The sequence below is a fragment of the Vibrio sp. B172a genome (assembly GCF_030248355.1).
GTDB lineage: Bacteria > Pseudomonadota > Gammaproteobacteria > Enterobacterales > Vibrionaceae > Vibrio > Vibrio owensii.
Window position 1 is genome coordinate 1 of the sequence record NZ_JAHGAC010000027.1, and the last position, 115,343, is coordinate 115,343.

Sequence of the window (115,343 nt, forward strand, 5' to 3'; positions counted from 1 at the left end):
TAATGCACAGTTTTGGGTAGCCAGACTCGAATTGCCTTATATTTGTGAAAAGGGCGCACCGATATGGTGCGCCCTTTTTGTTTATAAGTTTGTTAATTTTACTAATTCTATATAAATCAATGAGATAAAAAGTTGGCACGCCGCTTGGATTAATAAAACTGTTTCAGGATGAAAGCTGCGGAGAAGATTCAATGAAAATCATTAATGCCATTATAAAACCTTTTAAGTTAGACGATGTTCGCGAAGCATTGGCTGATGTTGGTATTGAAGGGATGACAGTATCAGAGGTTAAGGGTTTTGGTCGTCAGAAAGGCCACACGGAGCTATACCGTGGCGCTGAGTATCAAGTCGACTTTCTACCAAAAGTAAAACTAGAAATCGCAACCCACGCAGACAATGTGGAACGTGTGGTAGAAGCCATCACAAAAGCGGCGCAGACCGGAAAGATTGGTGACGGCAAAATTTTTGTTTACGACCTGAACCAAGCGGTGCGTATCCGTACTGGTGAAATGGACGCAGAAGCACTTTAAGAATTCAAGGGATTGGAGAATTATCATGGAATTAACAACAACAGTAACTGAATTACGTTACGCACTCGACACCTTTTTCTTCCTCATTTCCGGTGCGTTGGTAATGTGGATGGCAGCAGGTTTTGCCATGCTAGAAGCGGGCTTAGTTCGCTCTAAAAACACAACAGAAATTCTAACTAAAAACATCTGTCTTTACGCGATCGCTTGTACCATGTTCCTATTGGTTGGCTACAACATTATGTATGTCGATAACGGTGAAGGCGGTTGGTTACCATCATTTGGTGCATTAATTGGCACACAAGGTGAAGGTGCAGACCACTCTCTAGAGTCGGACTTCTTCTTCCAAGTAGTATTTGTAGCAACAGCAATGTCAGTGGTTTCTGGCGCGGTTGCAGAGCGTATGAAGCTTTGGTCTTTCCTAATCTTCTCAGCGGTACTGACGGCATTTATCTACCCAATGGAAGGTTACTGGACTTGGGGTGGTGGCTTCCTATCAGAAGCAGGTTTTAGTGACTTTGCGGGCTCAGGTATCGTACACATGGCCGGTGCTTCAGCAGCATTAGCAGGCGTACTATTACTGGGTGCACGTAAAGGTAAATACGGTAAAAACGGCGAAATCTACCCAATCCCTGGTTCAAACATGCCTCTCGCTACATTGGGTACGTTCATCCTTTGGTTCGGTTGGTTCGGTTTCAACGGCGGCTCTCAACTTATGGTTTCGGATTTTGAGAACGCGACTGCAGTTGGTCAAATTTTCCTAAACACAAACGCTGCAGCTGCAGCAGGTGCAATTGCCGCACTATTTGTATGTAAGACAACTTGGGGTAAAGCAGACCTGACTATGATTCTTAACGGTGCGTTAGCTGGTCTTGTTGCTATCACGGCTGACCCTCTATCTCCATCACCGCTTTATGCAGTGGCGATTGGTGCGGTATCAGGTGCGCTAGTAGTATTCAGCATCATTGGTTTGGATAAGATTAAGATTGATGATCCAGTAGGTGCTATCTCAGTTCACGGTGTGTGTGGTTTCTTCGGCCTAATGGTTGTGCCACTGAGCAACGGTGATGCAACGTTTGGTGCACAGCTTCTAGGTGCGGCAGTTATCTTTGCTTGGGTATTTGGTGCAAGCCTAGTGGTATGGGCAATCCTGAAAGCGACAATCGGTATCCGTGTATCGGAAGACGAAGAGCTAGAAGGTATGGATATGCATGACTGTGGTGTTGGTGCTTACCCAGAATTCGTGACTGTGAAATAACACTCACAATGTAATAAATAGTTACAAACTTAACATTAAAAAACCTGCTCCAATGAGCAGGTTTTTTTATTGATTAATTGTTTTCTTATTGAACATGCATATAATAACGCAACTGATAAACGTTATCATTAGCATGGTAAAGGATTAAACAATGAAAAAACTGCTAACTCTTTCAGCGATTACTTGCGCTACTCTGGCTCCAACGGCAATGGCTGCTGAAGAAGTGAACGTGTACTCTTACCGTCAACCTTTCCTAGTTGAACCTATGTTCAACGAGTTCACTAAAGAAACTGGCATTAAAGTAAACGTTAAGTTTGCGAAAAAAGGTCTAGCAGAGAAGTTGGCTCAAGAAGGCGAATACAGCCCAGCTGACGTAATCCTTACTACAGATATCAGCCGTCTAGCTGAACTGACAAACAAAGGTCTGGTTCAAAAAGTAGACAGCAAAATCATCGAAGAAAACGTACCAGCACAGTACCAAGACAAAGAAAACGAGTGGTTTGCTCTGACTCTACGTACTCGTAACGTTTACTCTTCACGTGACCGTGTTGGCAAACTAGGTAACGACTTCAACTACGCGGACCTAGCAAAGCCTGAGTTCAAAGGCAAAATCTGTACTCGTAGCGGTAAGCACCCTTACAACGTATCTCTAGTATCTTCTATGATCGCTCACCACGGTGAAGCTGAGACTAAAGAGTGGCTAGAAGGCGTAAAAGCGAACCTAGCTCGTAAGCCTCAAGGTAACGATCGTGCTCAAGTTAAAGCAATCAAAGAAGGTCTATGTGACGTTTCTCTAGGTAACAGCTACTACCTAGGTAAGATGGTTAACGACAAAGAGCAAAAAGCTTGGGCTGATGCGGTATACATCAACTTCCCTAACCAAGAGACAACAGGTACGCACGTAAACATCTCTGGTATGGCGATGGCGAAGTTCTCTCCAAACAAAGACAACGCTGTGAAGCTTATGGAATTCCTAACGGGTGACAAAGCGCAGCAAATGTACGCAGAAGTAAACTACGAGTACCCAGTGAAGGAAGGTGTTAAGCGTTCTGAGCTTGTGGAATCTTGGGGTGACTTCAAAGCGGATTCGATTTCTCTAGATGACATCGCTTCTCACCATGAAGCAGCAATCAAGCTACTAGATGAAGTGAAATTTGACCTTTAATTCCATGTGGGGGTATAACTGTACCCCCATTTTATTAAAGGATATGAGATGTATTTGCAGCCGCATTTGTATTTCATAAAGCCTTGCAGTATTTAGGCAATGAAGAATAAACATTCTCTATGGAAAACCAGTAGTGGGGCTATCACCCTGTTACTGGTTTTGCCGATCTTAGCGATCTTCTACACCGCCATTGGCGAAACGGATGACTTGTTTACACATTTGATGTCGACAGTCATGCCTACCTATATATACAACACCGTTGCATTGACTGCGGGTGTGATGCTTCTCTCTTTGATTCTGGGTATTCCAAGTGCTTGGTTTATGGCGATGTGTAAGCTGCCAACCGAGAAATGGTTACAGTGGGCCTTAGTTCTACCACTTGCGATGCCGGGTTATATCATTGGTTACATTTTTACGGATTGGTTTGATTTTGCTGGGCCAATTCAAATCTTCTTACGTGATATAACGGGATGGGGGCCGGGTGAATATTGGTTCCCTGATATTCGAACCTTAGGTGGTGCGACTTTCGTTCTTTCTCTTGTTCTTTACCCATACGTTTACTTGCTTTGTCGTGCTGCATTTATGGAGCAGAACGTTTCTCTACTGCAGAGTGCTCGCTTACTAAAATGTTCTCCTTGGGAAAGCTTTTGGCGTATCTCTTTACCGCTTGTAAGACCCTCTATCGCTGTTGGTTTGTCTCTGGTCGCGATGGAAACCATCGGTGACTTCGGAACCGTCAGCTATTTTGCTGTGAACACGCTTACGACTGCGGTTTACGATACTTGGCTTGGGTATTCGAACCTCAATGCAGCCGCGAAAATCTCAGCCATGATGTTGATGATCGTGGTGTTGTTACTGAGTGCAGAGCGCTACAGTCGCCGCAAGCAGAAGCTGTTCCAAAGCCAGTTTAATAGTCATGAAGATTTCCGTTATGAGCTACGAGGCTGGCGAAAGTGGGGCGCATTAATTTGGTGTTGGGGCTTGGTGGCAATCGCGTTTATCTTCCCATTGCTACAGTTAATTGATTACGCCATCACTTACTTTGCACAAAGTTGGACGCCTGAGTTCCGTGAATACGCATGGAACAGTTTGGTAGTGTCAGTCGTGGCTGCAATCATCGGTGTTGCGATTGCTTTGACCGTTAACTTCAGTCAACGCGTAAACGGTGGCCGTTCGAGCTTAGCGTTTATGCGCCTGTCTTCGATGGGCTACGCTGTCCCTGGTACAGTATTGGCTATCGGTGTAATGGTTGCTGTGTTGTTTATGGATCACCGGGTTAACGATATTGCTAAAGCGATGGAGTGGGGCAGACCTGGACTTATTTTCTCAGGCTCTATGTTTGCGCTGATTTTCGCGATGGTGGTGCGTTTCTCCGCTGTTGCAATTGGTAGTGTGGAAAGTAACCTAAACAAGATCTCACCATCGTTGGATATGGCTTCCCGAACTATGGGGTGCACGCCAAATACCATGCTGTGGCGAGTGCATTTCCCTTTAGTTAAGCGTGGCGCGCTGATTGCTGGTCTTTTGGTGTTTATTGAGTCGATGAAAGAGCTCAATGCTGCACTACTATTGCGACCATTTAACTTTGAAACCTTGGCGACGTATGTGTACAACTTCGCTTCGGATGAGCATTTAGAGCTTGCCGCACTTCCGGCAGTATTACTGGTTCTCGTTGGGTTGATCCCGCTTGTTGTTGTTAACCGTTCACTGGAGCAAAGTCACTGATGAGCTGCGCATTATCGATTAAAAACCTAACTTGTCAGTATGACGATCAGACTGTTCTTGAATCTCTTTCTCTGGAAGTTGAACAAGGACAGATTGTCTGTCTACTCGGTGCGAGTGGCTGTGGTAAGACGACACTTTTGAAAGCCATTGCTGGGCTGCTTCCTCTGAGTTCCGGTCAAATGAGCTTGAACTGCCTTACTATTGATGACGGCAAAAACTGGTTGCCACCAGAGCAGCGTAATATTGGTATGATTTTCCAAGATTACGCTTTGTTCCCACATCTAACAGTCGCTGAGAACATTGCTTTTGGCTTAAAGAACGAATCGGCGCAGCAAAAGCTGATTAAAGTCGAAGAGATGCTCAGCTTGGTTCATCTTAAAGGTTACGGTGACCGTTATCCTCACCAGCTTTCTGGCGGTCAGCAGCAGCGTGTGGCGATTGCTCGTTCACTGGCTTACAAACCAGACCTTCTGTTGTTGGATGAACCGTTTTCCAACATTGACACCCAAGTGCGTCATGAACTGATCCGTGAAATTCGTAAGATCTTTAAAGAGCAAGGTGTTACCGCAATTTTCGTTACTCACAGTCGTGAAGAAGCGTTTGCTTTTGCAGATAAGATGGCCGTGATGAACCATGGTGTGATTGAGCAGTACGGTACAGCCTCGGAGCTTTACTACCAACCTTCGAGCAAGTTTGTCGCAGACTTCTTAGGTGGTGGCAGCTACCTTGCAGCGAAGCGAATTTCCGACAATGAATACGAAACCCACCTTGGTGTAGTAGAAGCGAATGCTCAGCAGGAAATTCAACGCGATAGTGAGTGTGCATTGCTGCTTCGCCCTCAGCATGTACAAATTAAGGTTGATGATGAGAGTGCAGTAAAAGTGCTTGAGCAACACTTTATGGGCGATCATTGTCGTTACGTGATTGATGTCAATGGTGACCGACTGTTAGCAACCTCAACTCAAGCATTGAATGTGGGTGATAGCGTTGCAGTAGAAGTTGAAACTCAAGGCGTATTAGCTTTCGCCTAGTTAATAAAGGCCAGATAGAAAAAGGCCCGGCGGTGATGCCGGGCAAGTGTTCTTCACCTATAGGTTATGTGCTCGAAGCGGGCACAAGGTTCAGTTATAAAGACAAGAAGTCCTTAAACTGTTGAAGAACACGTTCCGCAGTGTCCTTATCTTGCATCTCTGCAAAAATTCGTAGTAGTGGCTCTGTGCCAGAGAAGCGAGCGATGATCCAACCGCCGTTCTTGAAGTACACTTTTGCACCATCTTCATAGCTGACTTTTTCGATTTCAAACTCAAACTCAGGCAACTGCTTTTCAACATAAATCTTGTTGAACAGTACGTCTTTTTGCGCCGGTTTGAACTTGCAATCGCCTTCTGCCATGTAGGCATAACCGTACTTGCCGTAGATTTCATCCAGCAACTCAGACAGCTTCTTGCCGGTTACTGAAATCATTTCTACCAATAGGCTTGATGCGAATACGCCGTCTTTGCCTTTGATATGACCACGAATAGTCAGACCGCCAGAACTTTCACCGCCAATCAGTGAATCGTCAGCTTCCATTTGAGAACTGATGTGCTTAAAGCCAACAGGAACCTCAAAGCATTTCTCGCCATGATCTTCTGCGACTTTATCTAACAGGTGCGTGGTTGCGATGTTACGTACCACTGAGCCTGTCCAGCCTTTGTATTCAAGTAGGTAGTAGTACAGCAGCAGTAGTACTTCATTTGGATGAATGAAGTTACCTTTTTCGTCGATAATACCAAGGCGGTCAGCGTCGCCATCGGTACCAATACCAATGTCGTAACCTTTTTGTTCTACAAGGTGCATCAAGCGGTAAAGCGTTGCTGCACTTGGTGATGGCATCAAGCCGCCGAAGTCTGGGTTTTTACCATCGTTGATCACGTCGACTTCACAGCGACCGTTGATCAATACGGTCTGTAGTGCGTTTTTCGCAACACCAAACATTGGATCGATCAACACACGTAGATTCGCCTTCTTGATCGCTTCGATGTCGATAAAGTCTATGATTGAGTCAACGAATTCGTTCATCGGGTTGATGATTTCAATCAGCTTATCTTCAACTGCTTGTTCAAAGTCGACGCTTTTAACATCTTGCGCAGTTAGTGTAGCGATTTGCGATTCGATCTTTTCAGTGATGATTTCATCTGCGTCACGACCGCCTTCAATGAAGACTTTAATGCCATTGTAATCGGCAGGGTTGTGCGATGCGGTAATACATGCAGAGTACGCGCAGCCCATTTCCTTCGCTTTAAACATTACGATAGGCGTTGGGACAAATTTGTCGATAAAGCTCACCACAATGCCGTTTGCTGCTAGAACTTCAGCGAACCAACGACCGGCTTTATCGGAAAGAAAACGACGGTCATAGCCAATCACAAAGCCGCGGTCAGCAACCGATTCGTTATTCGTGATGTTTGCAACTGCTTGAGCGACCAAACGTACATTATCTTTAGTGAACTCCTCACCGATAAATGCACGCCAACCGCCTGTACCAAATTTGATCATGATTCGATCCTCGATAAGAGCGGCATCCCACCGCCTCTTAAATCTTTGCTAGCGAACCGATGCACTTACAAACTCAGTGCATCGGATAAATCAAAAGGGGAGAAGCTCTCCCCTAAAAGATGATTAACCTAGAGTAACGATAACTTCGTTTACTGAACCTTCCGCTTGAACTGGTACAGAGGCACCATTTACTGCTTCACCGTTCACAGTAATTGACTTAACGCCTTTGCTTACTGAGTCTGGGTTAACGACTTTGATGTTGTACGTTGCACCTAGCCATTGTCGAGTCACTTCGAAACCTGGCCAGTTCGTTGGGATACATGGATCGATAGTCAGACCATCAAAGCCTGTACGCACACCAAGGATAAAGTTGGTAACTGCGAAGTAAGCCCAGCCAGATGTACCTGTTAACCATGGGTGGTTTGCACGACCGTGGTCTTGATGGTCACGACCCATAATGAACTGAACGTATGAGTAAGGTTCTGCAATACGTTTTTCGATGATGTCGTTCTGGTTGTATGGGTTAAGTGCATCGTAGAACTTCATTGCACGATCACCACGACCCAGTTTCGCTTCAGCTACCCAAGCCCATGGGTTTGGGTGCGAGAAGATTGCACCGTTCTCTTTTACGCCTTGGTAAACGCGAGTTACGAAGCCGATATCATCATTCGGTGTTGCAAAAGATGGTGAGTTTAGGTGAAGGCCGTATTCAGAGAACAGGTTCTCGTCGACTGCGTCCATCGCTTTCTCACCGCGCTCTTGAGATACCGCACCGGAAAGTACCGCAAGCGTGTTTGACTCTAGGTGTACTCGGCCTTCCGCTTGTTGCGCAGTACCGATCTTGTCGCCATTTTTCGTTAGACCACGGATGTACCAACCGCCTTCGTCATCCCAAAGGTGTGTTTCACACGCTTCACGAACGTTTGCTGCCATCACCGTGTATTTCTCAACGTCAGCTTCTTTACCTAGGTATTTCGCTAGGTCGATGAACTCCTGCAGTGCCCAGAAATGTAGGAACGACACCATTGAAGATTCGCCACCACCTAGGTTCAGACAGTCGTTCCAGTCTGCACGCAGGCCTTTACAGATACCGGTTTGACCTACGTACTCCGCAGAGAAGTCTAGTGCTGCTTTCATGTGGTCATAAACGGTTGCATCGCCACCGTCAGCGTAAGGGATCACTTCGTCAAAGAAGCTGTGCTCACCCGTTTCCATCACGTACTTACAGATGGTTGGAACTAGCCATAGGTGATCATCAGAACATGTGTCTTCGATGCCGTGAATCTTGTCTTCATCAGATGGAGTAGGAACAACTGTTGGTGATTTCGATGGTTTAACGTCTGCTTTTTCTGGATCGAACCAATCTGGATCGAATAGGTGTAGACCGTAACCCGCCTTCACTTGACCGCGCAGTAGGTCAACGATACGTTTACGCGTCATTGCAGGGTTAGCGTGAGGAACTGAGATCGCATCTTGCGCTGTATCGCGGTAACCAAGACCAGTACGACCACCCACCTCGATGAACGAAGCAAAACGAGACCACACCACACAAGTTTCTGCTTGGTATAACGTCCAAGCGTTGATCATGGTGTCTAGACCTTCGTTTGGTGATTTCACTTGGAACTTGCCACAACGCTCATCCCAGTGTGCTTTGATACCCGCAAATGCATTGTCGACTTCTGCAAGGTCTTGGTACTTAGCACGTAGACGCTCACCATTGCCTTTACCGATACCTAGAATGTAAGCAAAGCGAACTTCCTCACCTGGTTGGATGGTAAATTGCTTGTGCAGAGAGCCACAGTGGTTGTAACACGTTTGCGCTGTGTTGAAACACTTACCTTGTTCTACCGCTAGCGGGTTTGCTTCGTCACGATATAGACCTAGGAAGCTGTCACGTTGCCCGTCGTATGAATCTGGGTCAAATGTTGAAGCTAGGTAGTAGAAACCTTCGAAATCGTTGGTGTTGTAGTACAGGTCGTACTCAATCACACCTTCGTTGTAAGCCGTACCTGCTGAGTACAGAGACATCTGATGGTTTTGGTTATCAGATTGAATGTGGCTGAATGAGAACTCAACAAATGAGAATGCGCTGATTGTACGTGGTTTGTCTGAGGTGTTTTTAATCACTACATCCCAGATTTCGGCGTCTTCGCCTTTTGGCACGAACAGAGTTTTCGTTGCGGTAATACCGCTGTATTCACATTTGAACTTAGAGTAAGACAAGCCGTGACGAACTTCGTAGTTTGCTTCGTCTAGGCTCTTCGCAACTGGTTGCCAAGAGATTGACCAGTAATCACCTGTTTCATCATCACGTAGGTAAACGTAGTGTCCTGGGCGATCGAATGTCGCGTTTGGACGGAATTTAGTAACACGGTTGTATTCTGGAGAGTTGTAGAACGAGTAGCCACCCGCGTTGTGCGAGATAACCGTACAGAACTTCTCAGTACCTAAGTAGTTTGTCCATGGTGCTGGTACGTCAGGGCGAGTGATGACGTATTCGCGATTCTCGTTATCGAAATAGCCGTATTTCATTTGTGTATTTCCTTTTTACTAAGCTGCGCCTGCAGCCAAAAATTTAAAAACTCTTTAAGCGTGATGCGTTGGCATCTAGCTTGGTATTACTTCCACGGTTTACGGTAATTCACTCCCTGCAAGTCGAGCAGAGGAAGGTGACCTTTCAAACGTGATAAATAGTCGGTCCAATCGCGGTGTTGTTTTTCAGTCCAACATGCTTCTGCCATGGCTGTCAGGCGAGGGAAAATCATGTAGTCCATGCGCGATGGGTTGTTGATGATTTCGCACCATAGAGCGGTTTGAATACCCCAAATGCGTTTTCTGATTGGGTCGTCAGCAGGGACTTCTGCTAACGGCTCGTAGTTGTAAGCTTTTTCTAGTGGCAGTGGGTTTGCCCAGTCCACGCCCGGTTCTTCAGGTGCGTAGTCTTGGGTCATATCTAGGTAAGTGGTTTGTGCCGGTTGCAGCACCACATCAAAGCCTTGGCGAGCACAGTTCAATGCCGCTTCTTCGCTTAGCCATGAGTAGATCACCGTATCTTTACTGACCTTATTGCCGTGTTGAGCTTCTTCCCAACCCAGCATGCGTTTGCCCAGTTTGCGTAGTTTGTCTTCTGCATGGCGAAGAAAATGGCCTTGTAGCTCCTTGTAATCGGTGTACCCCAACTTCTCCATAAACGCTAGGCAAGCAGGGCTTTTCGACCAGACGCCATTAGGCACTTCGTCTGCACCAATGTGAACATAAGGAGCAGGGAATAGAGCCGCGACTTCCTCAAGCACTTTGTCGATAAACTCGTAACTACCCGGCAGAGCAGGGTTGATGACGTTGTCGTTGTAGTGCTGAATGCTGCGATATTCCGTCGTATCCTCTTCTTCAACCAATAGGTGTGGCAGAGCCTTAATCGCGGCACGACAATGACCAGGTACATCAATTTCAGGAATGATGGTGATGCCACGTTGTGCTGCAAATTCGATAACTTCTTTGATTTCTTCTTGCGTGTAGAAGCCGCCGTAGCGTTGAGACAAATGGGTGTATTGCGGCTCGATGGTTTCATCAATTCCGCGCCATGCTCCAATATCCGTAAGCTCAGGCAGAGATTTGATCTCGACACGCCAGCCTTCATCGTCAGTGAGGTGCCAATGGAACGTGTTGAACTTGTAGTGTGCCAATAAGTTGATCAGGCGTTTTACTTGCTCTACCGAGTGGAAATGGCGAGCGCAGTCCAGCATCATGCCGCGGTATCGAAAACGAGGGCTGTCTTTGATCGAGCAGCACACCACTTCCATGGTGTTGGTGTTCTCGTCTCGTTTTAGTAGTTGCAATAAGGTCGCACAAGCATGGGTAAAGCCAGACGAAGACCCTGCCTCAATCTTGATCGACTCTTCTGATACTTTTAACTTGTAAGCGCCTTCATCTAGCGTAGGGTTACTTTTGAACAGGATTTTTCCGCTGTTGGATGAAGAAAGCTCAAACTGATGAATACGCTGGAGTTCTTCCTGTAACCACGTTTTTGCTGAGTTGGCTAAGTCAGTATAAATTGCCACGCCAGCTTGCTCGTCAAACGTGAACGAGTGGTCACTGACCTCAATATGATTAGGCTTTGGCAGCAACGGCTGTGCATGGGTTAAGCTTGCAGGAATCTCACTGCGTTCACGGTAAGGTGACGCTAAAACGATAGGAGTCACATCCACTTGTGCGCGCTGTGGGTGTCCATCAACGACAAAGTCGATCATCGCTTCATTAAAGCCATCCGAGTAATAACGGAATGGGTTTGAACCAATGCTGAATTCACAGTAATAGTGATGGTTGGCAGCCAGTACCATACCTTCCGGTTTTAGTGTGCAAAAGCTACCAATTTGAGTCAGTTGACCATTTGAAACGCTGTCTGGAAGAATGTAACGATCGAAAGCGAAAGTTAAGCTCCAGCTTTTTAGGTCTTGGTCGCTCAAATTGTGAAAGGTGAGTCCAAAGCGGCAGTTTTGTTTTTGCTCAGAAAGGACCACTAGATCAACACGATATTCCATGCTCACTCCTACTCAACACTCACGGCGTAAAGGTTATGCTCTGGCTTGCCAGCAAACATAATGGCTCCTTCAATCGCATCAAATTGAGGTTCAACCACCCACTGTTGAACTGGAGGAGACAACCAGTTCAGAATTCGCTCTGCGATACTGCCCATTAGGCAGATACGAGTAGCCCCACGCTTATTCAGCGCGACTAAGAACATTTCTATATCGGCTGCGGTTTGCTTAAGCATTTCAATCGCCAGAGCATCGCCTTGTTCCGCATGTTGGAAAATAGCAGGAGAAAATTGACCGTAATCGCGAGGCAAAGCTTGTTTAGACCACGCCACTACGTTGTCGATGTCATTTTCAAAATGATTCATAACGTGCGCGGCTAGAGGTGTTTTTTCACGGATGCCATCTTCTGCTAGCAATACCTGTTGGATCAGGCGCAACCCCATGACTGCGCCGCCACCTTGATCGGAGATTGGGAACTCGCGACCACCAACGACATGTTGCTCGAGACCTTTAAGGAAAATGCCGCATGAACCGGTTCCTGCAATCATGATTGCGCCATCTTCACCGTTATGCGCACCAATACATGCTCCGTAAGCATCGGTATTGAGTGTCATACTGGCAAATGGGTGCCCTAAAGCCATGAATGCTTGCCAAGAGGTTTTATGTTCAGCGCCCGCAAGTGCTAAGCCAACGTGCATAGAAGCAAACTCTTGTTGAGAGAGACCGCCTTGTTGTGCTGCTGAAGCGATGGATTCAAGAATCGACGCCATCGCGACTTCTGCACCTAACATAATGTTAGCGCTGCCGCTTTTAGCTTCTCCAACGAAGTTGCCTTGCGCGTCTTTGATACGGGCGCGACAGGAAGTGCCACCGCCATCAATACCTACAAAATACATCCCCATGTTTATTGCTCCTTGAAGGCTTGAGAGTTCGCTAAAGTCGAGATGTGCTGAGCCTGACTCATTACTGCGAGTAGGTACCACGCACCATGCGGGATCCATTGTTCTCCCCAGCGCCAGTTTTGAAGCATGTCGTCTTTCTGTGCTGGTGGATTAAATGCAATGTCTTCCTCGTCTTCGAAACCGCCGGTGATGCCGTTACACACGCCACCTTTTGCATTGAAGAAACCATATTGAGGAAGGTAGTCCGGATTGTTACGACCATGACCGTCCAACATGCACATGTCGTACGGGTTCAGACCCACAATCCAGTTGATAGAATCTTGTGCGAGTTTAGAAAGTTGCTGCTTTAGAATTTCTGACTCGATAAATGGTTGCACCAAATACGCCATGGTTGCGAGTGAACCTAAGCGAGCATTCTCACCTTGCCACCAGTAACCCGATTCATTGTTGTGTGCCACAAAGAACGCATCACGTTTTGCTTCGTCCACGCCTTTTACATATTGGCGTGGGTAACCAAATGGGTTCTTTACTTTATTGGTGATAGAGACTTCAAACTCACAAGCTTGAGTGATGATTTGTTTTGCTACTGAAGCGTGCTCAGAGTCGTCTTCAATCGCCAAGTATTCGCACAGCGCGATAACAGGAAGTCCTGCTTCTGCCGCATGGAAGTAAGGGCGGCTGCCATCTTGATTGGCTGCCCAGAAATGTTGAATGTGCTCATCATTCATTTGACGAGCAGAAAGGCGGTTTGCCCACACGCGGCTTTCTTCTAGGTAGCGGGTTTCTCTGGTGGTCTTAAATAGCTCAACCGCTGCAAGTAATGCGCAGTATTCATCGATGATGTTCTCTTCACCATCGTTTAGGTATTGGGTGTTGTGCTCTTTTAAGTGCCAGTAGCAGTTTTCCGCTGCATTACGGTATTTTTGTTGGTCGAATTCACCATGAACCTCTAGACGTGCTGCTGAAGCTAATGCCGCAATGCTAACGCCAGCTCCTTGTCGGTAACCGGCTTGGTAGTCATCAAACTTATGACCAAGTTGGGTTTCGTAGGCGCAGATTTCACGTTGAGCTGTGTCTTTACTCCACTTGTCGAACACGGTCATGTAGAAGAAGCCTTTTTCGTTTTGCATACGAACAAGGAAGTCTGCACCGAACAGGGCTTCTTCAATAAGGCGAGTAGCAGTGAATTTAGCCAGTTTGTCGTTGCCTTCAAGTAGAGACAAACCTTTTAACATGTTCCACACCACCATAGGGGTCTGCTGTGGGTTTAGGTAGTTTGCGTACGACAAATGGCTCAGATATTTGCTGACATCGCCTGAAGCGTCATACCAACCGCCATGAACATCTGCGGTTTCGTCGGAATTTAGCAGTGGAGCCTGACGATCTTGCTGATCGAAAATGCCTCCGCAGCGCTGAGATTTAAAATAATGGATCACATCTGAAAGCGTGCGATCGAAAAGAATATGTTCGCCGATCTCAAAGTGAGATGAACGTAAATGGTCGAAACGAAGGTAATAGTGACCTGGAGTATTAAATGAAGAAAAGTCGATAAGGTAGAAATGACCTTGATGCCAGTTCGCTACTTTGCCTTGCTTTTCTACCGTCAAGGTTGCAACGGTTTGATGGCTATCGGCACAAACCAACAAAGCCGTATAAGAAGACAGGCGTGGTCGGCTCGTCTGGATGATCGCTTTCTTAGGGCCCAGACGCTCGTAACCAATGTGGTTAGTCAGTAGCAGCATTCAATCTCTCCGGGAAACAATAAAATATAAAGGGAAAAAGGGGTCAGATTGATACCTGACCCTCGTTATGATTAATCTTCGAATAAGTAACAACGAACAAAGTGGTTATCAGACAGTTGCGTCACACCAGGCAGTCGCTCGCGACATTTTTCTGTGGCATGAACACAGCGTCCTGCAAATGGACAACCGACTGATTCAGGCGTCCAAAGTGGGATCTCACCTTTGTTGCCTTTCAACTTCTCGTGAATTGACTTTGATGGATCTGGCACGGCTGAAACCAGTAGTTGCGTGTATGGGTGTTGAGGATCGTGAATGATTTCCTCTGTGTCACCCCACTCAACCATGTGGCCCACGTACATAACCGCAAGATCTTCAGCGATATAACGCGCTGTCGCGATGTCGTGAGTGATGTAAAGAAGAGACATTTGTTTCTCAAACTTCATCTCTTCCATCAGGTTAAGAACACCAGCACGGATCGATACGTCAAGCATTGATGTTGGTTCGTCAGCCAGTACCACTTCTGCACCAACTGCAATGTTACGAGCCAAGTTCACGCGCTGACGTTGACCACCAGAAAGTTGGTGTGGGAACTTTTGCGCCGTTTCTTTTGGTGGAATAAGACCAACTTGTTCTAGTAGGTCGTACACGCGCTCTTCCAACTCTTTTTTGTTGCCCGGTGATACCTTCTTGTGGATGAGAAGAGGACGAGCAATATGGTGGAAGATGTTGTGTGTTGGGTTTAGCGAGCCAAACGGGTCTTGCCATACCATTTGCACGCCTTCACGGTAAGTCATCAAATCGTGACGAGAAGTGATGTCTTGAATATCACGACCTTTGTACTCGATGATGCCATCGGTTGGGGCGTACATTTTCGCAATCATTTTTGCGGTAGTAGATTTACCTGAGCCAGACTCACCTACCACTGATAAACCGCGGCTTTTGTACATTTTGAAAGATACGTCGTTGATTGCACGCATCTTAGATTGTTTGATTGAGTTACTGTTTAAAGGGAAGTCCTTAACGACATTTTTACCTTCAACCAGCAATTCGCCGAATTGTTTGCTCATAATTCTCTCCAGTGTAATTTTCTTCTTAGCTAGCGTTATTTTTTGTTGTTAAACCTTAGCTTGAGCAATCGTGTCGCCATACAAGTGGCAGTTTGAGAGACGACCAGGTTCAATTTGACGCAGCTGAGTTGGTACTCGCGTACAAGCTTCATGGACACGGTCACAACGAGCTTGGAATCGACAACCTTGAGGAACTTCTAATAGGTTCAAAGGGTTGCCTGGAATACCAGTCAATTTGGTCTTAGGACCAGTTAGTGGAGGGAAAGAGCTACCCAAACCTTTTGTGTAAGGGTGGTAAGGACTTTCCAGAATTTGTTTAGAAGGGGCGACTTCAATCAGTTCACCTGAGTACATGATGCCGATGCGGTCAGAGAACTCGACCATCAATGACAAGTCATGGGTGATGAACAGAATCGAGAAGCCAAACTCTTCTTTAAGTGCATAGATTTTTTGCAGAATCTCACGTTGAACTACCACGTCTAGTGCCGTTGTAGGTTCATCCATGATGATCATTTTCGGGTTCAGAGCCAAAGCAATAGCAATAACCAGGCGCTGACGCATACCGCCAGAGAATTGGTGTGGGTAATCGCTTAGTCGGCTAGGGTGGATATCAACGATTTCCAATAGACCTTCTGCACGAACTTTCGCTTGAGCGCGAGTCATGTTGGTGTGACGCATGATTACGTCACAGAACTGCTCTTCCATCGTTAGTACTGGATTCAAAGCGTTCATCGCACTTTGGAATACCATCGACATTTCGCTCCAGCGGAACGACTGCATACGCTCATCGCTGTATTGAAGGATATCTTCGCCATTGAAGATAACCTCACCACCAGTGATAAACGCTGGCGGCTTATGAAGGCGCATTAGCGAGAATGCAACAGTTGATTTACCACAGCCAGATTCACCTGCTAGGCCAAATACTTCGCCTGGCGCAATGTCGAAGCTGACGTTGTTACAGGCGCGGACATCGCCCGCATCTGTAATGTAGTCCACGCATAGGTTACGGATAGAAATTAGTGGTGCAGTCATGATTATTTATCTCCGCTCCATAGTGCATTTTGTGGTGCCAATTCTGGCTCACGCTCTTTCTTGTCTTGTGCTGCCATTTTCTTCCAGCGCTTCATACCTTTGTGAGAACGAAGCTGCGGGTTAGCAATTTCATCGACTGCGAAGTTCAGTAGAGCAAGGCCAGTAACCAATAGAGTTAGTGCAATACAAGGTGCTAGAACTTCCCACCATGCGCCGATAAGCATCGCTGATGAAGTCTGTACGTTGTACAGCATGATGCCCCAACTGATGGTGTTTGCATCGCCTAGGCCTAGGAACGAAATTACCGCTTCCGTGTTGATTGCTAGCATTACCGAACCGATGAAGCTTGCACCAACGATTGGGATTAGGTTTGGCAAAATCTCAACGAAGATGATGCGAATTGGTGACTCACCCAGTACTTCTGCAGCTTTAACGAATTCTTTTTCTCGTAGTGCCATGGTTTGAGCTCGCACAACACGTGCACCCCAAGCCCAGGAAGTACCGGCGATAATCAAGGCAATGGTGAGCGGCCCTGCCTCCCCGATAAACGCAGCGAGTACGAACAGGAGTGGTAACTGTGGAATAACCAGCATGATGTTCATTGCGGCACTCAGTACGTCATCGACACGGCCGCCGAAGTAACCTGCTGAGATACCAATAACCGTTGCTAGGAAACACACGATAACACCCGCACCAAAACCCACACCCAGAGATACTCGAGCGCCATAAGCAACTTGGGACCAGATGTCACGACCCATACGAGATGTGCCTAGTACGTGGTCCGCTTTTTTCGACATAAGCAGCGTACGACGGTCATCTGCTAGGTTTTTAGCAACCCAGCCATCAGGGTTGTTTTGTGCTTGTTTTACAACAAATCCAGGGTATTCATGTGGGTTACCAGTGCGCTTATCTGGCGCGTGCTGAGTGATCAACGGAGCGGCAACGGCGACAAAGATGAATAACGAGATAATCGCCAAACCAACACGCGCGAACGCGTTACCTAAAATCAGTTTAAATAGTTCTTTCATGATTATTTGCCTCCCTTACGTAGGCGAGGGTCTAGAATCATGTACAGCATGTCAGCCATTAGGTTGAAGCACAGCATGAACATCGTCATGATGATTAGCTGACCTTGAAGTACTTGGTAGTCACGTGCATGAATTGCGTTTAGAAGAACCGTACCTAGACCTGGGTAGTTGAAGATCATCTCGATGATTAGCTGACCACCGATTGCCATACCTAGAGACATTGAAAGTGCGGTTACACTTGGTAGTAGTGCGTTACGAGCTGCGTAGTTGAATACAACTCGGTTTTCGCTCAGACCCTTACCTTTTGCCATTGTGATGTAATCTTCAGCAAGAAGGTTGATCATGTTGTTACGCATGTTTACTAGGAAGCCACCAATCTGAACAATCGTCGCACAGAACAATGGAAGAATAGCGTGGTAACCCACGTCTTTTAGGAACTCCCAGCTTGTCCAATCTGGCACAGTACCCGGGGTGTAGGCGTAGCCTGATGGGAACCACTTAAGACCGATGGCAAAGATGAACAGCGCTAGCATCGCGATAACCATTTGTGGAATCGCTTGAATGATCAGTGTGCCCGGTGTTACGAATGCATCGTATCGGCTACCACGTTTCCAAGCTGCGAAGATACCTAGTACAGAAGCAATCGAGAACGATAGTACAACTGCAGTACCTGCTAGGAACAATGACCAACCGAATGCGCCACCTAGTAGAGAGTTAACTGAAAGCGGGTAGAACTGGATAGAAGTACCTAGCTCCCAGCTTAGAATGTTTTTGATGTACGACAGGTACTGAATGTAGATTGGACCATCTACGAAACCCAGCAGTTCTTTCATTGCTGCGATTCGCTCTGGCGTTACCTGTACTGATGCGTTAGCAAACATCATGGTAACTGGGTCACCAGGCATTGCTCGCGGAATAATGAAGTTTAACGTCGCTGCAACCAAGAGCGCGACAAGATAGAACGACAAACGTCTTAAAAAATAACCCATAACTCACACCTTACTCACCCAGATTTTTTCCCTGTTTCTGGTTTCAGGTCGCTCCTAGCGAAATTTAGAGCGAAAAATCCCCTGACGACGAGCGCCATATGTTGGTTTAGTAACAAGGGGATTTTTATAGGCGGCACACGGGATGTGTGCCGCTAGAAATGAACTTCTACTTATTTAACTGGTTTTAGGTCCAGTACGTGAAGTAGACGCTCTGGGATACCAGCCCAAATGTTTGGACGGCCCTTAGGATTTTCTTCGTTCCACCAACCAGTGAAGCGAGTTGTGTTGTATTGGTACATGTAAGCACCAGACATCACAGGGATAGTCACTTGGTCTTGAGCGATGATTTGCTGAATACCGTGAGCGATTTCTAGCTGCTCTTGCTTGTCAGCTGTCTTGTAGAAGCTGTTTAGAAGACCATCTAGCTTGTCGTTCTTGTAGAAGTGCATCGCGAAGCGAGGCATACCGTCACCAGATTGTAGTGCTGAGTTGTAAGCACTGTTCCAGTAAGTGTATGGGTCTGCACCGTGGAAGTAGTTGGTGTACGCAACGTCGTAAGTACCTTCAAGCATTGCTTGGTTGTACACAGAGAAGTCTGGTGTACGAGCACGTGCTTTGATGCCTACTTCTGCAAGTTGCTCAACAGCAAGCTGTACAGTGTTGTTGAAGTCAGTCCAACCGTTTGGAGATTGGATTAGTAGCTCGAAAGACTTACCAGATGGCGTGTCAACGAAACCGTCTTTGTTTACGTCTTTAAAGCCCGCTTTCGCTAGAAGTTTCTTAGCGCCTTCAGCGTTGTAAGAGTTGTAACCCTTGAACTTGTCGTGAGTCTTCTCGTCAGACCAAGCTTCGAATGCGTAGCCAAGACCAGATGCGAAGTCGTTCACTGTACCGCCGCCGTAGAATGCAATATCAATGATAGTTTGACGGTCAAGAGCCATAGAGAATGCGCGACGGAAGTCAACGTTAGTTAGTGCTTCGTTTTTCGCTGCATCTGGGTTCTTGAAGTTTACTACGAACGCTTGAGTACCTGCTGGCGGGTACCAGTAGTGGTGTTTAGGGCTCGCTGCTGCGTAAGTGCGGTCGATGTCTGGAACGAATGAAGAAGTCCAGTCCATTTCGCCGTTAACAATCTTACCTAGGAACTGGTCATTGTTCGCGATTTGAGGAACACGTAGACAATCAACGTCTAGGTTCGCTGCATCCCAGTAGTTCGGGTTTTCACACTGGATGTACAGTTGAGGAGTGAAAGTGTCGATCACTGTGAATGGGCCAGAACCTACTGGGTTTTCGTTAGTGAATGTTGATGGATCTTTCACTTTGCTCCATACGTGCTTAGGTACAACTGGTACTTTAGCAATTTCGTAAGGAACGTTTGAGTTTGCTTCGCTTAGACGGAACTTAACTTGGTAATCGTTAACTTTCTCTACGCCAGTTACCCAAGAGTTGATACCAGATTGGTCTAGCTCTGGCTTCTCTTTAACTAGGTTGAAAGAGTAAACAACGTCATCAGCGGTAAACGCTTCGCCGTCAGACCATTTTACGCCTTTACGGATATCGAAAGTTACGCTCATTAGGTCGTCAGACATTTGGAAGTTTTCTGCTAGACGGAATACCGGTGTGTTACCGTGCATTTCGTTGAAAACAACTAGTGGCTCGTAGATAAAGTCAGTAGTTGTGTGCAGGTTTGTTGCACCCAAGAAAGGGTTAAAGTTACGAACAAAAGTTGTAAACTCTTTAGGGTGGATAGTCAGTTCACTGCGCTCAGCGGCTGTAGCTACTGATGCAAAACCTGTAGTAGCCGTTGCAATAATTGCTGTTGCTAGTGCTGTTTTTTTAATATTGGCAAGCATAGCTGTTCCTTACTATTTGCTTTCATTTCACTAATGGAATTGAATGTCATCAATTGATAAACACTCTCCAAGGCCCACCTCTTCGCTCCACATTAAATTTGTTTCGCTCTAAGAGTGGCCTGTAGGCCTTAGGCAGGAGTAAGAAAACACCTTATCCACAAAATAATCAAACTCGATTCCCGTTAAAAACGTTAAAAACCGCACCAACTCCGTCATAAACGTCATTTTGTTCGTTTTTAAGCCTGGTAAGGCTAAAAAGTAAACGTTGATATGCGTCGCAGTTTATATCCACTTTAACTTTGTGTGTTAGTGTTTACTTACTCTTAATCTCTTTTAAATTAATGGTTTTGTGGGCTTGTAATGCTTTGGCGATCTGGCTCACACGCGATTTTTTTGTTAATTAACTAGGTGAAATTTAATCTGCCGTTCTGTTGTGATTGACTTCGCAATCTCCATCAAATGTTGGCCTAATTTCCCTTGCTGAGTAAAAAACAGAGGTTTTTAACAGCAAAATTTGGCTGCTGATTATGCTTTTTTTATGCGGGAAAGGAAGTGTTTTTAGAGGACTTTAGGGTAATAAATTACGTCTGTAATTATCCAGAAAGTAGCCGCTCAAATTCGTACGTAGAGGGTGTCTAGAATGGCTTTTTTGATAGCTTGTTTCCAACTCTACATGAACTGATAAAAGATGATCTAAGTGGGACATGGAGAGTAACTGAGTAGATATAGATTAGAGCCTGAGTGGTCGTCTTGCTATCTAAGTCGGTAAGCGTGAGTTTGGTAGTACATATAAAAAAGCCCCGCTAAATGCGAGGCTGTTATTTGTGTTGTGCAGCTAGCTTGTTAAAAGTCTCTGCATTTTGTCGCGCTGAGCTTCAATGTACGCACGTTCTGGGCTCTGTTCTTTACAGTGCTCCAAGATAAACTCAATCGAGCTTAATACCGTTCTCCAACGTGGTGTTTTAGGTAGTGTCTCGATACGCATGTATTTGTCGAGGGTACGAGTCTGCAAGGTACTGCGGTCTAGGTAAACACGCCACAAGCCACTTTGCTCAGCAAACGCAAACTTGGTTTCTCCGGTAACAGACTCCCAGTATTCCAATGCATGGGTCATGGTATCGACAAGAACCTCACGCAACAGCTCTTGCTTGTCTTTCTTGTTACCCAAAGCTTTATCTGCCAAGCGTGTAAACTCTCCGCCAAGCTCTTTTAGCTTCTGAAGTTGGTCTTTGTCGCCATCGAATGCGTAGCATGAAAGCACTTCAACTGCCGTCTCTAGGTTGTGGATACGAGCAGCGTTAGCTCCGCCGCCGACATTAAAGATGTACATCACATCCAAACCAGAGCCTTCAGGAAGTTTTAGAATGTCGGCTTCGATGTTTTGGCGAATATCTTCAATGTAGATATCAATCTTGCCACAGTAGTGAGGTTGCTTAACCGTCAAGAATTTAGGTGCGATCAATTCGTCTGCTGAAGAGCGCTTCAACTGTTCTAAGCTGCGTTTAAATAGCTTACAGGCCGCTTCATTAGCAAAGCGAATGCGTTGGTCTTCACGAAGACAAATAATGGCTTCTGGTGCAGACTCTAGTTGCTCTAGCAATCGACCTTGAGTCTCCAACAAGCTTGCTTCGACTTCTGCACGTTGGCGCAGCTCCGACTCCAATAACTTGTTTTCGATGTGTCGCATTTCCGCTTTACTTGCCGTTAGGTGCGCCTGAATACGTGCCGCTAGCTCTTGTTTGTTGAATGGTTTTGTCAGGTAATCATTCGCGCCCGCTTCAAAGCCTCTCACTCGGTCCTCTGTTTGGCTTAATGCGGTCAGCATGATGATTGGCAGCTCTGCATGATCGTAAGTTTCACGAAGCTCGCTACACACTTGATAACCACTCATCCCCGGCATCATGATGTCCAATAAAAGCAGTTCTGGCTTTTCTTGTTCAATTAACGCCAGCGTTTCTGGACCATCAGAAATCGTACGAACGCGATAGCCTTCCAACCTTAGGAAGCTTTCTAGAACGCGCAGGTTAACTGGTTCATCATCGGCAACGTAAAGCAATGGACCGTCTGGGTTCTCTGGCAGAGACAAGTCATCGTTGTTCTCAAAATTTGCCTCAGGGATTTGGAAGTGCCCACGAGCGGCAAGGCTCTGTGTGGCTTGGATCTCTTCTTCACTTGCCAGCGGCAGGGTAAAGCTGAATGTGGTGCCTACCATAGGTTGACTGCTCACATACAATGACCCACCCATCAACTCAATAAGTTGACGGCTGATTGATAGACCCAATCCCGCACCTTGACGGTAGCGACTCGCGTCTTGACCTGCTTGAATCAGAGGTTCGAAGATATGTTCTAGATGCTCAGCCGGGATGCCTTGACCTGTATCCACGACTTGCACTCGCACTTGATCGTCAACAACCATTGCTGAAATGACGATCTTACCTTCAGAGGTGTACTTGATGGCATTACCGATCAAATTGTACAGCACTTGTTCTAAGCGCTGAGGATCCGCTGAGACGGCTTTCAAATCCGCAGGCACTTGGTTAATGATGCGGATAGTCTTGTTACCCAATAGGTGACCGGAAAGCTCTAATACTAAGCGTGTGGCACTGGCTAAACTCACTGCTGACTTTTGGATATCCATGCTGCCATAGCGCATCTTGTGGTAATCCAATAAGTCATCAACGAGGTTCGCTAGGCGTTGACCACTCTTGATGATGATGTCCAATTGATATTTCTGGCTAGCCGGAATAGCCCCATTTGCGCCAGATACCAAGGTTTCTGCAATACCAACCATACCGTGTAATGGCGTGCGAAGTTCATGGGAGGTTGTCGCAAGGAACTCATCTTTCAGCTTATCAGCCAGCTGTAATTCTTCGTTTTGCTTTTGGATCAGCTTGATGTTGCTTTCTAACTCTTCATTTTGCTGCTTGATGGTTTGAATCTTTTCACGAATAGAGCGTTGCATGCGCTCGAAGCTGATCGCAAGACGCCCAATCTCGTCTTTTCGTTCGGTGTTAAAGGTCGTTTCATCCAAATCGCCTGCAGACACTTTCTCTGCTGCCCAAGTCAGTTTAAGCAGTGGTGAAGTGATGAAGTTCGATAAGTAATGTGAGGCGATAACTACCAATACGATCGCAATTAACATCGCAATCACAAACAGTTTTTCAAGCTGGTGGACACGTGCAAAGGCTTCTTTTTCAGGAAGTTGCACGACTAGCGCCCAAGTTAGGCCACGAGTTTCAATTGGCGCAAACGCCGCAATCATCTCTTCACCTAAGCGGTTACTGTAAGTACCTACTTCTGTGTCACCGGCCAACGCTTTATCCACGATTTCTAAGCTATTTTGGATATCTTCTTGTTTGGTATTGATCGTTCTAGGTTTGTGGTCACTACCAACGAGCAAGGTTTCAATGGATGAATCGCGGTTAATTTCCGCAATAAGCTTAGTAATACCGTTATTTGGCAAACGGAACATAGCGTAACTGTGGAGGTAGCCTTGTTGAACAATAGGCGCACCTAACCAAGCGACTTGCTTTCCGTTTTCGATATCAAAGTCAGACACGACCACTGGGGTGTAATCTTCATTGACTTTTCGGCGTGCACTGACGTCTTCTGATAAACGTTTAAAGGTACGACCCAACGCCGTCTCTTTATAGCGACCGGTTAGTAGGTTTGTGCCGTAGTTGTCATCTTTATTGATGGAGTACGTGACATTACCGTCAATGTCGACCAACAAAATATCATTGAAATCAGAACGTTTTAGCAGTTCTAGGTACGCCCAATGGTAGCGTTTGTGGAGTAGGCGGTAGCGTTCGCTACCAACATAGTTGGACGACTCCGGCAAAATCGACGTTTTGATTTGATCGCCACTGCCTTGGATGTAGCGGTGTTGTGCGTTTTCTCTCGCTTCGTCAATATCGTGCCCTAAACGGCTAAATGCGTTGACCAAGCCGTAGAAGCGTCCGCCACTGGCATAGGCAAGTTCTGAGCGTACGAAGCCCATCACTTCCGTTTCTTGCGCAGCGAAGTAGTCAATGATCTGCTGCTGCTTAGTATCACGAACAGAGAGTAGATGCGATGTACTCTGCTCTTGGAGATCTTTACTGTGTGATTGCAGGAAGAAAATCGCAGTGATCGTCAGGGGCGTAATACTAAGAACCAAAAATGCGGTCATTAGCGTGCTTTGCAGGCGCTTAAATTTCTGCTTTTTGTAGAATTTAAACATGGATAAGATTACAACTCGTTAAAGGGCAGCGACCGATTGGTTGGCGCTTGCCAAGGTTCTCGTTAAAAACGGGCAAGAAGTTAAATTCGATAGAATTAACAAAATTAACGAGTTTTTTTTCTTTGACAAGAAAGTTGATTGTAAAGCGTGGGTAGCGACGCAGTTTTTCTTTGAGTTGTGTAAAATTCAGCAATGGATTGCGCAGGAATTCACCTGCGCAAGGAAGAGTTACGATTTTTTAGCGTAGTAGATAGAGAATTTGTTGGTCTTATTTAGCGTCTCGCAATTATTGAATGCTTTCTCAATAATTGGCGGATACTGCAAGAAACTGTTCGCCACAATGACCATCTCACCGTTGGCCGTCATATACTTTGGTGCTTGACCTAACAGAGTTTCTGCTGCGTTGTAGTTGGTGTCTAAGCCACTATGGAATGGAGGGTTACTGACAATAAAACGGTAGTCTTGAGCCGTGTCTGTGTAGATATCTGAGGCAAAAACACGACCTGATAACCCATTCGCTTCGAGTGTTGCTTGGCTAGAGGTAATGGCATAAGCGTTAATATCACACATCTCAATCGCAATCTCTGGGTTTGCTTGAGCCATAAATGCACCCAGCACACCAGCACCACAGCCAAAGTCCAGTACCTTGCCTGAAAGTTTCGGTAAGGTTTCCAGCAGAAGACGACTGCCCAGGTCAAACTCACCATGGCTGAATACGCCAGGTAGACTCTTAACGGTAAGTGATTGTTCACCTAGTGTAATTTCGTAAGATTTAAACCAGTCGGCTTGATTGAAAGGCTTTGGCTGGTTAAGGCAAGTTCCCCAGTAAAATGAACAGCGACGAGCGGTGTCGTACTTCTTTACGGGACCATAGTCTTTGAACATCTTCTCGATGCTTTTAACACCTGAACGGTTTTCACCAACCACAACGATTTCTGTATTGATGCCTAGCTTAGCCATCAACATCGCTAGCAGATATTCCGCCTCAGCTTTAGCTTTTGGCCAGTATAAAAGGACCATGTCTGCTTGTGTTTCAACGTCAAACTCAGATCCAAAATGACTTTTCACTTTGTCAGAGGTTTGAATTTGGCGATAGTAGCTGTAGTTGGAAGTAAACACTTCTACAGATTCGCAATGCTCCACTAACTCTAGCGGGAACAAGTCTTCAACTTCTCCTGCGACTAAAACGTGTTTTCCGTTGAAATACTCAAGTTGGCGCTGAGCAATTTGGCTAGGTGCGATATAAGCAGACATAAATTAGGTTCATCAGAAATAATTAGGGGCAGATTTTCGCACAATCTGCCCCAAGCTTGAAGTGCTTAAGCGATGACTAGCTGTTGTCTTGCTGGTTTAGGAAGTCTTTGAACTCTTCTTCGTAGATATTAAACAGCACCATGGTCACGGCAAAGATCAATGGACCGTAGATAAGGCCAATCAAACCAAACAGGTGCAGACCACCCAGTAATGAGAAGAAGATCATAAGGGTGTTCATGCCGGCGCTACCTTGCATTAGCAGCGGACGCAACAGGTTATCAATAGAGCCAACCACGACCACGCTCCACACCGTTAGGAAAATGGCCCAAGTCGTATCACCAGTTAGGAATAAGTAAGCGGCTGCCGGAATCCAAATTAACGCGGTACCAACGACCGGAATGAAAGATGCGAAGCCCATCATGGTGCCCCAGAACAGGCCAGGGAAGCCAGCCAACCACATGCCAATACCGCCCGCAAAACCTTGAGCTATTGCGGTCAAAAATGACCCCATAACTGCAGATTTCGATACTTGTTCAATCTCGGTCAGAATCTTGTCTTCCTGGCTACGAGAAAGCGGCAAGATGTGGCGCATTGCTGAGATGATCTTATCGTGGTCACGCAACAGGAAGAACAACACAAACAACATCAGGAAGAAGTCCATCAGGAAGTTCGTCGCATCACCAAGGATTTTTGCACTGATAGCAACAAGGTTTGAACCAAATGATGTGGCGAATTGACCAATCTTCTCTGCGATAGCTTGAGGCTCTATTTTATCGAAAGGTAAGTACTCATTAACCAGCGCTAAACCTTTGACTACCCATGGGTGTTGGAAGATATCTTGGATACCACCATTGGTCACCCATTTATAGGTATTTTGAGAAAAGACGGAACCTTGCTGAACGATGGCAGCAAAGACAAACAACAATGGAATCACAATAATAAAGGTTAGAACCACACAAGAGAGTAGTGAGACCAAGTTTTTATGGTTAGGCATTTTGCTCTCAAACCACTCGTGTATTGGGAACATAAGTAGTGAGATAATAAAGGCCATTACGATTGAGTTTACGTAGGGTTCAACCAATAAATAGCAGGCAAAAGCAGCGGCGAGTAGTGCAACAACTAACACTCGGTGACTCGACGTGATTTTTACATTGTTCGGCATGGGATTAATCCAACTTACGGATGATGTTACGGCTAGCGCTTGATACCACAGCGTCAAACCTTTATTACTCTGCACCCACGATTCTTTCAAGCTTATGACATAGCCGAATTGGGAAGGTGCAACGGACCTTGTTATAATGACCACAAATCAGGCAGTTATCAATCAAGAGATAGAAAAATGGGTTGTTGTAACGGTGACAAGAAGTGTCAGAGTGAGAAGAAAAACAAACGCATACCGTGGTTTGGTATTGTTATCGGCGTACTCGCTATTCTCGTGATTTTTAATTGGCAAGCATAGCTCAGACAATAAAAAGGACCCTGAAGGTCCTTTTTGCTTTTGGTGTGCGAGTAAAAAGCTTATTTAGCTTCTTCTGCTAGAATCGCGAAACAGCGATCTGCTGCTTCTAGTGTTGCGTCGATTTCTTTTGAACCATGAGCAAGAGAAGTAAAGCTTGCTTCGAATGCTGATGGTGCAAGGTATACACCGTGTTTTAGCATTAGGTGGAAGAAACGTTTGAAGCGCTCAACGTCGCACTTAGTCACGTCTTCGTAGCATGTTACGGTTTCTTGGTCTGTGAAGAAGAAGCCAAACATACCGCCCACTTGGTTTACTACCATTGGGATACCGTGTTTCTCAGCAAGTGCTTTGAAGCCTTCAGCAAGCTGTTTTGTTTTCGCCGCAAGACGTTTCTCGTTGCCTTCTTCTTTTAGAAGGTTCAAACATGCAAAGCCCGCAGCCATCGCCACAGGGTTACCTGAAAGCGTACCCGCTTGGTAAACAGGACCTGTCGGCGCTACGTATTGCATCACTTCTTTACGACCACCGAAAGCACCCACTGGCATACCGCCACCGATCACTTTACCTAGGGTCGTTAGATCTGGTTTGATGTTGTAGTGTGCTTGTGCGCCGCCTAGTGCTACGCGGAAGCCTGTCATTACTTCATCAAAAATCAGTAGCGCGCCTTCTTGGTCACAGATTTCACGAAGACCTTCGTGGAAACCTTCTACTGGTGGGATACAGTTCATGTTGCCCGCTACTGGCTCAACGATGATACATGCGATTTCGCCTTTGTTTGCTGCGAATAGTTCACGTACTGAATCTAGGTCGTTGAATGTTGCCGTTAGCGTATGCTTAGCAAAATCTGCAGGAACGCCAGGAGAGCTTGGTTGACCTAGAGTTAGTGCGCCAGAACCCGCTTTTACTAGCAAGCTGTCAGCGTGACCGTGGTAACAACCTTCAAATTTCATGATCTTGTCACGACCAGTGAAGCCACGAGCTAGACGGATAGCACTCATGGTTGCTTCTGTACCAGAGCTCACCATGCGGATTTGTTCCATTGATGGCACTAGTTCAGATACAAGCTCAGCCATCGCAATTTCCATCTCAGTTGGTGCACCGAAACTTAGGCCGCGTTGTGCTGCATCGATAACCGCTTCACGGATTACTGCGTGGTTATGACCTAGAATCATAGGACCCCAAGAGCCAACGTAATCAATGTACGCTTTACCATCGGCATCAAAAATCAGGGCACCGTCTGCTCGTTCGATAAATAGCGGAGAACCGCCAACGCCGTTGAATGCACGAACTGGTGAGTTCACACCGCCAGGAATGGTTTGCTGAGCCTTTTGATATAGCTCTGATGATTTGGTCATGGGGTTATCCTCTTTTGATTGCTCGGACCAAGTGGAGCGCATTGTACCTAGCTAATCTCAAGTTAGAAACGTTTTGGGTAATTTATGTGTAGTCTGGCGTTGTAATCTTACATATCAGCATCGGATATAAAGAATCGGCGGTGAATACTTGAACGAGTTGGTCAGGTATTGGATAATCGCTCTAATTAGCACAAATTTGACGTCTTGCTTCAGGCTTGACGCATTACACGAGTGAGAGAGGTCTTCGTGAGCGAAGTAAACGTACCATTATCTTTTTCTGATGCCGCGGCATCTCGCGTTCAAACGTTGATTGCGGAAGAAGAAAACCCAGCGCTGAAATTACGCGTATACATTACTGGTGGCGGCTGTAGTGGTTTCCAATACGGCTTCACATTTGATGAGAACGTAAATGAAGGCGACACAACAATCGTAAACAGTGGTGTAACACTGGTTGTAGACCCAATGAGCCTGCAATACCTAATCGGTGGCGTGGTTGATTACACAGAAGGTTTAGAAGGAGCTCGCTTCTTCGTCAATAACCCAAATGCGACGACAACTTGTGGTTGTGGTGCATCATTCAGTGTTTAATTAACACGACAACAGGCAGCCAATTGGCTGCCTGAGTTTTACGTAGCAGGAAGTCACGTAAACGCACTCCCAGTTCCAAAGAGAGCTGAGAGCTAAAAATAAAAAGGACTTTGTATGTCTGGATCTTCTTTTGGACGTCGTATTGTAGAGCGTCCATGGCTAGTCTCTCTAACGCTTGTGATCGCTTTAGCTGCTTGGCTCGCAATGGGTCAACTTAAAGCACAAGACGAAACGGTTTCTCCTTCAAACTCTCAATCTGAAGACACACCTGTTGCTAAGGTGATGTTCAACTCTTTTACCGCCCAACCAACCAGCAAAACCATTGAACTTTACGGTCGAACTGCGCCGAATCGGCAAGCTCGTCTAGGGGCTGAAGTTGCAGGTAAGATCATCAGTTTGAATGTGCAAAAAGGGCAAAGCGTGAAACAAGGGCAGGTGATTGCCAATATTGATGAACGTGACCTAGATATTCAGCTTAAACGCGCCAAAGCGATGCTGCGTGTTAAAGAAAAAGAGTTTAAAGCCGCAGAGTCTCTGAAAAATCGAGGCTTACAGGGTGAAGTTGCGTTTGCCACAGCACAAGCTGCACTGGTTGATGCTCGAGCGAATCTAAGCAATGTTGAAACTGCACTCAAAAACACCAAAGTAAGAGCGCCTTTCGATGGCATTCTTGACCATAGATTCGTTGAAGTTGGTGACTTTGTTGGTGTTGGCGATCCGATTGCCACCGTTATTGACCTTGAAAAGTTAGTCATTGAGGCGGATGTGAGCGAGCGTCACATTCAGTATTTAAAAGAAGGCCAAGTCGCTGACGTTCGCACTATTAACAACGTTCACCACCAAGGCAAAATTCGTTATATCGGACGTGTGTCTTCAACTTCAACCAATACGTTCCCCATTGAGATCGAAATTGATAACCGTGAGAGTGCAATGCCGGCGGGGATCAGTGCCGAAGTCGTGTTGTCTTTGAGTGAAGTGTTGGCCGTAAAAGTGACCGCAGCCATGCTCGCGCTCGATGAAGAAGGCAACCTTGGCATCAAGACATTACGCGATCAGCATGTCCACTTTGTTCCGATTCAACTTGTGAAAGCCGAAAAAGATGGCGTTTGGTTGTCTGGATTGGGCGACCAAGTGGACATCATTGTGCTCGGACAAGGTTTTGCGCGTGATGGTGATTTAGTGATGGCGACCAAGGTGGATGATGCCATCGAAGCCGCGAATCAGCAGTAAGGAGGCAATATGTTTGCTTTGATTGATGCTGCGTTATCGCGTGCACGTACCATGCTCACCTTATTGGTGATGATTTTGATTGCTGGAGTGATCACCTACATCACGATTCCCAAAGAGTCGAGTCCCGACATCACCATTCCTATTATTTATGTTTCCGTTGGGCATCAGGGTATTTCACCAACAGATGCAGAACGTTTATTGGTACGCCCAATAGAGCAAGAGTTGCGTTCTATTGAAGGTGTAAAAGAAATGACTGCTGTAGCTTCAGAAGGTCATGCCTCGGTCACGCTTGAATTTAGTGTGGGTGTTGATCTGGCCGAGGCGATGGCGGATGTGCGCGATGCTGTGGATCTGGCCAAACCTAAATTGCCTGAAGACAGTGATGAGCCAACCGTAAATGAAGTGACATTCGCATCAGAAGAACCGGTTTTGACGGTGGTTTTGTATGGCACAGTGCCCGAGCGCACTACCGTACAAATCGCTCGCGCATTACGAGATAAGTTAGAAAGCTATCGTCAGGTGTTAGAAGTCGATATTGCTGGTGATCGAGAAGACATCGTAGAGATCGTGGTCGATCCGCTGTTGATGGAAAGCTATGGCTTAGATCAAGCTGACATCTACAACTTGATTGCTCTCAACAACCGAGTTGTGGCTGCGGGTTTTGTCGATACGGGATATGGTCGTTTCTCGGTTAAAGTTCCTTCTGTGTTTGACTCTCTTAAAGACGTACTAGAGCTACCTATCAAGGTGAACGGTAAAGAGGTGATTACCTTTGGTGATGTGGCGACGGTGCGTAGGGCATTTCGTGATCCTGAGAGTTTTGCTCGCTTGGATGGTAATCCTGCTGTCGTACTCAACGTCAAAAAACGCGCGGGTGAAAACATCATTGAGACAGTTGAGTTAGTCAAACAAGTGATGCTCGAGGCACAAAAGCGTTCAGAGTGGCCGAATAACCTACAAGTCAAATACACGTGGGATCAGTCTGATGACGTCAAACTGATGCTCAACGATCTGCAAAACAACATTCTCTCTGCCATCATTCTTGTTGTCATTGTTATCATCGCGATACTTGGTGTGCGAACCGCTCTTTTGGTTGGTATCTCGATTCCGGGTTCTTTCCTCACGGGGTTGTTAGTGCTATCGGTGTTTGGCTTAACGGTCAACATTGTAGTGCTCTTCGCGCTTATTATGGCGGTAGGTATGCTGGTGGATGGTGCTATCGTAGTGACCGAATTTGCTGATAGACGAATGCAAGAAGGTACGCCACGCAAAGAAGCCTATCGAGACGCGGCAAAACGGATGGCTTGGCCTATTACGGCATCGACTGCGACGACCCTTGCTGCGTTTGCCCCTTTACTGTTTTGGCCAGATATTACCGGCGAATTCATGAAGTACTTGCCGTTAACCTTGATCGCAACACTGACCGCTTCATTAATGATGGCGCTGCTGTTTGTTCCGGTGATTGGTGGGATTATTGGTAAGCCTCAAGTTGTGAATCCAAAAAGCCAGCAAGAGATGGTTGATCTGCATAACGGTGAGTTTGATAAAGCCACTGGCATCACCAAGCTCTATTACAAGACACTTTCGATTGCGATTCGTCACCCGTTAAAAGTATTGCTCAGTGCGATTTTGCTCGCGGGTGGTGTTGGCTTTACTTATAGCAAAGCGGGCTTAGGCGCTGAATTCTTCCCTGAAGTGGACCCTGCATTCTTTACCGTCAAAGTGCGTTCTTACGGTGATTTATCGATCAACGAAAAAGACGTCGTGATGAAAGAGATCGAAAAAGTCATGCTAGGACACGATGAGTTTGAAAGTGTCTACACGCGTACCGGAACGGATTCAAATGATGGTGATGAGATTGGTCAGATTCAGATTACCCCTGTCGATTGGCAATATCGTCGCAAAGTGAAAGACATCATTGAAGAGCTCAAACAGACTACCAATCAATTCTCTGGCGTGGAGTTGGAGTACAAATTCCCCGATGCTGGTCCGCCAGTAGAGCATGATCTCGTTATTGAAATGTCGGCACAAAACTCAAGCATTGACCAATTAGACAGTGCGGCCAAAATGGTTCGTTACTGGGCTGATCGCAATCCCGCTTTAACTAACTTGAGTGATACCACTAATAAAGAAGGGATTGATTGGCAGATTGATATCCGCAGAGACGATGCTTCTCGTTTTGCTGCTGATGCGACTTTGGTTGGTAATACTGTCCAGTTCGTGACTAACGGTTTGAAGATTGGTGATTATCTGCCAGATGATGCCGATGAAGAAGTCGATATCTTAGTGCGTTATCCGCAAGATAAGCGGGATATCGGGCGCTTTGATCAATTACGCGTAAAAACGGCGGCTGGCTTAGTTCCGATCACTAACTTTGCGCAGATTAAGCCGGACCACAAGCAAGATACAATTCGACGTGTTGATGGTCGACGCGTAGTGAACATCAAAGCAGACATGGTTGAAGGTTATAACCTTGCCCTTGAATTACCAAAGATAACCGCAGAAGTAGAGCAGTTGGGCTTACCTGCTGGTATTGAGTTTAAAATTCGCGGTCAAAACGAGGAACAAGAAAACTCTTCTGCGTTTTTGCAAAGTGCTTTCATGGTTGCACTGGGAGTGATGGCTTTGATCCTGGTTACTCAATTCAACAGCTTCTACCAAGCATTTTTGATTTTAAGTGCTGTGTTGTTCTCTACAGTTGGCGTGTTTGCTGGCTTGCTCATCTTCCAAAAACCGTTCGGCATCATCATGTCGGGTATTGGGGTGATTGCGCTGGCTGGTATTGTTGTAAACAACAACATCGTATTGATCGACACTTACAATCAAATGCGTAGACGCGGTTTAGAAAAATCAGATGCGATTTTACGTACTGGGGTGCAACGTCTTCGTCCTGTGCTGTTAACCACGGTCACTACCATACTTGGCTTACTGCCAATGGTGTTAGAGATGAACATCGACTTAGTGAATCAGAAGATTGAGTTTGGTGCGCCAAGCACGCAATGGTGGTCTCAATTGGCAACAGCGGTCGCGGGCGGTTTGGCTTTTGCTACGGTGTTGACGCTGGTGCTTACGCCTTGTCTTCTTATGCTTGGTCGCGAACACAACCTTGATGAAAAAGAACCACAAACAAAAGAGGCAGCTTAGGCTGCCTCTTGGGTGTTGTTCTAAACAATCATGTCTTTTTACTTCATCGCGAGTAACTTACTGTAGCGATCCAGCTTCGCCATGCTGATTTTTGCATTCGCCATGAAGGTTTGCTTCGCTTTACCCGTCAAGGACTTCGATTGCGGCAGCTTCACGGTTCTTGGGTTCTTATGAACACCGTTAACCAAGAACTCGTAGTGCAGGTGTGGACCGGTTACACGGCCTGTACCGCCTAAAGTACCGATTGTTTGCCCTTGCTTCACTCGTTGCCCTGTTTTGACTGTGCGTTTCGTCAAGTGTAGATACTTAGTGATGTAGGTGTTGCTGTGTTTGATAAACACGTAGTTGCCGTTGAATTTGTTGTAAGCTGACTTTTGTACCACACCATTACCAGCTGCCCAAATTGGCGTGCCAACTGGCGCTGCGTAATCGGTGCCTCGGTGAGGACGAACTCTGCCCGTTACTGGGTGTAAACGGCGAGGGTTAAAGTTAGAGCTCACACGGCGGAAATCCAGAGGAGCGCGCAAGAAGGCTTTCTTCATCGCTCGACCATTTTCATCGAAGTACTTACCGCTCTTCTCATCTAAAATCGCAGTGAAGGTATCGCCTTGGTTTTTAAAGACCGCGGCGATGATCTTGCCGCGTCCAATGACTTCGCCCTCGACGACTTCTTCTTGATAAAGCACGCGGAAAGTGTCGTTTTTACGAATGTCCAAAGCAAAGTCGATGTCCCAGCCAAAGATGCCGGCCAATTCCATAATTTGGTTAGCATTCAAGCCTGATGAGATGCCTGCATTCCAGAAGTTGGATTTGATGGTCGCTTCTGCGTAGTTGAATTGGTAATCGACTTCTTTCTTGTCCACTTCAGAAACGTATTTGCTGCCTTGCAGTTTTATACGGAAAGTTTCGAAGGCATTGAGTGTACGTTTAAGTTGAATAAAGTCGTTGTTTTCATCAAAGCCAAATTGGAGTCTATCGCCAGGACGAAGTCGAGTGAGCTGTTGTTTGATTTCTTTATCGGAAGTAATCAGTTCATGCAAAAGGCGAGGAGACAGACCAACGCGCTGAAACAGAACCGCAGCGCTCTCACCATTTTTGACTTTATACGTTTCCCAGCGCAAAACAGAAGGGAGGTTAGAAGAAGTGCTGCGCTCGGGTGATTCTACGGAAATCGGTACCGAATAATGCTCACCAACTTTGAGTCGGCTTTGCTGCGGATCGAGGTCTTGCGGATCGGGTAAGAAAAACAGCGCGACAATGATAAGCGCACTAAAAAAACCGATCAGTACTTTGTGCAAGAGTGGTAGTCGGACAAAAATCGAATGCATGAGGTACTTGATTACTAAATTAAACGTAAAAATTGACAACTACCTAGTCTAACGTGTTTCAAAATGCATCGCTATTCAAGTAAGATGTTCAGCTATTATATTTTTGCCAAATCTGTGGGAGTGAACAAGAATGGCGAGCATTGAAGCTGCATTAGCCGAGATTAAGCGCGGTGTTGAAGAGCTGATTCCAGAAGAAGAGCTGATCGCAAAACTAAAAGAAGGTCGTCCTCTACGTATTAAATTGGGCGCCGATCCAACAGCACCTGACATTCACCTAGGCCATACGGTTATTTTCAATAAGCTTCGCTTGTTCCAAGAACTAGGTCATGAAGTGACGTTCCTAATCGGTGACTTCACTGCGATGGTTGGTGACCCAACAGGTAAGAACACAACTCGCCCACCACTAAGTCGTGAAGACGTTCTACGCAACGCTGAAACGTACAAAGAGCAGGTGTTCAAAATCCTAGATCCAGCTAAGACAAAAATTCAGTTCAACTCTGAGTGGCTATCTGAGCTTGGCGCAGAAGGCATGATTCGTCTTGCTGCGAACCAAACTGTTGCTCGTATGCTAGAACGTGACGACTTTAAAAAGCGTTACGCTGGTGGTCAACCAATCGCTATCCACGAGTTCATGTACCCGCTACTTCAAGGTTGGGACTCAGTAGCAATGGAAACGGACGTTGAACTTGGTGGTACTGACCAAAAATTCAACCTGCTAATGGGGCGTGAGCTGCAAAAATCTCACGGTCAAAAACCTCAAGTTGTACTGATGATGCCTCTTCTAGTTGGTCTAGATGGCGAGAAGAAGATGTCTAAATCTTCAGGCAACTACATTGGTATCAGCGAAGCGCCAAGCGAAATGTTTGGTAAGATCATGTCTATCTCTGACGATCTAATGTGGAGCTACTACGAGCTACTGTCTTTCCGTCCATTGGAAGAAATTGCACAGTTCAAAGCTGACGTAGAAGCAGGTAAGAACCCTCGTGATATCAAAGTACTGCTAGCGAAAGAAATTATTGCTCGTTTCCATAGTGAAGCGGATGCCGATGCGGCAGAACAAGAATTCGTGAACCGTTTTGCTAAGAACCAAATTCCAGATGAAATGCCTGAGTTTGATTTTGAAGCGGGTACACCAGTAGCAAACCTACTGAAAGAAGCCGGTCTATGTGCTTCAACTTCTGAAGCAATGCGCATGGTTAAACAAGGCGCAGCTAAGATTGAAGGCGAGAAAGTTGCTGATGCGAAGTTTGCACCTGAAGCAGGTACTTACGTATTCCAAGTTGGTAAACGTAAATTCGCACGAATTACTATTAAGTAATCAATAACTGTTCAAAATGAAAGCGCCTACTGGGCGCTTTTTTTGTATGAAAATTTGGTGAATCCGCAAGAGATTGACTGTAAAAGTGACTCGTTTTTGCTACTATACGCGCGCTGCTAGATGAGCAGCTTTATCGGAGATTTACATGAACAATACCGACCATCCTCCCAGTTGCTGGGTGAGTAAGATTAAGGGAGCGAAATAACCCGCTTCGGTATTGGCGATCTCCGCCTTACCTGAGTGGTGAGGCATCTTTTCTAATTTTTCCTTCTTGTTATTTCCCTTCATAAATTCTGAATAGACAGTGCTTTTGCATTGATGTTTTCGTGCATCCAGTGTTTCTAATACACGTAATGGATTGTGCTGAAGGCTATTTGCGCGCGTTGTCGATGGTCGTTACCAATGCCAATCGGGAGATTCGCCATGACGGTAATGAACAACACTTTTATTGAAACAACACCAAACTTCTCAGAAGTAGAAATTGGTGCCGCTCGTAATGCTTTTTTGCGATACGAGCAAGAGCAACAACTGCATTTACTCACGGTTATGCCTATTGATGAGGCGGTGGGTATTTTGCAGCATTGCTCGGTAGGTTACGTGAATAGCCTCATTGCACAGCTTGAACAAGCAGGGCATGACAAACGTGCGCGTCACTATGCTCACCAGTTAGGTTTGCATATGTCTGAGGTTGATACGCCAGACGGTTACCTTTCCACGAGTGTATTAGGGCATGTGAAGCAGCGTATTGGCTGGATCATTGCGCTTGCGCTGCTTGGAATTGTGTCTGGCTTAATCATCGCCCAATACGAAGACACATTGAGCCAACTTGTATTGCTAGCGGTTTACATGCCGGTAATCGCGGCAGCTGGTGGTAATACAGGAACACAAGCGGCAACCTTGGTGATTCGCGCTCTCGCAACGGGTGAGCTTAAGAAGCGCCAATGGTTGGAAGTGCTATGGAAAGAAAGCCGTGTCGCTCTTTTTATCGCACTAGCAATTGCTGTCGTTATGGTTGGTCGCATCATGCTATTTAGTGGCGGGCAATCTACAGGTGGCTTTGCGCTTGAGGATATCGCGTTGGCGATTGCCGTTGCGTTGTTTATTCAGGTGACCATTTCAACCACGCTAGGCGGATTACTGCCTATTATTGCTCGAGCTTGTAAACTGGACCCAGCCGTATTGGTGAGCCCAGTTTTAGCATCGATTGTCGATATATCAGGGATGTGGATCTACTTTACTGTGGTGAACTACTTCTTAGGCATTGCCTGACTAAAGCTCACAATGTCTTGATAGAACAATTTCTCAAACTGAGTAATAGGGGCGACAACAGGTTTGTTATCGTCCCTTTTTTCTGGGAAATAGTCCGAGACAAACTGAACAAAGACGGTGTTTGGTTTGCCATTCTTATCTAATCCATACCCGGCCATGTTGTAGGTTCCGTAAAGTGAACCGCTCTTCGCAATCAATTGTCCTTTAATTGGCGCCTTACGCATACTTTTGCGGTATTGCAAGGTCCCTGACTCACCAGACTTAGGCATGATCGCGATCAGGTTAAGTTCCTTCTCATGCTGCCAAATGTAACGCAAAATAGCCGCCATAGAAGTGGCTGAAATTCGGTTGTTGCGTGATAAGCCAGAGCCGTCTTCTAATCTTGCATAACGAATATCGATACCTGTATTGGCAAAGATGATCTGTTTGATGGCTTCTGTGCCATTAGTAAAGCTTCCCGGTTGAACAAAAAACTTCGCGCCAAGTGTTTTAGTCAACGTATCAGCAATCAAGTTGTCTGAGCGTTTGAGCATCTGATCCAATAATTGCGGTAACGGTTTAGATTTGTGCACAGCAAGCAATTTACGCTGCTTTTCCGGAGCTTTACCAATAAGGACATTCCCTTTTAATGAAATGCCAACTTGTTTGAGGAGTTTTTGCACTTTTTGGCTGGTGTAGCGCTCAGGATCTTGCACGGCGAATTTAAGAGGAAGGGGCTTGTCGCCACGGTCGACCAGACAGCCGGTTAGTTCATATTTGTTGTCTGGGTGAGCAATAAGGTCTAAATCACAGTGACGGCTCTTCTGAACGCTTCTAGAGACGGTTTTGACACTCGTGCTGACATTAATTGGTTGATGTTCAGGGACATAAACTCGCGTTGAACCGTTTTTCTTGGTGTAAATGGAAGCTTGAACACAGTTATCATTTAGAGTGATTGCGGACGCTGGCGCGCTATAACAAACCCCCAGAATATCCCATGGCCAGCCTACAGCGCGGTTGTACCCAGTAAAGGCGCTATTATCTAACCAAAGATCGCCTTTAATTTGGCTTAGTCCATTTTTCTTTGCTCGCGTCAGCATCGTTTTTAGATCTTGAGTGAGCAATGTTGGGTCGCCAGAGAAGGTAAGTATAGCATCTGAGCTCGAGCTTTCTAATGTGGTGCGAAATGCGAAGCTATTACCTAGTTCGAGCTTTGCCGCTAAAGCCGTGACTACTTTTAAGGTACTGGCTGGTGGGAAATACTGATCGGTTGGATGAATACCAGTTAGCTCACTTTGGTCGTTGAGCTTTTCAGCAATCAAGCTGACACGAGAACCTTCTGGCAAAACCTCTTGATGAGGATAAGCCATTGATGTGAGCGGGGCGAGACTAGGAAAAAGTAATAAAGACCAAGGTAAGCGCATAGTGACAGTTCGTGAGGTTAGTTATGCAATTGAGTATATACCGAAAAATCGCAGAATTCTGGATATAAAAAATGCCCGCATAGTGCGAGCATTTTATCTTCAAGTCTTAAGACTGAATTAGAAGTCGTAACGTAGACCTAGAGCTAGTTCGTCTTCTGCTTGAGCTTTAGTTGCTTTATCGTTGCCAGCACCTACAGAACCGAAAGTATCACCTTCAGAAATTAGGTTGAAGTTGTACGATACGTAGCCACGGAAGTTAGGCTTGAAGTAGTAAGACGCGTCAACAGCGAAGTTGTTTGCAGACGTTTCGCCGTCAGTTTCTGCGTTGTTGTATGTAGTTGTGAATACAGTTTGACCTAGAGTGTAAGCACCTGCTAGTTCGTAACCAGTGTAGTCACCGTTTTTAGCTGCTTTTTCACCGTCAGTGAATACACCAGCGAAGTATAGATCGCCCATAGTGTAAGAAGCAGCAAGCATGTATTCGTTAGCGTCAGCTTGGTCTGCGTAACCAGCACCTAGGTCAAGACCAGTGTCGCCTAGCGTGTAGATTGCAGATAGAGAGTAACCATCTTCGCCGTTGTCTGTGTAGTGATCTACAACACCGTCAGCATTTTTAACTTCTTCACGGTCAGCAAAACGGTAGCTAGCTTTAACAGCTAGGTTTTCGAATTGGCCTTTGTAAGAGAACATGTTGTCAGAACGGTCAGCTGCAGCTAGTTTGTCAGCAGCAGAGTTACCGTGGTAAGCCATGATATCTGTGAAGTCAGTAATAACGCCTAGTGCACCGTCGTTTTTACCGTAAGTCATTTCACCGAAAGCACCGCCTAGACCAGCGTATGCGTAACGAGTGTCTAGATTGCTGTTGCCGTCTACGCCGCCGTTTTCAGCTGTAGTGAACTCACCTTCCCAGAAACCAACACCGTATAGGTTGTCGTTGATTGCTTGAGTACCAAGGAAGTTTAGACGGATACGAGAGTTGTCCGCTACGTCGCCATCTTTCATAGATAGACGTGCTTCAGCACGGCCGCCCATTTCTAGAGAAGTGCCGTCTTGGTTGTAAAGCTCAGCTGCGTTAACGCCAGTTGCCATAGCTGCTGCAGATACAGAAAGAGCAATTAGAGTCTTTTTCATCTTATTTGTCCTAGTTAGCTGTCCATAATCATTGTTTTATGGGGGAGAGGTTATCTCTCACAAGTTGTTGTTGTGCGTATAGTTTCACTCGTGAGAATCGCCCACATTCGAAAAAGCTATGACGTAACAACTTGCCGGACATGTTTTACTGCTAAAGTTTCCTTATGAGTTAGTAAAATGATATAAATCCAACTAATGAACAGTGTTCAATTGTGTGGTTGCTTGTCTCAACTGGTTGTATTTTAACGGTTTGTTTCGGTATGACATTGGCCTGACATTGATTTGTTTTTATCTTTCTTGAGGTTTTTTATGTAATGAACAGTGTTGTTTTTCAATAAATTGCGATGATGGTTAAATCTAAAAACAATTGATGGCGCGTTATTAACCACACAACTAGGCAGCAAAATCGAATTAAGGTGATTTCATACCCTAGTTTGTTTAAACTAATCAAAACAGAATCTTTGAACGTACTACCCAGTCACCATGATTGGGTGGGCTTTTTTTGTCCAAAGACACCTTTGGCCTTGAGGTTATATAATGGAAAAAGTTCCAATGACACTGCGTGGCGAACAACTGCTACGTACTGAGCTAGATCGTCTACTAAAGCTTCGCCCACAAATTTCAGAAGCAATCGCAGAAGCGCGTGAACTAGGCGACTTGAAGGAAAATGCAGAATACCACGCAGCTCGTGAAGAGCAGGGTATCTGTGAAGCACAAATCCGTGACATTGAATACAAGCTATCTGTAGCTCAAGTCATTGATGTAACAACGATGGACAACACTGGTAAAGTGATTTTTGGTTCAACGGTTACTCTAATTGACTGTGATACAGAAGAAGAGAAAACGTACCAAATTGTTGGTGACGATGAAGCAGATATCAAAGCCGGCCGCATTTCAATCAGTTCTCCAATCGCACGTGGCTTGATCGGTAAGATGGAAGGTGACGAAGTCGTTATTCAAACCCCAGGCGGTGCGAAAGACTTCGAAATCGATAGCGTTGAATATATCTAATTAAAACCAGTCTGTTTTAATTAGGTTTAAATAGTAGATGCAAAAAAGGTCGCCCATGGCGACCTTTTCTTCTTCCTCTGCGTAAGTAGGGATTACTTACGTGGGATTTCGATTTTACGCTCTTCAGACTGGCGGTATAGCACAAGTACTTTACCAATTGTCTGAACTTTTTCAGCGCCCGTCTCACGTACGATAGCGTCGATGATCAGCTGTTTTGTCTCACGGTCTTCTGATGCAACTTTAATTTTGATCAGTTCGTGGTGGTCAAGAGCGATTTCAATTTCTGCTAGCACGGCTTCTGTAAGTCCATTTGCGCCCATTAGCACAACAGGTTTTAAACTGTGAGCCAGGCCTTTTAGGTGCTGCTTTTGTTTGGTGCTTAGGTTCATTACGCGGCCAATTTTCTTTAAAATAAGGGTTGAAAAAAGCTATTTTAACGCCATCTATTGCTGAAGACTATAATTTATTGAGTAATAGGTTGAGCCTATTAAAACAATAGCTCCTAATTACGCCTTGTTGGGATTAAAATGAGTAAACAAAAACATTCGGCTAGTTCTGGTCGTTGGTTGAAAGAACACTTTGATGATAAATACGCAAACGAAGCTCGTAAAAAAGGCTACCGTTCTCGTGCTTACTTCAAAATCGAAGAGATCCAAACGAAAGATAAATTGTTGAAATCTGGGATGACTGTCGTCGATTTAGGTGCAGCTCCAGGTGGATGGTCTCAATATGCTGCTAAGATAATAGGTGAAGAGGGTCAAATCATTGCGTGTGACTTACTGCCTATGGATCCAATCGCTGGTGTAAGCTTCCTGCAAGGTGACTTTCGTGACGAGGCGGTTTTAGATGCTCTATTAGAAAGAATCCAACCTTCGATGGTTGACGTAGTAATGTCTGATATGGCTCCTAACATCGCTGGTAATAACTCTGTAGATCAGCCACGAGCTATGTATTTAGTTGAATTGGCTTTAGATATGTGTCGACAAGTTCTAGCACCTAATGGTAGCTTTGTCGTAAAGGTTTTCCAGGGTGAAGGCTTCGATCAATTTGTGAAAGAAGTCCGAGACATGTTTAAAGTCGTAAAAATCAGAAAACCAGACTCATCGCGAGCTCGCTCCCGAGAAGTCTTCGTTGTAGCCACTGGTTACAAAGGTTAAGTATTTCGCTCGTTTAGAGCATGGTTAACACTATAGCTACAGGAAATGAACTGTAGTACCCTACCTTTAATTACAATTAGTTATCGAGAGGCTGACACCTTGAGTGACATGGCAAAAAATTTAATTCTGTGGCTTGTTATCGCTGTCGTATTGATGTCGGTATTCCAGAGCTTTGGCCCTGGAGAGAGCAATGGCAGAACCGTGGATTACACCACGTTTGTACAGGAAGTTGGCCAAGGCCAGATTCAAGAAGCAACTTTTAAAGACGGTGAGATTAGCTTTGTTCGTCGCGGCGGCGGTGCCAAAATGGTCACTTACATGCCTGTGTATGACCAAAAGCTTCTAGATGACCTAATTAATCAAAACGTGAAAGTGCAAGGTACGCCTCCTGAAGAGCAAAGCCTGCTAGGCACTATTTTCATTTCTTGGTTCCCAATGATCTTACTGATCGGTGTATGGATTTTCTTCATGCGTCAAATGCAAGGCGGCGGCGGTAAAGGCGCTATGTCTTTCGGTAAGAGCAAAGCTCGTATGATGAGCGAAGAGCAGATCAAGACAACTTTTGCGGACGTTGCAGGCTGTGACGAAGCAAAAGAAGACGTAAAAGAATTGGTGGACTACCTGCGTGATCCAAGCCGCTTCCAAAAACTGGGCGGTAAGATTCCAACAGGTGTTTTAATGGTTGGTCCTCCTGGTACTGGTAAAACGCTACTAGCGAAAGCCATTGCTGGTGAAGCAAAAGTACCGTTCTTTACTATCTCTGGTTCTGATTTCGTAGAAATGTTCGTAGGTGTTGGCGCATCTCGTGTACGTGACATGTTTGAACAAGCGAAGAAAGCGGCACCTTGTATCATCTTCATCGATGAGATCGATGCGGTTGGTCGTCAACGTGGTGCAGGTGTTGGTGGTGGTCACGATGAACGTGAACAAACACTAAACCAAATGCTTGTAGAGATGGATGGTTTTGAAGGTAACGAAGGTATCATTGTTATCGCTGCGACTAACCGTCCTGACGTACTTGACCCTGCGCTGTTGCGTCCTGGCCGTTTTGACCGTCAAGTCGTTGTTGGTCTTCCAGACGTACGTGGTCGTGAGCAAATTCTTAAAGTACACATGCGTAAAGTGCCTCTAGCGGGTGACGTAGAGCCATCTCTAATTGCACGTGGTACTCCAGGTTTCTCTGGTGCTGACTTAGCAAACTTAGTTAACGAAGCGGCTCTATTTGCTGCACGCGGCAACAAGCGCAACGTTTCTATGGTTGAGTTTGAACTGGCTAAAGACAAAATCATGATGGGTGCAGAGCGCCGTTCAATGGTGATGTCTGAGGAAGTGAAAGAATCAACAGCATACCACGAAGCGGGGCACGCAATTGTTGGTCGCTTGGTTCCTGAACACGATCCAGTTTACAAAGTGTCTATCATTCCACGTGGTCGTGCGTTGGGTGTGACTATGTACCTACCTGAGCAAGACCGTGTGAGTATGTCTCGCCAACACCTAGAATCAATGGTTTCTAGCTTGTACGGTGGTCGTCTAGCGGAAGAGCTGATCTACGGTGCTGACAAAGTATCGACAGGTGCATCGAACGATATCGAACGTGCAACAGACATCGCTCGTAAGATGGTTACGCAGTGGGGCTTCTCTGAGAAACTTGGTCCGCTACTGTATGCGGAAGAAGAAGGTGAAGTGTTCCTAGGACGTAGTGTTACTCAGACTAAACACATGTCTGATGACACAGCGAAGCTAATCGATGATGAAGTTCGCAAGATCATCGACCGTAACTACGACCGTGCGAAACAAATCTTGCAAGACAACATGGATATCATGCATGCGATGAAAGACGCGCTAATGAAGTATGAAACCATTGATGCTGGCCAGATTGATGATCTGATGGAGCGTAAGGCGGACATTCGTGAGCCTGCTGGTTGGGGTGACAAGCCTGCAAACAAACCAGAAGACAACGATAAGCCTCAAGCGAAACCTGAAGCAAAAGCTGAAGAGAAATCAGAAGAGCCTACAAAACCAGTAGAGCAACCGGCTTCTCAAGAAGCGACTTCAAGCGAAGCGCCAGAAAAGAAAGACTCTGAATAAAGAGTAGCCTTTGATAATAAACCCCGAGTTAAGCTCGGGGTTTTTGTATATGTTGTGATTATTAAAGCTATGATTATTAAAGCAAACAACAAATCTCTCGACCTTTCTCGCCCTCACGTCATGGCGATTCTCAATGTAACCCCTGACTCCTTCTCCGATGGCGGTAAGTTCAACTCTCTCGATCTTGCGCTTGCCCAGGCTGAGAAAATGATTGCTGCTGGCGTCAGTATTATCGATATCGGTGGCGAGTCGACGCGTCCCGGCGCCCCAGATATTGAGCTCGAGGAAGAACTACAACGCGTCATTCCAGTTATCAAAGCGATTCGCAAAAAATACGATGTTTGGATTTCTGTCGACACCAGTAAAGCTGAAGTGATGCGCCAAGCGGTTGCTGCTGGTGCTGACCTCATTAACGATGTTCGTGCACTTCAAGAGCCAGGAGCATTAGAGGTAGCAGCAGAAGCTAAATTGCCAATTTGCTTGATGCACATGAAAGGTCAACCTAGAACGATGCAGGCAAATCCACAGTATGATGATCTGATGGAAGATGTCTCAGAATTTCTCAAAAAACGCATTGCTGCTTGTGAAGCGGTGGGTATTGATAAGTCTCAACTTATCCTAGACCCAGGTTTTGGCTTTGGCAAAACCATAGAACACAATTATCATATGCTCGCTCATCTCGATAAGTTCCATGAATTCGGTTTACCAATACTTGCTGGTATGTCGCGTAAGTCAATGATCTTTAAGCTGTTGGATAAACCCGCAGCGGAATGTACTAATGCAAGCGTGGTCTGTGCGACTATCGCTGCAATGAAAGGTGCGCAGATCATTCGAGTTCATGACTTTGAAGAAACCATTGAAGCAATGAAGGTGGTTGAGATGACGAACAAAAATATCAAAAAGAATTAAGGAAAGTTTTATGTCTGATAAAAGACGTTATTTTGGTACTGACGGTGTGCGCGGTAAAGTTGGTCAATACCCGATTACTCCGGATTTCGTACTAAAGCTTGGCTGGGCTGCTGGTCGTGTACTAGCAAAACAAGGCACTAAGAAAGTTATCATCGGTAAAGATACGCGTATCTCTGGCTACATGCTTGAATCTGCTCTTGAAGCCGGTCTTGCAGCAGCTGGCCTGAAAGCAACCTTTACGGGTCCAATGCCAACCCCTGCGGTTGCTTACCTAACGCAAACCTTCCGTGCGGAAGCGGGTATCGTTATTTCAGCGTCTCATAACCCTTACTACGACAACGGTATTAAGTTCTTCTCATCTGAAGGTACTAAGCTTCCGGATGATATCGAGCTTGCTATTGAAGCGGAGCTAGACAAAGACATCGAATGTGTGGAGTCTGCTGAGCTTGGTAAAGCGACTCGTCTAAACGATGCAGCAGGTCGTTACATCGAATTTTGTAAGAGCACTTTCCCTTCTGAGTTGAGTCTTGCAAACCTAAAAATTGTTGTTGACTGTGCACACGGTGCGACTTACCACATCGCTCCTAACGTATTCAAAGAGTTAGGCGCAGAAGTTGTCGCAATGGGTGTTGAGCCAAACGGCACTAACATTAACGCTGAAGTGGGTGCGACTGACGTTCGTGCATTACAAAAGCGTGTGGTAGAAGAGCAAGCTCATCTTGGCCTAGCGTTCGATGGTGATGGTGACCGTATCATCATGGTTGACCATTTAGGTAACAAGATTGATGGTGACCAAATCGCTTACATCATCGCACGTGACGCACTGCGTCGTGGTGAACTAAAAGGTGGTGTTGTTGGTACGCTAATGACCAACCTAGGCATGGAAAATGGCTTAAAGCAATTGGGTATTCCATTTGTACGTGCTGCTGTAGGTGACCGCTACGTAATGGAACAGCTACTTGCGAAAGGCTGGAAAATTGGTGCGGAAAACTCAGGTCACGTTATCTTGCTAGACAAAGTCACTACAGGTGATGCTATTGTTGCTGCGTTGCAAGTTCTTGCTTCTGTAGTTGGCAGTGATATGACACTACACGACTTGTCTCAAGGGATGACGCTTTACCCACAAGTGCTAGAAAACGTACGTTTTGCTGGTGAAAGCAACCCACTTGAAGCCCAAGCTGTACTAGACTCAGTAGCAGCGGTTGAAGCTGAGCTTGGTGACAAAGGTCGCGTACTGCTTCGCAAATCAGGTACTGAGCCTTTGATCCGAGTGATGGTTGAGGGTGAAGATGCTGAACTTGTTCAAAGCTCTGCGCTTAAAATTGCAGATGCAGTAAAAGCAAGTTGTTAATCATTGCGTTAACCTATTTTGCGAGAGAAAAGGGCATCTTTTGCCCTTTTTTTGAGCGCTTAATGCGTTAGCACTGACTTTTTGCTAATTTTCCCTTGTCAGCGTTACTGGCTTTCGCTAGTATTGCTCCGCCTCCCGTTAGGAGGTCGCTAGCCTTGTTCATAAATAAACATCATTGTTTTTGAACGGCGCTGGCTCAACAATTTGGAACATAGGTGGAAAAAAATGTTTTCAGTTCTACTTGTGATTTACCTGTTGGCGGCGCTTGGTGTGATTGGCCTTGTGTTGATTCAACAAGGTAAAGGCGCAGATATGGGAGCCTCGTTCGGTGCAGGTGCTTCAAACACAGTGTTTGGTGCAAGCGGCTCAGGTAATTTCTTAACCCGAACAACTGCTATTTTAGCAACCGTATTTTTTATCATTAGCTTGTTACTTGGTCGTATGTCTACGCACAAGACTGAGTCACAATGGGTAGACCCAACACTAGGTCAGCCAGTTGTAGAACAAGTTAAAGATGCAGCAAGTGAAGTTCCAGCACCAGCAGGTGATGAGATTCCACAATAAGCTGTAAAGGTTTATGTAGCCGAGATGGTGAAATTGGTAGACACGCTAGCATGAGGTGCTAGTGCCTTTGGTGTGAGGGTTCGAGTCCCTCTCTCGGCACCATGAATTTACAAACTTGTAAATCACTTAGTTGAGCGTATAATGCTCAGCAAGTCGGACGCGGGGTGGAGCAGCTTGGTAGCTCGTCGGGCTCATAACCCGAAGGTCGTCGGTTCAAATCCGGCCCCCGCAACCAATCTCTTCTTTCATTGGAAAGAATGATTCGATTGGCAAGTTTGCACAGTGCTAACCACACTGTGAGTTAAGAAAAGCAAATTTTTGGCTATTCTTAACGTATCAGGGTCCAGCAGCATAAAACCCCGACTTTCGGGGTTTTTTGTTATCTGAGTTTTTGTAATTTAACTCGGATCACTGCTTGGTTTTTTGATTGGGCTCTGAGCCCTTTTTTTGTTTCTGGAGTGGTTCAAATGACTGGTTTAGAAAGACAACTTACTGAAATGCTTGAAGCTCCAGTAGAGGCATCAGGCTATGAGTTGGTTGGATTAGAATTTATTCGTGCGGGTGCGCACTCAACGTTACGTATCTACATCGACCACGAAAATGGCATCAATGTAGACGCTTGTGCAGAAGTAAGCCATCAGGTTAGCGCAGTACTAGACGTTGAAGATCCAATTTCTGTTGCTTACAGCCTAGAAGTTTCTTCTCCAGGCTTAGAAAGACCACTTTTCAAAGCAGCACATTACGAGCAATTTATTGGTCACGAGGTCAGCATCGTTTTGAAAATGGCTGTTGCAAACCGTCGTAAGTGGGCAGGTATTATCCACAGCGTAGATGGTGAGACAATTGCAGTTACTGTTGATGGGCAACAAGAAGAGTTTGCTCTAAGTAACATTTCAAAAGCTAACCTGATCCCTAAATTTTAGTTCCCTAAAAAATTTGAAGCTTAGAGGCTAAATACAATGAGTAAAGAAATTTTAGCGGTAGCAGAAGCGGTATCGAACGAAAAAGCGGTACCTCGTGAGCGTATCTTTGAAGCTCTTGAGATTGCTCTAGCAACTTCTACAAAGAAAAAATACGAAATCGAAATCGATGTACGTGTCGCTATCGACCGTAAAACGGGTGAGTTTGAAACTTTCCGCCGTTGGTTGGTTGTAGAAGATGTAGAAAACCCAACAAAAGAAATCTCTCTAGAAGCTGCACAGTATGAAGATGCAGACATTCAACTAGGTGATTTCGTAGAAGACGATATCCCATCGGTTACATTTGACCGTATTACGACTCAAACTGCTAAGCAAGTTATCGTACAAAAAGTACGTGAAGCTGAGCGTGCACAAATCGTAGAACAGTTTATCGACAACGAAGGTGACCTAATCACTGGTGTTGTTAAGAAAGTAAACCGTGAAACAGTTGTAATGGATCTAGGTAACAACGCAGAAGCGGTAATCCTACGTGATGACCAACTTCCTCGTGAAAACTTCCGTCCAGGTGACCGTGTTCGTGGTCTTCTGTACAAAGTTGCTCCAGAAGCGCGTGGTTTCCAACTGTTCATTACACGTTCTAAGCCAGAAATGCTGGCAGAACTATTCCGTGTAGAAGTACCAGAAATCGCTGAAGAAATCATCGAGCTTAAAGGTGCTGCACGTGATCCAGGTTCTCGCGCTAAGATCGCTGTTAAAACAAATGACAAACGTATCGACCCTGTAGGTGCGTGTGTTGGTATGCGTGGTGCACGTGTACAAGCAGTATCTGGTGAGCTTGGTGGTGAGCGTATTGATATCGTTCTTTGGGACGATAACCCAGCTCAATTCGTTATCAACGCAATGGCGCCAGCTGACGTTGCTTCTATCATCGTTGATGAAGATGCACACTCAATGGACATCGCAGTTGAAGCTGACAACCTAGCGCAAGCTATCGGTCGTAACGGTCAAAACGTACGTCTAGCATCTCAACTAACTGGTTGGGAACTGAACGTAATGACTGTGGCAGATCTTCAGAAGAAACACGCTGAAGAATCTCAAGCGTCTATCGAAAACTTCATGAAGTACCTAGACATTGAAGAAGACTTCGCTCAACTGCTTGTTGAAGAAGGTTTCTCAACGCTAGAAGAAATCGCATACGTTCCAGTTAACGAACTGCTAGACGTAGACGGCCTAAACGAAGAGCTTGTAGAAGAGCTTCGTAGCCGTGCGAAAGACGCGCTAACGACAATTGCCCTAGCGCAAGAAGAGTCTTTTGAAGGTCTAGAGCCAGCTGATGATCTACTAGGCCTTGAAGGTCTAGAGCGTGAGATGGCATTCAAGTTGGCAGCAAAAGGTGTAGCAACACTAGAAGATCTAGCCGACCAAGGTATCGACGATTTAGAAGGTATTGAAGGCCTGACAGAAGAACGCGCAGGTGAGCTTATCATGGCTGCACGTAACATCTGTTGGTTCGGCGAAGAAGCATAATATCAGCAAGGAGGAAGCGGCATGACACAATTAACAGTTAAAGCTCTGAGTGAAGAGATTGGTACTCCAGTCGACCGCTTAATGGAACAACTTGCTGACGCTGGCATGAACAAAGCGAGTTCTGACCATGTATCGGATGAAGAGAAGCAAAAGCTTCTCTCTCACCTGAAGAAAGAGCACGGCGATAAGTCGGGCGAATCTGAACCTACTAGACTGACGCTTCAACGTAAGACTCGTAGCACGCTAAGTGTTGCAGCAGGTGGCGGCAAAAGTAAGGATGTTCAAGTAGAAGTGCGTAAGAAGCGCACATATGTGAAGCGCAGCACTATCGAAGACGACGCAAAACGTGAGGCTGAGGAAGCAGCAAAGCGTGAAGCTGAAGAGCTTGCGAAGCGTGAGGCAGAAGAACAAGCCAAACGTGAAGCTGCAGAGAAAGCACAGCGCGAAGCCGATGAGAAAGCGAAACGTGAAGCGGATGCAAAACGTGAAGCTGAAGAAAAGGCAAAACGCGCACAAGCTGAAAAGGCTAAGAAAGACATGAATGCAAAAAATGCGGATGCTAATACGCAAGCGAAGAAAGAAGCTGACGAGCTAAAGCGTCGTCAGGAAGAAGAAGCCCAACGTAAAGCTGAGCAAGAAGCCGCGAAGCTTGTTGAAGAAGCTCGTAAACTTGCAGAAGAGAACGAAGCTCGTTGGTCTGAAGAAGAGTCTAAGAAGAAAGAACTTGAAAACTCTGACTACCACGTAACCACTTCTCGTTACGCTCGTGAAGCTGAAGATGCAGCTGACCGTAAAGAAGAAGGCGGTGCTCGTCGTAAGAAGAAGAAGCCAGCAAAAGAAGAGCAATCACGCGGTGGTCGTAACCAACGTGGTGGCAAAGGCCGTAACAAAGGCAAGCTTGCTAAGCCAACTTCAATGCAACACGGTTTCGATAAGTCTGCGACTGTAGCAAAACAAGACGTAGTAATCGGTGAAACAATCGTTCTTTCTGAACTTGCTAACAAGATGTCGGTTAAAGCGACAGAAGTTATCAAAGTAATGATGAAGATGGGCGCTATGGCGACTATCAACCAAGTGATCGACCAAGAAACAGCACAGCTTGTTGCTGAAGAAATGGGTCACAAGGTAGTTCTTCGTAAAGAGAACGAACTGGAAGAAGCAGTACTATCTGATCGTGATACAAACGCAGAAGCAGTACCACGCGCTCCAGTTGTAACTATCATGGGTCACGTTGACCACGGTAAAACGTCAACACTTGACTACATCCGTCGTACACACGTTGCTTCAGGCGAAGCGGGTGGTATTACACAGCACATCGGTGCTTACCACGTTGAAACTGACAACGGCATGATCACGTTCCTTGATACTCCTGGACACGCAGCGTTTACTGCAATGCGTGCTCGTGGTGCTCAAGCGACAGATATCGTTGTTCTTGTAGTTGCAGCAGACGATGGCGTAATGCCACAAACAGTTGAAGCGATCCAGCACGCGAAAGCGGCAGGCGTTCCTCTAATTGTTGCTGTGAACAAGATCGATAAAGAAGACGCGAACCCAGACAACGTTAAGAATGAGCTAGCTCAATACGACGTAATCCCTGAAGAATGGGGCGGTGAGAACATGTTCGTTCACATCTCTGCTAAACAGGGTACAAACATCGATGGTCTTCTAGAAGCAATCCTTCTTCAGTCTGAAGTTCTTGAACTTACCGCTGTAGCTGAAGGCATGGCATCTGGTGTTGTTGTTGAATCTCGCCTAGATAAAGGTCGCGGTCCAGTTGCAACAGTACTTGTTCAATCAGGTACGCTAAACAAAGGCGACATCGTTCTTTGTGGCCAAGAATACGGTCGTGTTCGTGCAATGCGTGACGAACTAGGTCAAGAAATCACAGAAGCTGGTCCATCTATCCCTGTAGAGATCCTAGGTCTTTCAGGCGTACCATCTTCAGGTGACGAAGCAACAGTAGTACGTGACGAGCGTAAAGCGCGTGAAGTAGCAAACTACCGTGCTGGTAAGTTCCGTGAAGTGAAACTTGCTCGTCAGCAGAAATCTAAACTAGAGAACATGTTCTCTAACATGACTGCTGGTGAAGTTGCTGAACTAAACGTAGTACTGAAAGCTGACGTACAAGGTTCTGTAGAAGCAATCGCAGACTCTCTACTGAAACTGTCTACTGACGAAGTTAAAGTGAACATCGTTGGTTCTGGTGTTGGTGGTATTACTGAGACTGACGCAGTTCTTGCAGAAGCTTCAAACGCAATCATCCTTGGCTTTAACGTACGTGCGGATGCATCTGCTCGCCGTGCAATTGAAGCAGCAAGCGTTGACCTACGTTACTACTCAATCATTTACCAATTGATTGACGAAGTTAAACAAGCAATGGGCGGTATGCTTGCTCCAGAATTCAAGCAAGAAATCATTGGTCTTGCTGAAGTACGTGACGTATTTAAGTCACCGAAACTGGGCGCAATCGCTGGTTGTATGGTTACTGAAGGTCTAATTAAGCGTAACAACCCAATCCGCGTTCTACGCGACAACGTTGTTATCTACGAAGGTGAACTAGAGTCACTTCGTCGCTTTAAAGATGACGTTCAAGAAGTTAAGAATGGCTACGAGTGTGGTATCGGCGTTAAGAACTACAACGACGTTCGCGTTGGCGACCAGATCGAAGTATTCGAAGTCGTTGAAATCAAACGTACTCTAGACTAATTGACTAAAATTACTAAACGTCTGAAAGACAAATAGTAATTGGTTGTTGAATACACCATGGGGGGCTGGCTTGACCATCCCCCCATTCTTTCTATTTAAGAGAATGAATATGTCAAAAGAATTTAGCCGCACGCAGCGCGTATCACAGCAGCTGCAAAAAGAACTTGCGATGATCCTTCAACGTGAAGTTCGTGACTCTCGCCTAGGCATGGTTACGATTTCTGATGTAGAAGTATCACGCGATCTTGCTTACGCAAAAGTATTCGTTACTTTCCTATGTGTGGGTGAGCAAACGCCAGAATCATGCCTAGCAGCACTACGTGAGCACGAAGTGCACATCCGTATGATGCTTGGTAAGCGTATTCGCCTACGTCTGACGCCTGAAATCCGTTTCTACTACGACAACACATTAGTAGAAGGTATGCGTATGTCGAACCTAGTTTCTGAAGTTGTTAACGAAGATAAACGTAAACAGCAAGATTCAGGTCGCGAAGAAGATCAGGCAGGGGAAGAGTAATGGCTCGTCGTCGTAAAGGTCGTCCAATTAATGGCGTTATCTTGTTGGACAAACCAACAGGTATTTCTTCAAATGATGCACTGCAAAAAGTAAAACGTATTTTCTTTGCTGAAAAAGCGGGTCATACGGGTGCATTGGACCCACTAGCGACGGGCATGTTGCCAATCTGCTTAGGCGAAGCAACTAAGTTCTCTCAGTTCTTGTTGGATTCAGACAAGCGCTACCGCGTAATCGCAAAATTGGGTGAGCGTACTGATACGTCTGACTCTGATGGCGAAGTGGTAGAGACGCGTCCAGTTGACGTGAACCTTGAGAAGTTAGAAGCGTGCATCGACACGTTCCGTGGTGAATCAGACCAAGTACCTTCAATGTTCTCTGCATTGAAATACCAAGGTAAGCCATTGTACGAGTACGCTCGTAAAGGCATTGAAGTGCCACGTGAATCGCGCAAGATCACCGTATACGAAATCGTGCTTCACCGTTTTGAAGGTGACGAAGTTGAGATGGAAGTACACTGCTCGAAAGGCACTTACATCCGTACTATCGTTGATGACCTAGGTGAAATGCTTGGTTGTGGTGCACACGTGACCATGCTTCGTCGTACAGGTGTTGCAAAATATCCGTACGAAAAAATGGTAACGCTAGAGCAACTTAATGAGTTGCTAGAGCAAGCGCATCGTGACGAAGTGGCACCAAAAGAGTTGCTTGATCCACTGCTGTTGCCAATGGATACTGCCGTCGAAGATTTACCTGAGGTAAACCTAAACGCAGAGCTAACCAACTTGGTACAGCATGGTATGCCAGTACAAGTGTTTGGCGCGCCAGAAGGGACGCCAATTCGCATGACTTCTGGTGAAGATAAGCTGTTTATTGGCGTTGCTGAAGTGAACGACGATGGAAAAGTAGCACCAAAACGTTTGGTGGTTTTCCGCGACGAAGAGTAACTTCATCAAGCTCTAGAAAATACCGGCTGTAATGCCGGTATTTTTATATTGCGCGGGTGAGGAAACTTCCCTATAATTCGCGCTTCGCGTAGCGGCTGAATCAGAGATTGGCTGCTACAACTTTAAACTTACTCTTATTAGGAGAGAATTATGTCTCTGAATGCAGAAACTAAAGCAGCAATCGTTGCAGAATACGCACAAGGCGAAGGCGACACAGGTTCACCAGAAGTTCAAGTAGCTCTACTTACTGCTTCTATCAACCACCTACAAGGTCACTTCAAAGCACACAAAGGCGATCACCACAGCCGTCGTGGTCTTCTACGTATGGTTTCTCGTCGTCGTAAGCTTCTAGATTACCTAAAAGGTAAAAATCTAGCTCGCTACCAAGACCTAATCAAGCGTCTAGGCCTACGTCGCTAATCAGCGACTGCATAGCAGTTTGTCTAAAAGGGGCTTTATGCCCCTTTTTTGTTGCCCGTTACTTATTTTCACTGCTATAGCTTAGCCAAATCAAACTTATGCCGTTATACTACACGCGGCTAAATCTCGTTTTGGGATTTTCACAAAGACTCATTGCATTACAGTCAACCACGTCGACCAAAAGGTCGCGACTATTAAAAGCGAATTGCACATCATGTCAGTTTGTTTTCACTAGTCGCGATTCGTAATGTCTTGAGTATCAATCAATACTCTCTGAGCAAGTCCATCGATGCGCTTAGAAACAAGGAATAACAATGTTCGAAAAACCAGTTGTTAAAACGTTCCAGTACGGTAACCACACAGTTACTCTAGAAACTGGCGTTATCGCACGTCAAGCTACGGCAGCCGTTATGGTAACTATGGACGATACAGCAGTATTCGTTTCTGTAGTTGGTAAAAAAGAAGCAGTTGAAGGTCAAGACTTCTTCCCGCTAACAGTTAACTACCAAGAGCGTACTTACGCTGCAGGTAAAATCCCTGGTGGTTTCTTCAAGCGTGAAGGTCGTCCATCTGAAGGTGAAACGCTAACGGCTCGTCTAATCGACCGTCCAATCCGTCCACTTTTCCCAGATGCATTCAAAAACGAAGTACAAGTTATCGCAACGGTAGTATCTGTTAACCCAGATGTTCAACCTGATATCGTAACTATGATCGGTACTTCTGCGGCGCTAGCTATCTCTGGTATTCCGTTCAACGGTCCTATCGGTGCTGCACGTGTTGGTCACATCGACGGTCAACTAGTACTTAACCCAAGCAACACTGAACTAGAAGCTTCTAAGCTAGACCTAGTTGTTGCAGGTACTGAATCTGCAGTACTAATGGTTGAGTCAGAAGCTGACAACCTAACTGAAGAAGAAATGCTATCAGCGGTTGTTTACGGCCACGACCAACAACAAACAGTGATCAACGCAATCAACGAGTTTGCTGCTGAAGTAGCGACTCCTGCTTGGGATTGGGTTGCTCCAGAAGAGAACACAGCGCTTGTAAACAAGATCGCTGAACTGGCTGAAGCTAAGCTTGTTGAAGCTTACCAAATCACAGAGAAGATGGCTCGTTACGACCGCATCCACGAGATCGCTGGTGAAGTAAACGAAGTGCTACTTGCTGAAGATCCAGAAGCGAACACAAAAGAAATCCACACTATCTTCCACGATCTAGAGAAGACAGTTGTACGTCGCAGCATCATCGCTGGTAACCCACGTATCGACGGCCGTGAAAAAGACATGGTTCGTGCGCTAGACGTACGTACTGGTGTTCTTCCTCGTACACACGGTTCATCACTATTTACACGTGGCGAAACTCAGGCTCTAGTAACTGCGACTCTAGGTACGCAGCGTGATGCTCAAATCATCGACGAGCTAACAGGTGAGCGTAAAGATCACTTCCTACTACACTACAACTTCCCTCCATACTGTGTTGGTGAAACTGGTTTTGTAGGTTCTCCTAAGCGTCGTGAAATCGGTCACGGTAAACTGGCTAAACGTGGTATCGCAGCAGTAATGCCTTCTGTTGATGAATTCCCATACACAGTACGTGTTGTATCGGAAATCACGGAATCTAACGGTTCTTCTTCAATGGCTTCTGTATGTGGTACTTCTCTTGCTCTTATGGATGCAGGTGTGCCAATCAAGTCTTCTGTTGCGGGTATCGCAATGGGTCTTGTTAAAGAAGGCGACGACTTCGTTGTTCTTTCTGACATCCTTGGTGACGAAGACCACCTAGGTGACATGGACTTTAAAGTAGCGGGTACTAACACTGGTATCACAGCACTTCAAATGGATATCAAGATCGAAGGTATCACTAAAGAGATCATGCAAATTGCGCTTAACCAAGCTCAAGGTGCACGTAAGCACATCCTATCTGTAATGGATGAGGCTATCTCTGGTGCTCGTGAAGATATCTCCGAATTCGCTCCTCGCATTCACACAATGAAGATCAGCGCAGAGAAGATCAAAGACGTTATCGGTAAAGGTGGTGCAGTTATCCGTGCTCTAACTGAAGAGACTGGTACAACTATCGAAATCGAAGACGACGGCACTATCAAGATTGCAGCAACTGAAGGTGCAGCAGCGAAAGAAGCTATCCGCCGCATCGAAGAGATCACTGCTGAAGTTGAAGTAGGTCGTATCTACACTGGTAAGGTTGCACGTCTAGCTGACTTTGGTGCATTCGTAACGGTTCTTCCAGGTAAAGATGGTCTAGTACACATCTCTCAAATCGCTGAAAAACGCGTTGAGAAAGTGTCTGACTACCTAACTGAAGGTCAAGAAGTTCAAGTTAAAGTTCTTGAAATCGACCGCCAAGGCCGTGTACGTCTAAGTATGAAAGAAGCAGTAGAGAAGCCAGCAGAAGAAGCAAACGACGCTTCTGAAGCAAAAGGCGAGTAATCTAAGTTTCGACTTTTGGTCTTTTATTAGCTTAAGAGACTGAAAGCATGCTATAAAAGGGGAGCATTTTCGCTCCCCTTTTTTTTGGCCTGTTTCGACAAGTTTAGCCTCAAGCGAAGTTATATATCCTATAGTGCATAAAGAGAAACAGACCCAGAGCGGTCCAAACAGGAGTACCAATTAGTGAAATGGTTTCAAACCGCAAGTTTATGTGTCGCTATCGCGCTGACCGGTTGTGCTAATACCTCTCAACATTCGGCACAAAAGTGGATCTATCCTCCGATGGCGGTACCGCTACAGCCAAGCGTTCAGCAAGAAGTTCAGATTGCACGTCTTTCCCAGCTTTTACAGCGTCCAGACTTGAGCGATGAAGTTCGCGCTAAGATGCACTACGAGCGTGGTAACTACTACGACAGTGTAGGCCTGCGTGATTTGGCTCGTTTGGACTTTAATCAGTCTCTACAACTGAACCCTGCTCAACCAGATATCTTCAACCTATTGGGTGTTTACTTTACCCAAGTGGGTGAATTTGATGCCGCTTACGAAGCATTTGATTCAACACTTGAGCTCGCGCCACAGAATTCATACGCAGAGCGTAACCGTGCAATTGCCTTGTATTACGGTGGTCGCATCGACCTTGCTCTGGAAGACATGACTAAGCATTATGAAGAAATGCCGAGTGACCCGTTCCGTGCACTGTGGCTTTACATCATTGAAGCTGAACAAAACCCAGAGCAAGCAAAAGCGAGCTTAGAGAAACGTTACCAACGTGACCGCAGTGAAGAGTGGGGTTGGGTTCTGGTTGCGATTATGCTGCGTGATGTGTCTGATGATGCTGCGCTTAAAGCCATCATGGATGGTACGCGTGAAAACTACCGTCTTGCTGAACGTTTAACTGAAACTTACTTCTACCTTGGTAAGCGTTACCAATTAGAAGGTGATATTGCCGATGCGATTTCGTTGTACAAGTTAGCAATCTCTTTCAACGTTTATGAATACGTAGAACACCGTTACTCTTTCTTGGAGTTGGCGCAAATCTACGATCAGTTGCAGCAAGAACAACTTGCTAAGCTCAAAGCCGAGCAACAGCAACAAGAAGAAAAATAACCATGAGCCGCTCAACTAGAGCGGCTTTTTTGTGCTTGAAGAATTTGGTGAGCTTCTCTAAAATAGTTAGCCTTGCTAACTAAATGAGCAAAGCATAATGGCATTAGAAAAAAGCCTGATTGAGTTAGAACGATTTTGTGCCAAAGCGTGGCGTGTTTATGCCAAGGAAGATCCGCTTTCACATTTGAGCTTTAATGAGTTCGATTACTTACGAGTGATTCAGCTTCATCCAGAAGGTGTGCGTATTACGGACTTAGCTGAAGAGCTGCAAGTCACCAAACCTTCAGCTTCAAATATGGTGGTTCGTTTGGAGAAAAAGGGGTTGGTTAGACGCATCGCTTGTAACGAAGATGCGCGTTCAAAGCGCGTTCTGCTCACGGAAGAAGTGATAGCAGAGATGTCCCTTGAACAGGTGGTATACAAGGATATTTCTGAACAACTCGTGCGTAAACTTGATAAGCAAGAAGCACAGCAGCTGAAAGCGCTACTGGATAAAGCGCTCGGAAACTAAACATACATTTTATTCTTTTATCTATTTAGTTAGCTTTGCTAACTATTGGTGGTAGTCATGCAAAACTCTATATACAAACAGTTTTGGAAATACACAATTCCGACCGTCGCAGCCATGTTGGTCAACGGCTTATACCAAGTCGTGGATGGTATCTTTATTGGTCGTTATGTGGGGGCTGATGGATTAGCCGGGATCAACGTCGCGTGGCCGATCATTGGCTCGATACTTGGTATCGGTATGATGGTGGGCGTAGGTACGGGGGCACTCGCCTCTATCAAACAAGGTGAAAAAGACGGTGAAGGAGCTAAACGTATTCTCTCAACCGGTCTATTGCTTTTAGTTGCTTTGATGCCTGTCGTAGCGACAACCTTGTTCTTCTTCGCTGATGACTTTATTCGTTGGCAAGGGGCTGAAGGGCGAGTATACGAACTAGGTTTACAGTACCTGCACATCTTAAGCGTGGCGTGTGTGTTCTCGCTTGGTTCAATCGCAGTGCCGTTTTTGCTGCGTAACGATGATAGCCCGAACTTAGCGACCATCTTGATGGTGATTGGTGCCGTGATCAATATCGTGCTTGATTACCTGTTTATTGCTTGGCTTGGTTGGGAGCTTGAAGGTGCAGCGATTGCGACTGCGTTAGCACAGATGGTGGTCACCATTCTTGGTGTGGGATATTTCTTTACTTCAAGAGCGAAGATGCGTTTGACTATCAGCGATCTTAAGATGCAGTTTGATGTTATCCCTAAGATTGTCATGATCGGCACATCGAGCTTCTTTATGTACGCATACGGCTCGATGATGGTCGCTCTGCATAATGCGCTGTTTGCCCAGTACGGTAGTGCGTTGTTGATTGGTGCTTACGCCATCTTGGGTTATATCGTGACGGTCTACTACTTGATCGCGGAAGGCATCGCTAATGGTATGCAGCCTTTAGTGAGCTATAACCATGGTGCACGCAACCAAGACAATATTCGTAAGCTGTTGAAGGTCGCAATGGGCACGTCAGTGTTTGGTGGTGTCGCGTTTGTTATTCTGATGAACATCTTCCCGTACGAGTTTGTGTCGGTGTTCAACAATGCCGATCAAAACCTGATTGATGCGACAGTAGTGGGGATTCGCCTCCATATGTTTGCATTGTTCTTGGATGGTTTCTTAGTGGTTGCTGCGGCGTACTACCAATCGGTGAACAAAGGCAGTAAAGCGATGTTTGTGACCATTGGTAATATGGCAATTCAATTGCCGTTCTTGTTCATCATGCCAAAACTTCTAGGCGTAACGGGTATTTGGATTGCATTCCCACTGTCTAACATCGCCTTGAGTTTAGTGGTGATGACAATGTTGTGGCGTGATATTAAGAAGCTAATGAACGAGAGTTCAGCAGAGCCAAGTATTCAAGCGTCTTAACGACGAAAAGATGTAAAAAAAGCGAGGTCAGTACCTCGCTTTTTTATTACTTTGGAACCTTAAGCAGGGATTAGATGTTCTTCACTTCTAGACCTGCAAGTTGATGCCAGTAACCGTTACATTGGCGGTCTTGGATCTTACCTGGGTTGGTACCTTTCTCGTTTGAGCGGAATTGGTCTAGCTCAGAGAAGGTACTGAGACCTAGCGGGCTTAAACGAACCACATCAACCAGACCTTCCATGCTTGGTAGATCGTTGATCAGGTTGTAGCAGTAACCAGACTGAGTTTGGATGCCGTTTAAGTTAAACACTTCTTGGCCTTCTTGGCTGCTTACTTGGATACCCGTTGGGTACTTAATACAGCAAGTTTCGCAGTCGTCTTTGGCTTTGTTTTCTGCACGAGCGGTAAAGCAGCGCGCCGAGTAAGCCAGTGGCAGATAACCGTGGCTGAAAACTTCCACTTCAAATTTATTGCGAATACCGAGTTCATCACATTGAACCAAGGTGTTGCTGAGCCATTCACGAGACAGCTCCACAGGCATACACCAGCGGATCATGCCTTGTTTCAGGAACAAGTTAAGCGTGTGCGCGTTGTAAGTGTTAACTGCAGGGCCAACGACGAATGGCACTTTGTGCTCAGAAGCCAGTTGAACCGCAGACACATCGTTGGCTTCAATCGCGAAGTCACCGTTGTCGATGTACTTCTTCATGATGTTCACTTCACTTGGCGCTTCTAATAGTGCCATCGTGGAAAGCACGACTTGTTTGCCAGATGCAGACAGCTCTTTCGCGATATCGAACCAATGTGCAGGCTTCATTTCACGACGTTTCGAACATACGGTTTCACCTAGGTAGATGATGTCCGCAGAGCTTGATTTCGCTTGTTCGTAAAACGCTTCAACGTCTTGCTTTGGCCAGAAGTACAACAGTGGACCAAGTGCGTATTTCATTGAGTTATCCATCTTAACCTCTACTGCCATTTACGGTGGTAAGCACCAAGTGTGGTTTGCGTACCTTCAGATACGTTTGCCAATGCTGCATTCCAAGCCGCTTCAACTTGGTAAGCTTCTGGATTTGCTTGGTAACGATCAATCGCTGCACGCCACGTGCGCGTTACTTGTTCTACGTAAGCAGGGCTACGTTGGCGACCTTCAATTTTTACGGAAGCCACATTTGCCGCAAACAGCTCAGGCAACATAGAAAGGGTGTTCAAACTGGTTGGTTCTTCCAGTGCATGGTAGCGTTTTTTCTCGCCTTCAATTTCAGCTTCAAAACGACCTTTACACAAAGTTGGGTAGCCCGCGTTTTCACCAGCGCTGTAGCGATCGATCAGAATATCGTTAAGACGCGATTCCAGACCGTTTTCTGTTTCTTGCCAGCGAACGTATTTCGCCGGAGAGCACGCACCAACGGTGTTTGGTGATTCGCCAGTCATGTAAGAAGACAGGTAGCAACGACCCTCTGACATGATGCACAGGCTACCAAAAGCAAAGACTTCCAGCTCGACATCGCTAGTGATGTTGCGAGAAAGCTGTTTTACCTGATGGATAGACAGTACGCGAGGCAGTACAACGCGTTTTACGTTGAAGTTTTGCTTGTAGAAATCTACCGCTGCAACGTTGGTCGCTGATGCTTGCACAGAAAGGTGTAGTTCGAGTTCTGGGTATTTGCGAGCAGCGTACTCAAGTACCGCAATGTCAGCCACGATAAGCGCGTCCACACCCAAGGCTGCGGCATTGTCGACCGCATTTGTCCAACGCTCGAAACCATTTGGGTGGGCAAACGTGTTTAATGCAACGTGGATCTTTTTGTTGCGGTCATGAACGTATTGCACCGCTTTTTCAAGCTTCTTGCCGTTGAAGTTCAGACCAGCAAAGTGACGAGCGTTGGTATCGTCTTTAAAGCCGATGTATACGGCGTCTGCACCGCAATCAATCGCGGTTTTTAGCGCAGGCAGGTTACCCGCAGGACACAAGAGTTCCATATGCTCACAATCATAGAGAATAAAAAGGTGCCCGCATTTTATGAAGAATTATGAATAGCGAAATTGACCTAAGTTAGGTTTAGCTCAATAAAGTTGAGATTTACCCCTTGAGAGTAAGGGGTAACACTCAGATTTTGTTGCAGTTGAGATCAGTTCTTATGACGGCGGTTTTGCGCAAACAACTCTTCAACCTCGTGTTTAGGTTGAGGACGGTAAAAATGGAAGCCCTGAATCGAGTTACATTGCAGGTTCGATAGCAGTGTTGCTTGTTGGTGGGTTTCCACACCTTCGGCGACCACGGTCAAATCCAATGATTTACCAAGGTTGATGATGTTCTCAATCACCGTCACCTGTTTTGGGAGCGTATCGATGTCGTTGATAAACGCGCGGTCGATTTTTAGTTCATCGATAGGGAAGCGTGCTAAGTAGGAAAGGGAAGAGTAACCCGTACCGAAGTCATCGATAGACAGGGCAAAACCAAGCTTCTTGATCGCATTAAGCATTTGCAGCGTGTGTTCGCTGTCGCTCATTACCGCACTTTCTGTTAGCTCGAAGGTAATGCAGCTTGGGTCAAGTTCGGTAGTGCGTAGTAGCTTCTCCATGTAGTCGATCAGCTGTGGGTTGCCAAACTGTTCTGGAGAGAGGTTGATCGCCACGCGTCCCGGTAGAATGCCTTGCAGTTTCCAGCGTTTTACCGTGTTAAACACATCGCGCATGACTACACGACCAAGGTGTTCAATCAAGCCTGCACGCTCAGCTACAGGAATAAATGCACCCGGGCTGATGTAACCTTCGACCGGATGCTTCCAACGTACTAGCGCTTCCGCTCCGTTAATGCTGAAGTCGCGAGCGTTAACTTTTGGTTGGTACCAGACTTCCAAGCCGTTTTGCTGCAACGCTTTTTGTAGCTCGATCTCCAACCACAAACGCATCCGCGCTTCTTTGTTCATCTGATCGTTAAATTTAATCAGGCGGTTACGACCACGGTCTTTTGCTTCATACATCGCGGTATCAGCGTTTTGCAGCAGAATGCGTGCGTCTTGCCCGTCTTCTGGGTAACGCACACTACCAATAGAACATGCTAGGCGCTTGCTGAAATGATGCAGATCGAAAGGTTGGTTGATCAGAGAAATAACGCGCTCAGATAAAATCTCCGCCATACGAGTGTTTTCTGGCTCAGGCAGGATGATGCCAAATTCGTCGCCGCCTAAATGGCCAATAATCGCTTGATTTGGCAAAGAACGTTTTAGACGAGCGGAAACTTCTTGAATCACTTTGTCACCGATGTGATGGCCAAGTGAGTCATTGATATTCTTAAAGTTATCGATGTCGAGGTAGAAAACCAGCAACGGCGTCTGGCTCTTAATCAGTTGCTCTAATCGTTTCGTAAAGCCGAAGCGGTTATACAGCTTGGTCAGCGAATCAATGTGGGCGTCTTCATTGGAATTGGAAGAGAGCAGCTTAGGTGCGTCATCGGCGTCTTGGATCAAAATGATTTGAGATTCACTGCCGAGAATGGCTGTGGTATCGGCATGCAATTGAACTTTACGTTCGAAGCCACAACGAGCACTGGTAAGACACACAAAAGGTTTTTCAGAAAGTAATGTGCTGATGCGATGAGTGAAGACTTTTTTGCTGTTTTCATCGATAAACAGACGAGTCAGCTCTTCTCCAAGTAGCTCATGAGGCGAGTTTAACCCGAGTAAACGTGCGGAGGCTGGATTGGCAGAAATGATGATGTCATCTTCCACCAACAGCAAACCGTCGGGCAAAAGCTGAGTTAGCTTAGCGAACTTGCTTTCGGACTCTTCTAACGAGCGAACCAGAATCTGTTTTTCGGACGTGTCGATGGCATGAAAAACCACAAAGCGAATTTCGTTTTCTTCATGAACGGGAGAAAGGCTGAAGTGAAGACTGGTTTCAAGATCGGTTTCGTCGAGCGTAATTTCCGCTTCAACATGATCACCTTTGAACGCGCGTTGGTAGTAGGGCGCGAGCTTCTTGTAGAACTGCTCTCCCAGTACTTGGCTGTCGTTCAGACCAACGATCTCGTCGTGTCCTAAGCCTGCAATGTCACAATAGCGATCACTCACCATTCGATAATTGTGTTTCTTATCAAGAATGGCAAAAAAGAATGGGCTATTTGAGGTAAGCGTTGCAAACCAATGTTGTAATTGCTGGGAAGGCATTAAGGTGTTACCGATCTCCAATGAGCCTGATTATTCGTCCGTGTAATAAAAACGCTATTTTGATAACTATAACTTTGAACATACCGTTATTAAAGCGTTTATCCACGACTTAGCGTCAATAATACACGTAAGGTCAAAAAAACGACGTTTGAGTGAGTAAACCGCCTACTTCTAAAACAAACAGATTTATTGATACATAACAGGTACAGGTATTACTCTATTGCGTAAGATAGACAACCTTATGACAAAGTAACGGATAATTAGCGTGTTAAACAAGATTCGCAGTCAACTAGTAAAGAACGCAGCATCAATTTTGCGATCTCCAGTCCAGTTATTGCCACAAACTGTTCAGAAAAAAGCCTTGCTAGAAGGTTTAAAAATGGTGTTCAAAGAAGCCCTAGAAGATGGTGATTTTGAGTTCCTTGAAGATAAGTGGCTGAAAGTTGCGATTAAAGACTTGAACTTAGCATGGTACATCAGCTACCAAGATGAAAAATTAGTGGTAGCAGAGAAACCGGTTCAGGAAGATGTGAGTTTTAGTGGTAACCTTAACGACCTAGTACTTATTGCTGGTCGCAAAGAAGACCCTGATACACTGTTCTTCCAACGTCGCCTTTCTATCGAGGGCGATACTGAGCTTGGCTTAGAAGTGAAAAACCTGATGGACAGTGTCGACTTAGAGCAGTTACCAAAAGCGATGCAAGTTGCACTGAACCAACTGGCTGACTTTGTTCAGAAAGGGGTTCAAGCGCCTGCACAAGAAACCGGAGTAGCGAATGCTTATTCGAACTGAAGCCCCTGCGGACATTCTCACCATTGACCGCTTATTAAAACACGCTTTCCCAACAGATGCGGAAGCCAACCTAGTGATGCGTTTGCGTGAAAACGGCAAGCTCACTTTGTCTTTGGTAGCCTGTACTGATGAAGGTGAAGTGGTTGGTCATGCGCTGTTTAGCCCTGTGACGTTGAATGGTGAAGATTTATCTTGGCAAGGTCTTGCGCCTTTGGCTGTGCATGAAGACTACCGCCGCCAAGGTATTGCTGCTGAGCTAATCAAAGAAGGTTTTGATTCGCTTCGTGACTTTGGTTACCCAGTGTGTGTGGTATTAGGTGAGCCAGATTACTACGCGCGCCAAGGCTTTACCGCTGCTGAAGATATGGGCTTCGACTGTGCATGGGAAGTGCCGCAAGGTGCGTTCCGCGTAGCAGAATTGGTCGAAGGTCAGTGTGACGGACGCTCTGGTCGCATCGATTATTCTCCAGAATTTTCTGAGCTATAATCGCCAATATTGAATGACAAAGCCCGCTGTAAAAAGCGGGCTTTGTTTTTGAGATCTTAGTGAGTCGTACAGAGTAAAATGGTTTAATCCTGTTCTTGGACGCGTTTTTTACCCCAAACTTCGATTTTTGCCTTTTTACTCATACCAGCTGCATTCAATGTCATGTTGCCCCAGCTTTTGTACTCCATCTCTAAACGTTTGAACTTCGCATCTTCAGAACCTGGTAGTGTCCAAGCGCGTGTCGACATACCATTCGTTAGTGTTCCAACCATGGTTTTGAGCTTTTTCTCGCTACCATCCGTCATGGTCACTTTCATGTTCTTAATGCTCATGGTGCCTTGAGTACATTTGATTTTGATTTTGCTGAACTTACGGTTTTTGAACAGACCGTTTGGTTCTACCGTGTCGGTCTCGGTTTGGAAGTTTACGGTTTTCTCGGCGATCAGCTCCCAGCCATCGTTGCTATCCTTAGCGAAAGCGGTAAAGCTGGTGGTGGCGATAAGTAACGTAATAGCGAGTGATTGGAAAAGCTTCATAACACCTCTGACTTTAAATGCGAAATTTTGATAGGATTGCCTCGTTCAAATAGGTGACAAAAGATGTCAATTAACGAGAAACAATATTTACATGAAATGGGGATCAGCACTTGGGAGCTGAGTCACCCAGAAAGGCTGGAAGGCTATCAATCACCATTATTGGATTTGCAAAGTTCTTGTAAACTCCTATTGGTATCGCCAATGTGTCCAGAAAACGAGACAGCTTTGATGTTTGAGCGCGTATTAAAAAGCATTAAGCTCACGCTCGACGACGCACTGCACCTAGAGCCTGAGCGTTTATCCATGTTGGGTGAACATCAACTAGAGTGGGTGTGGTTCGCAGGTTGTGAGGCAGACGCCAGCATCAATGCCAAGCAACTGACTTCACCGCTATTACAAGATATTGATGGCAATAACGAACAACGCCGCGCATTGTGGCAACAAATCTGTTCGTACTCTTAACGGAGCGACCGCGTGACAATTGAAATTACGCCGATGCGTGCTGAGCACCTCGACCAAGTTTGGCAAATCGAACAACAAGCGCATTCTCATCCTTGGGCAGAATCTTTAGTTCGTGACTTATCCAGTCGCGGCGCTTGTCATCATGTGATGCTTGAAGACGCTCAAGTGGTGGGTTACTTCTATGGACAGAATATTGTCGGAGAAGTGACGCTATTGAATATTGCCATATCGCCTTCTCAACAGGGCAAAGGGTTAGGGCAAAAATTACTGGATGCATTCATCGAGCATTGTGAACAAGCCAAAGCTGAGAGTGCTTGGTTGGAAGTGCGTGAAAGCAACCACCCCGCTATTCATATTTATGAACAAGCGGGTTTCAATGAAGTGGATCGTCGTTACAACTATTACCCAGCGAAAACCGGTAATGGTAAGGAAGACGCCATTATTATGAGCTATCTGTTCTTTAACGAATAAAGTGCTTTGTAACCAACAAAGTGCATCGCTCTCAGGACGCTAAGCCAGATCAACAAGCCTCGGAATTTCCGGGGCTTTTTACTTTCTCCCATCTGACAACATGGCTTTCTCTTATCCGAATTCATTCTTTTGACATATTTGTTGAGCTTATTTTTGTTCGCTTTATTACCATACAAGTTATAAGTTTATAAATTATATGAAACAAGATCTGAACAGGAGGAAGGATTTACGATGCCGTATCCGCAAAAATTCGACACTCCTGTCGCTCAACTGTTCGATGAGCAAAGTAGGGGAACCGTTCTTAAAGTTTTAATGTTGGTCACCTTGGCAACGTTTGTGCCACTTGGTATCAAGAATCTAATCATCGGGGAGACTTTCCTTGGTGTTGTTCTGCTTACCTTCCAACTCAGCTTCATTATTGAACTGGCGGCGCTCTTTATTCTGGGAGAAAGCAAGATAGGCTATCGCATTCCATTGTTTTTGCTCTGGTTGTCGGTGGTTCTGAGTGTGCACATCTTTGGCATCATCGCGACGTACTGGGTGTTCCCTGTGATTGTCGCGCTGGTATTTATCATTCCGACTAAAGATGCTTTGGTCACTAATGGTTGGATCATTGTTGGTTGTACGATTTCTGCTTGGCACCAGCTTGAATGGAACGTGACTTTGCGTTTTGTTCTTGCCGTGATTTGCTGTGCGATCGTCGCGCATGTCGCCGTACATAAAATCCTAGAGCTGCAAGATAAATTGACGTTCCTGTCTACACGAGACTCCATGACTGGAGCGCTGAATCGTGGGCAACTAGAAGCGTTTTTACATCGAGCATTGGATGACAAACGATTAGGCAAAGCGTCGACGATCGCCGTGATCGACATCGATCACTTTAAGCAGGTCAATGATTTGTACGGTCATGATGTTGGCGACGAGGTGATCAACCAAACCGTGACCATTCTTAATGATTATTCGCGAGAATACGATTTAGTGTTTCGCTTAGGTGGAGATGAATTTCTACTCCTGTTTGAAGGGCTTTCTGAGCAAACGGCGCACTTTATGATGAGCAGCATCAGCGACAAGGTTCGTTCAAAGCACTTTGCGCGTCATGCACATGTCTCGCTAAGCGTAGGTGTGGCAGAGTGCTTATTGGAAGACGACACCCCCGATCTTTGGTTGAAACGTGCGGATATAGCTTTGTACGATGCAAAACAAAACGGGCGTGACCAAGTTGTGGTGGCTTCAACGGCTACTGTTGAGCCAGAAGTGTTGGATTGGCAAGATGAAGTTCAGCAAGGTCACTTCCTTTAAACATGCTAGGAAAGTTGCCCCTAAAGCAATAATAAGCGAGAATACCGCGCAATATTGAATCGAATAAAGCTTGTTTGAATTTCGAACAAGACATCAGACATCAAAGAAGACCAGTTTCATGTCAAATACACCTTTTCTAGGCGAAGTTTCTAAGCGCAGAACGTTCGCTATTATTTCTCACCCGGATGCGGGTAAAACCACCATTACTGAAAAAGTACTGTTATTCGGAAACGCGATCCAAAAAGCAGGTACGGTTAAAGGTCGTGGTAACGCACAGCACGCAAAATCAGACTGGATGGAAATGGAAAAGGAACGTGGTATCTCGGTTACTACTTCTGTAATGCAGTTCCCTTACAACAATTGTCTGGTAAACCTACTTGATACTCCTGGACACGAAGACTTCTCGGAAGATACTTACCGTACTCTAACGGCAGTTGACTCTTGTCTGATGGTTATCGATGCGGCGAAAGGTGTTGAGGACCGTACTCGTAAGCTGATGGAAGTAACGCGTCTGCGTGACACGCCAATCGTAACCTTCATGAACAAACTTGACCGTGACGTTCGTGATCCAATGGAAGTGTTGGACGAAGTAGAAAATGAGTTGGGCATGATGTGTGCGCCAATCACATGGCCTATCGGTTGTGGTAAAGAGTTTAAAGGTGTTTACCACATCCACCGCGACGAAACGATTCTGTACGAATCAGGCCACGGTCATGAGATCCAAGAAGTTCGCATTATCAAAGGTCTAGACAACCCAGAACTTGATGAGAAAGTAGGTGAGAGCCTAGCAGCAAGCGTTCGTGAAGAGCTTGAACTTGTGATGGGCGCTTGCCCTGAATTTGATCATGACGCTTTCCTTACTGGTGAACTAACGCCAGTTTACTTCGGTACTGCATTGGGTAACTTTGGTGTTGACCACATGCTAGACGGTCTGACTGAGTGGGCGCCAGCGCCGAAAACTCGTCAAGCGGTTGAGCGTGATGTTGAAGCGACAGAAGACAAGTTCTCTGGCTTCGTATTTAAGATCCAAGCAAACATGGATCCAAAACACCGTGACCGTATCGCATTCATGCGTATCGTATCGGGTACTTACACACAAGGCATGAAGATGAACCACGTTCGTCTTGGCAAGCAAGTAAGTATCTCAGATGCGGTTACCTTTATGGCGGGTGACCGTTCTCGTGCAGAACACGCTTACGCGGGTGACATCATTGGTCTACACAACCACGGTACTATCCAAATTGGTGATACGTTCACTCAAGGTGAAGCGCTGAAGTTCTCGGGTATTCCAAACTTTGCGCCAGAACTGTTCCGTCGTATTCGTTTAAAAGATCCATTGAAGCAGAAACAGCTACTGAAAGGTCTGGTTCAGCTTTCTGAAGAAGGTGCGGTACAGGTATTCCGTCCATTGCAAAACAACGACCTGATCGTAGGTGCGGTTGGTGTGCTTCAGTTTGATGTGGTTGTGGCTCGCTTGAAGTCAGAATACAACGTTGAAGCGATCTACGAAGGCGTTAACGTAGCAACAGCGCGTTGGGTTGAGTGTGGCGATGCGAAGAAACTGGATGAGTTCCAACGTAAGAACCAAACTAACCTAGCACTGGATGGTGGTGATAACCTAACGTACATCGCGCCAACTATGGTTAACTTAAACCTAGCGCAAGAGCGTTTCCCTGATATCGATTTCCGTGCGACTCGTGAGCACTAATCGAATCTAACTCGCTTTACATCGCGTACTAGATCATAAGCCGCCGTTAGCTATACACTTAGCTAACGGCGGTTTTTTATTGGTGAAACTCGGTTTTTGTTTGTTAAACAGAAGAGGTTGCAATGAACTGGTTTAAGAAAGGACTCAAACGTTACGACGATTGGTGTAAAGAGATGGGGCTGACGCCTGATCAAAAGCGCAGTTGTGTGCCGTATAAACAAGACCCAGTTCATGAAGACGAGCCTGCTAAAAAAGCAGAGCAAGAGAAACCGAACAATGAAGCTGTTTGATACCCACTGCCATTTCGACTTTGATGTGTTTCAAGAGGATTTTGCTCTCCAAGTTGACCTCGCTCGTGAGCAAGGAGTCGAGCGTATCTTGATTCCTTCTGTCGGGCCGAGTAATTGGGCTCGTATTCAAGAGCTGGCCAATCAATACTCTCACCTTTATTACGCGCTGGGTTTTCACCCCTATTTTCTACAACAAGAGTTTGAGCAGTTTGCCCCAGAACTGGAATCGTTACTTTCCTCGTCCAACCGACAATGCGTTGCGATAGGAGAGTGCGGTTTGGACTTCGCAATAGATGTGCCTGTCGAGCTTCAAGAGCAGGCGCTTGAGTTGCAATTCGAACTGGCAAGACGGTTCGATCTGCCCGTTATTTTACACAGCCGAAAAGCGCATAATCGTCTCATCCAACTCGTCAAAGCTGCCAAGCTTCCTAAAGGTGGCGTATTGCACGCATTCTCTGGCAGTTATCAGCAAGCAATGGAATGGATTCGATTAGGTTTTCTTATCGGAGTTGGGGGCACAATTACCTACCCACGTGCGAATAAAACTCGCGACGCGATTCAAAGAATATCACTTGAGAATATCGTTTTAGAAACGGACGCTCCGGATATGCCTATAATTGGCTACCAGGGCGAGCCTAATCACCCTTCAAAACTGATTCATGTATTGAATGAGCTGGCTGTGTTGCGCACAGAAAGTAAGCAATCGATTGCCTCTCAGCTATGGGAAAATAGCAATTCGGCCTTCTTTATATGTGAATAAAATCTAAAGATGGTGTTTAAAAGCGAAAACGTTTCCCTTCTTATTGTGAGATAACTCACAAACGGGAGTGAATCAGTGATGAATCTTATAAGAAAGTGTGAGGGTGGCATTACTTTAATTGATTCTGCATGAGTATAATTGCCCCCGCTTTATAGCTCCATTTTGTAACACGCCAATAAATAACTTATAAGGAAGTCATAAACTATGAGCCTGTTTATGAGCCTAGTCGGTATGGTAGTGCTTCTTGCTATTGCATTTGCATTCTCATCTAACCGCAAAGCTATCAACTTTAGAACTGTGGGTGGCGCATTTGCTATCCAATTCATCCTTGGTGCATTTGTTCTTTACGTACCTTGGGGCCGTGATCTACTAAACGGTTTCTCTACTGGTGTTTCTAACGTTATCAACTACGGTAACGATGGTTCATCTTTCCTATTCGGTGGTCTTGTTTCTGACAAGATGTTCGAAGTATTCGGCGGCGGCGGCTTCATCTTCGCATTCCGCGTTCTTCCTACACTGATCTTCTTCTCTGCACTGATTTCAGTTCTTTACTACATTGGCGTAATGCAGTGGGTTATCAAGATTCTTGGTGGTGCACTACAAAAAGCGCTTGGCACTTCTCGTGCGGAATCAATGTCTGCAGCGGCTAACATTTTCGTAGGTCAAACTGAAGCACCTCTAGTTGTTCGTCCATTCGTACCAAAAATGACTCAATCTGAGCTATTCGCGGTAATGTGTGGTGGTCTAGCATCTGTAGCTGGTGGTGTACTAGCAGGTTACGCTTCAATGGGTGTTCCTCTAGAGTACCTAGTAGCTGCATCATTCATGGCAGCACCAGGTGGTCTACTATTCGCTAAGATTCTTCACCCAGAGACTGACCAGCCTCACGAAGACATCGAAGAAGCAATGGACGGTGGCGACGACAAGCCAGCTAACGTAATCGACGCAGCAGCGGGCGGTGCGGCTTCTGGTCTACAACTAGCACTAAACGTTGGTGCAATGCTAATCGCGTTCGTAGGTCTTATTGCTCTTATCAACGGTATGCTAGGTGGCATCGGTGGTTGGTTCGGTATGCCTGAACTAACACTAGAACTTATCCTAGGTTACGCGTTCTCTCCACTAGCATTCCTAATCGGTGTTCCATGGGACGAAGCAGTTGTTGCTGGTTCATTCATCGGTCAGAAACTAGTAATCAACGAATTCGTTGCATACTTGAACTTCACACCTTACCTAGGTGAAGGCGCTCAAGTAGTTGCGGCAACTGGTGAAGTAATGTCTGAGAAGACAACAGCTATCATCTCATTCGCACTATGTGGCTTCGCGAACCTTTCTTCTATCGCGATTCTACTTGGTGGTCTAGGTAGCCTTGCACCAAACCGTCGTTCAGATATCGCTCGCATGGGTATTAAAGCAGTTCTTGCTGGTACGTTGTCTAACCTAATGGCAGCGACTATTGCAGGCTTCTGCCTTAGCCTTGCAGCACTTTAATTAGAATCGGTTCTTAATATATAGACGCCGTTTTAAATCATGCCCTGTAGCAAGAGATTGCTGCGGGGCATTTTTCGTTTTTCGGGCCTAAAAAATTAACCGCACGTAGGTCTACGTGAGTAGCTTACGCAGTCGGTGGAATAGGGGCTGGGAAATTTTGAGATACAAACCGTTTGCGCTCTATTTGGTGCTACAGTTTTGCGGTGAAACTCTATAATGTAGTAATCACGAATTCGTGGTTATGATGACCACTTAATCACAGAGTGAATACTACATACTCGATGGGCAAATGAATTGCCCTGCAATATCAAATCTCACAAGCGTTTTATTGTTTGATGTGATATTAAAGACACCGCAATCATAGATTGTTGTGCCATAGGCCAAACTGGTACTGTGCGGTGACAAGGATAGCAATTGGTATATGATTTTTCGCAGTATATGCCGAGTCTTCAGGGAACCAAGTCCGTTCATTAATAGACTGCTTAGCTAAAATCTCACGCTGTCTCTACTTGTTGATTATAGTTAGAGAAGCGATGTGAAGCTGAGTAGTGAATTTTTTGAATATTGATCGGAGATAGAAATGAGCGATTTAAAAGCAGCAGCGCTACGTGCACTGAAACTTATGGACCTTACTACGCTAAATGATGATGACACTGATGCAAAAGTGATCTCACTATGTCATGACGCGAAATCAGCAGTAGGCAACACAGCTGCAATCTGTATTTACCCTCGCTTTATTCCTATTGCTAAGAAGACACTTCGTGAGCAAGGTACGCCAGAAGTTCGTATCGCAACGGTAACGAACTTCCCACACGGTAACGACGATATCGAAATCGCAGTTGCTGAAACAAAAGCGGCGGTTGCTTACGGTGCAGACGAAGTAGACGTAGTTTTCCCATACCGCGCTCTAATGGCGGGTGATGAGAAAGTTGGCTTCGAACTAGTTAAGCAATGTAAAGAAGCTTGTGGTGACATTCTTCTTAAAGTGATCATCGAAACAGGTGAACTTAAAGAAGAAGCACTAATCAAGAAAGCATCTCAAATCTGTATCGAAGCTGGTGCTGACTTCATTAAAACTTCAACTGGTAAAGTGCCAGTAAACGCAACACCAGAATACGCTCGCATGATGCTTGAAGTTATTCGTGACATGGGGGTTGCAGAAACTGTTGGTTTCAAACCAGCAGGTGGTGTGCGTACTGCTGAAGATGCAGCGGCATACCTAGCAATGGCTGACGAAATCCTAGGTGACAACTGGGTTGATGCTCGTCACTACCGTTTCGGTGCGTCTAGCCTGCTAACAAACCTACTAAATACATTAGAAGTATCGGACGAAGTCGCTGATCCAACAGCGTACTAATTCCAACAATACGTCTGAACGGTAGCACCAGCTTTGGTGCTACCAAACCTCTTCTATCCTACTTATACCATGGCTCAAAATGAGCTTGGGAGGCACTAATGTATTTACCACAAGAAATTATCCGTAAAAAACGTGACGGCGAAGTTCTAACAGCCGACGAAATCAACTTCTTTATTCAAGGCGTAGCAAACAACAGTGTATCTGAAGGTCAGATCGCCGCTTTTGCTATGACAATCTTCTTCAATGAAATGACGATGCCAGAACGTATCGCACTAACCTGTGCAATGCGTGATTCAGGTATGGTTATCGATTGGAGCCACATGAACTTTGGTGGTCCAATTGTCGATAAACACTCTACAGGTGGTGTGGGTGACGTGACTTCTCTAATGCTTGGCCCAATGGTGGCGGCATGTGGTGGTTTCGTACCTATGATCTCTGGTCGTGGTCTTGGCCATACAGGTGGTACGTTGGATAAGCTTGAGTCTATTCCGGGCTACAACATCACTCCGACAAACGACGTATTTGGTCAAGTAACCAAAGACGCAGGTGTGGCGATCATCGGTCAAACTGGTGACCTAGCGCCAGCGGATAAGCGCGTTTACGCGACTCGCGATATCACAGCGACAGTAGATAACATTTCACTGATCACGGCGTCGATTTTATCGAAGAAGCTTGCTGCAGGTCTTGAATCTCTAGTAATGGACGTAAAAGTAGGTTCTGGCGCATTCATGCCAACTTACGAAGCGTCTGAAGAGCTAGCTAAATCAATCGTTGCGGTAGCAAACGGTGCTGGCACTAAGACAACTGCTATCCTAACGGATATGAACCAAGTATTGGCATCTTCTGCGGGTAACGCAGTGGAAGTGCGCGAAGCGGTTCGTTTCCTAACAGGTGAATACCGTAACCCTCGTCTACTTGAAGTAACTATGGCTTCATGTGCTGAAATGTTAGTACTTGGCAAACTGGCTGAGAACACAGAAGACGCGCGTGCGAAACTGATGGAAGCGCTAGATAACGGCAAAGCGGCTGAGTGCTTCGGTAAGATGGTCGCTGGTCTAGGTGGTCCTGCGGACTTCGTAGAAAACTACGATAATTACCTAGAGAAAGCGGAAATCATCAAACCAGTATACGCAACAGAAACGGGCGTTGTATCTGCGATGGATACTCGCGCTATCGGTATGGCTGTGGTTTCAATGGGCGGCGGTCGTCGCGTTGCGACAGATGAAATCGACTACGCGGTTGGTTTCGATAACTTCATCCGTCTTGGTGAAGTAGCAGATAGCGACAAACCTCTTGCGGTTATCCACGCTCGCACTGAAGAGCAGTGGGAAGAAGCAGCAAAAGCACTTCGCAGTGCAATCACTGTAGGTGGTGAGTACACACCAACTCCAGAGGTTTACCGTCAAATCCGTGCAGAAGATCTTTAATCGAATAAGTAATTACACAAGGCCTACTCAACCATAATAAGAAGCCGAGTGGGCCTAAGGAACGAGCAATGAAAAGAGCATTTATTTTAGTACTAGACTCATTCGGCATCGGCGCAGCTGCAGATGCAGAGCAATTTGGTGATGTAGGTTCAGACACACTAGGTCATATCGCTGACCAGTGTGAGCAAGGCTTAGCGGATAACGATCAGCGTAAAGGCGCACTTCGTCTTCCAAACCTATCTAAGCTTGGTCTGGCAATGGCACATAAAGAGTCAACAGGTCGCTTCGCACCTGGACTAGACGCAGACGCTGAAATCATCGGTGCATACGGTCACGCTGCAGAGCTTTCTTCAGGTAAAGACACACCGTCTGGTCACTGGGAAATTGCAGGTGTGCCTGTTCTGTTTGATTGGGGTTACTTCACTGACAAAGCAAACAGCTTCCCGAAAGAACTGACTGACCGCATCCTTGAGCGTGCAGGTCTTGAAGGTTTCCTAGGTAACTGCCACGCATCTGGTACTCAAGTTCTTGACGATCTTGGTGAAGAGCACATGAAGACTGGCAAACCAATCTTCTACACGTCTGCTGACTCTGTATTCCAAATCGCATGTCACGAAGAGACTTTCGGTCTAGACCGTCTACTAGAGCTTTGCCAAATCGCACGTGAAGAGCTAGAAGATTACAACATTGGTCGTGTTATCGCGCGTCCATTCGTTGGTGCTGGTAAAGGTCAATTTGAGCGTACTGGTAACCGTCGTGACCTTTCTGTTGAGCCACCATCAGCAACGGTTCTACAGAAGCTTGTTGAAGAGAAGCAAGGCAACGTGGTTTCTATCGGTAAGATTGCTGATATCTACGCAAACTGCGGCATCACTAAGAAAGTGAAAGCGACAGGTATCCCTGCATTGTTCGAAGCAACGCTAGAGCAAATTAAAGAAGCGGGTGACAACACCATCGTATTCACTAACTTTGTAGACTTCGACTCAGCTTACGGTCACCGTCGTGACGTAGCAGGCTACGCAGCGGCACTTGAGTACTTCGATGGTCGCATCAACGAAGTGCTGGATATTATGGAAGAAGACGATGTGCTGATCCTAACGGCAGACCACGGCTGTGACCCAACATGGCCAGGTACAGACCACACTCGTGAGCACATCCCAGTGATTGTTTACGGTAAGAAAGTACCAGCAGGTTCACTAGGCCGTCGTGATAGCTTTGCAGACATCGGTCAAACATTGGCGACTTACTTCGGTACTTCTCCAATGGATTACGGTAAGAACTTCCTATAATTAGATAGGTTTTTGAAAACTAGGAGCTTGATTGCTCCTAGTTTTATGTTCGCAGCATGAAAATGTTGCTTGTCGGAAATGAGAATATTCTAGCTTAAGCCGCCGATAGCAGTGCGGATCGCTAGAGACAGGTTAAGGAAAAGAAACATGGCAACTCCACATATCAACGCAGAAATGGGTGCTTTCGCAGACGTCGTTCTAATGCCGGGTGACCCGCTACGTGCAAAATACATCGCAGAGACTTTCCTTGAAGATGTAGTTCAAGTGTGTGACGTTCGTAATATGTTTGGTTACACAGGCACTTACAAAGGTCGTAAGATTTCAGTAATGGGCCACGGTATGGGTATCCCATCTTGTTCAATCTACGTGACTGAACTGATCAAAGACTTCGGCGTGAAGAAAGTGATCCGTGTAGGTAGCTGTGGCGCTGTGAACGAAGACATCAAAGTACGTGATGTTGTTATCGGTATGGGCGCATGTACAGACTCTAAAGTGAACCGCATTCGCTTCAAAGGTCATGACTTTGCCGCTATCGCTGACTACAAAATGGTTCGTGCAGCAGAAGAAGCAGCAAAAGCTCGCGGCGTAGATGTGAAAGTAGGTAACCTATTCTCTGCTGAGTTGTTCTACACGCCAGATCCAGAAATGTTCGACGTAATGGACAAGTACGGTATTGTGGGTGTTGAAATGGAAGCGGCTGGCATCTACGGCGTTGCAGCAGAATACGGCGCGAAAGCTCTAACTATCTGTACTGTTTCTGACCACATCAAAACTGGCGAGCAAACGACATCTGAAGAGCGTCAAACTACGTTCAACGACATGATGCTAATCGCACTAGACTCAGTATTGCTAGGTGACGAAGAATAAGGACGAACAGCCTTCTATTCTTTTGCTTATCAGCATAAAAAACAGCCCGCATGTCGCGGGCTGTTTTGTTTTTGGAATTTGCTTTTTGCGTTACTTGGTTAGCAACAAGTTTTCGCCTTTCTTACGACGGATCGGTTGTCTGCGTAAAATCATGATGAACAACATGCCACACGCGAAGCTCATTAGTACCATCATGTACATGTAGCGATCACTCTTGCGGTAGTGGTGATCAGAAATAGCGGTGACTCGACCAGTTTCAAAGGTCACTCGCACAAAGCCAATCACTGCGCCATCCGACAACACTGGCTCTACCAGCTGTTGGCGGCCAATTGAGGCGGTCGCTAGTGGGGTATCTAATCCCAACACTTCACGCACTGACAATGCTTCTTCACTCGATGCCAAACGCACACCTTGCGCATCATAAATGGTTGCATCAAATACCAAGCGGTCTTGAGCAAGCTGGTTAGTGAGCTTGAGTAGACGTTCTTGGTCTTTATTGATGATCATCTCGCCGGCTGATAAGGACGCCTGCGAGATCAAAACTTTGGTCAGGGTTTCAAGCTGCTGCGCTTGTATCTTCTCATTACCCTTACTGATGACGACACTGTTTTTGATGGTGACAAATAGCATCACACACAGCAGTATCAGCGCCAGAATTCGTAGGGCATTCCTTACTGAGAATAAGGATTCACTCATGCTCTTTACTCGTCCATTCAAAACAAAACAAAGACTTGCCTTTTTAGCTTGTTGAGGTAACGTTTTAGCAAAGTCACAAGGGATTATATACATGGACGCGTCAAAAAGCTTGCCTATCAGAAGGCATACGACTCTTTTAAAACGACTACCCGAAACTCGCTTTGCTACTCAGCTCGATAAAGCCAAGGCTAACTGGATTGTGTTTGGTGAACATCTTGAACCCCGCAACTTTGAAGACATCGACTTCTTTACTGGCTTCTACAACCCGATTTTAGACACTTGGAAAGTTGGTCAATATGAAGTGGCTCTCATGGCGGGCAACCTGACACCAGAGCATGAAACCATTCTGAAAGGCCTAAATTTCGATTACGCTTCTCTGCAGGAAGTGCCGGATCTTTCTGCGCCGGGTTTGGTCGTGTTCGACATGGATTCAACCGCGATTCAAATCGAGTGTATTGACGAAATCGCTAAACTGGCCGGTGTCGGCGAAGAGGTTTCAGAAGTTACTGAGCGTGCCATGCAAGGTGAGTTGGATTTCGAACAAAGCTTACGTCAACGTGTCGGTAAGCTAAAAGGTGCCGATGAAGCCATTCTTGAACAGGTACGTGGCCAACTGCCATTTATGCCAGATTTCGAAGCGCTGATTGCAACGTTTAAAGCGCTTGGCTGGAAGACTGCCATTGCCTCGGGTGGTTTTACTTACTTCTCTGATTTCATCAAAGACAAAGTGGGATTGGATTTTGCGCAGTCTAACCAACTGGAAATCGTGGATGGAAAGCTGACCGGTGAAGTACTGGGTGAGGTTGTATCAGCTCAGACAAAAGCGGATATCTTGGTTGAGCTTGCGGAAGAATACGAAATCGAACAACACAATACTGTTGCCGTGGGGGATGGTGCGAACGATTTGGTGATGATGGCTGCGGCAGGGCTAGGTGTGGCTTATCACGCTAAACCTAAGGTTGAAGAACAAGCACAAACCGCTGTTCGATTTGCAGGTCTTGGTGGCGTGCTGTGTATCCTTTCTGGCGCTTTGGTTAAGCAGCAGAAAATCAGCTGGAAAGCGAAACCTTAGCTGGAACTTCTTCCAAATTAACATAGAAAAACACCGCCATCTCGGCGGTGTTTTGTTAATCCGTTAGCTCTAAACGAACAATCACTTCTTCGGTAATATCTTCAAATTCGCTGTAACCAACTAAGGCGGTCAGCTCTTTTTCTAACTTACTCGCCTGATGAACACCAAATTGGGTTAAGTCGCTCAAGTCTTGGCGTAACAATGACGTCATCGGATCGAAGATCGGCGCCGTTGAAATACGTGTCGCGTAAAACTCGCCCATCATGCGCGCTTTCTTAATGAACTGAATACGCTCTTTGACGCTGGTGAAGTCTTGCTGCATTTTCGAGTCAATAGCGGTGATCTTATTGCCGACTTTACTTACACTGATATAGATGTCTTGGTGGCGAGCCTGTGCACCATCAATACGCTTTATTGGGTCGGCAATTAATGTGTTTGAGCGTCCTTTAAAAAGGGGCTCTAAAGAATACTGCTGATTATGACCCAGGCGAGCATACAACTCGATATGTTTTGCCAACGGTAAGTTCACCCCAATTACGGGTGTCTTCACTGAAGAAGCGGCACTTTTGCTGATAAAGATTGGCGTGCTCAGCGTCCGTGACAGCAATACACTGTGCAGTCTTTCTAATAGCGCATTGCTTGGCAGCATCTCTTTTTGTGGGATCAGTTTGTCTTGGTTGTGCTCAATAATGCTATTGAAGAAAGCGATCACTTTCATGGTCTTGCTTTGTTCATCAATCACCAGTTGGACACTTCGACCATCAGGGCTAACGCGAATGACACGGTAAGGCACATCTGAAAGTGGCAACTTCTTATCGTAAAGCTGTAACTCGCGAAAGTTAATTCGAACTTCTTGTCCTGAGCGCAGCGCGGTAGGCTCATCCAATCTGAGGCCTAAACCTCGCTTAGAAATATCCGCGGTAAAGCCAGCAGCTTTAGCGTTACCAGTATCAAGAACCAAAGGGGTTTTAAAACGGTAGCGTGGTTCTTTACGGCGAGATTGAGCATCGAAGTAAATTCCTTTTGGATTACCAAGGATTTTTCTTGGTTGCCTAAACTCATTCAAGGTGTTTGCTGGAACACGAGGTTTTTCTGTCAGCAAGTAATCTTGGCCTGACTTCTCATCGGCAATTTCTTGCAAGATGCCCACGTGCGTCAGCTTTTGCGAACTTTCGGCCAACTCAGAGGAAAACGCTGCAAGGTCTTCTTTTTCCTGTTGAGACAGCTCGAAAATAGAGATACGGAAAGCACGCCAACTTGCTCGTTTTGCTCCTAGGTGCCAGAACAATTGACGCTGTTCTCTGGTTGCCTCTGGGCGCAGCATTGAATAGAAGTAGGTTTTGCTCTCATGTTCATGAGTGAAGGAATACAACACGTTGGTTGCGCCTTTCACGCCGGGAGCGATTAGGGAAGCCATTCTCTTTGGATTGAATAGCGAACCAAACACTTGTTGGTTGCGTTCATCATGCCAGTATTGCCAAAGCTTTTGGTTGTTTGGCGTTAGCATTGCCAGTTTGAGTTCACTGCCTTCGAAAAACAGCGGCAGGTTACTGGTGTGCTTGAGTGCAATGTGCTCATAACCACGCGTGCGGGCACGGATGATTTTATCTTGATTGTCATGGCGAGCGCGTTTTGCCGCGCTGTTGAGTGCTTCGTCAATCACACGTGCAACGACATTGGTTTCCGTTAAACGAATGGTTCTTAGGTAACGAACGGCATCATTTTCATAGCAATCGTCCACGGCTAAGACGCGATAAGTGATTGGCTTTTCTACGCCTGCAACCTGAGATTTGCTAGCAAACTCAGTAAAAGTGACTTGGATGACTTCGCCCAAGCTATATTTGAAAGCGCTTGGGACTTTGAATTTCGCGCCAGAGCTGGAAAGATCGATACTCAGACCGTGGATTACTTGTCCTTTAGGGCGGATGATTTCGACTTGAGATTGAACTTTTAAGCGTTTTTCTTGGCGTTTTAGGTCATAGCCAAGATGGACAGGTTCTGCCAGAAATGGGCTTTTCGGATCGGTCAGTGATTGTTCTTCACTCTTACTGTTGTTTTTACTCATCACGCGGAAGTTATTGCGCGTGTTGACCAAGGCTTCCCACATACCTTCGGTATAAGCGCCAAACTTCTTCAGGTTCTTGTGATAAGCATTAAAAGCAACGTCATCCAACCAATGCGGGATGCCATCTAATAGGTATTCACGACATTCACCTTTCACTCGACCTCGTAAATCAATGCTCTTTTTACAAGGTGCCATGACACGATTGAGTTCCATCTTAACTAGGATTTTGGCTGACGGCGGTTCACCCTCGGTCAATTGACCAAGGACAAAGTCAAAGTCATCAGTGCCATAAACAGGGATGAGTCGTTCTGCGAGCGAGAGAATTTCAGATTGCTGCATTATTTCTGTTAAAGTATGTCGTTATTCGAATTATATCGGCTAAGCAAAGCAAAACTTAAGTATATCAATAGTTCATGTCCGATAAGGTCAGACATGGCTGTGTTTGGTCACATTTGTTGAAAAAACCGAGTGTAGAAAAATCGAGGCATCATGGCGAAAGCAAAACGAGCGTATGTTTGTAATGATTGTGGCGCGGATTTCCCACGTTGGCAGGGGCAGTGTAATGCGTGTGGTGCATGGAATACGATTACCGAAGTTCGCATAGCGGCATCGCCAACTGTCGCGCGCAACGAGCGCTTATCTGGTTATGCAGGATCTGTAACGGAATCAAAAGTTCAAACTCTGTCTGAGATTGATCTGCAAGAAGTACCGCGATTCACCAGTGGCTTTAAAGAACTAGACCGCGTGCTTGGTGGGGGCGTGGTGCCTGGTGCTGCCATTCTGATCGGTGGTAACCCGGGTGCAGGTAAGTCGACCTTGCTATTGCAAACCATGTGTTTACTGTCAGCGCAAATGCCAACGCTTTATGTAACGGGTGAAGAATCCCTTCAGCAGGTCGCGATGCGTGCTTCTCGTCTTGGTTTACCAAAAGAGCATCTAAAGATGTTGTCGGAGACCAATGTCGATAAAATCTGCCAAATCGCGGAGAAAGAGCAACCTCGAATTATGGTTATCGACTCGATTCAGGTAATGCACGTCTCGGATGTTCAGTCTTCTCCGGGCAGTGTGGCGCAGGTGCGTGAATCAGCGACCGCTTTGACGCGCTACGCAAAGCAAAACAATGTTGCCGTCTTTATTGTTGGTCACGTAACAAAAGATGGTACCCTTGCAGGTCCGAAAGTGCTTGAGCATATTATTGACTGTTCTGTGCTGCTCGATGGCGGCACCGATAGTCGCTTCCGTACACTTCGCAGTCACAAAAACCGTTTCGGTGCAGTGAATGAGTTAGGTGTATTTGCCATGACGGGGCAGGGACTGAAAGAGGTCAATAACCCATCGGCTATCTTCCTTTCCCGCGGTGAAGAAGAAACTTCGGGTTCCTCTGTTATGGTGGTATGGGAAGGCACGCGCCCTCTATTAGTAGAGATTCAAGCGCTGGTGGATTATTCGCAACTGGCCAACCCTCGTCGTGTTGCCGTTGGCTTGGAACAAAACCGCCTCTCTTTATTACTCGCTGTCCTGCATAAGCACGGTGGCCTTCAAATGGCTGACCAAGACGTATTTGTGAATGTCGTCGGTGGTGTAAAAGTGACAGAAACCAGTGCTGACCTTGCGTTAGTTATGGCGCTTTTGTCGAGCTTCCGCGATCGCCCATTACCGAAAGATGTGGTCGTATTTGGTGAGGTTGGCTTGGCGGGTGAGATTCGCCCTGTGCCAAGTGGACAAGAACGCTTAAATGAAGCATTCAAGCATGGCTTTAAGAAAGCAATCGTCCCTGCGGCAAATATGCCTAAAGGTGGCATTCCTGGTATGCAAATCCACGGCGTGAAAAAATTGTCAGAAGCGATTGAAGCATTTGATGAGTTGTAAACGCCATTTTGTGCCCCAATTTAAGGGGTAACAATAATGTTGAATCTGTCCTCATTATTATCGAATAGAGCACACAAATTGCTAAGTTTGACTATTATTTGAGGACGGAAAATTTACGTTAAAATTTTTTTTCTTCCATCCGCACGCAAGGGTATCAGTATTGACAGAATGTGATATACTCTGCGCGCACTTTATACCTTATTAACAGAGTAAGACAATGACTGATTTATCAAAATACAGAAACATTGGTATTTTTGCTCACGTAGACGCGGGTAAAACTACCTCTACAGAGCGTATCCTAAAGCTAACTGGTAAGATCCATAAGATCGGTGACACTCACGACGGTTCAACTACTACTGACTTCATGGAGCAGGAAGCTGAGCGTGGTATCACAATCCAGTCTGCAGCAACAACTTGTTTCTGGAACGATCACCGTCTAAACATCATCGATACTCCTGGACACGTTGACTTCACTATCGAAGTTTACCGTTCTCTAAAAGTACTTGACGGTGGTATCGGTGTATTCTGTGGTTCTGGTGGTGTTGAGCCTCAGTCAGAAACTAACTGGCGTTACGCTGACGAATCACACGTATCTCGTCTGATCTTCGTTAACAAACTAGACCGTATGGGCGCTGACTTCTACAAAGTTGTTGACCAAGTACAAAACGTTCTAGGTGCTACTCCACTAGTAATGACTCTACCTATCGGTATCGAAGAAGATTTCGTAGGTGTTGTTGACGTACTAAGCCAACAAGCTTACGTATGGGACGAGTCTGGCCAGCCAGAGAACTACGAAGTTCAAGACATCCCAGCTGATCTAGTTGAGAAAGCGGCTGAATACCGTGAAATGCTAATCGAAACTGCTCTAGAGCAAGACGAAGATCTAATGATGGCTTACCTAGAAGAAGGCGAAGAGCCATCTCTAGAAGACATCAAACGTTGTATCCGTAAAGGTACACGTGACCTAGCATTCTTCCCAACTTACTGTGGTTCAGCGTACAAGAACAAAGGTATCCAACTTATTCTTGACGCGGTAGTAGATTACCTACCATCACCAACAGAAGTTGATCCTCAGCCTCTAACTAACCCAGAGACTGGCGAACCAACTGGCGAAGTTGCAAAAGTATCTGCAGACGAGCCACTAAAAGCGCTTGCGTTCAAGATCATGGACGACCGTTTCGGTGCTCTAACGTTTATCCGCGTTTACTCAGGCCGCATGAAGAAGGGTGACACAATCCTTAACTCTGCAACTGGTAAAACTGAGCGTATCGGCCGTATGGTTGAGATGCACGCAGACGAGCGTAACGAAATCGATTCAGCACAAGCTGGTGACATCATCGCTGTAGTTGGTATGAAGAACGTTCAAACTGGTCACACTCTATGTGATCCTAAGCACGAATGTACTCTAGAACCAATGATCTTCCCAGATCCAGTAATCTCTATCGCAGTTAAGCCTAAAGATAAAGGCGGTTCTGAGAAGATGGGTATCGCGATCGGTAAGATGGTTGCAGAAGATCCATCATTCCAAGTAGAGACTGATGAAGATTCAGGTGAAACTATCCTGAAAGGTATGGGTGAACTTCACCTAGACATCAAGGTAGATATCCTAAAACGTACTTACGGCGTTGAGCTAGAAGTAGGTGCTCCTCAAGTTGCTTACCGTGAAACAATCACTCAAGCAATCGAAGACAGCTACACGCACAAGAAGCAGTCTGGTGGTTCTGGTCAGTTCGGTAAGATCGACTACCGTATCAAACCAGGTGAAACTGGTTCAGGCTTCACGTTCAAATCAACAGTTGTTGGTGGTAACGTACCTAAAGAATTCTGGCCTGCAGTTGAGAAAGGTTTCGCATCTATGATGGAAACTGGTGTTCTAGCTGGCTTCCCAACTCTAGACGTAGAAGTTGAACTATTCGACGGTGGTTTCCACGCAGTTGACTCTTCAGCTATCGCTTACGAAATCGCTGCTAAAGGCGCATTCCGTCAGTCTATGCCTAAAGCTGGCGCGCAACTTCTTGAGCCAATCATGAAAGTTGACGTGTTCACTCCAGAAGATCACGTTGGTGATGTAATCGGTGACCTTAACCGTCGTCGTGGTATGATCAAAGACCAACAAGCTGGTACTACTGGCGTACGTATCAAGGGTGATGTACCTCTATCAGAAATGTTCGGTTACATCGGTACTCTACGTACTATGACTTCTGGCCGTGGTCAGTTCTCTATGGAGTTCTCACACTACTCGCCATGTCCAAACAACGTTGCTGAGCAAGTAATTGCTGACGTTAAAGAGCGTAACGCTAAGAAGTAATTCTTAAGTTAACTCTGTAAAACATCAAAGCCCCGCCTAGTGCGGGGCTTTTTACTGTCTGTCGGTAAACCAATCTATTGGGCCTTCCTGCATCTATTACTGACTTTATTCTTCTTTTAACTGAATCGTTTCAAAATCTCGGACAGTGCTGCGTTCGAAATCAGCAATCTCTTCTTTTATCCACTGGCTAAACAACTGTGCTTTTTGGCGCTTTAAGTAACCGGTCGGTGCACAAAGGTAATACGCGTATCTCGGTTGAATGCCTATGTCTCCAATTCTTACCAGTTTTCCTTCTTGGATATATCGATAAGCCAAACTGTGCTTAACCAAAGCTACGCCTTGCAACGACAAAGCGCCTTCTAGGACCAAATGTGAACCACTGTATTTGAGGGTTGGCTTCGCCGCTTGATGACCTAATGTATTGAGCCACAAGTTCCAGTCTAAGTCCGGCCACAAATCTTCGATCAGTTCTGCTTTACCTAAATCTTCAACGCGGTAGATGCCGTGCTCTTTTTGGTAAATGGGATGGCAAGCAGGGTAGAAAACTTCATCCATCAACCACTGTGATTCAAGGTTCGGATAGTCGCCATGCCCATAGCGAACGCAAAGGTCTATCTGACTGTCTTGAAATGACACCAACTCGTTGGTTGGTTCCATCAGTAACGATATATCCGGATGACGCTGCCGAAAAGCGGTGATTCTTGGTACTAACCAATGGTGTGCAAAAGAAGGCAGCGTAGAGATGGAGAGGTGATTCGGGTTGGGATCTTGGTTAATCAATCGCACACCTTGCTGAAGGTGGTTGAATCCTCGCTCAGTTTGGGCAAACAGTAAATCGCCTTCTGCGGTAAGGAGTATCTTTCTATGTTGGCGGACAAATAAGTCGGTACCAAGAAACTCTTCCAACTGACGTATCTGCTGACTAATCGCGGCTGGTGTGACAAATAAGTATTTGGCAGCGGCTTTAAAACTGCCTTCCTTTGCCGCGATGTAGAAGTAGTACAGCCCTTGTAACGGAGGCATACGTTCTTTCACATTAGTTTTCCTTAACTCAGTGTCAGATTCTATCGTTTGAGAATAGCAGGGTAGTCACTGATTATTAAGTGGTCAATGTGAATGAATCGAGGAGGATATATGAACAATGCAACGCAAACCTGTGGCCAGTTAGCGTCGAAGCCACGCAAGAGTTTAGTTCAGTATATCTTTTCCAAGTTAGCCGTATGGAGAAAGAACTATCGTACACGCCGTCATTTGTCTGAGTTACCTCGCCACCTTTTGGATGATATCGGTTACAACGAAACCGAAGTCCAAAAGGAGATTCAGAAACCGTTTTGGCGAGATTGAACTTTAGCTAAAGAAAAAGCCAGCGAATAATCTAACGCTGGCTTTGTCTTCGATAGTGTCACCTTTAAGGCATGGCTTTTACTTCAACCGTTATCGTATCTTGGTATTTACCGGCTCGGGCAAAGTCGATATTGCCTAATGTCACTTCAAGTGGCACTCCCCAGCGTTTGGTATTCTCATTATTAGAGAAGGTATAAACCGATTGCTGGTTTACTAGAGCGTTGTTGAATCGCAACGTGTATGGGATGGTAATGTTAGGCTCTGACTTCTGCTTCAGTTCACCATATTTTTGTTTTACTACAAGTCTGACATTTGAGTTTGAAAGAAGATCGAAATCAGAGCGATAGGTTCGGTTAGATTCCAAATCACCAAGCTGAAAACGATAACCTGAGTTGCCAGAACGCTGTAGATTTGGCGCGTTTGGTACAGAGTTGAAAGCCACAAACGCTGGCACTTTGAGTTTCACTTTCGCATTTTTTGTCTCTTGTTTTCTGTCTAAAGAAATAGATGCTTCCAGAAGTCCGTTGTAGTTGCCAGATGCAGCTACTTTAGCCTCTGGAACCTTTATCCAGAACTTGGTTCTTTGGCTATTATCCAAGGGAAGTTGAAACCCTTTATTTGGAAAGTGACTCAATTGCCGAAAGTTTTTGTCCAGAATGGTCAGAGGCAAATTCGTACCAATGGAGCTTAAATAGCTCGATTGCTTGTTGTTGACCGAGACCATTGCCATCGGAAATCGACAGCTCTGAATGTCGCGTGATAACTCCAGATAAACCGGAATGTAAGCGCCTAAGTCACGTTTAAATTCAACGTTACTTCGGTCAACGTTTAGTGTCCATTTGCCACTGCATTCGGCCCAAACTGGTTGAGATAACATGGCTAAACCGAACACTGAGAGTTTGAATAAGTGTTTCATGGTTTATCCCTCTTTAAGAAGTAAAGTGGGTAGATAAATCAGATTTTCATTGGTTTCTGGGACGTTCAATTTGGCTGGGCTAAAGCCATCAATCATGATGGTATAGCTGCCTGGTGCAACGCCCTCCACAACAAATCTACCTGATCGGTTAGTGAAAAAGTCATACGTTTTTTGTTGTCCAACTAACTGACCTTGGAAAAGTTTTAATGGTTTTTTAGGTCCGAGTTCAATTGTGCCAATAATGGTTTTCGACGCTGCTGAACCTATTTTAATTAGGTGACCAGTTTGTGACCCTGGCGTGATGTTGTACTCGTGGTCGCCAAAGTCATAGCCGACAGGAGCATCCGGTACGTTGATGTAAATGCTGGATAACTGATGCCCACCCGATAATTGAACGGCATTATTAATTGTAGAAGTTGAGATTGCTTCTGCAGGATCATCAGCGACCGCATTTATTTCTACGTCTGCATCTAACGAGTCATGAACCGCGACGATGGCCACTGGACCATTGATCGGACGTGACCAAGCTAAGTTACCATCAGCTAAGGTCAGTGCTGTACTGGCTCGTAAAGACGCCGTTTGATAGCTGTCCGCACTATCAAATTCTAGATGTGAGACTTTGGCATCGGTGATAAAGCGGTTAGCAACATAATTGCCCTCGACCGAATACGTTTGAGAGTCCGCATCGCCTTCTGCTGTAAGCGCATAACCATAACTGCCAGTGTAATCGTCGGATGGACGTTGGAATTGAGCTCGGTAGGTATCGGGCTCGTTTGAGTAGGAGACGTTCGCATTGTACTCGCCATCGATAGAATTCCAGTCCCAATCAGCAGAGAAGATGAAGCGAGTTTCATCAATGTTGTCATTGGGGTTTTCTTCTTTTTCTACACCAGCAGAGAGCGAGAGACTGAAAATCTGCCAAGCAATCTCGGAAGAAGCCAACCATTCAACCTCTTCTTCTTCAAAGTCACGATAATCTCCGCTCAATATTAGATTGAGATCATCCGTAATCGTGAACACATAATTTGAAAAAACGCGTAACCCTGTGCTTGGATCTGCAATCTGCCAAGGTAAGGCAAAATACTTATCTTGGTACTCAACACCAAGGCGGAAGTTAGGTGAGCCATAACTGTCCGTTCCCCATAATTGATGGGAATAATCCAAGCTGTAGATACTGCCTGTTTCGTCATTAGGATTGTTGTTTTGTGCAGAAGCTCGAACGCCTAAATTCCCCCAATCCGAGCCGATAGTCGCGATCACTCCGAGTTGTTGTCCCTCAGGATGATAAAGGCCATTTACACCAAGTGTTAACGTATCGCTGATACCATAGTCATAGTATCCAGATGTGATCCACTGCTCGTCATCGTATTTAAAGTTGTTGTCATCAATTGTCGACGCCAATCCTGAGTAAAAACCAAAGTCAGAAATGCCTTCACGCAGTAAACGGGAATTAAAAAATTGACTGTAAACGATGGTATCCGTTCTGCCTGATTGATAGCTAATGTCTAAGCGGACGTCATTCGTACCGGAAACGAGAGGCAAATCATCAAGTGTGTATCGACCTGGCGGCAATCTGATTTCAGTGAGAAAAATATCATTGATATAGATTTCGACATCGGCACTCTCATTTAGCACCAAAGGCTGTGTGCCACCATTTTGGATGTTTCGAGTTGGTTGCAAGTCTTGATACAAACGTTCAAATGCGACCCCGCCCATAGGGGTACTAGGAAGGTGCCCTGCGCTTGTTTGGGTGACATCACCAAAGGTTAGTCGCCAAGGAGTGCTAGGTTCATCAAAGAAAAGGCGAGCCTCACCGCGATACACATCAGAGTCAACATCGTTGCCGCCAGTGACAAAACCAGAGACATCGATGTTTGCGCCTCGAACGCCACCAATATTGGCTCGAACTAACCATTCTCCAAGCCAAGTTTGCGTATCTTCGGCGTTAGAATCGCTGAATAACGTGTAATCTGTGCTGGCGTTCAGTGTATTTTGCATTGTCCAGAAGGCACTTTCCGAATACTGGGCGGGCTCATATTTGCTGCCAAAAGACAGCAAAAACTCTGCCGCCGCAGATTCATCAATGACCAAGTTAATGCTTTGTTCGGAAGAGTCGAAAGTGGCATTGATGCCCATACGATCCAATTGCTCAACCGTAATGTACTCTCCAGAGAAGTCTCGTAGTGCGGTAAGTGTCTCACCATTTATCAGCTTCTCTACTGATTGAGCGAGTTGCTCTACGTTGATTGAGCCTACGGTCATGCCATCAGAATAGGCGTCTACTTCGCCGATAGTATTCTCACCCCAAGTAACGGGAAATGGGAACAACCAACTCTGTGCAATCGCCGTTTGCATGGCTGTGACTAAGGTGAGGCATAGAATGAGATTTTTCATAAAAACCTCATTAGTCTATTGTTTTAACAGAAACTTTTTTTGGTTGCCCTAAATCACTTGGCAAAGTGTATTTCACTGTCGTGCCTGGCATTAGGTAAGCGCTTGTTTTTTTGCTTAACACTTCCCAATCGACGGTTTTGTTTGCTTTGCCACCAGAGAAGTTAAATTCCATACCGTTCATGTTTAGTACACGTTTACCGTCGTTTCTGATCGAAACCTGATTGTTTTGGATGGTAGCGGTTGGAATCGACTTGCTAGATGCCGGAGAAACAAAGGCTAGGGTGGCAAACTCTAACAGCATAGAAATTGAACTGTCATCGTCATTTTCTTCGACTTGGTTTTCTAATTCGATTTGGGTAAAGACGATGCGGTAGGTGACAGTTTGTTTAATCGGACCTTTCGGCATGTGGCGAACACGGAAAGTTTGAGACTTTTGCCCTGCAATTTTGGCTTGAGGAGGAAGAATAAGAAATTCATCCTCAGATGGAGTCAATACCTCTTCGCCTGTAGAGAAATCAGCTTGGTAGACATTTACTTCTAGAAGAATTGGTTCTTCTTCTACATTGGTCACTTTGTACAAACCTTGTGAGTTCCGACCAACATCATCGAGTTCGAGATAGATCGGGCTCACTTCATATGCGAAAAGTAGAGAACTGAACAGTAAAGAAAATAGAAGAGTGGTGATCCTAGCCATAGATATTTCTCCCTAAAACAAACTTGGCTCGATAACCGAGCCAAGTTTTAATTGTCTATAAAGACATTGTCCATAAAGTGTCGTTCGGCTATGGCATTACTGGACCTGACGCAGCAAGGCTCACTTTGATACGACCTTTATATTTACCTGCTCGTGCAAAGCCTGAGTCTTCAGGTTTCACATAAATTGGATGTTTGTTGATTTTGTTCACCAAATGCTCGCCCACTGATGGGATTGGCGATGCCATTTGTTCCATACCATGGTGGTTTTTGGTGTTCGCAACCGTTTCTGAACCAATTTTTACTTTGTAGTTAATTTTCTCACCCATGTTGTGCTTGGTTACGCCGCGTAATTTGTAAGCGGTTACTGAGAAGTCCAGATCAGTACCGTAGTTACACCAAGCTCGTAGGTTACCTACTAGCACTTTCTTGTTATTGAAACCGTTGTCCCACGAATCAGAATGCACTTTGTTTGCTTTACGCAGAACGTTGTTCTTAACATCTTTCTTACCAATTCGTAGTAGACAGCGTTTTGGCACTCGACCTTCAATTCGAATGGTTTTTTGGTCAGTTTTACTCAGCGTTGTAAAGTCCACTGGGTTGTTAAACTGAACCGCAGAAGCGCCAAAAGAAAGTGAAGCGGCTGCTGCAGCTACTGCTGAAGCTAGAAGTAACTTTTTCATAACTCAATCCCTCGTTAGTAATGAATGCATATCGTTGCATCGCTCTACTAGCTTATGAGGGGAGGAGTCTCTCAACCTCACCGACAAAGGTGAGATGATGTTATTAGTTAGGGTGAAAAAGGGGTGAACTTGGTTCAACTCAATTTGATTTCACCCTGACTAATGTTGAATTAATCAATAATCCTTTTTAATTTCTTATAGTTAGCTTAGAACTGTTCTTTTGCCATTGCCATTAACTCGTAGCGAGAATGTACATCCAATTTATGCAATACGTTGGACGCATGCGTCTTGACGGTATTCACGCTCACATTTGAGTGCCGAGCTATCTGCGTATTGGAGAGGCCTTGGAGCATGAGTTTGCACACTTCACTCTCTCTTTTAGTGAGTAAGAATTTAGAGCTGAGCTCTTCAGCTGCGACGACTGGGTTTTCTGTGCCCTGCTGATAGTGATGAATGGCTTTATTTAAGATGTGACGTGGGAACCAAACATCACCATTCGCAACCGCGGAGACGGCTTTAGGTAAGAGTTCTAGCCCATGACAGATTTGGCCAGAGTAGCCTTTCTCAAGCCATTCTAGTGATGTTTGTGAACTAACGTTGACTGCTATCCATTTCTCATCTCTTTCATTCGGGGCGATACCGTAGCGTTTTGGACAAGGCATGGTCTGTACGTCGAATAAGACAATGGTGTTGATGGTGTCTTCATCTATTTGGGTGAAGCGATCGCTATTGACGAAATTGACATATGGAAAAGAAACTTTGATCAAGTCGCGAATCACCCTTGAGTATGAATTATCACGACTCAATAGGTGGACAACAAAATGCTGAGTACTGAATTCCATGGCAAATATTCCCTTAGGTCTAGATTTTAAAATTGTTATTAACCTAGTTCTCAACGCGTTGATGTATAAAGTATTTATTGAATAGACTGCAGTGCACGATTCATTTGTATTCATAATTTGTTGAGCATGAATGCGCTCATAAATCATGTGCACTTGTATTAGAAAAGATTAGTACCATATGACTAGAATACAAATGTCGAGAAGACAATCGGTTAGGGAAATTTGCAGAAATTCTTGAAAAAGATAAGTATGAAAAGGTATGAGACAAGTCACCCCAGAAGAACTGAAAAGTCAGTCTCTGGGGTGAAGTTAGGGTGAACTGGCATCAAACTGAGGAGTTACAAGTCTTCCTCCCACACCACTAAATCGCCTTTTGGCCAGTTGTGGCCGATCTCGTGGTATTTCTGCTCAAGCACATGACGCTTAATCTTCAAGGTTGGAGTTAACACGCCATTCTCGATGCTCCATGGGTCTTTGATCATCAATACCCCTTTGATCTGTTCGTGTGATTCTAGCTCTTGGTTCATCCGAGCGATCACTTTACGTGTGGTTCTTGCGTAACGCTCTTTGTCGAAGTTCGGGAAGTCATGTGGCACAACCAATAAGATTGGACCTGGTAGACCTAAACCGATCAAACACATCATCTCTACGCGACTGTATTCGAACAGTTTCTTTTCGATAGGCACAGGAGCGACGAACTTACCTTTCGATGTTTTGAAGGTGTCTTTCTTACGACCTTGAATGGTGAGGTAACCGTCGGCATCGATCGAGCCGATATCACCAGTATGCAGCCACCCATCCGCGTCAAACGACTCTTGGGTAGCAATGTCATTCTTGTAGTAGCCAGAGAACAAGCCTCCACCACGCACCATGATCTCATCATCGTCAGCGATTTTAAGTTCAATGCCAGGGCCTGCATTACCGACCGAGCCAATCTTATCTGCGCGGAACGGATAGTTCAGTGTGCTATAGGCGAAGGACTCTGTCATGCCCCATGCTTCGGTGATGTTCAAGCCAACGCTTCGATACCACTCCAACAATGCAGGTGAGACAGGTGCAGAGCCACAACCAAGGACTCGTGCTTGATCTAAGCCAAGGCCATCGGCAAGCTTTTTCTTGATCAAAGAATTGACGAAAGGAATCTTCAACAGAATGTTGAGCTTTTTCTGAGGAAGTTTGTCTTGGATACGTTGTTGGAACAACGTCCACAAGCGAGGTACAGAGATAAACAACGTCGGACGATGCATCTTCACATCTTCGATGAAGGTATCGAGCGATTCTGGGAACGCCGTCGTCACGCCACCCATGATGGATGAGCCGAAGATGTAGACACGCTCGGTGATGTGCGCAAGTGGTAAGTATGAGAACAATCGGTCGTTTTCTTGAATGCCGATATGGTTGATGAGTTGTTGAACTGACCAACTGAACGCACCATAGGTGAGCATCGCGCCTTTAGGTAGGCCGGACGTACCTGATGTGTAAACCAGAGACATCAGTTTGTCGTCGTAATGCTGTGGGCGTTCTTCACTCGGCTTAGCGTTAGCGATCAGCTCTTTAAACTGATGCTGGCAGTTTGGCGCGGTATCGTAAGGCAGTGCGATGCTAATGATATCTGGCATCGCGTCTATCACTTGTTGCGTTGCTGCAGGATCATCAAGCTTACCGCCGATTAGTGCTTTACTCTCACTGTGGGTGAGGCAGTACTCAATGGTATCGGCACCCGCTGTCGGGAAAATAGGCACACTAACGTAATCGCCAAGCATCATGGCTAAATCACAGATGAACCATTCTGCACAGTTTTTCGAGACTAAAGCCACTTTATCGCCCGGCTGTACACCGAGGTTACGTAAAGCGCTGACAAGCCTTAACGCTTGATCGGCAACTTCCGAATAAGTGAACTCAACGAACTGTCGGTTGATGATTTGTTTTAAGTAGACTTCATCTGGGCGTTCCGCTGCCCATTTGAGAATCATTTCATTTGGTGGTGGGAGAGCGCAAGTCTGCTCACTTAACTCGTTAGGCTGAATCATTCTCTAACTCCATGTTAATCGCAGGGTTTGTTGTTGTTAATGTAATGTTAACAATAGCATGGGTGAGGTTGTTTGGGGAAAGAAAAAGTAACAACTTGTTGTTAGGGATCACAGCTTATGACTTCAATGGGCTAAAGTACGGTTTAATTGATTATCAAAGTGTATCAATCACTCGCTTTTGATAGTGATGATAGAGACGCATGACTTTTTCTACGTATTTTCGAGTCTCTTCAATAGGCAGAGTTTGGGTGAGTCGAAAGTAAAGTTCGTCTTCTGTGAGTCGATTCATCTCTGAAGAAAATTGAGGCAGTGACTGAGTGTAAGATAGATAACGCATTAGGTTCGACAACCCACAGTTGTAAGCCGCAATGGCCAAAAGCATTTTGTTTTGTTCGGATCGCACCGAGTGTAAGTAATCGGTTTTGAGAATATGTAAGTAAGCCGCCCCTGTATCTATATTAAAGTTCGGCTCGAACAACTCATCACGTGAAATTTTTCTTCCGAAGTACAGCTTTTGAGAGACTTCCAACGCGCCGCCGTTTTGCATGACCTGCATTAAGCCAATGGCATCTTTGTGTGAGACTGCATTGGGGTTAAAGGCGCTTTCAGTATGAATAATGGCCAGCAGCAAGGCGGTTTCTATTTTCCATTGCGTAGCAGCTTCAGAAATCATGGGTAAATATTGTAAGGCGGCAGGAGAGGTGGGTTTGGTCACCTTATTGTAAGCTTTGGCTTTTGTCGGCTCGGTTGTGCCTCTTAGCTCCACCACTTGCGTTCCTGAATGTTGGGATGCGCTTGGCAATGTTTTCAGTTTGAGCTTTTTCTCTTGGAGAGAGTGACGGTTTTGCTGGTTGAGTGTTTGTTGATCGACCTTGGTCATTTTTGCATTGGCTTGAGGGTACACAGCCAGAGTCATCGAAGTCAGAATCCAGATGAGACCTTTCTGAGCAAGCGCGCGTTTGATTCGTTTGAAAGCCGCAGCCATAACCACTCCAGTGACTAAAAATGCTTGTGCCCTTTTCTCAGTTTATCGTGTAGCCACTGGTGATACTTACTGTAATCGGAATGAATGGGCCAGATCAAAGAGGCGTACAACTGCTTGCCAAACAAGGCAGTCTCACTTGGTGCTTTGGCCAATACATCACGATGCATGGAGTTATCAATCGTATGTTGTGGTAGGAACGCCATGCCTTTCTTCGCAATGCATAACTCCATGATGGTACTGATATCATCGAGTATCCACATATTATTTTTGGCGACATTAGACAAGTCGATCAAATCCTCACACCCGTCTAATAAGAGTAGGCGAGACTCGGTGGGTTTTCCTTGTTGAATAAGGTCATGATGTACCACCCAATTACAGTTGACGGTAAAAAGCTCATCAATATTAAAGTCGAGTTTCGTACGGTGGTAAGGATTACAGATGGCAATGTCGATTTGGTTGTTATTGATGTATTGGCCAAGGATTTGACTAGGTTTGGTGACGACAGTTAATTCTATTTCTGGAAAAGCTTCTGAGAACTCAATGAGGGCACTTTTGACTTCGTTGTTAAACACCAGAGAATCAATGCCAACTCGCATATGGTACAGATCCGTTCTCAAAAGGGATTCGGCGATTTGGCTCAGCTCGTTGTATTTGTTGATGATGGGCGTCGCCAGTTGATAAATCTTCTTTCCCCGTTCTGTTGGTTCGACTTGCTTATTGCTCCTGTCGATAAGTAAGTAACCTAACTCCTCTTCTAAGCTCTTCACCGCACCGCTCACCGTAGACTGAGACTTACCTAATTTTCTTGCTCCACTACTAAAAGAACCATGAGTGATCACGGCATGAAAAGAGATGAGATTGTCGAAGGGAAGTTTCATCGCGGTGCTTCCTCTGGTCTCTAGTCCATAAGTTTTAGCTTAATGGGTATGAAGAAGGTTGAATTAATAATCCAGTTAAATGTGATCTTTATCACACTTTAAATTTACGGTACAAAATCTTATTTTTACCACTAAAAGAAGAAGGGGGAGCGCTAATTGGCTGAACTGTAGATATAAATAATTTTTGCTACCCATTAAGGATAATCCCTAAGTGAAACGGCACGCTTGGCAGAATCGGTCTCACCGATATTGTTCATTTTTGAGACAGTGATCCGGTGTCTACGATAAAAGGGCTAAGCAATTAGCACTATCAACAAGGGACAAGGGATTAAATTATGTTGACTAAAGTTTATGTATCTATCGTGACTCGCCTACATGAGCTAAAAGGCGATGAAAGAGGCGTTACCGCTATTGAATATGGTTTGATTGCTATCGCGATGGCAGTGCTTTTGATTGCTGCGTTCGATGGTACTGGTGGTGATATCGTGCAACGTTTACGTCAAGCATTTGATGATATCGCATCAGAAATCAACACATTCAGAAATCAGCTCTAGTTTAATTTTTGTTCCTTTATTTTTGAGGAATCAATTTAGATTAAATTAGACCTTTATGTCTGTGTCAGGGCTCGCCTTAATTGCTTTATTTGGATCAAGCGTTGTCGTTTCTATTTCCGATATCCGAAAGCGGATAATAAGAAACTGGCATGTGCTTATCATCGCGTTTTTGTCTGCAATTCTTGGGTGGGAATATCTGACACAGGCAAACTTTCTCTACCTCATCGCCCTATGGGTCATACTGTTTTTAGTTTATTTCTCACGAGCGATAGGTGGCGGAGACGTAAAGTTAATCGCTGCTTTTTCACTTGCTTTGCCTCCATCTGACTATCTATTTGCTGTCGTACTTACAGTGGCATTTGGCGGGCTCTTATCCATTTTTTACCTAGTGAAAGACAGGCTCATTTTACGAATCGATAAAGAGAAGGAGAGGGGGGTACCCTACGGTTTAGCTATCTGCGTAGGATTTTGCTTCACCGCTTTCTCGAATATAGCTTAAGGGGGCAAGCTATGAGATATCGATTAGCCATGATCGTAGCTATATTTGCGTTGTTGGTTGGTGGGTTTGGTATTTATAACAACGCATTAAATCAGAATAAATCAGGGCAATCAGTTGTATCGCAACAAAAGGAATCTTCTCCGACACGAGAGGATGTTGTGTACGTTACAACATGGCGAGCGAATGGGGATCTTGCTCGCGGAGAGCCTATCTCGGTTGAGAGTGTCAAACGAGAACAACTTCCCATCAATATCGCTTTGGATGAAGGAATTAGTACCGACATTCAACTCGATTTCTCTCCATCTACCTTACTTAATACCAACATTGAGAAAGGACAGTTGGTGCTGCCAGAGCATCAAACATCAGAAAGTGATCCTGGGTACATTGACCTCCTCATCACAGAAGGAATGGAGCCTTATCCAATGTTGGTCAGTAGTGCCAATTTAGTGAAAGGTTATATCCGACCAGGAACGGTCGTGGATGTGTTGGCAATCAGTTCTCCCAATGAAAACCTCTCTTCAGAAAGGACGGGGAGCATTGAGTTCAATGGCTTAAAAGCGAACCTGCTTTTGCAAAACGTTAAGGTACTAAGTGTTAGTGATTTAGTAACAGAAGAGGATGCTAAGTTACAAGCTCGTTCTTCTACCGATGACGAACAGCATGTTCTAGTTGTTGTTGAGGTTGATCCTGCCGATATTGCGAGAATCTCCATTGCACAAAAAACCATGCATTTGGAAGTCTATCGCAGCCATAAATATGACAAGCCCATTTACGCTGAAGTTAGAAATGTTATCGACAATTATACGGGCGTATCTGAGCTAAGAGGTTCTTCTCGACAATCAAAACAGGGAGAAGAGCTGTGAAACATTATTTGTTTATTCAACGTTACTTAGGGACTTTATGGGGCGTACTGCTTCTAACAGTTGCAGGCTATTCATTTGCAGGAGACCGCTATATTACTGTCAATGATGGCCAACATATCGAAGTCAAAGAGCCTATTACCACTGTGTTTGTAAGCGACCCTGAGGTTGTCGATTACAACGTAATAAATGAAAACACGGTTGTGGTTTTTGCTAAAGGTGTGGGTCAAGCACGGTTCATCATCTATGGCGAATCGAAAAAAGTTTTACTTTCTGATCGCGTTATTGTCGATATCGATCTCTCTCTCGTTCGAAGACAACTCAAGCTTTTCTATCCTGAATTAAATATCAAAGTTGAATCTGTTGGGGAGCAAGTCGCGGTGAGCGGTGTGGTTGATTCAGAGGAACAGAGAGACGAGATTTATCGTTTGGTTGCGACGCTGTTAGGGCGTGACAAAATCGAAAAGTGGGATGAGCCACAAGTGCTCACTTTCACTAACGAAGCATATGATATTGACGAACCACAAAGCATGATCTTCCACCGCAATATGACGTGGGAAGGAATTATCGAAATGCTGGAGGTGGCGACCGTTCAGCAAGTCAACGTGAAAATCTCTGTCGCTCAAGTGACAGAAACCTTTGCTCAAACTGTGGGTGTTGATTGGTCCAGTGTCGGTGCTGACGTTGGTGAGTTTTTGTTCCAGCAATTTGATGCCGCAGATCTGACAACCTTAATCACCGCTTTGGGCAATGAAAATGTAGCCCAAGTGCTTGCCGAGCCAAACCTTACCGTTATTTCTGGTGAGTCTGCTAGCTTCTTGGTTGGTGGTGAAGTCCCTGTGATTGTTACCACCAACAATAACGTCAACATTACCTTTCGAGAGTTTGGTATCAAACTCGATCTAACCGCCAAAGTACTGCATGAAGAGAAAATACGCATGCAACTCATGCCTGAAGTGAGTGAGGTTGAACGGTATATCCGAGCGGCTGGTATTGAAGTACCTCAATTTGCAACAAGACGAGCATTGACCACTATCGAGCTAGGTGATGGGGATAGCTTTGTGCTTGGTGGTTTGATGAGTAGTTCTGATCTTGAGGAACTACAAAAAATTCCGTTGCTTGGCGATATACCAGTGCTTGGTGCCGCTTTCCGAAAATCATCAACTGACCGACGAAGAACGGAACTTATTATCGTAGCAACCGTGAATTTGGTGAAACCAATGAAGCGAAAAGACATTCAACTGCCTTACATGAATAAGACTTCTACTCTACGCCGTTGGCTGAAAATTTCGGAAGGAGAGGATGCCAATAGTGGGAATGATCCAACCATTAAGTTGCTATCACAAGGAGGGTTTATTCAATGAGTAAGCTATTAGTGATGCTCTTTTTGAGCGCGTTATTAACGGGATGTGCAGAACGTTTTCTTAATGGTAAAGGGGCTGAAATGCTTGTCTACCCGGAAACGCACGTCTATGAATTTACGGTTAAAACAAGCCAGCAGAGCGAAGAGAAACTTAACCAACTGTTTGATGCGGTAGAAGAGATTGATTCTGGAGCCTCTTACACCATTGAATACCGCAACGCTAAGTCGAAAAAGGTGCTTGATAGGGTATTAGCAAAAAGGCCGACATTACCATTAAGCGCAGAGCATTTCTCACTCAACAAAAGCTCTGCGATCGGCAGTGATATTAAAATGACCATTACTTATCACGACTTAGTCACTCAGACATGTCTTCCTTCTCAAATCGAGCAAGAAAACATGAGTCGTAACTGTTTCTCAGAAGTCGCGAGAAGTAAGCAAATCGCTCACAAAGAAAGAATCGTGGAGGGTTTGTAAATGTTTGACTTAGGAAAATCGCTCAAAGCGAACAAACCAAACCTTATTGATACTACCGATGGCCCAACGGGATGTGCATTGCTTTATCAATCCGAAGACTGCGCCTCTTTGGTCAGGGAAATGTTCCAGTTTGAAGGCTGGAATGAGCCAAAATGTATCAAGCAGTCTGCCGTATCATCGACTTTCTATTCCGAGCAAAGCGGCAATATTGTGATTTTAGAGCTCAACCAGTCAACCGATATCGTTGCTGATGCACAAGAATTTGCCAGTCACTTACCAACGCACAAAGGCATCATTGTCATTGGACAAGAAGATTCCATCTCCACCTTAAGAAAGCTCAAGGATATGGGGTTTTACTATCTCTTCTGGCCAATTAACAAACACGAGTTTGCTGATTTTGTGATGAATGTGCATCGTAATTTGCAAACCTACTCTGGTGTGAGCAAGCAGCGTAAAGCCAAGAGAGTCGCGGTGGTTGGCAGTAAAGGTGGGATTGGTACTTCACTGATCTCTACCGAGCTGAGCTCAAAACTTTCATCACAAGAGATCGATACGATCTTGGTCGATCATCAATACAACGATAGCAACATTGACGTCTTACTCGCACTGGAAGAGTTTCGTTCCAGAGCGATTGATGAATACTCCGTACCCATCCATGAGCTAGATACAGATGGCGCGATCAGCTATCTCACCAAGATCAGAAAAAACCTTCGTCTACTGGCTCTTAGAGGGGATCGAAGTCAAGAGGACATCCTCAGTTATAACCTCACGCTCTGCGAGTTGCTGAGCCGCAATACGAACTTCATCGTCGAAGACTTTTCAGGCAGCGTTGATTTCAAAGTTGACCCTCATATGTTGATTGAAAACTTTGATGTCGTCGTGGTGGTGTTTGAGCCATCAGTGTCCTCTGTACGAAATGCGAAAGCGTTTATCACACAACTAGAGAACAAGCAGATCTCCATGAGTAAGCGTGTTCGTATGATTACGCTGGCTAATCATCACCGACCAGAGAGTACCTTTGTTATTGATCAGGGAGACTTACAGAAATACTTGGGCTCGGAGGTGAATCTAAACATGCCTTATTGCCGATCTCTATCGCATTTGATTATCGAAGGAAAACGAGCTCACAAGCATGACAAAAATGTAAACACCACGATTGAAGAATTGACTCGCTTGATAAACGGACAGACTACCAATCGTTCGACTAGTTGGTTTGCAAGGATGGGGGCAGGATGAGTTCTAATAAAGATTTATACATCACATTCCGAACCCAGATCTTCGAAGCCTTGGATGTTGAGGCTATCCAAAGTTTGAGTCGTCAGGATCTAGAGGGGCAGATTCGTAATGCTGTTGATGTGTTAGCCAGCAATTTTGAGCGTCCTATTACCTCTATGATGAAATCGAGCTTAGTAAAAAGCATGCTCGATGAGTTGTTTGGATTAGGGCCGATTCAGTCATTGGTCGATGACCAAGCCATCACAGATATTATGGTGAACGGTGCCAATAATGTATTTTTTGAGAAGCACGGTAAGCTCGAAAAATCTGAAATCACGTTTGTCGATGAGGCTCAAGTTCTCAGCATTGCTAAGCAAATCGCAGCAAGAATTGGACGTCGTGTTGATGAGTTGTCACCAACGGTTGATGCCCGTTTGCAAGATGGTAGTCGTGTAAACATCGTTATTCCTCCTATCGCGTTAGATGGCACTTCAATTTCTATTCGTAAATTCCGTGAGCAAAACATTGGCCTAGAAGAGCTGGTGGAGTTCGGTTCGATGTCTATGGATATTGGTCGAGTCCTTTCCATCGCCTCTCGCTGCAGAATGAATATCCTGATCTCTGGTGGTACGGGCTCAGGTAAAACCACCTTGCTCAATGCGCTCTCTCAATACATCAGTGATGATGAACGTATTGTGACCATTGAGGATGCTGCTGAGCTTCGTTTACAACAACCGAATATTGTCCGTCTCGAGACTCGCGCAGAAAGTGTTGAGCACACGGGTTTGGTCACTCAACGTGATTTAGTAATTAATGCCCTTCGTATGCGCCCAGATCGAATCATCCTCGGTGAGTGTCGTGGCGCCGAAGCGTTTGAGATGCTTCAGGCAATGAATACGGGTCACGAAGGGTCGATGTCGACACTTCACGCGAACTCACCCCGCGATGCTATTTCACGTGTTGAATCTATGGTGATGATGGCGAACTTAAATCAGCCGTTAGATGCGATTCGACGAGCGATTGTGAGTGCAATTGAGCTTGTTGTGCAAGTGAGTCGACTTCGTGATGGCTCGAGAAAAATAACCAGTATCTCGGAAATCGTTGGCCTTGAGGGCGATAGTGTGGTGATGGAAGAGATTTTCCGTTTTCAATATGACGAAGTGGGGTACGGGGAGAGTGTTCGAGGTAAGTTCGTTACTGAAGGGATCATGCAGCGCTCGGAGTTAGTGAAAAAAGCACACTTCTATGGCCTCTACGATGAGTTGATGCTGTCGTTTAAGGGAGTGATGGAATAATGTTGTGGTTCTCTTTGCTTCTTTTCGGTGTTGCGTTGTTACTCTTTGTTAGTGATAAGAAGAGTAAGATCAATCAGTTTTTCCCTGAAGCGGAAGTGGAAGACGAGGCTGTAAGTGCTATTCGCTTTAGTTCTTTGATTGAGCAAAAAAGATGGCAGAGATTCAAGCATACGCTTTCTCCAACACTTCAAGTTCTTGGGCCTAGAGCAAACATCATTATTGCTATTTTTATTGGCTTATCTGCCTATCTCTCTTATTACGTCGTTTTTAAATTCCTATTCTTAGGCTCCTTCACGCTGGCCGCAATCATGTTTGTTTTGCTGCTATTTTGGGGCTATTTGATGCTGAAAAATCGTCGTAGAAAGAACTTCGAGCGAACTTTCCCTGATGCGTTGAACATTTTGATGAGTGCGGTTACTGCGGGTGAAAGTCTCATGCAGGCATTCAGCTTTGTTGGTGACAATATGGATGGAGAAGTTGGACGTGAGTTCAGGGAGATGGGTGAACGTTTGAAGCTGGGTGAAAATGCAGAGCAGGTTCTACTTCGTTCTTGTAAAGCTTTCCCATACCCAGAGTACATATTTTTTACTGTGACCATTCGAGCTAACTTAAATCGTGGTGGCCAATTAAAAGGCGTGTTAGCAAGACTCATTCGAATTCTTGTGGATGCAAGGACAATGGAAACGAAGAAAATGGCGATGACCGCGGAAGCGCGGATTTCAGCCAAAGTCGTTGCCGCAATCCCGCTTACTTTTGCGGTGATATTGAGCCAAGTGTCACCAGCCAATATCGACTACATCCTGCATGACCCTGAAGGTAATCTCATTCTTTACTACGTCGTCGGCAGTGAAGTGCTTGGTTTGTTGATCATTTGGCTATTGGTGAAGGGGGTGAAGTGATGACCTTTATGACCAGTATCGGCCTCATTTTTGTAGCACTCGTATTTCTCGTAGGGGAAATGTATCGCGACCACAAGAAAAACAAACGTCTTGACCGTTTTCTGATCGACAAAGAAGAGCGAAAAGTAAAAACCAAGTTCAATTCTTTCTTGGTTAAGTTTGGTAAAGAGCACCGCAAAGACTTAGAGCAAAAATTACAAAATGCGGGCTATTACAACAAGGATTTTGCTAAGTATTACTTCCCAATGAAGATCGCCATTATCGCCGTTGCTTTCTTCCTTATCATGTTAATGGATACGACTCAGGGCAATAAAGTTGCATATTTTGTGCTGGCTGTTGTGGGCGCGATTATTGTGCCTGATGCGGTGTTGGCTCTTCGTAAGAAATGGGTGGTGAGAAAGATTTCACGCAACCTACCATACCTTCTCGACATGATGTCCGTATGCGTTCAAACCGGTATGACGATTGAAGCATCCTTTGCCTATTTGGCAAAAGAGTTGCAAACGTTCGATGCAGATTTGTGTTACCAGATTAAAAAAACCTCTGAATCAGGGAAAGTTCATGGGATAGAAAAAGCACTTCATGACTTATCAGAGCGGCTTCCTGCGCCTGAAGTATCAAGCTTTGTCCTGACGATCATTCAGAACATCCACTATGGTACATCTGTCGCGAATATTCTCAGTGATTTAGCAGAGGATATGCGTCGCATTCAACTTCTTACTATTGAAGAGAAAATGGGAAAATTGTCCGCCAAAATGAGTGTGCCTCTCATTCTTCTCATCATGTTCCCTATCGTAATTCTTATCCTCGCACCGGGCATTATGCAGCTCGAATGGAATGTTGGAGGAAGCTAAATGAAAACAATAACTCTGGTCCTCGCGTCGTTAACTGTTGTCTTGTCCGGTTGTACTTCGAATCAAGCCAGCGAAGAAAATATGGTTGCGAATATGGAGCGTGTTGATAACCACGATGGTTTGATTGCGCACTACAAAGACAACTTAAAAGAAGCGCCTGAAAGCGAAGAGATTACACAGCAACTTGCCAAGGTGTACTTCGATAAAGGGGACTTAGAATCGGCAAAGTTTTATGCCGACCATTTGCTTGATAGCGGTGTAAGAAATTGGCAATTGCTTCAGCTCAGAGGCCAGATTCACAATAAAGAGGGCGAAGATAAATTAGCGGTGAATCGTTATCTGCGCTCCATAGAGCTTGGCAACTCTAGCGCGGACATCTACGTGATGCTCGGGGTTTCGTATTGCATGCTCGACCAATTTGAACAAGCGAAAGGAGCGTTCAACAAAGCCCGTCTTAAAGGCTACAACGATGTTGTCATTAAGAACAATTTGGCAGTGGTGGATTTAGCGCAGAGCAATTATATGGAAGTCGTGACTTTGCTAGCTCCTGTTTACAGAGAGAATCCGAGCAATGAAAAAGTCAAAGCTAATCTCGCCATCGCGCTATTTAAACTTGGGGATGTTCATCAAGCCAGAGCGGTACTTGAGGGCTCGTTTACTGATGCTCAAATGATGGAAATATCAAGGACGCTCTACCAGTAAGTAGGTAATTGATATGAAGTACGGACATTCAAAATGCCAAGGGGTGACAAGTGTAGAATTTGCGTTGGGATCGCTTGTTCTTATCATCACAACGTTGATGATATTCGAAATGGGGTTCCGCATTTATGTGACCAACATGGTTGAGTATGCACTTCGTGAAACGGTTCGAAATACCACGGTTTTCGAGGGGCAAAGCTCATACGATCAGTACAACCAAACGCTCAATACTGCGATGGAGGAGCCTGATCGACTGTGGGGTTTTTTAACGCCAGCGGAGAACTTCCAGCTCTCAGGGAAATACTACTTAACATATGCCGATCTGATCTCTGACGTGAGTTTCGATGACGACCAAATGGCACAAAGTGGGATAGGGTACGCTGTTGCAGAAATTACGCTCACGTACAACTACACGCCGGTTTTAAATCTGTTTGGTTCAGACCCAACGGCAATCACACGAAGTACCATGTTGAATTTAGAGCATGAAGGGTGGGAGGAAGAGTAATGAAAACTCCAAACTTTCGTCGCCGTCAAACAGGGGCTTTTGCTATTGAATTAGCTTTTGTACTAGTCGGGCTAATCATGATTTTCTATTTCATGACTGACCTTAGCCATAAGTTACTAGTACGTGCTGATTTGGACAGAACCAGTTTTTCACTCGCCAATATCTTAAAAGAGCGAACTCGTTATTACGATGAACGCTTTGAGTTAAATGCGAATGATGCCAGTGATATGACAACACTCGCAGCTCGATTAATGAACACGACAGCCAACAGTGTGGCGATAAAAATAGAAGCCTTACACGATCGTGCTGTTTTAAATGAGTTCACGAGTGATGAATACACTAATTTGAGTTGTAATGCGCCAAGTATCACCACCAGAAGTGATCTTGCGCCCGTCGAAAACGGCAATATTTTCTCTTTATATCAAGTCACGCTCTGTGAAGAGAATGACTCTTGGTTTGCGCAGGTTTGGGGAGACTCGAGTTCACCGACAATCACCATCACTTCCAGTTCTGTTGTGATAGGGAGGTAAGTATGAAAGGCCCTAAAACACAATATTCTAGCCCACGAAAAAACCAAGGCGTTGCAGCGATTTGGTTTGCTCTTTCTTTGATTCCTGTTGTTGGGATGACGTATTTCTCTGTCGAAGGGACGAGATATATTCAAGAAACCAGTCGACTGAGAGACTCTGCGCAAGCGGCTGCTTTGGCTGTCACAATTGATGATAAATCACACCAAGCTGACGCTTTAGCGACTCTATACGTTAACGCCTATGTTCGTGATGCTACCCATGTCGATATCACGACGGTCAGAACCTATGAAGAGCCAACAGAAGCAAACGACAATACGGAGAAAATCCAGTATTCAGTACAAGCGGTGACGACACATAATTCATGGTTTTCCAATAATTTTATTCCGTCGTTTGAATCTACTGAAAACCTAGCTGGTGAAGCTATTGCAGCAAAATATCCATTCTACTTAGGCGACAAAATCATTGATTTGGTTTTGGTAACCGATTTCTCAGGATCGATGAACAACAACTGGCAAGGACAAGTCAAAATCGATTTGTTGAAGGACGCGGTAGAGGAAATTGCTGACCGGATTTTGGTTCCTAGAGAGGGAGATACGGAAGTACTCAATCGAATAGCCGTCATTCCATTTAATCTTCGTGTACAAGAGAAGATCAACGATAACTTATACGCGACGAGTCAATTGCGATACAAAGATGATTATCAAAGTAGTGTGTCGCCCATCAAATATGAGCAGGTGAACTGGTCGTATTGGTCTCCTTATTCCGAGACTTATGTTGAAAACTGCGCGGCAGATGTGACGAACTGTCCAAACCAATTAAATTGGGAAAGCAATCACGCTAAACGTGTGTCTCACGTGGTGAATTTCAACAATAACCGCTTAGAGATTCCGGAGTACATTGGTTACACCAAGTCGGTTAATCATATGTTCGACAACAAGGTTTCTAATCCAAGTTTCAACTTCCATTTCCGTTCCAATAACAATTCTTTGTACAACGGTAGCATGACGATGACGGGGAACAACGGTTTCTTCACGATTCCTCTAACGGCTGATAAGACACAGCTTGAGAAAGTGCAAACCATGAACTCAGGTGGTAACACTGCCGCCTACCAAGGCATGCTGCGTGGCTTGCAAATCATGGAAGGTGGACGACCAAATGGCAATGATGCCGAAGAGACTCAACAGTACAACGATCGCCTCAAAATGCTGATTGTGATCAGTGATGGGATGGAGTTTCCTTATACACAAATCCTTCCGGGATTAGTCAATCAAGGTATGTGCGATAAGGCGCGTGAACACTTCCAAACTGAGAATGGCAATTTGTACATTGGCGTCATTGGGGTGAACTTCAGTGCATCTTCGCAAAGTGGTTTCCAAGATTGTGTGTTGAATCCGGATGAAGACATCATCGATGTAACAGAGACGGAAGATTTTATTAAGAAAATCGAAGAGCTAATTAAGAAAGGATCTCGTGGTAATGGTGTATCGAGACTATATGGGTGATAGATATGACCAAAGCAATACTAATAACAGGGATGCTGGTGGCAGGTTTCACGACCGTTAGTGCGAATGCCAGTGAAGTCAGTTCAAAAGTGACCGAATACTGCGGGACGTCTTATTATGAATACTCGCACTCCATTCAGGTTGGCGAGGTGACGGGGGTGGCATCGCATCGTGATGGCTATTTGCAAGTAACGGATGTGAGTAATGACCCCGCACTGAAGTGGGCGCTGATGAAGAACTCATCGTTGCTCACCAACCCGAATGATTGCCTGACGTATATCTCGAATTTGGGTATCGCGCAATTCAGTGGTGAAGTCACGGATAAGGGTAAATTGATTGCACGGGTCCACTTCGCGTTCGATCGTTTTAACCTCACACCGCTCGCGAGAGATGTCTTGAGCAGTGTTGCTCGTCAGCTTGCTCAAACGGACTATCAAGTCACCGTGGAAGGGCATACTGACTGGATAGGCACCAAAGCCTATAACCAAACCTTGGGTCATAATCGAGCCAAAAGCACTGCTCGTGAACTGCACTATTACGGGGTGAGCGAACAGAAAACCACGCTTAAATCCTTTGGGGAATCTGAACCGATAGCAACCAACAATACCTCGTCGGGTCGTTCTAAAAACCGTAGAGCAGATGTTTACATTCCAGCGGATGAACAGGAAAAACCACCAGCAACGGAATAGGTATTAACTACTGGCTCGATGGAACTAAAAACGCCCGCTTCCAATTGGAAGCGGGCGTTGTATGTTTGTCTTTGTCTTAGCGATTCGCTTACATCATGCCAGTCACAATGCCTGCCGCGACAAAGAACACAATCATCCAAAGTACCGACAAGTTAAGTTTCTTATGTAAGTAGAAGCCAGCGATCACAAGAGCGATGTCAATTGGGGCAACGACAGCGCTGCTGAATACCGGTTGGTAAAGTGCAGCTAGTAGCAAACCAACGACCGATGCGTTTACACCGTTGATCGCGCCTGACACTGCAGGTTTACCAGCCAGCGCTTGCCAGTTCTTTAGCACGCCAAGCAGCAATAAAAAGCCCGGTAAGAACACACCTAAGGTTGCGATTAGCGCGCCTAGGATAGGTGCATCAGACAGCTCGTAACCAATGTAAGTCGCGAAGGTAAACATCGGTCCCGGTACCGCCTGCGCTGCGGCGTAGCCCGTTAGGAACGCGTCTTGGCTTAGTTGATCGCCAACGATGTTTTGCAATAGCGGAAGTACCACGTGACCGCCACCGAACACTAAGCTACCCGCTTGGAAGAAGTCGCTAAACAATCCAAGCATTGGCAAGGTGTGAGCCACAAACGGCAAACCAACTAGAAGTACTGCGAACAGTGCCAATGGTGCAACGGTTGGTTTAAAAGGTTCGGCAGGCGCTGCGGATTCTTTCTTAAGATATTGAGTGCCAATCAAGCCCGCTACTACAAGCACCAGCATTTGAGTTGCGATACTCGGTGCAACCAATAGCGCAATCGCGGTTGCCACACACAAGCCGGCAGTTAGTTTGCTTTGACAGAAGTTTTTGTACATTCCCCAAGTCGCATCCGCCACCACAACGACCGCAAGCAACTTCAAGCCGTGAACAATGTTTTGGAACAGCGCCGTATCGGTGATCTGGCTGCTTACCATCGCAAGCGCCAACATGATGATCACGGAAGGCAGCGTGAAGCCAAGAAACGCCATGCATGCGCCGCCTAAGCCTCCGCGTTTATAACCCAGAGCAAAGCCAACTTGGCTAGAACCAGGGCCCGGTAAGAATTGGCTCAAAGCCACGATCTGTGCGTATTCGCTGTCATCAATCCATTTGAGCTTTTCAACGAACGTTTGGCGGAAGTAACCGATGTGCGCCGCAGGGCCACCGAAACTGATCCAACCAAGCCAAAAAAAGGTTTTAAAAATGGTAAACATGTTGAGCCTGTTAAATCTCCAATAAAACTGCATCTACTGTAAGAAATGTACTAAGATGACTCAAATTAATAGTTTTAATTTCGTCTATGAATGAAATGGGATGAGGTTTGTTCCGTGAAAGATGACATCCAGTGGCGCAATATCGACTTAAATCTGTTGGTGACGTTCTCTTATCTATATCGCTATCGCAGTGTGAGTTTGGCGGCCGAGAAGAGTTTTGTCAGTCAGTCTGCCATGAGCCATAGCTTGTCGCGTTTGCGCGTGCTGTTTGATGACCCATTGTTTGAGCGTAAAGGCCATAAGATGGACCCAACCGAGCACGCGCATCATATTGCGCCGACGGTGCATCATTTATTGGACTCGATTGCCAAAGATTTACTGACGAAGTCCGCTTTCCAACCAGAAAACTACGCCGGCGTGTGCCGCATAGGGTTAACCGACTACGCCGAGTTTATCTTCGCCCCACTGCTTTATGATGAAATCCGTAAGCGTGCGCCAGAAGCCCAAATCAGTTTTATCAACGTCAACCGCAGCAATTACGTAGCGATCACGGAGCACGATAAATTAGATGTCATCATCGGCAGTATGCCAGTGCTCGATGATAACTTTGAGAGCCAGTACCTCTACACAGAAAAGCACGTATGTCTGTGTGATAAGCGAGTGTTGAAAGGCGAAACACAATTGTCGATTCACGCTTTTGCCAATATTGAACAAGCCCTCGTGAGCCCTGATGGTAGCTTGAGTACACAAGTAGACAAAAAGCTTGCGGAACATGGCTTGAGCCGAAAAGTCACCGTTGCTTCACGTAACTTCCTTACGATTCGAAACTTGCTTAAACAGCGTGAGTTGGTTGCGATTGTGCCGGAGAAAATGGCGCAAGCGGAAGGGTTCTCGGACGATTTGGTGAGCGTCCAGCCGCCGATTGCGGTAGCGGATTTTGATATCGCCATGTTGTGGCATACCAGCCGTAACAACGAGGATAAAGGGATTTGGCTGCGTCAGCTGGTGGCAGAATTGATTACAGGGAGCAACGAAGGCTCCCTGTAATTGACGAGTGATTTCTACTCAGTGAAGAAGTCGTTGTACAGCATGTATAGGTGCGCCGCGCTCCATGAGAAGTTTGGTGCGCCTTGTTGATCGCCCGTTAGTGGGTTGTAGTTCTCACGAATCGGGCCATCTTGCACTAAGCCGTCCGCGTGCTGGAAGAAGGCCGTTGCCATTTCAATGGCGTCGTCACGATAGCCATATCTGTCCATGCCTTTCAAGCCGAAGTAGAACTGATCGACCCATACGCGTCCACGCCAGTAAATATCTGGGCCGAAGGCTGGGTTAGAGAGCGCCGCCGTACCCAGTGGCACATACGTATTGAACTCATTGCTGTCTTTCATCACTTTCACGACGGAATCGGCATGGGCTTGAGTCGCTGCACCATTAAACAGTGGCGACCAACCCTCTGGTCCCATCCCGCGCTCGACAATCGGTTTGCCTGCACAGCCATTTGCCAGTGGTTTGTCTTCGATGCGAATGTCGTAGAAGAAGCCCGTTGACTCATCGAACATACAAGTGTTGATGTAGTTCGCCAGATGCTTTGCCTTCGCTCGGAAGTCTTTTGCTTCGTCTTCTTTGCCTAGCATATCCGCCATTTCGGCTAGGTATTGGTTATCGCTGTACATGTAGCTCGCTTGGTCGACGGATTCTTGTAGCAACGAGTAACCCAATAAGGTGCCGTCTTCAGCGCGGTTCTGCGCAAATTCCACATCCCAATCGCTGCGCTTACCGCCTTTGGCAACGTAAGCATCCAGCTGCTCTTTATCGATAAAGCCAAATACCGCTGCGTCATCGCGGCCAGATTCCCAAGAAGCGGCGGTTTGTGCTGGGCTCTCGATGTAATCGTAATTACCCTCTGCCATCACTTTTGCCAGCGCTTTCTTACCCACCACCGTTTCATGCTCTTCGCCGCGAACCACCGTAAAGTACATTTCACCTTCTGGCGTGTTGTGTGCTTTGTCTACCGCAGCGCCGTATTCAGGAACGCCGTTGCCGTTGTTGTCGCGGTTACGCAGCCACCAGTTGTGGTACGCCACAAGCTTCGGATACATCTCTTCGATCCATGCCTTATCGCCGGTGGTTTTGTACACTTCCATTACCGCCCACGCAGCAAGGCTTGGTTTGGTATTACGTTCGTTCCAGTTGCCTCCGTCACCGCCACGTTCTGGGCTTAAGTTGTAAGCCAATAGATCTGGCACATAACCCTCATCCCAAGGGCGAACAGGATCGTCTGCTTGAATTTGATAAGCGAACATCGCACGAATGTTGTCTTTCGCGACATCTGGATTGAAGTGCGCCATCGCATAAGCTTGCTTCCATGTGTCCCAAGGCCAAGTTTGGTTACCAGAGAACCAACGAGCTGTCACGGACGGGGTTACCGAATCAAATTTCATCGCACCTGCGACACCGCGCCAGTTGCCGTTCAAGGTCTCCATCGATTTCACCGCCACGCGTTCTTGCTCTGGTGTCGCGTGTGGGTTGGTTAAACCTTTAGTTAGATAGCCTTCCCAACGCTGCTCAGAAGCCGAGAGGTAAGCTTCTGGGTTTGCCAAAATGTCTTGAATCTTAGCTTGTTCAGCTTGGTTTTCTTTTGCGGTTAGGACATGAGAGTAGGTGGTGTAAATCGTGGTTGAACCGTCGATTTTCGCCGTCGAAGTAAACTGATGACCATCTACTTGAGTGTCCATATCGATGGACTTATGGATTTGGTATTCGGACTCGCCAGAGGTCAGCAGATCCCACGTTGAACGCACTTTGCCAAACGTTACTTTTAAACCGTCATCCGTCGTGACGATAGTGCGGTTGTAATTTGGGTACTGCTCATCAATGGTTTTATCTGATTGGGATTTGCCTTCTTTTGCGTGGTACTTCTCAAGCAGTTGGCCATCCCATACAAGCTCAACTGGGGCGTCTGTGGTGATGTTGGTTTCCAACAGAGAAGTGCGGTCAGAAGCAAAGCGCAGCGTCATCTCCACAGTGACATCATCAGAGGTTAGCTTTTGCACCAATGCGCCCGGCAAGCTGTACGCTTCCATCTCGAAGGCGACTTTTTTGCCATCTTTGTACACGCTTAAGCGATCAAAATTATTAGCCATAAAGTTGATGTATTCTTCGGTCAGGAGCGCCGTGCCAGGAAAGCCACCCACACCTTCTGCATTGTCAGGCAATAGGTGTCCGTGCCATGCTCCCATATCGAAAAATGGATTAAAACGCTGGTGGTCATCAAAGTCGTAATCGCGCATGTATTCTGGAGAGCCAGTACGGTCAATCACATTCTTAAACTCGCTCGCTTGTAACGGTGCTTCAGAAGTTGTGACGGTATTACAGCCAGAGAGTGTCACCGCTGAACCAACGGCTAAAGCAATTAGGGTTTTACGTAAAGTCATGTTTGGTTCCTCGGTTTACCAGTAGAAATATTGCATTGCGAAAACTTGAGCATCGCCCGTCACGTTGTCATCCCCGACAGCAAAGCGACTATCAAATGCGGTTGCCCATGTGCCGTTGGCGTATTCCCACCACACGCCGGCGTTGATGTAAGAAGTGATTTCGTCTTCAGCGGAGTCTGATTCAAAGTTGGCGTAGTTGTAGGCCGCTGACAGATAGATGCCCGGAGCGGCTTCATACCATGCACTGGTCATAAAGCCTGATTCGCTGCCGTCCGAGACTTGGTTACCTTTATCGGTGTCGTGCCATACACGCGCGGCAACGTTTTTGTATTCCGCGCCAATGAGGAACAGTTCACCACCGTCGTTGTTACGCACTTCTGCGCCGCCCATAAGGGTTAAGTGCTCAGCGATGTCGTATTGGATGTAACCATTGACCATGGCGTTCTTATCGATCCATTGATCAGCAAAGCGGTCGTATTTACCAAAGTTGACCCAAGAATCATCTTCCGAGAAGTCCGACTCAGGAGCCGCTGAAATGCTGTAGCGGAATTTACCTTCAAGGTTTTGGATCTTAGCGCCCAAGAACACGTCTCGTGTATTGGAGATCACGTAGCCATATTCGACCGTCGCATCGCCCCACCATTGAACGTCATCCAGAGAAGAGTCCATACGGCCAATCATAAACTCGGTGTTGCCATCGGTGCGGTAACCGGCATAGAAACGGTTGAAGCCACCCTCGAAGCCTCCCCAACCATGGCCTGTCGCCCAAGCATTGCCATCGTCATCGGCTTGAACTGTCCAGCCTTCCATATAAGCAAGGCCAAACCAGTTACCGTATTGGACAGCGAGGCCACCCTCGATGTATGTGCCGTCTGCGTAGCGGCCTTTGTTTTCGCCTTCTAACGCGACATGGCCACCAACGCCTAATTCGCCGTAAAAGTCGAAGCTGACTTCTGCGTCGGATTTTGGAGGTTGAGTAGGGCTATGGTCAGCTTGGCTTTCAGATGCATGGACATTGACAGCGGTAAGAATCAATCCGGACAAAACAGTTTTAGTAAAACAAGTCTTCATTTTAATCACTTCTTAATTGAGTAGGATTTATGGTTTGCTGACGTGGCTGAATTTATATGGGGTGCTCTAAAGGCTTTAGGATCAGCTCGTGTGCAAACTTGGGATCAATTTTATCGATCAAATGGTATTTGATTAAATGCTCTATAGTTAAATTGTGATCGATATTTAGTAAAGTTTTACTTGTTGTTTTTATGGATTGAGAGCGCTTATATAGGAAGAGGGAATGATGGTTTTTGCTATGTAATTGCGCCCTAGAATACAGCTGAAGAGCGGTGGTTTTGCAGGGGAAGCAGGACAAAAGCAAAAAGAGCATCACGAAGATGCTCTTTGAATAAGAAGGGGATCAACGCTTATTTATGATTGTGTTACTGGCTCTTGCGCCTTTTCTTGCGTTGCTTGTTGTTTGATAGCTTGCTTCTTTTCAAAGCGAGAGATCCACCACCAAGCCAGAGCAGAGAAGACGGCAGTCATAAACACGTTGATGAAGAACGCACGTACCAAATCAACACCTGTTGGGAATGCCGATGCGGTCATGCTCACCACGAAGATGACAATCAATACCGACACCACACTCATGCCCACTTTGCGTGAACCCATACGGAAGTCGCGCGGTGTATCGTCGTGTTTTAGACGGAATACAAAGTACGCAATCATGATGAAGATTGGCGGTAGCATCGCCGTACCTGCGGTTAGGTTGATCGCTTGGTTCATCATGTCTTGCACGGATTCTGAACCAAAGCCGTTAACGATCAGCATCACCACAACGAATGCGAATTGCCACCATGCTGCACGCACTGGTACACCGTGTTCGTTTAGCTCTGTGGTTTTCTCGCCGTATACACCTTTTGGAATTTCAGAGAAGTGAATTTTTACTGGTGCTGCAGTCCACATCATCATTGAGCCAAACATCGCGATGAACAAGATGATACCAACGAAGCGACCAACCAATACTGTTGAAATGTCGAAGTATTGCGCCATACCGGTAAAGATTTCTACCATGCCGCCTGCGTATGTTAGGTCTTCACGCGGAACGAACACGTTCACCAAAAGTGAGCCAATAGCGTACATCGCACCAATCAAGACGCCCGCCATAATGATCACTTTGATGAAGGCTTTTTGGCCGCCTTTTACGTCTTTCAGATAAGCTGCTGCGGTTTCTGCACCGCCTGCTGCTTGGAAGATCCAACACATAATGCCTAGCGTCGCCCAGTTAATGGTTGGGCTCATTGCCTCTAGTGTGATTGGTTCTGCTGGCGTGTAAGTGTCGCCGCCTAATGCCATTAGTGCGCCGAGAACGTAAATACCGAATAGGGCAAACACACCGTAAGCAACCAGCTCAGAAATTTTGCCCAACCAAGATGCGCCTTTGGTTGAAATGTGGGTCGCCGCTGCGAACAGAACGATCGAAATAATCGACGTCACCATTGGTGAGAAGGTGTATTCGTAACCAAGCATCGCGTAAGACGCGTAAGCAATCACGTTTGGTAGAAGAGACACAAACCAGAATAGGTTTACGAACCAGTAAAGGAACGAACCTAGGTAAGCCGCTTTAGAACCAAGCGGTTGTTTAAGCCAGTCGTACATGCCTGACTCAGAGTTTTTGTTCGCCGAAACGAACTCTGCAATGATGAATACAAATGGAATGAAGTAAACGATCGTCGCGAAAAGGAAGATAGGGGCAGAGCTAAGACCAAGCTCAATGTTGTTGTTCACGATGTTACGGACGTTAAATACCGCCGCAAATGTCATCGACAGCAAGGCGAATTTGCCAATGGTGCCGCGCATAGATTCAGACATAGAGTCCTCCGATGAATCACGTCAATTCCCTTCGTAACTCAGTGATAGT

General features: G+C 45.7%; 95 protein-coding genes and 2 tRNA genes. 60 read left to right on the forward strand and 37 right to left on the reverse strand.

What is annotated here, in order from left to right:
- Window positions 1-191 precede the first annotated feature (191 nt).
- From KIT90_RS21340 to KIT90_RS21360, 5 genes are all read left to right on the forward strand, one after another.
- Window positions 192-530, forward strand: coding sequence for a P-II family nitrogen regulator (locus tag KIT90_RS21340; protein WP_005439398.1), 339 nt, complete (start codon window positions 192-194; stop codon window positions 528-530).
- A 25-nt stretch (window positions 531-555) separates the two neighbouring features.
- On the forward strand, window positions 556-1,785 hold the full coding sequence (locus tag KIT90_RS21345) for an ammonium transporter (protein ID WP_005439399.1): 1,230 nt from the start codon (window positions 556-558) through the stop codon (window positions 1,783-1,785).
- A 151-nt stretch (window positions 1,786-1,936) separates the two neighbouring features.
- On the forward strand, window positions 1,937-2,950 hold the full coding sequence (locus tag KIT90_RS21350) for a Fe(3+) ABC transporter substrate-binding protein (RefSeq protein ID WP_005439400.1): 1,014 nt from the start codon (window positions 1,937-1,939) through the stop codon (window positions 2,948-2,950).
- A gap of 99 nt (window positions 2,951-3,049) precedes the next feature.
- Entirely contained in the window at window positions 3,050-4,675 is a 1,626-nt protein-coding gene (locus KIT90_RS21355) for an iron ABC transporter permease (protein ID WP_045418546.1), read from the forward strand.
- On the forward strand, window positions 4,675-5,706 hold the full coding sequence (locus KIT90_RS21360; RefSeq protein WP_045418542.1) for an ABC transporter ATP-binding protein: 1,032 nt from the start codon (window positions 4,675-4,677) through the stop codon (window positions 5,704-5,706). Before KIT90_RS21355 ends, KIT90_RS21360 begins: the two co-directional genes overlap by 1 nt.
- Window positions 5,707-5,800: 94 nt before the next feature.
- On the opposite strand, the gene KIT90_RS21365 is transcribed toward KIT90_RS21360, so the two are convergent.
- The 14 genes from KIT90_RS21365 to hemL all read right to left on the reverse strand — a co-directional run bounded on the left by KIT90_RS21365 (window position 5,801) and on the right by hemL (window position 28,651).
- Window positions 5,801-7,213 (reverse strand): phosphoglucomutase/phosphomannomutase family protein, encoded by a 1,413-nt coding sequence (locus KIT90_RS21365; RefSeq protein WP_285378609.1) that lies wholly within the window; start codon window positions 7,211-7,213, stop codon window positions 5,801-5,803.
- Window positions 7,214-7,336: 123 nt separating this feature from the next.
- A complete protein-coding gene (locus KIT90_RS21370) occupies window positions 7,337-9,745 on the reverse strand; it encodes a GH36-type glycosyl hydrolase domain-containing protein (RefSeq protein WP_039984526.1) in 2,409 nt (802 codons plus the stop codon).
- A gap of 86 nt (window positions 9,746-9,831) precedes the next feature.
- Window positions 9,832-11,751, reverse strand: a complete 1,920-nt coding sequence (locus KIT90_RS21375) for a beta-N-acetylhexosaminidase (RefSeq protein ID WP_285378611.1) — start codon at window positions 11,749-11,751, stop codon at window positions 9,832-9,834.
- An 8-nt stretch (window positions 11,752-11,759) separates the two neighbouring features.
- Window positions 11,760-12,650, reverse strand: coding sequence for an N-acetylglucosamine kinase (locus tag KIT90_RS21380; protein WP_285378613.1), 891 nt, complete (start codon window positions 12,648-12,650; stop codon window positions 11,760-11,762).
- A gap of 2 nt (window positions 12,651-12,652) precedes the next feature.
- Window positions 12,653-14,392 (reverse strand): glycoside hydrolase family 9 protein, encoded by a 1,740-nt coding sequence (locus tag KIT90_RS21385; protein WP_285378615.1) that lies wholly within the window; start codon window positions 14,390-14,392, stop codon window positions 12,653-12,655.
- Between the two features lie 71 nt (window positions 14,393-14,463).
- The gene (locus tag KIT90_RS21390; RefSeq protein WP_005439409.1) at window positions 14,464-15,459 is read right to left on the reverse strand and encodes an ABC transporter ATP-binding protein; all 996 of its coding nucleotides are present in this window, start codon (window positions 15,457-15,459) and stop codon (window positions 14,464-14,466) included.
- Window positions 15,460-15,507: 48 nt separating this feature from the next.
- A complete protein-coding gene (locus KIT90_RS21395) occupies window positions 15,508-16,491 on the reverse strand; it encodes an ABC transporter ATP-binding protein (protein WP_005439411.1) in 984 nt (327 codons plus the stop codon).
- Window positions 16,492-16,493: 2 nt separating this feature from the next.
- Entirely contained in the window at window positions 16,494-17,519 is a 1,026-nt protein-coding gene (locus KIT90_RS21400; protein WP_005439412.1) for an ABC transporter permease, read from the reverse strand.
- Window positions 17,520-17,521: 2 nt separating this feature from the next.
- Window positions 17,522-18,508, reverse strand: a complete 987-nt coding sequence (locus tag KIT90_RS21405) for an ABC transporter permease (protein WP_005425282.1) — start codon at window positions 18,506-18,508, stop codon at window positions 17,522-17,524.
- Window positions 18,509-18,678: 170 nt separating this feature from the next.
- Window positions 18,679-20,361, reverse strand: coding sequence for an ABC transporter substrate-binding protein (locus KIT90_RS21410; protein WP_020196582.1), 1,683 nt, complete (start codon window positions 20,359-20,361; stop codon window positions 18,679-18,681).
- Between the two features lie 835 nt (window positions 20,362-21,196).
- On the reverse strand, window positions 21,197-24,583 hold the full coding sequence (locus KIT90_RS21415; RefSeq protein WP_039840258.1) for a response regulator: 3,387 nt from the start codon (window positions 24,581-24,583) through the stop codon (window positions 21,197-21,199).
- 228 nt (window positions 24,584-24,811) lie between these two features.
- Window positions 24,812-25,837 carry a 16S rRNA (guanine(1207)-N(2))-methyltransferase RsmC gene (gene rsmC, locus KIT90_RS21420; protein ID WP_285378620.1) on the reverse strand — a complete coding sequence of 342 codons (1,026 nt, stop codon included), beginning with the start codon at window positions 25,835-25,837 and terminating at the stop codon, window positions 24,812-24,814.
- A gap of 76 nt (window positions 25,838-25,913) precedes the next feature.
- Window positions 25,914-26,999, reverse strand: a complete 1,086-nt coding sequence (locus tag KIT90_RS21425) for an AI-2E family transporter (RefSeq protein WP_009707537.1) — start codon at window positions 26,997-26,999, stop codon at window positions 25,914-25,916.
- A 356-nt stretch (window positions 27,000-27,355) separates the two neighbouring features.
- On the reverse strand, window positions 27,356-28,651 hold the full coding sequence (gene hemL, locus KIT90_RS21430) for a glutamate-1-semialdehyde 2,1-aminomutase (RefSeq protein ID WP_009707535.1): 1,296 nt from the start codon (window positions 28,649-28,651) through the stop codon (window positions 27,356-27,358).
- Between the two features lie 246 nt (window positions 28,652-28,897).
- Between hemL and erpA the strand changes: the two genes are divergently transcribed.
- The 3 genes from erpA to KIT90_RS21445 all read left to right on the forward strand — a co-directional run bounded on the left by erpA (window position 28,898) and on the right by KIT90_RS21445 (window position 33,613).
- Window positions 28,898-29,239 carry an iron-sulfur cluster insertion protein ErpA gene (erpA, locus tag KIT90_RS21435; RefSeq protein WP_005439421.1) on the forward strand — a complete coding sequence of 114 codons (342 nt, stop codon included), beginning with the start codon at window positions 28,898-28,900 and terminating at the stop codon, window positions 29,237-29,239.
- Between the two features lie 114 nt (window positions 29,240-29,353).
- On the forward strand, window positions 29,354-30,469 hold the full coding sequence (locus KIT90_RS21440) for an efflux RND transporter periplasmic adaptor subunit (RefSeq protein ID WP_285378621.1): 1,116 nt from the start codon (window positions 29,354-29,356) through the stop codon (window positions 30,467-30,469).
- A gap of 9 nt (window positions 30,470-30,478) precedes the next feature.
- Window positions 30,479-33,613: an efflux RND transporter permease subunit gene (locus tag KIT90_RS21445; RefSeq protein ID WP_285378622.1), complete on the forward strand. Its 3,135-nt coding sequence runs from the start codon at window positions 30,479-30,481 to the stop codon at window positions 33,611-33,613.
- Window positions 33,614-33,651: 38 nt separating this feature from the next.
- Here the strand turns inward: KIT90_RS21445 and KIT90_RS21450 are convergent, their stop codons facing one another.
- Entirely contained in the window at window positions 33,652-34,941 is a 1,290-nt protein-coding gene (locus tag KIT90_RS21450; protein WP_005439427.1) for a peptidoglycan DD-metalloendopeptidase family protein, read from the reverse strand.
- A gap of 130 nt (window positions 34,942-35,071) precedes the next feature.
- Between KIT90_RS21450 and tyrS the strand changes: the two genes are divergently transcribed.
- Together tyrS and KIT90_RS21460 are read left to right on the forward strand one after the other, a co-directional pair.
- Window positions 35,072-36,259: a tyrosine--tRNA ligase gene (tyrS, locus tag KIT90_RS21455; RefSeq protein ID WP_005439437.1), complete on the forward strand. Its 1,188-nt coding sequence runs from the start codon at window positions 35,072-35,074 to the stop codon at window positions 36,257-36,259.
- A gap of 423 nt (window positions 36,260-36,682) precedes the next feature.
- A complete protein-coding gene (locus KIT90_RS21460) occupies window positions 36,683-37,528 on the forward strand; it encodes a magnesium transporter (RefSeq protein ID WP_009707532.1) in 846 nt (281 codons plus the stop codon).
- Here the strand turns inward: KIT90_RS21460 and dacB are convergent.
- Window positions 37,507-38,931, reverse strand: a complete 1,425-nt coding sequence (gene dacB / locus KIT90_RS21465) for a serine-type D-Ala-D-Ala carboxypeptidase (protein ID WP_285378626.1) — start codon at window positions 38,929-38,931, stop codon at window positions 37,507-37,509. The genes KIT90_RS21460 and dacB overlap by 22 nt on opposite strands.
- Before the next feature lie 117 nt (window positions 38,932-39,048).
- Window positions 39,049-40,062, reverse strand: coding sequence for a porin (locus KIT90_RS21470; RefSeq protein ID WP_041058710.1), 1,014 nt, complete (start codon window positions 40,060-40,062; stop codon window positions 39,049-39,051).
- Window positions 40,063-40,599: 537 nt separating this feature from the next.
- Here KIT90_RS21470 and greA point away from each other — a divergent pair.
- Window positions 40,600-41,073, forward strand: a complete 474-nt coding sequence (greA, locus tag KIT90_RS21475; protein ID WP_005439449.1) for a transcription elongation factor GreA — start codon at window positions 40,600-40,602, stop codon at window positions 41,071-41,073.
- Between the two features lie 92 nt (window positions 41,074-41,165).
- On the opposite strand, the gene yhbY is transcribed toward greA, so the two are convergent.
- The gene (gene yhbY, locus KIT90_RS21480; protein ID WP_005425257.1) at window positions 41,166-41,462 is read right to left on the reverse strand and encodes a ribosome assembly RNA-binding protein YhbY; all 297 of its coding nucleotides are present in this window, start codon (window positions 41,460-41,462) and stop codon (window positions 41,166-41,168) included.
- Between the two features lie 138 nt (window positions 41,463-41,600).
- Between yhbY and rlmE the strand changes: the two genes are divergently transcribed.
- The 17 genes from rlmE (at window position 41,601) to vmrA (ending at window position 59,645) form a co-directional block, all read left to right on the forward strand.
- A complete protein-coding gene (gene rlmE, locus KIT90_RS21485; RefSeq protein WP_005439450.1) occupies window positions 41,601-42,230 on the forward strand; it encodes a 23S rRNA (uridine(2552)-2'-O)-methyltransferase RlmE in 630 nt (209 codons plus the stop codon).
- Window positions 42,231-42,338: 108 nt separating this feature from the next.
- Window positions 42,339-44,318, forward strand: a complete 1,980-nt coding sequence (gene ftsH, locus KIT90_RS21490; protein ID WP_038894275.1) for an ATP-dependent zinc metalloprotease FtsH — start codon at window positions 42,339-42,341, stop codon at window positions 44,316-44,318.
- A gap of 69 nt (window positions 44,319-44,387) precedes the next feature.
- Window positions 44,388-45,227 (forward strand): dihydropteroate synthase, encoded by an 840-nt coding sequence (gene folP, locus KIT90_RS21495; RefSeq protein ID WP_285378629.1) that lies wholly within the window; start codon window positions 44,388-44,390, stop codon window positions 45,225-45,227.
- 10 nt (window positions 45,228-45,237) lie between these two features.
- On the forward strand, window positions 45,238-46,578 hold the full coding sequence (glmM, locus tag KIT90_RS21500) for a phosphoglucosamine mutase (RefSeq protein WP_009707527.1): 1,341 nt from the start codon (window positions 45,238-45,240) through the stop codon (window positions 46,576-46,578).
- 225 nt (window positions 46,579-46,803) lie between these two features.
- Window positions 46,804-47,142, forward strand: a complete 339-nt coding sequence (secG, locus tag KIT90_RS21505) for a preprotein translocase subunit SecG (protein WP_005439454.1) — start codon at window positions 46,804-46,806, stop codon at window positions 47,140-47,142.
- A gap of 18 nt (window positions 47,143-47,160) precedes the next feature.
- Window positions 47,161-47,244: transfer RNA gene (locus KIT90_RS21510), tRNA-Leu, on the forward strand.
- A gap of 56 nt (window positions 47,245-47,300) precedes the next feature.
- A tRNA-Met gene (locus tag KIT90_RS21515) sits at window positions 47,301-47,377 on the forward strand.
- Between the two features lie 232 nt (window positions 47,378-47,609).
- Entirely contained in the window at window positions 47,610-48,065 is a 456-nt protein-coding gene (gene rimP, locus KIT90_RS21520; protein WP_005439455.1) for a ribosome maturation factor RimP, read from the forward strand.
- A gap of 36 nt (window positions 48,066-48,101) precedes the next feature.
- The gene (nusA, locus tag KIT90_RS21525) at window positions 48,102-49,589 is read left to right on the forward strand and encodes a transcription termination factor NusA (protein WP_285378631.1); all 1,488 of its coding nucleotides are present in this window, start codon (window positions 48,102-48,104) and stop codon (window positions 49,587-49,589) included.
- Between the two features lie 21 nt (window positions 49,590-49,610).
- Entirely contained in the window at window positions 49,611-52,295 is a 2,685-nt protein-coding gene (infB, locus tag KIT90_RS21530) for a translation initiation factor IF-2 (RefSeq protein ID WP_009707526.1), read from the forward strand.
- Between the two features lie 109 nt (window positions 52,296-52,404).
- Window positions 52,405-52,812 carry a 30S ribosome-binding factor RbfA gene (rbfA, locus tag KIT90_RS21535; protein ID WP_005431935.1) on the forward strand — a complete coding sequence of 136 codons (408 nt, stop codon included), beginning with the start codon at window positions 52,405-52,407 and terminating at the stop codon, window positions 52,810-52,812.
- Window positions 52,812-53,756 carry a tRNA pseudouridine(55) synthase TruB gene (gene truB / locus KIT90_RS21540; protein ID WP_020193888.1) on the forward strand — a complete coding sequence of 315 codons (945 nt, stop codon included), beginning with the start codon at window positions 52,812-52,814 and terminating at the stop codon, window positions 53,754-53,756. Before rbfA ends, truB begins: the two co-directional genes overlap by 1 nt.
- 150 nt (window positions 53,757-53,906) lie before the next feature.
- Entirely contained in the window at window positions 53,907-54,176 is a 270-nt protein-coding gene (rpsO, locus tag KIT90_RS21545) for a 30S ribosomal protein S15 (protein ID WP_005380094.1), read from the forward strand.
- 314 nt (window positions 54,177-54,490) lie between these two features.
- A complete protein-coding gene (gene pnp, locus KIT90_RS21550) occupies window positions 54,491-56,623 on the forward strand; it encodes a polyribonucleotide nucleotidyltransferase (RefSeq protein ID WP_009707524.1) in 2,133 nt (710 codons plus the stop codon).
- 183 nt (window positions 56,624-56,806) lie between these two features.
- Window positions 56,807-57,730: a lipoprotein NlpI gene (nlpI, locus tag KIT90_RS21555; protein WP_285378633.1), complete on the forward strand. Its 924-nt coding sequence runs from the start codon at window positions 56,807-56,809 to the stop codon at window positions 57,728-57,730.
- Between the two features lie 97 nt (window positions 57,731-57,827).
- Window positions 57,828-58,241 carry a MarR family winged helix-turn-helix transcriptional regulator gene (locus tag KIT90_RS21560; RefSeq protein ID WP_005439471.1) on the forward strand — a complete coding sequence of 138 codons (414 nt, stop codon included), beginning with the start codon at window positions 57,828-57,830 and terminating at the stop codon, window positions 58,239-58,241.
- A gap of 57 nt (window positions 58,242-58,298) precedes the next feature.
- A complete protein-coding gene (gene vmrA / locus KIT90_RS21565; RefSeq protein WP_285378636.1) occupies window positions 58,299-59,645 on the forward strand; it encodes a sodium-coupled multidrug efflux MATE transporter VmrA in 1,347 nt (448 codons plus the stop codon).
- Between the two features lie 70 nt (window positions 59,646-59,715).
- Here the strand turns inward: vmrA and KIT90_RS21570 are convergent, their stop codons facing one another.
- From KIT90_RS21570 to KIT90_RS21580, 3 genes are all read right to left on the reverse strand, one after another.
- Window positions 59,716-60,594: a U32 family peptidase gene (locus KIT90_RS21570; RefSeq protein ID WP_009707523.1), complete on the reverse strand. Its 879-nt coding sequence runs from the start codon at window positions 60,592-60,594 to the stop codon at window positions 59,716-59,718.
- Window positions 60,595-60,614: 20 nt separating this feature from the next.
- Window positions 60,615-61,628 (reverse strand): peptidase U32 family protein, encoded by a 1,014-nt coding sequence (locus tag KIT90_RS21575; RefSeq protein ID WP_005439474.1) that lies wholly within the window; start codon window positions 61,626-61,628, stop codon window positions 60,615-60,617.
- Between the two features lie 149 nt (window positions 61,629-61,777).
- Complete coding sequence (locus KIT90_RS21580) at window positions 61,778-63,817, reverse strand: EAL domain-containing protein (protein ID WP_285378640.1); 2,040 nt, start codon at window positions 63,815-63,817, stop codon at window positions 61,778-61,780.
- 265 nt (window positions 63,818-64,082) lie between these two features.
- Here KIT90_RS21580 and KIT90_RS21585 point away from each other — a divergent pair, with 265 nt between their 5' ends.
- Complete coding sequence (locus KIT90_RS21585) at window positions 64,083-64,610, forward strand: SCP2 domain-containing protein (protein ID WP_005431915.1); 528 nt, start codon at window positions 64,083-64,085, stop codon at window positions 64,608-64,610.
- Window positions 64,594-65,097 carry a GNAT family N-acetyltransferase gene (locus tag KIT90_RS21590; RefSeq protein ID WP_009707522.1) on the forward strand — a complete coding sequence of 168 codons (504 nt, stop codon included), beginning with the start codon at window positions 64,594-64,596 and terminating at the stop codon, window positions 65,095-65,097. Before KIT90_RS21585 ends, KIT90_RS21590 begins: the two co-directional genes overlap by 17 nt.
- An 83-nt stretch (window positions 65,098-65,180) precedes the next feature.
- Here the strand turns inward: KIT90_RS21590 and KIT90_RS21595 are convergent, their stop codons facing one another.
- Window positions 65,181-65,633: a hypothetical protein gene (locus KIT90_RS21595; protein ID WP_005439486.1), complete on the reverse strand. Its 453-nt coding sequence runs from the start codon at window positions 65,631-65,633 to the stop codon at window positions 65,181-65,183.
- A gap of 63 nt (window positions 65,634-65,696) precedes the next feature.
- On the opposite strand from KIT90_RS21595, the gene KIT90_RS21600 reads away from it, so the two are divergent.
- The 11 genes from KIT90_RS21600 (at window position 65,697) to deoD (ending at window position 77,051) form a co-directional block, all read left to right on the forward strand.
- Window positions 65,697-66,095, forward strand: coding sequence for a DNA polymerase III subunit psi (locus KIT90_RS21600; protein ID WP_005431900.1), 399 nt, complete (start codon window positions 65,697-65,699; stop codon window positions 66,093-66,095).
- A gap of 12 nt (window positions 66,096-66,107) precedes the next feature.
- On the forward strand, window positions 66,108-66,566 hold the full coding sequence (gene rimI / locus KIT90_RS21605; RefSeq protein WP_020193893.1) for a ribosomal protein S18-alanine N-acetyltransferase: 459 nt from the start codon (window positions 66,108-66,110) through the stop codon (window positions 66,564-66,566).
- Window positions 66,567-66,797: 231 nt separating this feature from the next.
- Entirely contained in the window at window positions 66,798-67,865 is a 1,068-nt protein-coding gene (locus tag KIT90_RS21610) for a GGDEF domain-containing protein (RefSeq protein ID WP_285378643.1), read from the forward strand.
- Between the two features lie 118 nt (window positions 67,866-67,983).
- Window positions 67,984-69,573, forward strand: coding sequence for a peptide chain release factor 3 (gene prfC / locus KIT90_RS21615; RefSeq protein WP_005439503.1), 1,590 nt, complete (start codon window positions 67,984-67,986; stop codon window positions 69,571-69,573).
- Between the two features lie 122 nt (window positions 69,574-69,695).
- Entirely contained in the window at window positions 69,696-69,863 is a 168-nt protein-coding gene (locus KIT90_RS21620) for a DUF5363 family protein (protein WP_020193895.1), read from the forward strand.
- On the forward strand, window positions 69,850-70,623 hold the full coding sequence (locus KIT90_RS21625) for a TatD family hydrolase (protein WP_285378645.1): 774 nt from the start codon (window positions 69,850-69,852) through the stop codon (window positions 70,621-70,623). Before KIT90_RS21620 ends, KIT90_RS21625 begins: the two co-directional genes overlap by 14 nt.
- A gap of 204 nt (window positions 70,624-70,827) precedes the next feature.
- Window positions 70,828-72,111, forward strand: coding sequence for a NupC/NupG family nucleoside CNT transporter (locus KIT90_RS21630; RefSeq protein WP_005431894.1), 1,284 nt, complete (start codon window positions 70,828-70,830; stop codon window positions 72,109-72,111).
- Window positions 72,112-72,691: 580 nt separating this feature from the next.
- A complete protein-coding gene (gene deoC, locus KIT90_RS21635) occupies window positions 72,692-73,468 on the forward strand; it encodes a deoxyribose-phosphate aldolase (protein ID WP_005449122.1) in 777 nt (258 codons plus the stop codon).
- Window positions 73,469-73,566: 98 nt separating this feature from the next.
- Complete coding sequence (gene deoA / locus KIT90_RS21640; RefSeq protein ID WP_005449121.1) at window positions 73,567-74,895, forward strand: thymidine phosphorylase; 1,329 nt, start codon at window positions 73,567-73,569, stop codon at window positions 74,893-74,895.
- A 68-nt stretch (window positions 74,896-74,963) separates the two neighbouring features.
- Window positions 74,964-76,184, forward strand: coding sequence for a phosphopentomutase (locus tag KIT90_RS21645; RefSeq protein ID WP_285378648.1), 1,221 nt, complete (start codon window positions 74,964-74,966; stop codon window positions 76,182-76,184).
- Window positions 76,185-76,331: 147 nt separating this feature from the next.
- Window positions 76,332-77,051, forward strand: a complete 720-nt coding sequence (deoD, locus tag KIT90_RS21650) for a purine-nucleoside phosphorylase (protein ID WP_005439515.1) — start codon at window positions 76,332-76,334, stop codon at window positions 77,049-77,051.
- A 90-nt stretch (window positions 77,052-77,141) separates the two neighbouring features.
- Here deoD and KIT90_RS21655 read toward each other — a convergent pair whose 3' ends face one another.
- The gene (locus tag KIT90_RS21655) at window positions 77,142-77,747 is read right to left on the reverse strand and encodes a YtjB family periplasmic protein (RefSeq protein ID WP_027726522.1); all 606 of its coding nucleotides are present in this window, start codon (window positions 77,745-77,747) and stop codon (window positions 77,142-77,144) included.
- A gap of 91 nt (window positions 77,748-77,838) precedes the next feature.
- On the opposite strand from KIT90_RS21655, the gene serB reads away from it, so the two are divergent.
- Window positions 77,839-78,819: a phosphoserine phosphatase gene (serB, locus tag KIT90_RS21660; RefSeq protein WP_285378650.1), complete on the forward strand. Its 981-nt coding sequence runs from the start codon at window positions 77,839-77,841 to the stop codon at window positions 78,817-78,819.
- Window positions 78,820-78,874: 55 nt separating this feature from the next.
- Here serB and KIT90_RS21665 read toward each other — a convergent pair whose 3' ends face one another.
- Window positions 78,875-81,223, reverse strand: a complete 2,349-nt coding sequence (locus tag KIT90_RS21665; protein WP_285378652.1) for a PilZ domain-containing protein — start codon at window positions 81,221-81,223, stop codon at window positions 78,875-78,877.
- A gap of 150 nt (window positions 81,224-81,373) precedes the next feature.
- Here KIT90_RS21665 and radA point away from each other — a divergent pair, with 150 nt between their 5' ends.
- On the forward strand, window positions 81,374-82,753 hold the full coding sequence (radA, locus tag KIT90_RS21670; RefSeq protein ID WP_285378654.1) for a DNA repair protein RadA: 1,380 nt from the start codon (window positions 81,374-81,376) through the stop codon (window positions 82,751-82,753).
- Window positions 82,754-82,970: 217 nt separating this feature from the next.
- The gene (gene fusA, locus KIT90_RS21675) at window positions 82,971-85,061 is read left to right on the forward strand and encodes an elongation factor G (protein WP_009707512.1); all 2,091 of its coding nucleotides are present in this window, start codon (window positions 82,971-82,973) and stop codon (window positions 85,059-85,061) included.
- Between the two features lie 105 nt (window positions 85,062-85,166).
- Here fusA and KIT90_RS21680 read toward each other — a convergent pair whose 3' ends face one another.
- A complete protein-coding gene (locus KIT90_RS21680) occupies window positions 85,167-86,096 on the reverse strand; it encodes a LysR substrate-binding domain-containing protein (protein WP_122067078.1) in 930 nt (309 codons plus the stop codon).
- A 99-nt stretch (window positions 86,097-86,195) separates the two neighbouring features.
- Here KIT90_RS21680 and KIT90_RS21685 point away from each other — a divergent pair, with 99 nt between their 5' ends.
- The gene (locus tag KIT90_RS21685) at window positions 86,196-86,405 is read left to right on the forward strand and encodes a DUF1127 domain-containing protein (RefSeq protein WP_005439528.1); all 210 of its coding nucleotides are present in this window, start codon (window positions 86,196-86,198) and stop codon (window positions 86,403-86,405) included.
- Between the two features lie 64 nt (window positions 86,406-86,469).
- Here the strand turns inward: KIT90_RS21685 and KIT90_RS21690 are convergent, their stop codons facing one another.
- The 8 genes from KIT90_RS21690 to KIT90_RS21725 form a co-directional block, all read right to left on the reverse strand.
- The gene (locus KIT90_RS21690) at window positions 86,470-87,321 is read right to left on the reverse strand and encodes a hypothetical protein (RefSeq protein WP_038894254.1); all 852 of its coding nucleotides are present in this window, start codon (window positions 87,319-87,321) and stop codon (window positions 86,470-86,472) included.
- A gap of 3 nt (window positions 87,322-87,324) precedes the next feature.
- Window positions 87,325-89,715 (reverse strand): fimbria/pilus outer membrane usher protein, encoded by a 2,391-nt coding sequence (locus KIT90_RS21695; RefSeq protein WP_285378659.1) that lies wholly within the window; start codon window positions 89,713-89,715, stop codon window positions 87,325-87,327.
- A 10-nt stretch (window positions 89,716-89,725) separates the two neighbouring features.
- Window positions 89,726-90,409, reverse strand: coding sequence for a molecular chaperone (locus KIT90_RS21700; protein WP_285378662.1), 684 nt, complete (start codon window positions 90,407-90,409; stop codon window positions 89,726-89,728).
- An 88-nt stretch (window positions 90,410-90,497) separates the two neighbouring features.
- Window positions 90,498-91,091, reverse strand: a complete 594-nt coding sequence (locus KIT90_RS21705; protein ID WP_042603848.1) for a hypothetical protein — start codon at window positions 91,089-91,091, stop codon at window positions 90,498-90,500.
- 206 nt (window positions 91,092-91,297) lie between these two features.
- The gene (locus KIT90_RS21710) at window positions 91,298-91,933 is read right to left on the reverse strand and encodes a response regulator transcription factor (RefSeq protein ID WP_285378664.1); all 636 of its coding nucleotides are present in this window, start codon (window positions 91,931-91,933) and stop codon (window positions 91,298-91,300) included.
- 338 nt (window positions 91,934-92,271) lie between these two features.
- Window positions 92,272-93,963: an AMP-binding protein gene (locus KIT90_RS21715; protein ID WP_285378666.1), complete on the reverse strand. Its 1,692-nt coding sequence runs from the start codon at window positions 93,961-93,963 to the stop codon at window positions 92,272-92,274.
- A gap of 154 nt (window positions 93,964-94,117) precedes the next feature.
- Window positions 94,118-94,948: a transglycosylase SLT domain-containing protein gene (locus KIT90_RS21720; RefSeq protein ID WP_285378668.1), complete on the reverse strand. Its 831-nt coding sequence runs from the start codon at window positions 94,946-94,948 to the stop codon at window positions 94,118-94,120.
- 14 nt (window positions 94,949-94,962) lie between these two features.
- Complete coding sequence (locus KIT90_RS21725) at window positions 94,963-95,826, reverse strand: LysR family transcriptional regulator (protein ID WP_020193913.1); 864 nt, start codon at window positions 95,824-95,826, stop codon at window positions 94,963-94,965.
- A gap of 335 nt (window positions 95,827-96,161) precedes the next feature.
- On the opposite strand from KIT90_RS21725, the gene KIT90_RS21730 reads away from it, so the two are divergent.
- Genes KIT90_RS21730 through KIT90_RS21790 form a run of 14 tightly spaced genes read left to right on the forward strand, consistent with a single transcriptional unit; the run spans window position 96,162 to window position 107,764 of the window.
- Window positions 96,162-96,380, forward strand: a complete 219-nt coding sequence (locus tag KIT90_RS21730) for a Flp family type IVb pilin (RefSeq protein ID WP_045414506.1) — start codon at window positions 96,162-96,164, stop codon at window positions 96,378-96,380.
- Between the two features lie 55 nt (window positions 96,381-96,435).
- Window positions 96,436-96,879, forward strand: a complete 444-nt coding sequence (locus tag KIT90_RS27955) for a prepilin peptidase (RefSeq protein WP_045414505.1) — start codon at window positions 96,436-96,438, stop codon at window positions 96,877-96,879.
- Window positions 96,880-96,890: 11 nt separating this feature from the next.
- Window positions 96,891-97,742 carry a Flp pilus assembly protein CpaB gene (gene cpaB / locus KIT90_RS21735; RefSeq protein ID WP_041058779.1) on the forward strand — a complete coding sequence of 284 codons (852 nt, stop codon included), beginning with the start codon at window positions 96,891-96,893 and terminating at the stop codon, window positions 97,740-97,742.
- Between the two features lie 47 nt (window positions 97,743-97,789).
- A complete protein-coding gene (locus tag KIT90_RS21740; protein ID WP_244662572.1) occupies window positions 97,790-99,103 on the forward strand; it encodes a type II and III secretion system protein family protein in 1,314 nt (437 codons plus the stop codon).
- Window positions 99,100-99,576 (forward strand): hypothetical protein, encoded by a 477-nt coding sequence (locus KIT90_RS21745; RefSeq protein ID WP_285378670.1) that lies wholly within the window; start codon window positions 99,100-99,102, stop codon window positions 99,574-99,576. The genes KIT90_RS21740 and KIT90_RS21745 overlap by 4 nt, the downstream gene beginning before the upstream one ends.
- Complete coding sequence (locus tag KIT90_RS21750) at window positions 99,577-100,812, forward strand: chromosome partitioning protein ParA (protein ID WP_285378672.1); 1,236 nt, start codon at window positions 99,577-99,579, stop codon at window positions 100,810-100,812. It begins immediately after the preceding gene.
- Window positions 100,809-102,086 (forward strand): CpaF family protein, encoded by a 1,278-nt coding sequence (locus KIT90_RS21755; protein WP_041058784.1) that lies wholly within the window; start codon window positions 100,809-100,811, stop codon window positions 102,084-102,086. The genes KIT90_RS21750 and KIT90_RS21755 overlap by 4 nt, the downstream gene beginning before the upstream one ends.
- On the forward strand, window positions 102,086-102,985 hold the full coding sequence (locus tag KIT90_RS21760; RefSeq protein WP_041058786.1) for a type II secretion system F family protein: 900 nt from the start codon (window positions 102,086-102,088) through the stop codon (window positions 102,983-102,985). Before KIT90_RS21755 ends, KIT90_RS21760 begins: the two co-directional genes overlap by 1 nt.
- Entirely contained in the window at window positions 102,985-103,839 is an 855-nt protein-coding gene (locus KIT90_RS21765) for a type II secretion system F family protein (protein WP_041058789.1), read from the forward strand. The genes KIT90_RS21760 and KIT90_RS21765 overlap by 1 nt, the downstream gene beginning before the upstream one ends.
- Window positions 103,840-104,541: a lipopolysaccharide assembly protein LapB gene (locus tag KIT90_RS21770; RefSeq protein ID WP_285378676.1), complete on the forward strand. Its 702-nt coding sequence runs from the start codon at window positions 103,840-103,842 to the stop codon at window positions 104,539-104,541. It begins immediately after the preceding gene.
- 13 nt (window positions 104,542-104,554) lie between these two features.
- Complete coding sequence (locus KIT90_RS21775; RefSeq protein WP_041058795.1) at window positions 104,555-105,043, forward strand: TadE/TadG family type IV pilus assembly protein; 489 nt, start codon at window positions 104,555-104,557, stop codon at window positions 105,041-105,043.
- Window positions 105,043-105,573 (forward strand): tight adherence pilus pseudopilin TadF, encoded by a 531-nt coding sequence (tadF, locus tag KIT90_RS21780; protein ID WP_041058798.1) that lies wholly within the window; start codon window positions 105,043-105,045, stop codon window positions 105,571-105,573. Before KIT90_RS21775 ends, tadF begins: the two co-directional genes overlap by 1 nt.
- Window positions 105,574-105,575: 2 nt before the next feature.
- Entirely contained in the window at window positions 105,576-107,075 is a 1,500-nt protein-coding gene (locus tag KIT90_RS21785) for a TadE/TadG family type IV pilus assembly protein (RefSeq protein ID WP_045414500.1), read from the forward strand.
- 5 nt (window positions 107,076-107,080) lie between these two features.
- On the forward strand, window positions 107,081-107,764 hold the full coding sequence (locus tag KIT90_RS21790; protein ID WP_285378680.1) for an OmpA family protein: 684 nt from the start codon (window positions 107,081-107,083) through the stop codon (window positions 107,762-107,764).
- Between the two features lie 88 nt (window positions 107,765-107,852).
- Here KIT90_RS21790 and chrA read toward each other — a convergent pair whose 3' ends face one another.
- Window positions 107,853-108,992, reverse strand: a complete 1,140-nt coding sequence (gene chrA, locus KIT90_RS21795) for a chromate efflux transporter (RefSeq protein WP_285378682.1) — start codon at window positions 108,990-108,992, stop codon at window positions 107,853-107,855.
- A 90-nt stretch (window positions 108,993-109,082) separates the two neighbouring features.
- On the opposite strand from chrA, the gene KIT90_RS21800 reads away from it, so the two are divergent.
- The gene (locus KIT90_RS21800) at window positions 109,083-110,039 is read left to right on the forward strand and encodes a LysR family transcriptional regulator (RefSeq protein WP_172666210.1); all 957 of its coding nucleotides are present in this window, start codon (window positions 109,083-109,085) and stop codon (window positions 110,037-110,039) included.
- Window positions 110,040-110,053: 14 nt separating this feature from the next.
- Here the strand turns inward: KIT90_RS21800 and ygjK are convergent, their stop codons facing one another.
- From ygjK to KIT90_RS21815, 3 genes are all read right to left on the reverse strand, one after another.
- On the reverse strand, window positions 110,054-112,426 hold the full coding sequence (gene ygjK / locus KIT90_RS21805; RefSeq protein ID WP_285378686.1) for an alpha-glucosidase: 2,373 nt from the start codon (window positions 112,424-112,426) through the stop codon (window positions 110,054-110,056).
- A gap of 15 nt (window positions 112,427-112,441) precedes the next feature.
- Entirely contained in the window at window positions 112,442-113,497 is a 1,056-nt protein-coding gene (gene ygjJ, locus KIT90_RS21810) for a protein YgjJ (protein WP_285378688.1), read from the reverse strand.
- A gap of 354 nt (window positions 113,498-113,851) precedes the next feature.
- Window positions 113,852-115,294 carry an amino acid permease gene (locus KIT90_RS21815; RefSeq protein ID WP_264403630.1) on the reverse strand — a complete coding sequence of 481 codons (1,443 nt, stop codon included), beginning with the start codon at window positions 115,292-115,294 and terminating at the stop codon, window positions 113,852-113,854.
- Window positions 115,295-115,343 lie beyond the last annotated feature (49 nt).

Bases quoted from the DNA above. Each gene is read 5' to 3' on its own strand.
- KIT90_RS21340 (WP_005439398.1), top strand. From the start codon at position 192: ATGAAAATCATTAATGCCATTATAAAACCTTTTAAGTTAGACGATGTT.
- KIT90_RS21345 (WP_005439399.1), top strand. From the start codon at position 556: ATGGAATTAACAACAACAGTAACTGAATTACGTTACGCACTCGACACC.
- KIT90_RS21350 (WP_005439400.1), top strand. From the start codon at position 1,937: ATGAAAAAACTGCTAACTCTTTCAGCGATTACTTGCGCTACTCTGGCT.
- KIT90_RS21355 (WP_045418546.1), top strand. From the start codon at position 3,050: ATGAAGAATAAACATTCTCTATGGAAAACCAGTAGTGGGGCTATCACC.
- KIT90_RS21360 (WP_045418542.1), top strand. From the start codon at position 4,675: ATGAGCTGCGCATTATCGATTAAAAACCTAACTTGTCAGTATGACGAT.
- KIT90_RS21365 (WP_285378609.1), bottom strand. From the start codon at position 7,213: ATGATCAAATTTGGTACAGGCGGTTGGCGTGCATTTATCGGTGAGGAG.
- KIT90_RS21370 (WP_039984526.1), bottom strand. From the start codon at position 9,745: ATGAAATACGGCTATTTCGATAACGAGAATCGCGAATACGTCATCACT.
- KIT90_RS21375 (WP_285378611.1), bottom strand. From the start codon at position 11,751: ATGGAATATCGTGTTGATCTAGTGGTCCTTTCTGAGCAAAAACAAAAC.
- KIT90_RS21380 (WP_285378613.1), bottom strand. From the start codon at position 12,650: ATGGGGATGTATTTTGTAGGTATTGATGGCGGTGGCACTTCCTGTCGC.
- KIT90_RS21385 (WP_285378615.1), bottom strand. From the start codon at position 14,392: ATGCTGCTACTGACTAACCACATTGGTTACGAGCGTCTGGGCCCTAAG.
- KIT90_RS21390 (WP_005439409.1), bottom strand. From the start codon at position 15,459: ATGAGCAAACAATTCGGCGAATTGCTGGTTGAAGGTAAAAATGTCGTT.
- KIT90_RS21395 (WP_005439411.1), bottom strand. From the start codon at position 16,491: ATGACTGCACCACTAATTTCTATCCGTAACCTATGCGTGGACTACATT.
- KIT90_RS21400 (WP_005439412.1), bottom strand. From the start codon at position 17,519: ATGAAAGAACTATTTAAACTGATTTTAGGTAACGCGTTCGCGCGTGTT.
- KIT90_RS21405 (WP_005425282.1), bottom strand. From the start codon at position 18,508: ATGGGTTATTTTTTAAGACGTTTGTCGTTCTATCTTGTCGCGCTCTTG.
- KIT90_RS21410 (WP_020196582.1), bottom strand. From the start codon at position 20,361: ATGCTTGCCAATATTAAAAAAACAGCACTAGCAACAGCAATTATTGCA.
- KIT90_RS21415 (WP_039840258.1), bottom strand. From the start codon at position 24,583: ATGTTTAAATTCTACAAAAAGCAGAAATTTAAGCGCCTGCAAAGCACG.
- rsmC (WP_285378620.1), bottom strand. From the start codon at position 25,837: ATGTCTGCTTATATCGCACCTAGCCAAATTGCTCAGCGCCAACTTGAG.
- KIT90_RS21425 (WP_009707537.1), bottom strand. From the start codon at position 26,999: ATGCCGAACAATGTAAAAATCACGTCGAGTCACCGAGTGTTAGTTGTT.
- hemL (WP_009707535.1), bottom strand. From the start codon at position 28,651: ATGACCAAATCATCAGAGCTATATCAAAAGGCTCAGCAAACCATTCCT.
- KIT90_RS21440 (WP_285378621.1), top strand. From the start codon at position 29,354: ATGTCTGGATCTTCTTTTGGACGTCGTATTGTAGAGCGTCCATGGCTA.
- KIT90_RS21445 (WP_285378622.1), top strand. From the start codon at position 30,479: ATGTTTGCTTTGATTGATGCTGCGTTATCGCGTGCACGTACCATGCTC.
- KIT90_RS21450 (WP_005439427.1), bottom strand. From the start codon at position 34,941: ATGCATTCGATTTTTGTCCGACTACCACTCTTGCACAAAGTACTGATC.
- tyrS (WP_005439437.1), top strand. From the start codon at position 35,072: ATGGCGAGCATTGAAGCTGCATTAGCCGAGATTAAGCGCGGTGTTGAA.
- KIT90_RS21460 (WP_009707532.1), top strand. From the start codon at position 36,683: ATGACGGTAATGAACAACACTTTTATTGAAACAACACCAAACTTCTCA.
- dacB (WP_285378626.1), bottom strand. From the start codon at position 38,931: ATGCGCTTACCTTGGTCTTTATTACTTTTTCCTAGTCTCGCCCCGCTC.
- KIT90_RS21470 (WP_041058710.1), bottom strand. From the start codon at position 40,062: ATGAAAAAGACTCTAATTGCTCTTTCTGTATCTGCAGCAGCTATGGCA.
- greA (WP_005439449.1), top strand. From the start codon at position 40,600: ATGGAAAAAGTTCCAATGACACTGCGTGGCGAACAACTGCTACGTACT.
- yhbY (WP_005425257.1), bottom strand. From the start codon at position 41,462: ATGAACCTAAGCACCAAACAAAAGCAGCACCTAAAAGGCCTGGCTCAC.
- rlmE (WP_005439450.1), top strand. From the start codon at position 41,601: ATGAGTAAACAAAAACATTCGGCTAGTTCTGGTCGTTGGTTGAAAGAA.
- ftsH (WP_038894275.1), top strand. From the start codon at position 42,339: ATGGCAAAAAATTTAATTCTGTGGCTTGTTATCGCTGTCGTATTGATG.
- folP (WP_285378629.1), top strand. From the start codon at position 44,388: ATGATTATTAAAGCAAACAACAAATCTCTCGACCTTTCTCGCCCTCAC.
- glmM (WP_009707527.1), top strand. From the start codon at position 45,238: ATGTCTGATAAAAGACGTTATTTTGGTACTGACGGTGTGCGCGGTAAA.
- secG (WP_005439454.1), top strand. From the start codon at position 46,804: ATGTTTTCAGTTCTACTTGTGATTTACCTGTTGGCGGCGCTTGGTGTG.
- rimP (WP_005439455.1), top strand. From the start codon at position 47,610: ATGACTGGTTTAGAAAGACAACTTACTGAAATGCTTGAAGCTCCAGTA.
- nusA (WP_285378631.1), top strand. From the start codon at position 48,102: ATGAGTAAAGAAATTTTAGCGGTAGCAGAAGCGGTATCGAACGAAAAA.
- infB (WP_009707526.1), top strand. From the start codon at position 49,611: ATGACACAATTAACAGTTAAAGCTCTGAGTGAAGAGATTGGTACTCCA.
- rbfA (WP_005431935.1), top strand. From the start codon at position 52,405: ATGTCAAAAGAATTTAGCCGCACGCAGCGCGTATCACAGCAGCTGCAA.
- truB (WP_020193888.1), top strand. From the start codon at position 52,812: ATGGCTCGTCGTCGTAAAGGTCGTCCAATTAATGGCGTTATCTTGTTG.
- rpsO (WP_005380094.1), top strand. From the start codon at position 53,907: ATGTCTCTGAATGCAGAAACTAAAGCAGCAATCGTTGCAGAATACGCA.
- pnp (WP_009707524.1), top strand. From the start codon at position 54,491: ATGTTCGAAAAACCAGTTGTTAAAACGTTCCAGTACGGTAACCACACA.
- KIT90_RS21560 (WP_005439471.1), top strand. From the start codon at position 57,828: ATGGCATTAGAAAAAAGCCTGATTGAGTTAGAACGATTTTGTGCCAAA.
- vmrA (WP_285378636.1), top strand. From the start codon at position 58,299: ATGCAAAACTCTATATACAAACAGTTTTGGAAATACACAATTCCGACC.
- KIT90_RS21570 (WP_009707523.1), bottom strand. From the start codon at position 60,594: ATGAAATACGCACTTGGTCCACTGTTGTACTTCTGGCCAAAGCAAGAC.
- KIT90_RS21575 (WP_005439474.1), bottom strand. From the start codon at position 61,628: ATGGAACTCTTGTGTCCTGCGGGTAACCTGCCTGCGCTAAAAACCGCG.
- KIT90_RS21580 (WP_285378640.1), bottom strand. From the start codon at position 63,817: ATGCCTTCCCAGCAATTACAACATTGGTTTGCAACGCTTACCTCAAAT.
- KIT90_RS21590 (WP_009707522.1), top strand. From the start codon at position 64,594: ATGCTTATTCGAACTGAAGCCCCTGCGGACATTCTCACCATTGACCGC.
- KIT90_RS21595 (WP_005439486.1), bottom strand. From the start codon at position 65,633: ATGAAGCTTTTCCAATCACTCGCTATTACGTTACTTATCGCCACCACC.
- KIT90_RS21600 (WP_005431900.1), top strand. From the start codon at position 65,697: ATGTCAATTAACGAGAAACAATATTTACATGAAATGGGGATCAGCACT.
- KIT90_RS21610 (WP_285378643.1), top strand. From the start codon at position 66,798: ATGCCGTATCCGCAAAAATTCGACACTCCTGTCGCTCAACTGTTCGAT.
- prfC (WP_005439503.1), top strand. From the start codon at position 67,984: ATGTCAAATACACCTTTTCTAGGCGAAGTTTCTAAGCGCAGAACGTTC.
- KIT90_RS21620 (WP_020193895.1), top strand. From the start codon at position 69,696: ATGAACTGGTTTAAGAAAGGACTCAAACGTTACGACGATTGGTGTAAA.
- KIT90_RS21625 (WP_285378645.1), top strand. From the start codon at position 69,850: ATGAAGCTGTTTGATACCCACTGCCATTTCGACTTTGATGTGTTTCAA.
- KIT90_RS21630 (WP_005431894.1), top strand. From the start codon at position 70,828: ATGAGCCTGTTTATGAGCCTAGTCGGTATGGTAGTGCTTCTTGCTATT.
- deoC (WP_005449122.1), top strand. From the start codon at position 72,692: ATGAGCGATTTAAAAGCAGCAGCGCTACGTGCACTGAAACTTATGGAC.
- deoA (WP_005449121.1), top strand. From the start codon at position 73,567: ATGTATTTACCACAAGAAATTATCCGTAAAAAACGTGACGGCGAAGTT.
- KIT90_RS21645 (WP_285378648.1), top strand. From the start codon at position 74,964: ATGAAAAGAGCATTTATTTTAGTACTAGACTCATTCGGCATCGGCGCA.
- deoD (WP_005439515.1), top strand. From the start codon at position 76,332: ATGGCAACTCCACATATCAACGCAGAAATGGGTGCTTTCGCAGACGTC.
- KIT90_RS21655 (WP_027726522.1), bottom strand. From the start codon at position 77,747: ATGAGTGAATCCTTATTCTCAGTAAGGAATGCCCTACGAATTCTGGCG.
- serB (WP_285378650.1), top strand. From the start codon at position 77,839: ATGGACGCGTCAAAAAGCTTGCCTATCAGAAGGCATACGACTCTTTTA.
- KIT90_RS21665 (WP_285378652.1), bottom strand. From the start codon at position 81,223: ATGCAGCAATCTGAAATTCTCTCGCTCGCAGAACGACTCATCCCTGTT.
- radA (WP_285378654.1), top strand. From the start codon at position 81,374: ATGGCGAAAGCAAAACGAGCGTATGTTTGTAATGATTGTGGCGCGGAT.
- fusA (WP_009707512.1), top strand. From the start codon at position 82,971: ATGACTGATTTATCAAAATACAGAAACATTGGTATTTTTGCTCACGTA.
- KIT90_RS21685 (WP_005439528.1), top strand. From the start codon at position 86,196: ATGAACAATGCAACGCAAACCTGTGGCCAGTTAGCGTCGAAGCCACGC.
- KIT90_RS21690 (WP_038894254.1), bottom strand. From the start codon at position 87,321: ATGAAACACTTATTCAAACTCTCAGTGTTCGGTTTAGCCATGTTATCT.
- KIT90_RS21695 (WP_285378659.1), bottom strand. From the start codon at position 89,715: ATGAAAAATCTCATTCTATGCCTCACCTTAGTCACAGCCATGCAAACG.
- KIT90_RS21700 (WP_285378662.1), bottom strand. From the start codon at position 90,409: ATGGCTAGGATCACCACTCTTCTATTTTCTTTACTGTTCAGTTCTCTA.
- KIT90_RS21705 (WP_042603848.1), bottom strand. From the start codon at position 91,091: ATGAAAAAGTTACTTCTAGCTTCAGCAGTAGCTGCAGCAGCCGCTTCA.
- KIT90_RS21710 (WP_285378664.1), bottom strand. From the start codon at position 91,933: ATGGAATTCAGTACTCAGCATTTTGTTGTCCACCTATTGAGTCGTGAT.
- KIT90_RS21715 (WP_285378666.1), bottom strand. From the start codon at position 93,963: ATGATTCAGCCTAACGAGTTAAGTGAGCAGACTTGCGCTCTCCCACCA.
- KIT90_RS21720 (WP_285378668.1), bottom strand. From the start codon at position 94,948: ATGGCTGCGGCTTTCAAACGAATCAAACGCGCGCTTGCTCAGAAAGGT.
- KIT90_RS21725 (WP_020193913.1), bottom strand. From the start codon at position 95,826: ATGAAACTTCCCTTCGACAATCTCATCTCTTTTCATGCCGTGATCACT.
- KIT90_RS21730 (WP_045414506.1), top strand. From the start codon at position 96,162: ATGTTGACTAAAGTTTATGTATCTATCGTGACTCGCCTACATGAGCTA.
- KIT90_RS27955 (WP_045414505.1), top strand. From the start codon at position 96,436: ATGTCTGTGTCAGGGCTCGCCTTAATTGCTTTATTTGGATCAAGCGTT.
- cpaB (WP_041058779.1), top strand. From the start codon at position 96,891: ATGAGATATCGATTAGCCATGATCGTAGCTATATTTGCGTTGTTGGTT.
- KIT90_RS21745 (WP_285378670.1), top strand. From the start codon at position 99,100: ATGAGTAAGCTATTAGTGATGCTCTTTTTGAGCGCGTTATTAACGGGA.
- KIT90_RS21750 (WP_285378672.1), top strand. From the start codon at position 99,577: ATGTTTGACTTAGGAAAATCGCTCAAAGCGAACAAACCAAACCTTATT.
- KIT90_RS21755 (WP_041058784.1), top strand. From the start codon at position 100,809: ATGAGTTCTAATAAAGATTTATACATCACATTCCGAACCCAGATCTTC.
- KIT90_RS21760 (WP_041058786.1), top strand. From the start codon at position 102,086: ATGTTGTGGTTCTCTTTGCTTCTTTTCGGTGTTGCGTTGTTACTCTTT.
- KIT90_RS21765 (WP_041058789.1), top strand. From the start codon at position 102,985: ATGACCTTTATGACCAGTATCGGCCTCATTTTTGTAGCACTCGTATTT.
- KIT90_RS21770 (WP_285378676.1), top strand. From the start codon at position 103,840: ATGAAAACAATAACTCTGGTCCTCGCGTCGTTAACTGTTGTCTTGTCC.
- KIT90_RS21775 (WP_041058795.1), top strand. From the start codon at position 104,555: ATGAAGTACGGACATTCAAAATGCCAAGGGGTGACAAGTGTAGAATTT.
- tadF (WP_041058798.1), top strand. From the start codon at position 105,043: ATGAAAACTCCAAACTTTCGTCGCCGTCAAACAGGGGCTTTTGCTATT.
- KIT90_RS21785 (WP_045414500.1), top strand. From the start codon at position 105,576: ATGAAAGGCCCTAAAACACAATATTCTAGCCCACGAAAAAACCAAGGC.
- KIT90_RS21790 (WP_285378680.1), top strand. From the start codon at position 107,081: ATGACCAAAGCAATACTAATAACAGGGATGCTGGTGGCAGGTTTCACG.
- chrA (WP_285378682.1), bottom strand. From the start codon at position 108,992: ATGTTTACCATTTTTAAAACCTTTTTTTGGCTTGGTTGGATCAGTTTC.
- KIT90_RS21800 (WP_172666210.1), top strand. From the start codon at position 109,083: ATGAAATGGGATGAGGTTTGTTCCGTGAAAGATGACATCCAGTGGCGC.
- ygjK (WP_285378686.1), bottom strand. From the start codon at position 112,426: ATGACTTTACGTAAAACCCTAATTGCTTTAGCCGTTGGTTCAGCGGTG.
- ygjJ (WP_285378688.1), bottom strand. From the start codon at position 113,497: ATGAAGACTTGTTTTACTAAAACTGTTTTGTCCGGATTGATTCTTACC.
- KIT90_RS21815 (WP_264403630.1), bottom strand. From the start codon at position 115,294: ATGTCTGAATCTATGCGCGGCACCATTGGCAAATTCGCCTTGCTGTCG.